We start from the raw sequence: 82966 nt of genomic DNA, 5'->3' as shown, positions 1-82966 counted from the left end.
GCACCGCGCAGGGCGCGATGGACGCTTTCCGCCGGAACCGGTCCGACCCGCATTTCACGGTCGACGCGACCACGATCTTCCAGCACATAGACACTGCCGAGGGCGCGCGTGCGCTGCGCAACGACCCCGGCGGCGCGCAGACCAACCGCGACTCCGCGGTGCAGATCGAGCTGGTCGGCTTTGCGCACCTGCCGAAGGACAGCCGCGCGCTCACGAACCTGGCGCGGCTGTGCCGGTGGATCGAAGCGCAGCACGACATCCCGCGCAAATGGCCATCCGGCCGTCCCTTGCCGGCAAAGAACGGCAGGGATCCCGGGGGACATAACCGGGATGCCGCAACCTGGGATGCGAACAGCGGGCACTTCGGCCACTGCCACGTGCCGGAAAACACGCACTGGGACCCCGCCTACTCGGCCGCGGAAGCGGACTTCATCCTGGCCGCGACCTTCTCCGACGATGGCGCGCTGCTGTCGCCGGCGCCGCCGCCCAGGCCGGCCGCAAAGCGAGCCGCCAAGGCCGCCGCGACCCTGTCCACCATGCCGGACCATGGCGTCAACGCTATCGGTATCCACGCCTATCTGGGCGACCTGCCGGTGCAGACGCTGGAACCGCCCGGCATGCCCGTGGCCAGGCGCCGCGCGCCGGCCAAGGGCACGGGCGCGGTGCTGCGCGCGGGCAAGCCGGCCAAGGCCGGCCGGCAGGCCGCGGCGGCGCAGGCCAGCGTCAACGCCGGCAGCCTGATGTCGTTCGCGGCGGGGTTGAACGAAGCGGAACGAGGGGATGTCCTCTATTCCCTGCAACTGGCGCAGCGCGCCGCCAGCGCCGCCCATGACCGCTATACGAATACGCAGTCCTGGTATCAGACATACGTGGAAGTGCTGGACAACCTGGGCTGGACCAGCAGCCAGATGTCGTTCACGCATTACGACGAAGACGAAAGCGAGTTCCGCATGGACGAGGTCGCCGTCGACCTGCTGCTGGCGGTGGCGCGGCGCGACCAACTCGCCGTGCTGCAGCAGGCCGTCGCCGCGCTGGGCAAGCTGGCGGAAGACGACGCCACCGTGCGGCTCTTCGACTTCCATGCCTCGTCCCAGGCGGGCGGCAATTTCCAGCTGGGCGCGGTGCAGCGCGAACGCAACGGCGGCCTGACGATGGCGCTGGGCGCCTATTACTTCCGCGCCCTCGACAGCCGAAAGCGCTTCCTGTTTTCCCGGTGGGGCTCCCGCCAGGTGAACTTCTGGGCCTGCGCGCAACGGCTGACCCTGAACGCCGCCCTCTACGGGCAGTTGCGCGACGATGTCCAGGCCAAGCTGGCCGCGGACGCGCCCCGCTATATCGCCAGCCTGAAGCTGGCGTCCTAGCAGGTCGCCAACAATGGGAGAGCGACATGGCAACCCGAAAAGCCGCAGTGCGCACGGCCGCAAAATCCGCCCCCTCGAAAAAGGCGAAGCGATCCGCTAAGACAGCCGCCTCCACCGCCGCGGCCGCCGCGCCGGAGGACCCGCGCCCCAAGGCGCGCAAACGCCGGACGCAGGATGAAGGCCCGATCACGCATGCGTTCGAGCGCTCCGCCAAGCCCGACGCCTTCGACGCGCGCGACATTCTGTTCCGCCCCAACATCTCCGTCACGCCCAAGGCGGAAATGATCCCGGTGATGGGGCTGACGGTGAAGCACCAGGGCGAAACATCAGCCTGCACGGGATTTGCGCTGTCCAGCGTGGTCGAGTTCCTGCTGCGCAAGTCGGAACGCGATGCGCGGCCCGCGATCTCCCCCTACATGCTGTATTCCATGGCCCGGCGCTACGACGAGTTTCCCGGGTCGGTGGACGACAGCGGCTCCAGCCTGCGCGGCGCGCTCAAGGGCTGGTTCCGCCACGGCGCCTGCGTCCAGGCCCTGTTCCCCACCCTGGATATGCCCCCCGCGGCCAAGCGGACGGAAGACGACTGGTGGCTGGACGCCGTCAAGCGCCCGCTGGGCGCCTACTACCGAATCGACACGCGCCGCATCGTCGAGATGCACGCGGCGCTGAACGAGGTCGGCATCCTCTACGCCAGCGCTGGCTGCCATGACGGCTGGGACGCGGGCCACGGCGTGACGCCCAGCGAGGCCGCGCCCACGCCCATCACCCAGCCGTTCTGGGTCATCCCTTCCAGCGAGCATGACACGGCCATCATGGGGCACGCCTTCGTCATCGTGGGCTACACCCAGGACGGCTTCCTGATCCAGAACTCATGGGGCGAGGAATGGGGCACGCACGGCATGGCCGTGCTGACCTACGACGACTGGCTGCGCAACGCCATGGACTGCTGGGTCGTGCAGCTGGGCGTCGTCACCAACGAGCACGAACGGATTTCCAACAGCATCAGCCTGCGCACCGAGGGCAAGAAAGTGACGCTGGCCGCGGGCAAGGTGCTGCGCGACCGCGAGCTGACGCCCTTCATCGTCAACGTAGGCAACAACGGCAAGCTCAGCAACAGCGGCGCCTTCCGCACCACGCCAGACGACCTGCGCGCCATCGTGGACGTGCACATGGCCGCGGCGCGCGAACGCTGGGGCCTGAAGGACAAGCCGATGGACGTCTGCGTCTACGCGCATGGCGGCCTGGTGGGCGAAGAGGCCGCCGCCGAGGCGGCCGCCGAATGGATACCGCTGCTCTACGACAGCCAGATATTTCCCGTCTTCCTGATGTGGGAGACCGACTTCATCACCACGGTGAAGAACATCATCCAGGACGCCGCGAACGACGTTCCCCGCAGCACCGGCGGCATCGGCGAACGGCTGGAGCGGTGGTGGAACCAGCGGCTGGAGCGCTGGCTGGCCCGCCCAGGCACCGTGATCTGGGGAGAGATGAAGCAGAACGCCGAGTCCATGAGCGAGCCGGCCAGGAATGGCGAGGAAGAGGCCGCCATGATCATGCTCTACCAGCATTTCAAATCGCACGTCGCCCGCGGCCGCGTGCGCCTGCACATCGTCGGCCATTCCGCGGGCGCCATCGTCGCCAGCCATTTCGTGCGGCGCCTGGCGGCCGATGGCGGAGAGCTCGAATCGCTGAGCCTGATGGCGCCGGCCGTCACCCTGAAGACCTTCAAGGAACTGGTGGTGCCGCAGTTGAAGAGCCGGGTGAAGCGGTACCAGCAGTTCCATCTGTCGGATCGCGCGGAAGAGGACGATCCCACCTGCGGGCCATACCGGCGTTCGCTGCTGTACCTGGTGAGCGAATCGTTCGAAGGCGGCACCACCACGCCGCTGCTGGGCATGGAGCGGTATTTCCGCGACGCCGGCATCCCCTGCGACGCCGTCCACGTCTCGCCCGCAGGCGGCCAGTCGTCCGCCCCCCGGATCCCGCCCGTGGCGTCCAGTACGCACGGCGGATTCGACAACGACAAGGGTACGCAGCAGCAGGTCATCGCGTTCATCAAGCGCTGACGCTTGGCAGAGGCGCCCGACCATGACAGAAAGACAGCCAGAACCGTATCTTGAGCCGCCGGAACCGGCGCCCAAGCCCGCGGCCGCGATTCCGGCCCAGGAGGAGGGTGCGCGCGTCGCCGTGCCGGCGGCCCCGTCGTTGCCCAAGGCGCCGGTGGCTCCGCCACGGGAATTCTCCATTTTCGGCGACCCCGGCGAGGTATCGCGGGTCCTGTCGCGGGTCGGCGTCCCCTGCATTTTGCTGGACGGCGACGGCGAGATCGTGGCCGCCAGCAGCGTCCTGCCCGTGGACCACGACGACATCGCCGGCCGCCACGCCAGCCAGGTGTTCGGCCTGACCAAGCCCCTGCGCATGGGCGACGGCCCGGTGGACGTCGTGTACCAGGCTGCCGACGGCGCCCGGGCGCCGGCGCAGCTGATCCCCTTCTGCACGCTGGACAGCGGCGAGCTCATCGTCCTGGTGAACGACGGCACACCGTTCCGCCAGGCCGAGTCGAACCGCTTCGACCGCACGCCCTATGCCGTGTTCCGGCTCGACCTGAATGGCGTCATCCGGTTCGCCAACCCGGAAGCGGCACGCGTCCTGGGACTGCCGCAACTGGCCCTGTGCGGCACGCGCCTGGCGGCGCACTTCCGGCCAGGCGACGGCCCGCGGCTGCTGCGCGCCATCTCGCAATGCGCGCACGACACGGAAGGCGACGCGATGGTGGCGGCGGCCATCGCCATTCCCGTCCCGGACGAAAACGACCGCCAGTTCGAACTGGTGATGACGCCCGACCCGGCGCCCAACGGCGAGCTGCTGGGCGTGATCGCGGTCATCCAGTCCCGCACCCTGGAATCCGCGCGCGACGAGATCCGCCGCATCGCGCTGGATCCGGCCATCCCCGGCTGGCGGCTGAAGCTGGACCGCATCCTGGAGCAGATCCGCCGCCTGATCCCCTTCGAGCACGCCGTCTTCGGCATCTACGGCAACGACGTATCGCTGTTCCGCGCCATCGCGGTGCGGCCTGAAGGCGTGGAGCTATGGCCGGCGCGCTGGATGGACCTGCCGCCCTCGATCCGGTCATTCCTGGATTCCGGCCAGACCTGGGTGGACGAAATCGGCGCCTTCGTCAAAAAGAACATGCCCGAGCCCGGCAACGAGGTGGTGCGCTGCTACCAGGACCTGGGGATCCAGGCCTCGGTGACGCTGCCCGTGATGCGCGCCGGCGGCTACAGCTCGGCCCTGAGCCTGTGCTCGCGCGAGCCAGGGGCGTACGGCAAGCGGGACCTGGAGACTCTGCGGTTGCTGGACCTGGAACCGGTGCTGATGCGCTTCGAGAAAGAGCGCGACGACGAGCGCACCGAGTTCGCGGACTCGCTGCGGCAGAAGGTGATGACGGCCGAATCGCTGCGCCAGGCTGCCGACGAGATCATCGTCCAGCTTGCACAGCATTTTTCCTGGGACCACGTGGCCCTGTTCCGGGTGAACCGGCAGGACGACCGCTTCGAGGTGGTGACGCAGCACAGCCTGGCGCCGGCCTACGCCCTGCCGGCCGACTACCGGCAGCCCGCCGACCTGGGCATGCTGGGCGCGACGCTGTCGCTGGGCCGCCTGCTGGCGGTCGACGACATCGGCAATCCCGCCTATACGCAGCACGGCTACGCGGGCCCGAAGCGGCCGCTGCGCTCGGCCATGACGGTTCCGGTGCGCCTGAACGGCCGGGTGCGCTGGCTGCTCGACGTGGAGTCCTCCGTGTCCCATGCCTTCAAGGGACCCGATATTGACGACCTGCTCCAGATCATCGCATCGCTGGAAACGGGCCTGGCCCAGCACCTGCTCAGCCAGACCAAGCAAAGCCTGATGGCCGAGACCGAGCAGGCGGTGGTCTTCGTCGGCCGCGAAGGGGCCGTCATCGAAATGAACCGCGTGGCTGCCGACATGCTGGGAACCGAGCCGCGCCGGGTGCATGCCGACGCCCGCGACGGCGCCGGCTCCCCGACGATCACGGACTACGTGATCGCGGGCGACGAGGCCACGCTGGGCGTGCTGACGTCCGGCTTTACGGTCAAGCGCGAACGCATCGAACTGCTGGACAGCGGCGGCAAGCCCCGCTCGCTGCTGGCCACCCGCACCGACCTGGATGCCAGCCTGGATATGTCCATCTGGTTCTTCACGGATATCGCGGACCTGGACTGGGCGCGCGACCTGCGCTACCTGCGCGAAACCGTGGCCGAAGTGGCGCGGCAGACGCGCACCTCGCTGTCGATGGCGTGCAGCCTGACATCGCAGGCGGCGCTGCTGCACGACGACGCCCGCCAGGGCACGCCGCCGGAGGTCGTCGCCGCCCAGGCGCAGGACCTCAGCCAGCGCATCGTGGCCGAAATCGGCAAGGCCGACATCACGTTCGAGCGCCTGGCCGGCGCCAGCGAATCGCGGCGGCGCGCGCGGGCCCTGCACAGCGATGTCGAACTGGGCGCGCGGCTGGGCGAGGTAATCGCCGCCTTGCCCGCGCGCGACCAGCGGCGGATCGTGCTGCGCAACCATACGGCGTCGCGCGACGGACCCGTGGTGTCCGGCGACGCCCAGTCGCTGTGCGCCGCGTTTCGATCTATGCTGGATTATCTATTGCGTTGCCGCAACGCGGACGACGCCAGCGTCACCGTCGACATCGACGCCGGCCCCGACGGCTGCACGGTGCGCTTCGGCCTGAGCGAAGAGCAGGTCTGGGACACGGACGAGCCCCCGCACGCCGTGCCGGACGACGCCCTGCTGAACGCCGAGCGCGCCGCGCATGACGGAGCCAGCATCGCCATCACGCAGATCCAGGAAGCGATGGTCGACCATGGCGGCGCCCTCGTCACCGATCCGCCGCTGCCGGACGCGCCGCTGCCGCAGTCGTACGAATCGGTAGCGCCGCCGTGGCGGTCGTTCACGCTGGTCCTGCCGCTGCGTGCCGGCTAGGGCCCCGGCGCGCCCGAATCAGGGGAATCATCATGGAACAGACCGCCGCCCCCAACATGATCCTGCTGGCCAGTATGAACGACGAGCACGAGGACGATTGGGCCAACAACCTCGCCCAGCTCCACAGGCACCTGCAGCAGTATCCCGCGATCGCGCCCTTCGTCGGCGCCGAGCTGCGCCGCCGCACCTCGCTGGAAAGCGCCCGGAACCAGATCGAGATCTGGGAGCAGGCCACGCCCCGCATCGAACCCGTGCTCGCCATCATCGACGCCAGGCTGGGGGCGGCGAACAAGCGGGGCAAGCCCGGCGCCGCCGCGGTCGAACTGCTTGAATGGATACACAGCCGCTCCAACGTTCCCCTGCTGGTCCTGGCCGTGGATCCGCCAGAGCTCGTGCAGCGCTACGTGCTGGAGCGGCCCGAGGTCTTTGTGTGGACGAGCGACGCAAAAGGGGCCGTCAATGGCGGCGCCGAGGTCGCCACCGTCCTGACCTGCCTGACGCCCCTGGCGCCCAAGCGCCGCCGGCGGCTGATCATCAGGGTAGGCGAACACTCGATCACATACCGCATGCAGATGGGCCGCCACGAATACTCTTCGCAGGACATGCCCTACAAAGAGCGCGACCGGATATCGGCCCTGGTGGGGCGCATCGAGACCTTCAGCCCCTACACCGGCGAAACCAAGGCGCCGCAATGGCTGAAGGACTTGAGCGGGGTGGGGGAAGACGTCTTCAGCGCCATGGTCACCCACAGCCTGGGCGCGCCCATCGCCAAGCTGATCCAGCGCGCGCGCGACGAGGAAGTGTCGCCCGGCGTCGGCGCCTTCGCGGGGCTGGACCTGCGCTTCGAATTCAACCTGGCAAGCCAGGAAGTGTCGCGCCTGTTCAACCTGCCCTTCGAAATGGGCCGGGAGTTCGGCGCGGACAGCGGCCGCTACCTGTGCCTGGAACTTCCCATGGCCAGGCGCCTGCACGTGGACGGCGCCGCGCCCGCGCCCCGCTGGGAGCAGGACACCCGCGCGCCCGGACAGCCGGTGCGGCTGCTGTTCATGGACGCCAGCTCGGTGTTCGGCACCGTGTCGTTCCGGCGCGAAGACGGCGGCCCGCCGCTGCCCGCCAAAGAGTTCGGCCCGCTGCTGTCCGTCGCGCAAGAACGCAAGCACCTGCAACACCTGGCCGGGCTTGCGCCCGGCAGCCTGCTCATCGACAACGTCCGCGAAGATGGCGAAACCGGGCTGGTGGGCGCCGAGCTGCAGCGCCGCATCGAAGAGCGCCTGAAGACCGGCAACTACGACATCTTCCACTTCGCCGGGCACTCGGAGTCCAGCGGCGAAAGCACGATGCTGGTGCTGCCCGGCGCGGACGGCGAAGCCTGGCAGCTGTCGATCCGGCTGATCGGCCAGTGGATGGAGGCCGGCAAGTGCAAGCTGCTGGTGCTGTCGTCATGCAGCGGCGCGTCGGTGCGCACTGCGCTGGAAGTCATGCGCGCAGGCGCGGCCGGCGTGCTGGCCTTCCGCTGGCAGGTCGAAGAGGAATCGTGCGCGCGCTACATCCAGCGCTTCTATGACGTGTACCTGGACGCCGCCCAGCCCAAGGGGCTGGCCGAAGCCTACCGCTACGCCTGCAAGGCCGCGCAGGGCGATGCCGGAGACCTGCCCACCTGGGCGTCGGCCATGGCGATCGTGCGCGACTGAGCGCAACGCCGCCGGCCGGGGCGCAACAGATTCAAGGAGCTTCCCATGGACTCTCTCATCGGCATGCTGCGCGGCATCGGCGGCAAGGCGACGACCGGCGACGGCGCGGCGGCCCTGCTGCCGTCCGTGCCCGCCGGCCGCAATTTCTACGCCGAGATCGAACCGCCGCCCGGCGGCGCCCCCGCGCTGGCAGCCGGCCTGGACGGTACGCCGTTCGTCCCCGGCCAGTGCTACTTCAGCGTCCGGGTGGTGGAGATGCGCCTCAGCCAGGCGGGCAACTATCTCAGCGAATTCCTGCCGCTCTGCACTTTCTTTCTGCGCTATGGCGCGGAGGGCGCCCGGCGCGAGCTGCCGTATATCGTCGGCTACGACATGATCCAGCAGGCGCTGGGCGCGGCCGCGCACGAAACGGGCGCCAGCCGCGTGGCGTTTCGCGACGTCTATGTAGCCCGCAACGTGCCCTACGCCAGCGAGGGGCTGGAAATGTACGCGGCCCTGTGCCGCTTTGCCGACAGCAGCCTGTCCCGCGGCATCCTCGACTTCGTGTCGACGGCCGTCACGATGCTGGGCGGCCCGGTGGGCGGCGCCATCGTCAAGACGGGCGAAAGCCTGCTCAAGCCGCTGGCCAAGCTATTCGGTACGGACGGGGTCAGCGTGCGCTTCGGCGTGTTCGACGGCGACGCGCTGCGCCGCAGCGGCTACCGCGTGCTGGCCGGGGCGGATTCCCAGGACAAGCTCTCGGGCCTGCAACTCGTGGACGGCGTGCTGCACCGCCAGAACGCGGCGGGCAAACTCGAACCCGTAAATGACGTGGACTACCTGGTGGTCGCGTTCGAGCATCGCGCGACGCTGGGCGCGGACATGTTCGCGGCCGCGACGGCGCTGCCGTTCCACCGCCTCTGGAAGGACGTGTCCGCCGCCCTGATCGGCAACAACGCTGCGGCGGCCCAGGCGGCCTACCAGTCGCTGCTGATCGCGGTCGCGGAATCGCCCCTGCTCGTCGACTCGGACCGCTTTGCGCTCCTCACGGCCTACGCCGCGCAGCGCGGCGCCTGGGAAGCCGCCAGCGAACAGAGCGGACTCAAGACCCGCGGCGGCGGCAAAAGCCTGGCCACGGCGATGACGGACAGGGTCAACGCGCGCGCCAAGACCGACCCGGTGGCGGAGCTGCTCCGCACCGCCAGGAAGCAACTTGCGACGCCGCCCGCGCAACCCGGCAAGCCTGAACTGGCGCAGGTCGCGCTCGACGATGCCGCCGTCGCGCAGACGGTGTCGTCCCTGGTGGATGCGTTGGCGGTGAAAGGCGGCGGCCCCGCGCCGGCCCAGTCGCCCGGCGCCTTGTCTCGCGCCACCCGCGAACTGCTGTCGATCGCGCTGAGCGAACCGGGATAGCCTTCCTATCGCAGTTCCAGCGTCGCCCCAATCACCTTCAGCGTCGGCATCAGCTGACGCCAGGCATCCTTGGAAATGGACGCGGGCCGCGTCAGCTGCGCCGCGGCCGGGTCGTCCAGCAGGTTGCCCTTGCACGCGAACACGATGCTGTTGGTCATGTCGTCGTCGACCACCTCGAACATCGACGAGCCGAATGACTCGCGCACCCGGTCCAGGTATTCATGGTGCATGGGATGGTTGACGTGGAAGTTGATCACCAGGATGCCGTCGTCGCGCAGGGCGCGGTGGCAATCGGCGTAGAAGTCCGCCGAACACAGCGCGTCCGGAATCCCGCCCACCTCGAAACCGTCCAGGAAGATCACGTCCGCGTCATCGGACAGGCCGCGCATGTGCGCGGCCGCGTCCGCCTGGATCACGCGAAAACGCGGGCCGTCGGGCGGGATCATGAAGGCGTCGCGCAGCCCGATGACCGCCGGGTCGATCTCGACCACGGAAATGTCCGCCCCCGCCAGGTAGCGGTGACAAAACTTGGGCAGCGACCCGCCGCCCAGCCCCACCATCAGGATGTGCGCCGGCTCCGGCTTGAACAGCACAAAGCCCATCATCATCCGCGTGTATTCGATTTCCAGCGCGTCCGGATTGAGCAGCGACATGCTGCTCTGGATTTCCTGCTGCGTGAAATGCAGGGTGCGCCGGTTGCCCGCATTCTGGATGAACGGCCTGCGCACCCCTGCGGGCTCATCGGAAAACGGCAAATCTGCGGGAACGGCGGCGTCGGACATGGGGATGCGTGGGGCGGAAAGATGCGCAGAAGATACCATCCCCGCGCCCGCGCCGCGCGCATCCCCCAGGCCGACGTCCCTAGACCAGCAGCACCGGGCACGGAGAATGCGCCATGATCCGTCCGCTGACCGATCCCCGGATGAGGTTCAGCAACGCGCTGTGATGATGCGATCCCATTACGATCGCCGCGGCGCCGGACTGCTTGGCGTATTCAACAATTTTCTCGGGCGTGAAGCCCACCAGTTCGTGGCATTCGTGTCCGACGCTGCCCGCGCTGAGGATATCCACCACCGACTTCATCGCCTTGCCGCTTTCTTCGTGGTGCCAGGCGTCGATGTCCGCCTTCCCGATGAAGGACTTCACGTCGCCGCCCACGTCGGGTTCGCAGTGCACCACATGCACCACGAAATCGCGGTTCAGCAAGGGACTTTCCACCAGGTAACGGGCCGCCTTGTCGCTGTGTTCCGACCCGTCGGTGGCAAGAATGATCGTATTCATGGCAGACCTCCGCTTCGTGATTTTCCCGCCTTGGAGCGCGGGGCGTGTTCCGCGGCCCTTGCGGGCAATACCCAGCTTGCGCCGACCGACGCCAGCAGGATCACACCCACCACCCCGAGCGACCAGTGCACGGGAACGTGGACCCACTGCTCGGCCAGCATCTTGGCGCCGATGATGACCAGCACCGACGCCAGGCCATACTTGAGGTAGTGAAACCGCGCCACCATGTCGGCCAGCAGGAAGTACAGCGCCCGCAGGCCCATGATGGCGAAAATATTGGACGTGAAGACGATAAACGGATCGGTGGTGACGGCAAAGATGGCGGGAATGCTGTCCACGGCGAACACCACGTCCGTCGCCTCGATCACCAGCAGCACCACGAACATCGGCGTCGCATACCGCAGCCCGTCGATGCGGACGAAGAACGACTGCCCGTGATAGTCCTTGGTGATCCGCATGGTCGACCGCAGGAACTTGACCAGCGGATTGCGCGCGATATCCGGCTGGCGGCCCGCGGTGAACAGCATCTTCAGGCCGGTGAAGATCAGGAACGCGCCCAGCACATAGAACAACCACTGGAACTTTGACAACAGCCACACGCCCGCCAGGATCATGCTGACCCGCATCACAATGGCGCCCAGCACGCCGTACAGCAGCACCCGGCGCTGCAGCTCCATCGGCACCGCGAAGTAGGTGAAGATCAGCGAAAACACGAACATGTTGTCCACGGACAGAGACAGTTCGATCAGGTAGCCGGTGTAGAACTCCAGCACCTTCTGGTGCGCCACCGCCCGGCCCAGCGTGGCGTCCAGCCACCACCACATCAGCCCGCCGAACAGCGTGGCCAGCGTCATCCACGCGAACACCCAGCACAGGGCCTCGCGCGACGAAACCCGGTGGGCGCGGCGGCCGCCCAGCGCGTACAGGTCTACGGCCAGCACGATCAGCACGAACACCACGAACCCCACCCACATCGGCAGCGTGGCAAAGGTTTCGACCCGGTTCATCAGGCGCCTCCCGCCATCGCGCGCAACCCGCCGCGCAACGGCCTGTCATGCACGAAAACTGCATGAGGCCAGTCTAGAGCAGGCGGATTCGTCCAACAATTCGCATATGATGAACCGATAGTCAGATTTTTTGGATTGATCAGGCGATGGTCACTCTCAACTACAAGCATCTGCGCTATTTCTGGATGGTCGCCAAGGCCGGCAGCATCGCGCGCGCGGCACAGCAACTGCAGCGCACGCCGCAGTCCATCAGCGGCCAATTGCAGGAACTCGAATCCACGCTCGGCACCGAGCTCTTCCGGCGCGTCGGCCGGGGCCTGGAACTGACCGACGTCGGTCGCCAGGCCCTGCTGTATGCGGACCGCATCTTCACCATGGGCGACGAACTGCTCGAAGACCTGCGCGAACGCCCCGCGCGGCGCGCCATGGAGTTCAAGGTGGGGGTCGCCGAGGGCATGCCCAAGGCCATGGTGTACCGGATGATCGAGCCCGCGCTGCATCTGGACCAGGACGTGCGCCTGATCTGCCGCGAAGGAAGGCTGCCCTACCTGCTGGCCGACCTGGCCGTGCACCGCTACGACATGGTCATCGCGGACCGGCCCATGCCGAACAACCTGAATGTGCGCGGATACAGCCACCTGCTGGGCGAGTGCGGCCTCACGTTCTTCGGATCGCCGCTATTGCTGGACAGTCTGCCAGGAAAGTTTCCGGCGATGCTGGACCAGGCGCCCTTCCTGCTGCCCGGCGAAGACGCCGCGATCCGGCCTCGGCTGCTGCAATGGTTCGACGAGCACGACATCCGGCCGCGCATCGTGGGCGAGTTCGACGACAGCGCCCTGATGAACTCGTTTGGCCAGACCGGCACCGGCCTGTTCGTGGCGCCGACGGCCACCGCCGCCTACCTGTGCAAGCAATACCGCGTGCGCGCCATCGGCAGCGCCGACACGGTCAAGGAACAGTTCTACGCCATCACCACCGACCAGCGGCTGCAGCATCCGGCCGTGGTGGCGCTGAGCCGGGCGGCGAGGGAGGATATTTTCGGTTCCGCCCGCGCGCCGGCGCGCCGCTGAGGCGCGCGCGGGGATCTCGCCTTACAGGAACGACTTAGCCTGCTTGAGCACCTGATCGCACGCCTTTCGGGTGATCTCTTCCTTCAGGCCGCCCCCGCTCAGGTCGACCGACTTACCGTCGCTGCCGTTGAGCATGCCCTGCACGCCAGCCAGGTATCCCGAATCGGACTTGGCCTGCTGCGTCGATCCGCCGCCGACCTTGCCCAGCAGCTTGTCCTTCATCGCCTGCGCGTCGCCGCCTGCCAGGTAGTTGTTCTTCATGCAGAATTCCAGCACGCCGGCCGCATTGCCGGCGGAAGCCGGACTCAGCGACGACAGCGGCAGGCTGCCGCCCAGGCTCTGCATGGCGCCGCCAGAGGATCCGCCCTGGCTGGCCCCACCCATCTGGCCCTTCACGGCGTCGAGCAACTGCGCATGCGCGGCCACCGAGAAACACTGCGCGGCGATAAGGGCCGCGGCGCTGGCGGCAAGACGGACGTGGATTTTCATGATTTGCTCCTGCTGCGGTGAATGACGCGGCCATCGTAGCGGCGCGGCACGACGGAATACCCGCGGGGCGGCAGGCTCAATGCGACAAATCATGTGTATCCGCGCCCGTCCGCCCGGACCCCGTAGCAATTGAATTCGTAACGTCACCGCTCTGATACGTGGCGGATGGCGGCGCCGGGACTGCGCCCGGCTGCCCGGCGCGCCCCTACGCTACTATTTCGTCCTGTCCCCGGCGCGGCATGCCCTGGGTCGACGCCGTACCCGCAGCCATTCCGTGTCATCCAACTTTGTGAGAACCCGCGATGTCGTCCGTCGAGTCACTAGATGTTTTCGTTCCCACCGAAAGCGGCCGGCTTTTCGCCAGGCGCTGGACGCCGGCCGGCGTGCATGCGCCCGGCGGCGCGCCCATCGTGCTGCTCCATGACTCGCTGGGCTGCGTCGACCTGTGGCGCGACTTTCCCGTGCTGCTCGCCCAGGCGACCGGACGCGTCGTCATTGCCTACGACCGCCTGGGCTTCGGCCGCTCGGACCCGCATGAAGGCAAGCTGGGCCTGGACTTCGTCGACCGCGAGGCGCATGAGGGATTTCAGGCCGTGCGCAACGCGCTGGACCTGGACGGCTACGCCGCCTTTGGCCACAGTGTCGGCGGCGGCATGGCCATCGCCTGCGCGGCGGCCGACGGCGATGCCTGCCGCGCACTGATCACCGAATCGGCGCAGGTGTACGCCGAAGACCGCACGCTGGAGGGCATCAGGCAGGCCAAGGTGTCGTTCGCGCAGCCGGGACAGCTGGACCGCCTGAAGAAGTACCACGGCGAAAAGGCGGCGTGGGTGCTGAGCGCCTGGATCGACACCTGGCTGTCGCCGGGCTTTGCCGACTGGACGCTGGACGCCCAGTTGAACCAGGTGCGCAGCCCTGCGCTTGCGCTGCATGGCGACAACGACGAGTACGGGTCCACCGACCACGCCCGGCGGATCGCCAGCCTGGCGGGCGCGCAACAGGTCATCTTTGCCGATTGCGGCCACGTGCCGCACCGCGAGTCGCCCGAGAAAGTGCTGAAGACCGTCTCGGACTGGCTGGCCGACGCCGCGTGACCGTTGCGCCCCCGGGGCGCTATAGCCGCGTGACGCGGATCACCGCGTCGGCGAAGGCCTTGGGCGCTTCCTGGGGCAGGTTGTGGCCAACGCCGACGCCCACGTCGATGTGCTGATATCTGCCGGTGAACTGTCCGGCGTACGCAGCGGGAGGCGGGTGCGGCGCGCCATTGGCGTCGCCTTCCAGCGTGATGGTCGGAATGCCGATCTTCGGCGCCTGCGCCAGCCGCGTCTCCAGCGCGTCGTATTGCGCCTCGCCCTGCGCCAGCCCCAGCCGCCAGCGATAGTTGTGCACCACGATCGCGACATGATCGGGATTGTCGAAGGCGCGCGCTGACCGCAGGAAGGTGGCGTCATCGAAGCGCCACTGCGGCGACGCCAGCTGCCAGATCAGCTTGTTGAAGCTGTCGACGTTGGCGGCGTATCCGGCCGCGCCGCGCTCCGTGGCGAAGTAGAACTGGTACCACCACTGCAGCTCCGCCTGCGGAGGCAGCGGCTTGCGGTTGCCTTCCTGGCTGCCGATCAGGTAGCCGCTGACCGACACCAGCGCCTCGCAGCGCTCGGGCCACAGGGCGGCCATGATGCAGGCCGTGCGTGCGCCCCAGTCAAAGCCCGCGATGACTGCCTTGCCGATCTTCAGCGCGTCCATCAGCGCGATGATGTCCACGGCCACGACGGCCTGCTGACCATTGCGCGGGGTATCGGGCGACACGATCCGGGTGGATCCGTAGCCGCGCAGATGGGGCACGATGACGCGGTACCCCGCCGCGGTCAGCCGGGGAACAACGTCGATGAAGCTATGGATGTCGTAGGGCCAGCCGTGCAGCAGGATCGCGACCGGGCCGTCGGCGGGGCCGGCATCCACATAGCCCACATCCAGCGTTCCCGCCCGGATCTGCCGGACATTGCCAAAGACAGGCGCCGCCCCCGGCGCGGCCCGAGCCGCGGATTGCGCAAGGGCGTTCCCGCCCAGCGCCAGGCCAAGCAGGCTGGCGCCTGCCAGCGAAGAAGTCGTGCCCAGCAGGCGGCGCCGCTGGACGTTTACCGGATCCGTCATGGTGATGCTCCTAAAGGTCGTGTTCAAGGGGACATGACTGCTGGAGCGGACTGTGGCGCAATCCCGCCGGCCTTGGGTGTCGGCGTGTACTCGCCGCGCGGCCGGATACACAAGGACATAAAAAAGCCGGAAAAGCCCGGCAAAGCGGTGGAGGGCGCGCAACGCGCCCTTTACTATCATCGGTAGCCGGCAACTCCGTGCGCCGGGGAGCGGTATCCATGAGCTTTCAAACAGCCGGTAAGAACGCCAGCCCGGGCTTGCGCCGCGTGCTGCCCTGGACGGTGATGGCGCTGGTGGCGCTGGCGATGGCGTTGTATGGCCCCATCGCGCAGCTGGAGCACTACCACGACTTCGCGGACAAGCGCGCCTGGCTGGGCATCCCCAATGCCTGCGACGTCCTGTCCAATGCCGGGTTCGCGGTGGTCGGCTGGTACGGCCTGGTGCTGGTCCGGCGCTCGCGCCACAACCCCGCGCTGGACGTCATCCGCCCCGGCTACACGGTGTTTTTCTTTGCCCTGCTGCTCACGGCGTTCGGATCGGGCTGGTATCACCTGATGCCCGACAACGACCGCCTGATCTGGGACCGCCTGCCCATCGCGCTGCTCTGCGCCGGCATCCTCTCGGCCGTCTGGCGGGAAACCGTGGGCGACGGCCGCTGGGTCGACGTGTTCTGGACCGTGCTGGCGGTGGCCAGCGTGGCCTGGTGGCGGTACACGGACAACTACGCCACGGGCGACCTGCGCCCCTATCTGTTCGTGCAGTTCATGCCGCTGCTGCTGGTGCCGCTGCTGCAGTGGCGCAACGGGACGCCCCTGCGCGAGCGGCTGTATTTCGGGGCGGCCATCGGATGCTACGTGCTGGCCAAGGCCGCGGAACTGCTGGATTACCAGATCTTCCAGCACGTCGAGTACCTGAGCGGGCATACGCTAAAGCACCTGGCCTCCGTGCTGGCCGGCCTGATCGTGACGCTGAACTTTGCGCACCGGAAGCGGGAAGCGGGCGGCTAGACCCGCGTCCCGCTCACACGTAGCAGGGCCCTTCGATCAGCGGATGGGCGGCGATGAACTTCTCGTCGATCTTCAGGCCGATTCCCGCCCCATCCAGCGGACGCACGCAGCCCTCGGCGTCCAGCGTGTAAGGCAGCCGGTCCGCCAGTTCGTCCCTGAACGGGTTCAGCACGGTCACGTCGGCCTCGAAGTAGCCCGGGTTGTCGATGCCGCACAGATAGTGGATGCTGGTGGCCATGTTGATGGCGGTGGCGGAGGTGTGCGGATTGATGCTCAGCTTGAGCGCCGCGGCCATGCCCGCGATCCGCATGGCCTCGGTCACGCCGCCGGTCTTGGACAGGTCGGGCTGAATGAACGTCACATTACCCGCCTGCAGCAGCGGCCCGAACTCATAGCGCGTGTAGTGGTTCTCGCCCGCCGCCAGCGGCACCCGGCCCAGCCGCGCCGCCCGCGCATACGCCTCATGGTCGTGCGCGGGAAACGGCTCTTCCAGCCAGCCTACGCCCAACGCCTCGAAGGCGGGCATCACGCGGCGCACGTCGTCCAGGCTGTAGCCGGTGTTGGCGTCCGTCAGGATGTCGATCTCGTCGCCAAACGCCTTGCGTACCGCCTCCACCCGCGCGATATCCCGCCGCGGCGCGTCGCCCACGCGCAGCTTCAGCGCCTTGAAGCCTTGCTCGACCAGGCCCCGGGCCTCGTCCACCAATTGCTCCGGCGGCTGCCAGCCGAGCGCGATGCCGCCCGCGTAGGCCTTGATGGGCTTGCTGGCGCCGCCCAGCAGGCGGTACAGCGGCCATTGCGTTACCTGGGAACGGATGTCCCACAGCGCCAGGTCCAGTCCGCTCAGCGCCAGCGCCGCCGCGGCGCCCATGCCGTGGCTGGCGAACTGCATTTTCAGCACGCGGGCCGTCACGCCCACATTGTCCAGCGCGTCCATGCCGACCACCAGCTCGCGCAGCGTGGTGTCGATCAGCCGCGCGATGGCGCCGGGGCAGCGGCCGTGGTGCGCCTCGCCCCAGCCGGACACGCCTTCGTCCGTGGTCACGCGCACCAGCACCGCGTCGCGCTTCACGCTGCGGCCGATGCCCAGCCGCACCGAGCGGTTCTCGGGGACGGGAAACGAGACGGGGACGGCCTTGATATCTACGATCTGCATGGCAGCTCCAGAACAGGGATTCAGAAAGTATTGACGGGATGGGAGGGCGCCTCACCGGCCAGCATGCGCAGCATGTCGTCCACCGCGCCCGCGCTCATACGGCGCATGCTCGTGGCGGTGCTGCCGGCGACGTGCGGGGTCAGCAGCACGCGCGGCGCCTGCCGGATGGCGGCATCGGCGGGCAGGGGCTGGACGTCGTGCACGTCCAGCGCCGCGCCGCCCAGCGCCTCGCGCGCCAGCGCGTCGGCCAGGGCCGCGGCGTCCACCACCGGGCCGCGCGCAACGTTGATCAGGATGGCGGTAGGCTTGGCCAAGGCGAGCGCGTCGGCGTCGATCAGGCCGCGGGTCTGCGGCGTCAACGGGCAGCACAGCACGATGACATCGGACTCGCGCATCAGGCCGGCCTTGTCCACGGCCAGCACCCCGGCGGGCAGCGTCTCGGGACGGCGCGTCAGGCCCAGCGTGCGCATTCCCAGGGCCTGAGCCAGCCCCGCCAGCCGCGCGCCAATGGTGCCCACGCCCACGATGCCGCAGGTGGCGCCCCGCAGCTCGGTGCCGCTGTCCGCCATCGCCCGCGCCGGCGCCCAGCCCTGCGCGCGCAAGGCCGAGTCCATGTCGGCCAGCCCGCGCCGCAGATGCAGCATGGCGCCCAGGCAATACTCGACCACCGCGGTGGTGTTCGACCCCGGCAGGTTGGCCACGGCGATGCCGCGTTCGGTGGCCCGCTCCACCGGGATCATGTCCAGTCCCACGCCGTGGCGCACCACGGCCCGCAGACTCGACGCATCGTCGAAGATGTCCTCGGGCAGGTGGTTGCGCACGATGAGGCCCTGCGCGCCGCGCACCACCGCCCGCAGGGCATCGGCGCTGGCGTCCGGCGCCACGCGCACCTCGCAGGCGGCGGCCAGCCTGGCATGGGCATCGGGATGAATGGGGGAAGTCAGGGCAACCACAGGCTGGGCAGGCATCGTTCAGCAGTCCTTTATCACGGGGGTATCCAGGAATCCCAGGCCGGGCAGTTCCACGCGCATATGCGCGCCGGGCCGCAGCCACGCGGGAGGATCATGCGAGACCGCCACGCCCGCGGGGGTGCCCGTGGCGATGATGTCGCCCGGATCCAGCGGCATCTGGCGCGACGCGTGCGAGATCAGGTCAGGGATATCGAACACCAGGTCGGCGGTCGTGCCCTGCTGGCGCAGCACGCCGTCCAGCAGCAGCGTGATCGGCGTGGCGTGCGGGTTTGGCAGCTCGTCGGGCGTGACCAGCCACGGGCCCAGCGGGCAGAACGTGGGCTGGTTCTTGCCCCGCACGAAACCCTTGTCCGCCTTCACCATGTCCGTGGCGCTGACGTCGTTGACGATGACGTAGCCCGCCACATGGCGCATGGCGTCTTCACGCGCCACGCGTAGCGCCGTACGGCCGATCACCACGCCCAATTCCGCCTCGTAGGTCACGTTGCCCACTTCGGGGTGCAGGCGCACGGGCTCGCCGGGTCCGATGACCGTATGTCCCGACTTGATGAACAGCACCGGTTCGGCGGGCGGCTCCATCTTCCGTTCGCGCAGCGCATCGTGGAAATTGAAGGCCGCCCCCACCACCTTGCCGGGCCGCGGCAGCGGCGCGGCAAGACGGACCGCGTCAACCGGGATGCGCGCGGCTTGCGGATAGACGCTACGTGCCAGCCGCGCCGCGATGGCTGGCAGGTCCATGCCAGTCCATTCGAGCAGGGTCGCGGGCAGTCGCCTGGCCCATTCGGGCGCGTCGGCATGGCGCGCATCCACGACCTCGCGGCCGTCTTCCGACAGAAAGCCCGGACGCAGCTGGCCGTCTTCGGCCTGGAAAGTGACGAAGCGCATGGCTCAGGCGACCCGGTAGCGATCGAGCACGTCGCGCTTGATCTCGATGCCCAGCCCCGCGCCCGTGGGAATCTGGACGACCCCGCGGTGCTGCACGATGGGCTCGACCGTCAGCAGGTCGCGGAAGGGGTTCTCGCACTGCTCGAACTCCAGCAGGGGCGGCATGGGACGGAAACTGGGCGGCTGGTCGGGCAGGGCGGCCAGGAAGTGCAGGGTGGCCGCCAGCCCGATAGCCGATCCCCAGGCGTGCGGCACGCATTCCACGCCATGCGCGGCCGCCAGCGTCGCGATCTTGCGGCATTCGCTGATGCCGCCCGCCGCGCAGACGTCGGGCTGGACGATATCCATGGCCTTGCGCGCCACGATGTCGCGAAAGCCCCAGCGCGTGAACTCGTTCTCGCCCCCGGCCACCGCCATGTCGAGCGCGCGGGTCACTTCGACGTACCCGTCCAGGTCTTCAGGCGAAATGGGTTCCTCGAACCACTCCACATCCAGCTTTTCGAGTTCCCGGCCCAGCCGGATGGCGGCGGGCACGGTGAAGCAGTGGTTGGCGTCCACCATCAGGCGCACCTCTCCGCCCACAGCCTCGCGCACGGCCCGCACCCGCTCCAGGTCCAGCTTCGGCGAACCCAGGCCGATCTTCATCTTGATGGCGGTGAAGCCTTCGGCCACATAGCCCTGGGCTTCCTCGACCGCTTCTTCGATCAGCCTGTCCATGTCGATGAAGTACAGGCCGGTCGCGTACGACTGCACCTCGGTGCGGTGGGCGCCCCCGATCAGCTTGTGTATGGGTTTGCCGCAGGTCTTGCCGATGATGTCCCACAGCGCGATGTCGATGCCGCTGAGCGCGGAAATGGCCATGCCCTTGTTGCCGTAGTCCTTGATCCGGTTGTAGAGGTCTTCCCAGATGACCTCCACGTCGAACGGGTCGCGGCCCAGGATGCGCGGCGCGTACTGCGATTCGATATAGGCGCGCGCCACCTGCGACGGACCATAGCATTCGCCCCAGCCCACCACGCCATCGGCGGTTTCGATTTCGACGATGCACGAGCCGCGCTGCTTGTACAGCCAGCCTCGCGATGACGTGAAGGGGCGCTCGACCGGCGCGCTGACGACGTGGCAGGTGACTTTCTTTATCTGGCTCAACGTATTGCTCCTTGGAATGCGATTACTTGGCGGTCACGAAGACTTTCTTCGCGACGTCGTTCAGGGTGGTCTGTACGTTCGAGACTTCCTTGTCCAGCGCCTGGCCGCTCAAGTCGTCCACCAGAAAGCCGTTCTGCTCGGCGAACACCTTGAACTTGTCGCTGCCGATGGCGGTTTCGAAGATCTGGATGAGGCGCTTGCGCACGTCGTCGGGGATGCCGGCGGGCGCCACCACATAGGCCATCTGCACCAGCGGGCCATACGGGAAGACGTCGTAGCCCTTTTCCTTGAAAGTCGGCACGTCCGGGTACAGCGCCAGCCGTTCATTGGCAAAGACGGCAATGGGCTTGACGTACTTGGCGTCGATCTGCGCCTTGCTCTCTGACGGCTTGAGCACGCCCGCGCTGATCTGCTTGCCCGACAGGTCCGCGATGACGCGCGAGCCGCCGGGATAGGGCACGTTCACATACTCCGTGCCCGCGGCGCGCGCGGTCATCTCGGCAAAGATGTGATTGAGGTTGTTGTTGCCAGGGGTGCCGATCGACACCTTGCCCGGATTCTTCTTCATGCTGGCCAGGAACGCTTCCAGCGTGTCCGGCCCGTCGGCAGGCACCAGCAGCATCAGCGGGTCGGTCGACACCCGGGCAATGTGCGAGAACTGCTCATTGCGCAGCGGGGTGATGTTCTGCGCAATCTGCGCCAGCGTCGAACTGGTGCCCATGCCGACCACATAGCCGTCCCGCTCCGCGTTGGCGACCTTGGTCATGCCGATGGCGCCGGTGGCCCCCGGGGCGTTCTCCACCACCACGGTCACGCCCTGTTCGCTGATCAGCTGCTGCAGCATCCGCGCGGCAATGTCGTTGGAACCGCCCGCGTTCCAGGGCACGATGAACCGGATTTCCCGCGCGGGGTACGTCTTGTCCGCGGCATGCGCCAGCGGGATGCTGCAGGCCAGGGCGGCGGCGCCCAGGATGAGCTTGGACAGTACGGACATTTCGGTCTCCTCCGAAATTCGCCGTGAGGACGTTTCGACAACCGCCTCTCAGGGCCGTTTTTAGGAAATTTTGCGGTACTCTATCATTCGTTATAACGAATAACAATGACTATTTTGGCCTACTGCCCGGCGCGCAAATGCGAGAATGCGCAGTCAGCCGACCTATCTGAAAAGGATGTTCTGTGCCCGATTTTTCCGGTTCGCCCGCTGCCCCTTCCGACGCCCGCCCGGCCATCCTGCGCCCGCTGGAACGCGAAACTCTCTGGGACCGCGCCTATGCTGCGCTGCGGGAGGCGCTGCTGAACGGACGCTACGCGCCCGGCCACCGGATCGTGCTGCGGGAAGTCGCCGCCGAACTCGGCATCAGCCTCACGCCCGTGCGCGACGCCGTTAACCGCCTGATCGCGGAACGGGTGCTTGAACGCGGCACTGGCGGCCAGGGCGGCGGCGCAACCGTGCCGCACCTGGACGCGAATGTCTTCCTGCAACTGGCGATCATGCGTGCCGAACTCGAGTCCCGCGCGGCCCTCGAAGCCGTTGCGCACGCCACGGACGCGGACGTGCAGACCCTGCGCGAGCTGCATGCCGGAATGGCGCAGCTGATTGATGCCGAACCGCGCCAGCGCTACCTGGACGTGCATCGGCGCTTTCACTTCCACCTGTACGCTATGAGCGGACTGGACGTCGTCCAGGACAGCATCGAAACCCTGTGGCTGCGCTGCGGCCCGGTACTGAACATGGTGCTGCCCGAATACGTCCCGCACCTGAAGGCAACGGACCACCACGCCGCCGCGGTCGAGGCGCTGGCCGCGCGCGACGCCCCCGGCGTGACGCGCGCCATCCGCGACGACATCGCCGAGGCCGGCAGGTACATCCACGGCCTGCTGCTGCAGGAGACCGGCGCCCACTGAGCGGGCGGCCTACACGTATGCCGGAAACCGCCTCCCCCCTGACCGAAACCATCGTCGGCGACCATCCCTCCATCGTCGCCCTGCGCGACCTCGTGCTGCGCGTGGCGCGCAGCCGGGCCAGTTCCGTCCTGATCTACGGCGAGACCGGCACCGGCAAAGGCCTGGTGGCGCGCGCCCTGCATGACCACTCCAGCCGGGCCGACAAGGGCTTTACCGAAATCAACTGCGCGGCCATTCCCGGCAATCTGCTGGAATCGGAACTGTTCGGCCACGAGCGCGGCGCCTTCACGGGCGCCGTCGCGCGCAAGGAGGGGCTGCTGGAAATCGCACATGGCGGCAGCGTGTTCCTGGATGAGGTCCGCGAGCTCGAACCCATGATGCAGGCCAAGATCCTGACGCTGCTGGACAGCCGGCGCTTCCGGCGCATCGGCGCGGTGCGCGAGCTATCCACGGACGTGCGCTTCATCGCCGCCACCAACAAGATCCTGCTGGGCGAGGTCAATGCCGGCCGGTTCCGCGACGATCTTTACTACCGGCTGCAGGTCGTGTCCATCAACCTGCCGCCGTTGCGCGAACGCGGCGATGATGTCTTCGTGCTGGCCGAGCGCTTCCTGGCGCGCTTCAATCGCACGCACGCCAGCGGCTTCACGCGCATCGACCCCGCGGTCGAACAGGCGTTCAGGCGCTATGCCTGGCCTGGCAACGTGCGCGAACTGGGCAACCTGCTGGAACGCATCTGCATTCTTGAGTCAGGCGACACCGTGGGCCTGGAACATCTGCCCGCGCGCATCGTGCGGGGCGCGCCCGCAGCGCAAGCGGGCGGCTACGCCGAGCGCACCAGCCGCTACCAACGCAGCATGATAGAAGCCGCGCTGGCCGCCGCCGGCGGCAATGCGGCCCGCGCCGCCGAATCCCTGGGGCTGTCGCGCCACGCGTTGCGCCACCAGATGAGCAAGCTCGGCCTGCTCCAAGGCGACGACCCGGGCTGAGGCGCCCGCGGCCGGGCTGCGCCGGCGCGGGGCGGCCGTCTATTCCACGCTGATGTGATGGCTCTGCGCCACCTGGCGCCATTGCGCCAGGTCGTCGGCCACGCGGCGACCGAAATCCGCGCTGCTCAGCGCTGCCGGCGCCGTGCCGTCCATATCCAGCAGGGCCGTGGTCTCCTTGGAGGTCGCGATGCGATTAATGGCGTCGTTGTACAGCGCAATCAGGTCCGGCGGCGTGCCGGCCGGGGCGAACACGCCCACCCAGATCTCGACTGCGTAGCCGGGCAGCACGCTGGCTGCGGGCGGCAGCGCCGGAAAAGCCGCATGGGCGCCCGGCGCGGTCGTGGCGACCAGCCTTACTTTTCCGCCCTGCACCAGCGGCGCCAGCGAGCTGTAGTTGGCCAGCATCAGGTCGATCTGGCCGCCCGCCAGGTCCGACGCCGCATTGGCCGCGCCCTTGTACGGCACGTGCGTCATCGCGACCTTGGCCGACTCATTCATCATCACGGTGGCCAGGTGCGCCAGCGAACCGATGCCCGCCGTGCCGTAATTCAGCGCATCGGGCTTGGCGCGCGCGGCATCCAGCACCGCGGGCAGGTCCGCGTACGGTTTGGCGCCGGACACCGCCAGCACCAGCGGGCCCTGGCCCACCATGGCGACCGGCGCGAAGCTCTTGACCGGATCGTAGGGCATGCGCGGCTGCGTCGCCGCCGACGTCAGGAACGTGGACGAGGTCAGCAGCAGCGTGGCGCCGTCCTTGGCGGACTTGGCCACATACTCCGACCCGATCACGCCCGCCGCACCGACGCGGTTCTCGACGATGACAATGGTCTTGAGCCGTTCAGCCAGTTGCGGCGCGATGGCGCGCGCGATCGCGTCGTTGCTGGCGCCGGCAGAAAACGGCACCACAATCTTGATCTGCTTAGGCACCGCGCTTTGCGCGGCGGCCGGCCCGGCCAGGACGCACGCCAGCATCGCGGCGCCGAGAATCATTTTTTTCATGTGTATTCCCCTTGTCTTGTAGACCGGCCGCTGCTGGCAGCGGCCGGCTGGTCGGCTCAAAGCGTCACGGGCAGGTCCAGCAGCGGCGCATACTGCTGCGCACCGAAGATGTCGCCATCGCCGGCCGAACCGCTGGGCCGCAGGCGATAGATCGTGAACTTGATGGCCAGGCCGGGATCGTATTCCACAAAGTCAGAAATGCGCTCCTGCCCGATACCGTAAAGCTCCGCCATGCTGCCGCGCGTCAGGGCGCGCGACCGCCGCACGGCCTCATACGTGTCGCGGTCGCGGAAAATAATGTCGAACGTGATCTTGTTCACGCCGGCGTTCTTGCTGCGTATGGTCTTGGCGAGTTCGCTCAGTTTGCGGGTGCTCATGCTCTCAGGCCTCGGTGATGTGGGTTTGGAACAGCTCGAACACGTCGTCCACGGCGATGGTGTGATTCAGCGTCCAGCGGTAGGCGGCGCTGGCGCGCACCACTTCGTCCAGCGGAAAGGCCACCGAACCCGCCGTGCCCTTCACATCGGGCAGGCGCGCGTAGAACATCTGGCGCAGGCCGGTAAGGGTGAGTTCTTCCGCCATCTCGGCCGTGGGCGCCACGCCCTGCACCATCACGCACAGTTCGTGGCCCGGCTGGTTGCGCAGCGGCTCCAGATCGCCCATGACGCCATCGCGGCCATAGACCTTGTAGTGCAGCTCGTAGCCCGTTTCGCCAAAGCGCTCGCGCACCTTGTCGCGCGCCCAGGCGATCACGCGGTCCACATTGGCGATCGTGTAGGGGTCGCGGATGCCGCACAGCCCGATGTAGCGCTCGCCCACCTTGCCCGAGCCCTCGAGCTTCACGGTGATCTGTTCCGAAGGCACGAAGCGCGACCCGGTGATCCGCGTGGTCTTCTCGCTGATCTGTTCGTAATGGCATTCGCGCATGTCCAGCCTGCCGCCGGCGAAGAACTCGTCGTAGGGATTGGAACGCTCGTACATGGCATGACCGGCCACCGACGCGATGGTGCAGCGCTGGTCCGGATGCATGGCGGTAACCTGCACGTCCTCGTGGCTGATCTCGCCCAGCACGGTTTCCTTGCCGCCATAGGGCTCGGCGCAGAACGACGCGCATTCCAGCACCTTGCCCAGGTAATAGGCCTGGTCCGCCCCAAAACCGTGATGCAGCGCCGGCGCGGCGAAGACCGCCGCATCCGAACTGCGGCCGCCGATGATCACGTCCGCACCGGCCTCCAGCAGCTTCAGGTAAGGCTGCACGCCGGCCACCGCCACGATGCGGTCGGTTGCGTCCAGTTCGGACTCCACCAGATCCGCATAGCCATCCAGGCCCGCGATCGCCGCGCCCGCGCGCATCCTGCCGCGCACGACCTCCGGATCGACTTCCGAATAGAAGTAGCCGATCTTGAAAGGCGCAAGGCCGTGCTGCTTCGCCAGCTCCTTGATGATGCGGACATACAGGTCGACGCGGCTGTTCGACCCGGTGTCGCCCGCAGAACCGATGATCATCGGCACGCCCTGCGCGCGCGCGGCCAGCAGCATCTGCTCCAGGTCGTGGCGCTGCCAGGCTTCGGGACTGGTGGATGTGTCGGACCCCAGCGGCACGGGGCCCACGTCGTCGCTGCCCGAATCGGCGGCGATGTAATCGGGCTGCGCGCGCACGCCGGCCTGGAAACTTTCGGTACGCAAGGGCGCAAAGCCCAGGTGTCCATTCGGACAAATAATTCTCAAGGAGCGCATCTGTCTGACTCTGGTGAGGGTGAAACAAGGCCACGCGGACCGTGGCCTTGTCATCAACGCAAACTCTGTGCCAGTTTGGATGCGATAGGAAAACTCAAATAAATCAGTACATTAGGATGAGGCTGAGGAAAATGCAGCGATGCTTGCTGCGTGATTTTCGCGCAATATGCGTGAAATGCACGCAAAACATTATCAGGATCAAGCCGGGAAAAAATTCAAATGCGCTCAAGCAACTTCGCCGCCGCTCGCTCGGACATGACCAGCACAAGCTTCATCGCTGCGCGGGTCGCGCCAACGAACACACGCCGCACCTCCTCGTCGCCCAGCCTTTCAAAATCTATCTCCGCCATCACGACGGCGGGCGCGGACTGCCCCTTGAAGCGGTGTACCGTGTCCGCCAGTATGTCGCCCCGCGTAAACCCGGGCTGGCCTTCGCTGTCGTAGGTTCCCTGGAACTTCCTTAGCACGTAAGGGCCCAGCTGATCGTAGGCAAGAATGCGGGAGCTGTCCCTTCCCCGGTAGGTGAGCAAAGCGATGTCCGTGGTGGCGAATCCGGCCGACAGGCACGTTTGCAGACCTTCCTTGACCTTGTCGATCAGGTCGGCGCCGTTCTCGTACACGAGGAAGTCCACTTCATGTCCCGCAACGGGTGTTGCGGGCACCACCGTCACGTCATCTGGCACCAAAGCCTGCAGCAGCCGGACGACTGAACGCGGGCTGCGGAAGTTCTTTTCCGCGCGCAGGCGTGTCCAGCCCGGTAGCGTCACAGCCGAGTGGCGATACAGCTTTTGCATCGGGTCTTCAAGCCAGAGAATGCGGGCGCTTTCCCCCGCATGCCGCAGGATCAGGTCGAGCCACTCGGCCTTGATATCCTGCCCCTCGTCGACGATGACGGTATCGAACAGCCACTCTGGCGGAACCGTCAATCCGGCGCACGCAAGAACCAGCTCATCGAAAGCCGCCGCCGAATTGAAATCCGGCACCACGCCGGACTGCCGCAGCATTCGTTCGCATAGCATGTGGAATGTGCACACCATTCCGCCCAGCGGCGCGATCATGGCGATATGGTCGGCCAAAGGACGATTGAAGCAGAGATACAACGGCCTGCCGCCGTTTTCGATGGTCCCCCGGTATTCGGCCAGCGCCAGCTGCGTCTTACCGGATCCGGCCGTACCCGTCACATGCAGGCGAAACGGCGTCATATCGAGTTGCCGCGCCCAATACGCCAGGCCGCTGGAGACGCGTGTGACTAGCGCCTTAGCCTGTCCCACCAGCGCGCTGGCGTCAGTTTCCAGCTGGATCGTATCGCATAGAAACCGGTCCACCTTCACGTACAGCGGACCGGCGTTGCCCGCAGGCAGAATCTCCTGGATCACCGAACACAGCGCATCGCGCCGACGCGCATCCACAATGCGCTCCGGCACCACGCCCGCGGTCTGCGGAGACTGGCACAGGTAGTCCGGACAAAAGAGCAAATGCTCGATCCCGACATACTCGCCGTCCAGAGTGCGCGCCAGCTTGTTGCGCATGCTGTTCACCGAGCGGGCCATTTGCACCGGCACCGACTTCAGCTTGCCGCCGTAGTTCTTGGCCAGCCCTTCAGGCGTCTCCTCGAGTTCGCCACATTTCTGCTCGATCAGCATCATATGGCCCGCACGATTCACCACGACGAAATCCACTTCTCCGTGGATGGCGTGCGTCCGCTCGATGTTCGTCCAGTGCACGGCGTGATAGACCGTGTAGTCGTCCGGCAGCCCTTGCGCCAGGAGCCCCAGCGTCTCAAGTTCCCGACGCATGGCGCCGATCGTCTCCATGTCCTGCCAACCGTCCGGCACGATGCGCGCCATTTCGCCGACCTCCTTATGTGTAAGCCTGATAAGACGCCCTGAACCTACCGCGACAAGACGGCCGATCCGCCCTTGCTTTCGCGGTTGCCGGCTTCAGGCGTCGAATCCTCGCGACCACTCCGCCAACCGCTTTTGGAGGTCCTGGTTCGCGGCGCTTTGCGAATGAAGATCCACCGCGCGCCTATCCAGCGCGGCGAGCACAGGACCCACCGCAGCCCTGGCTACGTCCTTGATCTTCAGTTCGTAACGACGCGTAGTGTCGTCAAACGCCTGACGCACTTTCGACATCACGCCTTGCACAAAAAGGCGATGGCTATCGCGCGCCTCGGCCTCTTCCCTTTGCGCCTGCAACAGTTCCCAACCGGCCTGACCCGCCACGAGGATCGGCCCAGCGGCCTTCCCGGCAGCGCCCGCCCACTTTCCCATTGTTTTCTTGCCAATGCCTTTGAACAGCTTCGGAAACCACTCTTTGCCGTACTTCAGAAGCTGTTTAACGCCGCTTTCTGTCAGATTTTCCACAGGCATCGACTTCAGTTTCTGGATGACCCCGGACACGCGATCCTCATCCGACTGATCAGGCCCGGCATTCGAAGAGAAAGATGGCGCCTCCAACTCGACCTCGTCAAGCTGCACTTTCCCCGTGTCGATCAGCTGTGACAAGAGCTTGCCCGCCTCACGCATCACGCTGTCCGTCCGTTCCAGTTCCTGGGCCAGTTTCGCCTCCAAGCCTTCCCACAATCGCGCTTGGGACTTTTCCAGAGTGTCGGTCAACAAAGCCTTCATAGCCGCCTCGTCAGTGGCGTCGATACGCGAAATGGCTTCCTGCGTTGTGCCCACCTCCTGTGTGGCGAGCGCCCGCACTCCTTCCACCAGCGCCCGTTCGAGTCTCGCGCGCTCCTGCTCCACGCTGTTGCGACACGCCGCGAGTTTGATGCTCGCTTCGTCGCTGGACTGTTCGGCCAATCTGGCAAGGGCCTCGTTCACCAGTTTGCGCACCCGCTCGGCATCCGACTGCAGGATCTTGTCTGTCGACGCGCCGAGGAATCGCAAAAGCACCGCCTCGGCCTCGGGCATACCCGTCGCCATCAGGAGCGCGGGTTTGTTTTCCATATGCGCCTTGAGCGCCGTCTTCGCCTTGACGTGAAGGACTTCTATGCCGTCCAGCGGATCATTCATGCCCATCTTCCGGGCCGTCATCAGCATGTTCTGGTAGACCGAGTTTTGAATGCGCACGAACTCTGCGCCATTCAACTCCATGCCCGCCTTGTCGTTGATGACGATAAGCACCGCCTTTTTCTCGCGGACGAAAGAGCAAAGGCGTTCCCATGTGGCAGCCTCTTCGACGGCGCCACCCGTCGAGATGACGAAAATGACTGCGTTGCATTCTCGCCGAACGAAATCTTCAGTCAGCGCCTCGTGTTCGATGGGTGCGTCGATGCCGGGCGAATCGAAAATCACATGGCCGTTCCAGTCGTACCTGGAAATCTTGGCGGTTAACGGAACGTCGCCCATGGGAGCGATTTCGCGGCCAATCAGCGCATTGATGAACGTTGACTTTCCGGCGTTGTAGTGCCCAAACACCAGCGTGTTCAGTCGGCCTTCCCTTGCGTCCTTGGACAGCTTTTCGGCAGTTTCTTCTATGCGTCGAAGGGCAGGTCCATCGCCCTGAAAAGCGCCTTCCAGCGCGGGACGTATTTCCAGGAAGCCTTCATGCAGGCGGACAAGCGGATTTTGAATGCTCATTGTGTTCATGTAGAGATAGATTGCGTCATGTCGTGCCGGGACGGCTCAGGAATCTTGAGTCCGAGCGTTGATATGCGACTCCAGTTCGGCAAGAAGCTGGGCAGTCGCCGAACTCACTTGGTTTTTCTGTGCCTGCAAATCGGCCATCCACTGTTCCAGATCGGAAAAGCAAACCAGCGCCATACTCGCCAGGGTGCTTCCTGTGTTGCTTTCAAACTTTTCGCGGACCATCTTGCGGACCTGAATGCCGACTTCCTGCGTGTTGTCGCCAACGACGACATCCATGGTCTCGGTGTCATCCAGCGTCTGGCCAATCTTGCTACCGGCGTAACCTCCAACGGCGGTAGCGGCGACGCCGACTGCCAGGGCAATCAACGGACCTCCGGGCACGAAGAACGACGCCGCGCCAAGCAAGCCGCCCAACGCTCCGCCGCGCTTGGCATTTACGGTCTTTTTGCGCTTGATCGACTGCGTCAAGGGTTTGAATTCGGGAATTTCACCCACCGCGTCATGCAGAGAGTTCGTCAACCCTACGCCCAGCGACGCCGCAAATGCCTCTGCAATCGCTTCGCGGCCCGCGCCGAGCCATTGCTTATAAGCCGAGTCGACAGCGCGCTTGAACGCCACGCCATCTTTGCTGTGTTCGACGAGCAGACGGTCTATTTCAGGGCCTATCTGAAGCGCTATGGCTTGCAGCTTCTGACGCGCATCGGTGTCGGCTTGCGTTCGCGCGTTGGCGACCGATTGCGTCACACCGTTCAAATAGGACTGAATATGAACCAGATCGTCGGCCTGGATTCGCTGTAAAAATTCTCGCAGGATCTTTAAGGGCCGGACCAACTTGTCGCGAACGCCCTTGCCCTTGGCCAAGGCGGCCACGTCGAAGAGCATGCTGCCAACGCCGCTATGCTCCATCCCTGCGGCATCGGGATGCTGTTCCGCGTAGGCGGCCGACACCGAATGAACCTGCGCCCGGCGCAAGGTTCCATCCATGACGCGGGCCGACACGCTCGCATTGTCCTCCAGTTGCGACGATAAGGAATCGCGCACATACTTGAGTTGGGCGTCCCGGTCTGCCTGCGACTTCATGATGCGGACTTTGTCGAGATTTCCCCTTTCATCGAGTTCCTCGTCCCATGCATCGCTTCCCGTAATGACGACGGCCAGGTTGTGCTCCTTTCGGCCTAGCGCCCGCAGTTCGACCATGTCGCTGCGTTTGCACGGGGCGACCGAGTTGGTGAGGTACAGAATCATGTCTGCGGCGTCGACATAGGTAGCCGCCAGATCGCCATTTTCACCATGCTTGGAGTGCAACCCGGGCGAATCCACCCAAGTCAAACCAGGCAACCGGAAGCCCTGAATCGCGCTGGTGGTTTCGCTCTCGCCCACCTTGAATGCCCTCACCCTGCGTATCGACTCGTCGCTTACGTCCTCGGTCAGCCCCTGGCTCTTTTCGACAAAAAACTCAGGCGTGTGCCCACTGTCTGAACCCGAATGCTGTCCGCCTGGGTCGGTCTTTCCCCAGGCCATGTAGTTCCCAAGCGAGGACTTTCCGGCTTTCACCTTGCCGTAGACGAACACCAGGAGCGAGTCCGAGGTCCGCTCTTTGAACCGCGCATGGGTTTCACGATTGGCGATGGTCTTCTCCCATCCCAAGAAGACTTTCTGGATCTGATCCACCTTGTCGGCCAGAACCTGGCGCAGCGGATGATCAGCTTCAAGATTGCTACGCCCGAACGGATCGCTACTCGCGATCTCGCCGCACTTGCGCAGTTCAGCAAAGAAGGAAGATTCTGTCGTCGAGACCTTGCTCTTGCTGTCGTCGAACTGGCCCGCAAGATCACGGAACGCCTTGAGAAACGCTTCGCGCGTGAGCGTGGCCCGTGGCGCAGAACCCGCAGACGCGGGAATGACGTTGGTTGCGTCCGCCATCACAGTTCCTCCGCCAAGGCTCTAAGCATGTCCCGCTTGCGGCTCATGCGCTCGATCCATTTACCGTCTTTCCGGTAGGCTTCCGCGTACGCCAATCCGCTGGTCAGCTTTTTCAGTCCCTCAAACCCGCTTTTCTTGCTCCCCATGCTGACCAGGTCTTGCAGGTTACTCATCGACAGGCTCAGCCCATCGCCAGCCCCTCCAGCTTGGTGGCCGTCAGAATTGCGAGACGATTCCGCGCCACCCGTGGGAAACGGGAAACCTACCGCTAACCGAATTGCGGCCGAACTGATGACGTTAGCTGGGCTAGCTGGCGTCTTTGCCTTGCCCGTCACAACGCCAGGGTGGGCATCCAGGATCGCACTCACGTCTGCTGATGTCGCGGCGAGCAACTCCGCGCTCAGGCGGCGGCGCTGCTCGTTTCGCGCTTGTTCACGAGCCTTTTTCACCGCTTCGTCCGAAGTCCCGCCGCCGGAGGACGAACTCGATGAGCCGTCATCCTTTACTGCGTCATAAATCAGTTTTCCGAGGCCCGCAATAACACCGCCAGCGACAAGGAATGGCAACATTGCTATCCGCCTTTTCTAATAGCCAATAAATTGTTCGTATGGACAATCTGACCCGCACGCATCATTCTGCGGAATCAATTCTCTTAAGCGATCCGCTGACGTTCTGCACCAACGCCGCCACGGCGGCCTCAAAGGATTGCAAACGCTTCTGGCGTGCTGCCGTGCGTACTTGAATCTGCAGATCCAGTTCATCGGCAATGGCGAGAATCTGTGCGGTCAGCGCATCTTTTTCGGTTCTCAGCCGGTCTGCGCGAAACGTCCGCCAATCGACGTTGGCGGACGTTTCGGGAAGTTGGCTGACCCAATTTTTTAATTCGGGAATGCCGCTGATATTGATCAGTCCGGCCTTGCCTTCAACATGGCCTTTCTTGTACCGGGCGGCTGATACTGCAAATGTCCAGCGGGGTTCGAAACCCACTGCGGCGGTGAATGCGGTGCGAATAGCGGCTTCCCGGCGTGCGGCTTCCTCGGGGTCGCCCACTTCGTCGATCTGGCTGATCACGAGCACAAGGCGCGATTCGAGGCCACGCACTTGTTCTTTCAGCAACCCCAGAAATTCAAGTTCGCTTTGCTCGAATTCCGCCGCCATCAGACGATGCACGTATAGATAACAATCGCCGCCAAGCATGCCCTGCCAGGCGGTTTCGTCATCATCCGTGGCGCCGTCTACACCGGGCATATCGACCAGGGTTACGCCTGCCACTTCAAGCTCGGACACCGTGCTGGTTACCCGGGCAGCTCCCGTCTTGAACGCTTCGGCGCCTTCCCCGAACTGGCCGGCCAAGGTATTAAGGAGAGAACTCTTGCCTGCGTTGTAAATGCCGCAGGCAGCCACGCGCGGGCCCGACTCCAGCAGCACTTGTTTGCGCGATACGTAGGCCGAATAAGCATTGGCAAGGATTGGGTGATCCTCAAGGCTGTCGGGAACCGAGGTATTCGAGATTGTCATCGTATTATCACAACTTGAAGCACCAAGACTAATTTGAATACATATAGGGCAGCAGAATAACCCATCTGGCCCGATTTAAAAGGCCGTTCAAACAACGTTGGCCGGCGTCTGCGAATTAGCGCGATTGATCATCTGATCGCCGGCTTGCATTCAACGCGCGCGACGGTTGGCTAAATGCCCTTTCAACCGGCTCGCCATCACAGCCAGCACCGAAGGCTCGCGGAATTTCAATTCCTCTGACCCGCAACGCGGACAGCGCGCCGCGATATCACGCCCCGCAATCAATGCGTCGCTGGCTGGAGCGAAAGTCTGCGACCAATTGCATTTGGGACAGACCTGGGTAAACGGTTTGGGGCGGACGGGCATGTTGCAGATCCAAATCAGAAAGTCTCAGATGCAAGGGGTTTTCGGCCCGGTTCAGTTGCCGGAGCCATCATCGCCCTGCTTAACCGAATCTATGTACTTCCCCAGGATTGCAGTGCTCAGCACACCCGCCACGAAAACGATGGCAAAGGCTGCAAGATGCTCCATGGGGGAACCGTTGTTGTTGAACATGCTGGCTCCTGGATTGGCGGAATCATGGGCCTGCGATTTCAGGCCTGAACGCAGGTTAGAACCCGCTCGGGACAAAACCTGTCCCGAGCCCGCCGCCCCTATGGCTTTTCCGCATACAGGGCAGCGAGCGCACGCGCTTCCGCCGCCATCTCGTCGCGTAACGCGGCCGGCCCCAGCACCTCGACGTTAGGACCGAACGACCGCAGCCACCAGCGCAGGCGTTTGCTGAGCAGGACGGTGCCCTTCACATTCAGGCCCGCTACCGTGGGCTGCGCCACCTGATCATCGGAAAGCGGCGACTCGAGCAGATGGTTGCCGGCGCCGTTGAAAAAATGCAGTTCGACGGGAATTGCGCCCTCGACCATGAAGTCGAACTGCCGCTGCGCTTTCACGTACTCGGCAAGGCTGAATTCGGGAGGATAGGCGAATGCCTCAGGCAGCATGCTTGCACTGACAAGCCTGTCGAGCCGGTACATGGCAGGCTTGTCGTAGCCCGCCATGGCGGCGACGAGATAAACCACACCGCCCACCTCGACCAGCCCCAAGGGATCAAGAATCCTCGTCTTTTCCTGGTCCGCCTTCGAACGAACGCGGTACACCACGTCAAGCTTCTGCTCGTAGAACAGCGCCCGGGTAACGACGGCAAAGAGCGTGGCGTCGATAGCCGGATGCTGCAAGGCAAAGCCGCCACTTTCCACCTCGACCTTGTCCACCCACTTTCGGTATCGGCGTTCACTGTCATTGTGCGAGGCGCCCAGCCGCATTTCCGCAATATCGAACAGCGAGGACAGCGATTCGGCAACCAGCGACGGAATCTGCCGCGACGAGAAGCGCTTCAAGGTTTGCAGCGCGAGCGCCTGCTCACGCGTCATCAGACTGGCTGACCGGGCGGCCACGCCGCCGGCGCCGGCGCGTTTGCGCCAGACGAGGGCAGTACCGCGCTTCTCGGACTCCACCAACTGCTCGTCGAGCAGCTTCTGCAGCGTGCGCTGGACCGTCTTGACGACAGGAGGATCAGGAAGGGAGCGGCACAGCTCCCGATGAACTTCAGGGGTGCTCATGAAGCGACCGTCTTTCTCGGCGTCCTTCAGCACATGAAAGATATTGGCGACCAGCGGGGGCATAGGTAACATCACTCACTTCGACTCAGCGTTAACGGCATCGGCACAGGGTTTCTTAAGACTCGATAGCCCATCAATCGAGCTCCGGCCATTCGAAGCCCAACAACGCGTCCACGCGCATCGCGCCGTCCAGCGTCATGGGCGTGGCCGCCAACGTCTGCAGATCGTGCAAGCCGGCCTCGATAATCGTGCGCCGCAGATCCTTTTCGGGCGCGCCCGCCACGGCCAGCGCGGCCGGCTGCATCAGCGATGCCGAGAGCGCGTCGCGCAAGACCGCGGAGAACTTCGCAGCGGTTTCATCAACGCCCGTCACGGCCAGAAGATTGCGATGGGTGAACTTGCGCGTCTCGCTCCAGGCATGCACGGTCTTGTAGCCGTCTTCGCGCGTCCACTCCAGCGCCGACAGCGCGCGCGCCAGGCATTCCACCGCCCCGGCCCACGACTTGTCCGCCAACATGACCCAGACGCCCCTGCGGGCTGCCGGCAACTGGCTGACTCTGCCGCGGCAAAGCGCCAATGCCGGCGCCCCCCGGGCACGCGCCCGGCGCATGGCCTCGATCGGGCCAGCCGTGTTCCAGGCAGCGCGCCCATTGCCCGCAAGCGCCGCGAAATCGACCAGGTGCAGCGACAGCGCGCCGCGCGGCGCTTCTCCCTCGGCATGCCATTCGATGAACGGCATGGCTTGCGCCAGCTTGCGGACCAGCGCCGCAAGATCCTCCGCAGGGATCCCCCATCGTTCCAGAGAGATCGCCGGCCGCATAGAAATTGCACCCGCCGCGCTGCATGCCATCGGATTCGTCACTGTTGCTCCTCTTGTATTGGGAACAGACAGTGTGAGACGCCATCGGGACATTCGCTGTCCGAACGGCGATGCCGAGCATCCGGCGCGGTCGTTCGATCGTAGTCAGGGAGGCTGGACCCGGCTACATGCGCCGTGCGCCCCCCGAACTCCCATCAATGAACCTGATCCGACCCTTCCGGCTGCAATTCCGACAAGGCCTTCCAATCCGGATCCTGGAACATGCGCAGTTGGATGGGATAGACCGGATGCCCCGCCAGGCATTGATTGAACACGTCCAGGAAGGCTTCGACGTCACGGGTGTAGTAACGCCACTCCTTCACATGGTTTCCCGTCAGGCAAGCCACCTGCACCCCCACATCCGAGCCCTCGAAGCCCTTCTCGATGGCCTCTTCAAAGCTATTGGTGCTCTGCTTGTCTTCGTCATTGGGCATGCCGGACTCTATGCCCGTGTACGGCCACGAGATGATGATCAGGTTCTCGTTGACCTGACGATCCGGCGCCGACGGCATTCCCGTACGAAAACGGACGATGACCGATAACCCGTCGATGCGCGCTTCACCCACCGCCCACAGATCGCCTGGAAAAATACTGCTCATTGAATGAATTCCTGTGTAGAAGCCGAACCGGCGGGTTCAGCGCTGACTACCGAGTAAAGCTTGCGCGCCCGCTGGACGCATGAAAAACACTTCCCGGGGTATTCCTGGCTTGAAAAAAAAGAGGCGGGAAATCTCCCGCCTCTTCGAGTTTCAAGTTCGCAAGGATACCCGACTGGACGCCTAGCTCACGGCATCCAGGCGGACTTGCACGCTGTCGCCGTTGTAGATTGCAGTGGCCTTGAAGCCTTTGACCGTAATGCCTGCAAACTGGCCGTGAACCTTGGCGGCGCGCAGCACGGTGATCGTCGACCCGACCTGCGGGGCATAGCCCGAGCGGAATTCTACGTTCAACTGTCCACCCAGCGCAGCGTCGGTGTTCACCGTGATCTGGCCGGCATCGTCGTCGCCAATGCGCGCCAGCAGCGTGCCGGAGGACGTCTGCGTGTAAGTGCCAAGCACCTGAACCGCCTCGACGGCGTTCAAGTCCAATGTGCCGCCGCTGACGTAGACCGCGCCGTCGCCCAACGCCTTGGCCGAGTCTGCACGCAGGATGCCGGCCGCGACCACCGTGCCCCCGGTGTACGCGTTCGCACCCGCCAGGCCGAGCGTGCCCGTCCCGCTCTTGGTCAGTTTGCCCGCGCCGTTGATGTTATTGCGCCATACATCCAACGCATTGAATCCGCCAAGGGTGGCATTCATCGTGACTTCCACGTCGCCGTTGAAGGCGCCATAGCCATCGGCGGCGTCGAACAGATTGAGCCGGCCAAAGCCCTCGGCGTCGTCAAGAACCGGATAGCCCGACGGCAAGGCCGTGGACTTCAGCACGACGCGGCGTTGCTCATTGGTCAGATAGGGCAGGCGCGTTTCCAGCATGACCTCGGCGCCCTTGGGCACCACGGCCGGCTTGCCGGTGTCGCCAATCTGCGTGAAGCTGAACGTCAGGCGGCGGCGGTACTCGGATTTGTTGACGGCGTGATCGGCAAACCTGTCCTGGCTCACGTCCTGCGAGTGCGCGAATGCAAGGAACTGCTCGGGGGTGCTGGCGCCCACGGCGGCCATCAGGGTTTGGCGGGCTTGTGCGTACGCGACCGATCGGACGCCTTCGCTCGCGGCGTAGATGTTGCCGGCGGCGGAGGCCTGGCCGAGGATGCGGCCGCTCATTACGTCCAGAGGCGAGTGCATGCCCGCGATGATGCGGCTCTCGCCCAATTCGACGCCTCTGCCCAGCAATTCCTGGAAGCGTTCGGGCACCAGGTACGCCATGCCGATGGCATTGCGCACCGACTCGGCGGTGTGTCCGCTGGGATAGCCGCCATCGGTGGCGGCGGTGAGGCTTTTTGCCGGCTCCAGTGTCGGCAGCACTTGAACGCTGCTGCTCCAGCGCCACGGGCGCGCGTACTTGTAGAAGCGCTTCCCCGGCTCCGTGGATGCGTTGGCGCCCATGCTTTGTACAAACGCAATGGCGTCGCCGAAGGCGGGATTGGCTGCGCCGCTGACGCCTGTGTTGTTGCCGGCGTCGTCATATTTCACCGTCGTGGCGTCGGGTGCGACGTCGTTGATGGTGGTTGTCTGTTGCGCGGCGCTGCGCCATGCCGCGGTCAGCGGGCCCAGGCCATCCGTGACGCTGTAGTTTTTACCGCGGCGGTCGTCCAGGTAGGCGGCCGTCGCCTGTTCTGCGGTTCGGTTTGCGGTAGTGCGAACAACGAAGGCGATGTTCTCGTCATGCACGGCCTTGTTCTTGACTCGTCCGTCGGTGGCATCGCCGGGGACGCCAGTCCAATCCGATGCGATGATGCCGGGAAATCCATCGGCGCCGGCAACGTTGACTCCGGCGTCGACCAGGCGCGTGCGGGGCTCCCAGATGTCCAAAAATCCGCTCAGGACTCGAACGCCGGCATTGGATTCCAAGGTTGCGTATCTCGGATCACCCCGCTGGTTCGTGTTGGCGAAGTCGACAAATGCGGACACATCCGGAACCGGCGCGGTATCGACTCGGCCAAGCCCGGCGGGCGCTGCGGGAATGACATACGCTGGCTGCTCGCCGCCATTGTCGGCGTCGCTGTCATCGTTGTCGTCGCCGCCGCACGCTGACAGCGCAAGGATGACCGCCAACGAAGTCGCCCGCAGGGTGTAGCCGGGGATATTCTTTCCGAGATATTGCAGTGAACGCATGAGTTGTAGTCGTAGGGGTGAACGAGCGCTGCATGCTAGTAGCCCATTGTTTAGGCGCGATGACATAAGTGTGAACTTGACGCACGTCTGGTTCGGCGTGCTGCTGGCCGCCCCGCAACTGGCGCTGTGGCTGCCGGGCCAGATGCCCACCCTCTGATCCCAAGGCCATCAAGCCGACTCTTTAGACTGGGTGCTATGAATAGAAGCTGATCGAGGCGGGCATTCGTCCAGCCCCCCCAACGCCGCAGTGCGCTTGAGCTAACATTTCCCGCCATGGGATCGTTCTCTCGCCGTCAGTTCAAAGGTATCGAAGTCGTACGCGTCGAGGACGACGCTCGTGGATTTGCGCCCCATTTCCACGACGAGTTTGTACTCAGCGTGAATGTGCGGGGGCTGGAGAGCATCACACTCGACAAGCAGAGCTTTGATGCCGCAGCGGGAGACATCACCCTCTACAACCCGGCGCAAATTCAAAGTTCACGTGTCGTCAGTGAGCCCTGGCAGTTTGTCAGCATGTATGTTGACCCGACAGTCCTCCCCGAATTAGCGGGCGTCAGCGCAGAGACCGTTTTTGACAAGCCTTTGTTGAGAGCCCCGCTGTTCGCGGCCAAGATGCATGGCGCCATCCGGTCGGCGTTGGACCGGGCAACGCCTGATGGTGTGGCGCTTGAAGGGCTCACTCAGATTTTTGGCGACCTGTTGAAGCTTGCCGGCGCAAGCCACGCTGCGGATACGCGGTGCGTTCCTGCGGCCGTAGGCCGGATTGCCGAGCGCCTGCGCGATGACCCGGTCTTGCCGTCGCTGACTGATCTGGCCAGCGACGCCGGACTGACACCCGTACAACTCGTTCGGGCCTTTTCCAGGGCCTACGGAATGCCTCCGTTGGCTTGGAGCTGGAACCTGCGCGTCAGCCAGGCGCGAGCCAGGATCGCCCGGGGCGACAGCATTGCGGCGGTGGCCATGGATCTTGGCTTCTCGGACCAATCCCACCTGACGCGCAGATTCCGTGCACTTTTTGGCGTCCCGCCGAGCCAGTGGCGCAAAGGGTGAAATAGCGTTCAAGACAGGAAGATCGGCGCGAGGCATAGTGCTGGAATTATCGAACGTGCAGACCATGACTACGCCCCCCCAATTCGTCCCGACCGGCTATTCCGACGTCCCTCCCGGCCACATTGCCAGCGTCGTCACCGATCTCGAAATGCTGTCCAGGCCCGTCGCGGCCGACACCTCCTTGCCTGCGGGCTTTACCCTTGCTCCGGTCGCCGACATTGGTCTCGATGCTTACCGCAGCCTGTTCCGGAAGGTCGGCGCCGACTGGCTTTGGTTTTCTCGCCTTTTCATGGCCGACGACGACTTGGCCGCCACCCTGGCCGACCCCAATGTCGAGGTCCACATTGTCCGGAGCAGCCGGGAGGACGTAGGCATTCTGGAACTGGACTTCCGCCAGACAGGCCAGTGCGAATTGACGTTCTTGGGCCTGACCGCTGACTGCACGGGCATAGGCCTTGGCCGCGCGTTGATGAGCAAGGCCATCGCGCTGGCTTGGGCACGCCCCATCAAGCGCCTGTGGGTCCACACCTGCACCTACGACCACCCTTCAGCACTGCGCTTCTATATCAACGCCGGCTTCAAGCCCTATGCGGTTCGGGTAGAGGTGCAAATCGACCCGCGCCTGACCGGCCACCTGCCGAGAGACGCGGCCCCGCAGGTTCCCATCATCGGTTGACGCCCCTGCCGCGATGATCGCAAGTCACACTACGCTCGAAACCCGCCTGGCATGATCGCCCTTGAGCAACTCCGCCAGCCGTGTCAGACCCTGCGTCAGGCGATTTCGATCAAGCGCTCCCCCCAATGACACTCGAAGCGCCACGGGGCTGAACGACCCCGTGGAGAACGACTCCGAGTCAGTGACACTCAAGCCTTGCTGCAGCGCCGTTTGCGTAAGCCGGTAGAAGTCGATATGACGCGGCAACTGGAGCCAGAGGTGTAGCCCATGCGGGTCGGCCTGAATATTCCCCGGAAGGATCTCTGCTGCGATCGCTTGTCGATGGCGCAGTTCGACCTTGACCTGCGCCAGCCATTGAACGGCAGCCCCCGACTCTATCCAGGTCGACGCCATTTCAGTCATCCAGGGGGTGGGCATCAGAGCCAGCGAGCGCAGGGCATCCAGAACCGGACTTAACGGCTCGCCAGCTGGTACGACCAGGTAAGCGGTTCGAAGGCCAGGCGCTATGCATTTAGATAGTGTCGAGACGTAGTAAACCGGCGTCGACGACGTGTTGGCAGCCAATGAAAACATCGTGCTCGGCGGGCGCTCGGCTAACAGCCAGTAGGGATCATCCTCAATGACTGGCAATGCAAATTGCGCTGCAACACGCAGCAGCGCTGTCCGTCGCTCGGTAGAGAGCGTCAGCGCAGTGGGGTTCTGAATCGTCGGATTCAAATACAGCAGCGCGGGCCGATGCTGTTTGCACACGCGCTCCAGGTCGACAGGGTCCATGCCGAATTCATCCGACTTCACCCCTACGGCCGAACGCTGGAGCACGCGGGCTGCGGCCAGGAAGCCTGGGTAAGTCAATTCATCGCAGGCAATGGCGTCGCCGGCCAGGCTCCTGGCCAGAATCAGTGCCGCGATAGCGGTTTGAGCGCCCGGGCAAACCACGATCCGCTCGATGTCCGTGCTGCCTATCATCGGCTGCAGCCATTTCGCCCCTGCTGCACGATGCCGATTGGCCCCTGCACCCACGTGATAGCTCATCAGGTCCATCGCGCTTGCGGCTGCCTGCGTTGCGCCACTGCCTTGCGCAAGCATGTGCGAAAACTCAGCACTGTTGAGCAGGGGAGGGATATTCATGCCCAGATCAATCGCCCCCCCCGCATCGGACCCGGAATAGGCCACATAGGTCCCGCCTGCGCCCTGAGCTTCCAACAGCCCTTTCTGGCGAACCTCCGAGTACGCACGGGTGACGGTCGTCAGATCAACACCCAATGCCCGGGCCAGCTCTCGCTGCGGGGGCAGGCGATCGCCCGGCCGAAGCACCCCGTCCTCCACCGCCGTAACGATCTGCGTGGCGATCTGCTGGTACCGGGCGCCTGAGCCGGCGGCCAGGGGACGCACCCAAGACATGTTGGCTTTCTTAAGGCGACGTGAGAGAGGCATGTCTTATCTTTATGTATGGATTTTTGCCGCTTTGGCAGGCGAAAACAGGCATATCAGCCCAAAATTCAACCTTTTGTATGGATTTTAGCGGTACTATTTGCAATCTTGTATGGAGTATAACGCCCGCTCAGCCCGCTTCCACCCTCGTTCAGCGTTGCCAATTTTTTAAGCAACCGAGGTGAAGGCATGGGGAAACGCCTACGGGTTCTGTCTACGGCGCCTGCTAATAGCGCTCGCTGCGCACGAGCAGGAAATGAAGCTGCTGTGGCAGCGTTGTTGAGGAAATGATGAATTTTTGGGTCCCTGTAATCTTCGGTACGTTCAAGCTCCTCGTGCTGGGCACGGGCATGTTTCTCGCCATCAAGTCTCACTACGACGGTGAAAAAAAGGACAAGGCGAAAAAGAACGAGACGGAAGGACAGTAGTGATGGGTAGCCCGACCGACGCGCGCATGCGATGGCGCGAGCAGCAGCGCGCGCAGCGTCTGGACGATGCCGAGACGCAACGCGCCGAGCTTGAGGCGCAGGCTGATGCGGCAAGGGCGTGGGCCGAACACGCGCGCATGGCGCCCACGGTCGCGCGCTTGTCATGGGCGGGCGTCGAATTTGACGTGCTCAACCTGGAACGGGCTCAGCGCCTTCTGGAACGCATCCGCGACACCGACAACGCGGCTGCGTATGGTTTGATGGACGAAGCTGCCCAAGCGCGGTTTCCCCTCGATGCCGAACGCGAATGGGTCTTTCTAGCCGCCAATGCCCCCGTGCGCGCAGCAACACTGCATTTGCCCGACGCGTTGCCGGATCACCCGCGGTTGCGCGTGGCAGGCTGGATCTTTCAGGCCGGCCTGCAGGCGCGGCGCGTATGCGTGGGCGATGCAGCCTTGCTGCACGACGAAGCGCTGCATAACGAGGCAGGCGGCCCATGGTTGATTGTGGACGGCCCCTCCGAATTGGAGTTGCTGATGCTGCCTGCGGGCGAGCACGCATTCACCGCGGGTCTAACCGTCGACACCCTGCTGGCACGCCATTACCGATGCCGCATACTGGTGCGCGGCCGTCTTGAAGCAGCGTGCCTGATCGCTGCGGGCGGCGATGTGTGCCTTACCGAGGCGCCTCGCATCGAACTGCTGGCCACCGATGACGCCTCCCCGGATCGGTCCCGCATCATGTCGCGTCACGGCCGCAGCTATCGTTTTCATCCACCCACCCACTTGCTGGACGAACTGGTCACGGCTGCTTGGCTGCGCCGGGATACACGCGGCCATGCGCGTCTCGCGCTCGATCTGACCGGGCTCGATGGTGCGCAGGGTCTGCTCCGCTCGCTCGCAGAAATCGACGCGGTATATGAAGGATTCGCTGGCGAGCTGGCCCAGGCCTTCGACGATCTGGCCGCACGGTTGCGCGGCGCCGGGCCGGCACGGCTGTCGGCAGGGTTCGGCCACGGACCATCGGATCAGGCAAGCTACGAAGAAAACGCCGCGGGAGCGCGAGAACTGGCAAGACAGATAGGCCATTCAGTAGACGTGCGCGTGAGCGCCATGCAGCCGGGGCCCGGCGCCCCGATCTCGCTGCAGCTGGAACCACTGACCGCACCCGTGCGAGAGCGCCATGTGCGCTTGGCCAAGCCCGACGACGATGACGTGGAGGCGCGCAGCATAAAGCGTGCGCTGCGCGCGGCGCTCGAGCGACTGCGGCGGCAGTATCCCTTGGCATGAGATCCCGCACGGCATACTTCGCAGGCAGGTACATTGTGCGCAGCGGAACAACCGTGCACTTATGATGCAGGGCGGCACTGAAAACGCGCGCGGCCGGAGTAAGACAGCTATCGGCCAGGAGCGGACATCCGTAGCACCGAATGCGGTTGGGCGGAGTGCAAGCAGCCGCTCAATCCGCAGCGCCGTCGTCCCGCCTCGCTCGCAGCTTCTTCCATAAGGTTGTTCGCGAAATCCCCAGGAGCTTGGCCGCCTGACCCATATGGCCGCCAGATTCGGAAATGGCTTGCTGGATGGCACGCTGTTCCGCGTCAAACCGCGTAGCAGCCAAAACTGGCTGTTCCACAAGTTTGCTTTCGGGAAAAAGGTCGCCGCTTTGCAGTATGGCGTCATCCGCCATGACTGCCGCGCGCGCGATGCGATTCTTGAGTTCCCGCACATTGCCGGGCCAGGCATACGCATGCATGGCCTGAAGGGCATCGGAGGACAAGGCGGCACCCGTGTATGGCTGCTCGGCAAGGATAGCGCGCGCCAAAGCCGACAATGCGCCCAGGCGCTGCCGTAGCGGTGGGGTGGCCACTCTGGCCACCGCCAGCCGATAAAAGAGGTCCGCGCGGAAGGTGCCTTTTTCAATGGCCGCTTGAAGATCGATGCAGGTGCTAGCAAGCACCCGGCAATGCGTCTGCCTGGGCGCGCTGTCGCCCAGCGCCCGGTACTGGCCGTTTTCCAGAACGCCCAGCAGCGCCGCTTGCGCGCGCGGCGTCAGTTCGGTCACCTCGTCCAGATAAAGTGTGCCGCCCGCCGCTTCCGAGAACAGACCTTCGCGTGCCGCGCTGGCTCCGCTGAACGCCCCTTTCAGGTGGCCGAACAACAGGCTTTCAGTCAGATCGGTCGCCAAAGTGGCGCAGTTGACGGCCACAAAAGGCCCCGACGCAAAAGATGAACGCGCGTGGATATAACGCGCGGCATGGTCCTTGCCGGAGCCTGTCTCGCCTTCAAGCAACACGGGCAGGGAACTGGCGGCAAGGCGTTCAAGCTCCTGCGCCAAAGGTAAGGTTTCCTCGTGCAATACGTAGGGGTTTTCAAACACCTCGTCGGGGCATCCGGCGGGCTGGGCGGCGATCACAGACCGGATACGCGCCACCAGCGCATCGGTGTCGTAGGGCTTGGTCAGGTAATCGTTCGCGCCCGCCGACACGAGGCGCACGGCTTGCGCGATGTCACCGTAGGCCGTGGCGAACACCACAGTGGTGCTTGCCAGATAGGGGATTAGGCGCCGATACAGATCTTCACCGGAACCATCCGGGAGCCGGATGTCGGCCAGCAGGAAGGCCGGGCGCATCCGCGTCCTGCGAAACAGTTCGACCGCTTGCGCGCAGCTCTGCAACCATTGCGCAGAAATACCTTCCAGCCGCAAGCGTTGCAGCAGTGCGCCGCCCAGCAGCTCGTCGTCTTCGATCAGCAATACCTGTAAGTCATTCAAGACGCGTCTTCCTGTACCGCAAAAGGCAAGCGCACGGAGATGCGCGTGCCGCTAGCCAGATGCGTGACACGCAGACGGCCTTGCATGCCTTTTATCAGATCCGCCACGATACCCAATCCCATCCCCTCGCCCTCGGCAGGAAGCCCTTTCAAAGCGTGGCGGGCGGCGACGGGCAAGCCGCTGCCCGCATCCACCACATGCAACGTCAACACCGTGGGCCGGGCGCGGGCAACCACAAGCACCAGCGCACCGGCAGGTGAAGCCTGAATTGCATTAAGCACCAAGTTCAGCAGCACTTGGCGAACGGCGCCAGCCGGTAGCGCCAGCTGCAAGCCCTGCAATCCTTCGCAATGCACCTCAACCCGAACACCGCCCCGAGCTGCCTGCGCGCCAACCATCAAGCGAATATCGGCGATATCTTCTTCGCGCAACAACGCAGCGCCTGGACGGAACGTCCGCAAACTGGCGTCCACCACAGCTTGCAGCGCTTCCACGCCACGTTCGATAAAGTTCAGCGACTCGGTACGCACGTCGCCTCGCTCACCAAACAGCCTCAGTGTCTGCACGGCGGTGCGCAAACCGCCCAGCGGATTGCGCACCTCGTGCGCCAGCGCGGCCGACATCCGCCCCAACACGGCCTCTCGTTCGATGCGTGAATTGCGTTCGGCCAACGCCTCGCGTTCTTTAACGCTTTCGACCATCCAGTTGTACGCGGACAGCAGCTCTTGGAGTTCGGGGTCGGAGGTGGCCACCCGCATGGGACGCAGCCGATGCTCCGGGCCGCCGCGCAACGCCTCGGTCAGGGAAATAATGGGACGTTGAAGCCGCCGCGCCATACCAAAGCACAGCACCGCGCCGATCAGGCTTATTGCCAGGCCTACCAGCCCCAGCTCCAAGGCCAGTTCCTGGCGCTGCCGCAGAAAATCGCTGACGTCCAGATTGGCCACCACAGTGCCCAGATCCGACCGGCTGTCGTCCAGCAGGCGCCACGTCCATACCCCTTCCGACCGCAGATTGACCAGTGTGCCGGATGCGTCGGTGAATGAAGCGAGGGGAATGGGTTCAACCTCGGGATAGCGCGCCACATGCGCAAGCAGGCGGTGGTCGGGGGCAACCACGGCAAGCGTCCGGTCAACCACGCCAAGGTGCGTATCCAGCGCCCGGTTCAGCACCTCGACCATCTGCACCGCGTCTCCGGCGCGCACCGACGGCAGGATCGCGGCGGACAAGCCGTCCAGGTACACCTGGCCCAGATCCGAAACCTGTCTGTCGAACTGCCGGGACACACCATGCAGCGCCAGCGAAATAAGAGCAGCGGAGATCAACAGAAACAGTAATGACACCGCAAGCGGAATGCGTGCGGTAATGGGTAGGCGAAGCATGACGACACGCAAGGACCACAAAAACCCGATTATGCCCTGGACCGTTTGGTCCACCGATTTGCAAGAAATGGAAAGCGCGCAAGAGATGGGAAAGAATCGTGCCAGGCCTTTAAGCGCCCATGAACGGCATGGGGGTTGTTCACTTTTGTGAACATCGCGCGTTCAGTGCTGTTCACGCCGGTTCAGCCGCGTGAACACGGACGTTTTCCGCTGCTGGTTTTCCCGGATCCGGGCCGCCAAACCGTGAAAGCAAATTGCAAGGCGCTCTCCTTAAAGTGCCCCCTCCTTCAGCCCGCTAAGTCGTGCGGGCCGAAGCATGTCGACAACATACAGGGGAGCAAGCCGTGGGCAGCACCATATTTTCCAGAAAGCGCGATCTGTGGGGCGGTGCGTTCATCGCTCTGTGTGGCGCGCTGACTATTCTTGAAGCAACGTCATACAGCATCGGAGAACTGGCTCGGATGGGCCCGGGCTACTTCCCGTTGATGATCGGCTGCTTTCTTGTGGCGCTGGGCATCCTCGTGCCCCTTAGCCCAGACCCCGATGAAGTGCAGGATGAGCTCATCGAGGAACAATTGCCCCAGCCCACGCGCCGCGAGCGCGTGCGCGGCATGGCTTGCATTGCAGGCGGCATCGCGCTGTTCATCATCCTGGGCAGCTTACTGGGCTTCTTGCCCGCCACCTTCGCGCTCGTTTTCGTCTCGGCGCTGGGCGATACGTCCAACTCCGTGAAGTCCGCCGCCATTCTTGCGTTGGCGATGACAGTGTTCGGAGCGGTGGTCTTTTCTTGGGCGCTGCAATTGCAGTTTCCGATGCTGCGCTGGGGGTAGAAAATGGATCTGTTCGACAACGTACTACATGGCTTTTCGGTTGCGTTGCAGTGGGAAAACCTGCTGTGGTCGCTATTCGGAGTGTTCATGGGCAACATGATCGGCGTCCTGCCGGGCATGGGTGTCTTGGCGGCCATTTCGATTTTGCTGCCGCTCACCTACGCGATGACGCCGGTAGCTGCCTTGATGATGCTGGCCGGCATCTACTACGGCGCCCAATACGGCGGCGGCATCACCTGCATCCTGCTCAACCTGCCAGGCACGCCGTCGCACGCGGTGACGTGCCTGGACGGCAATCCGCTGGCCCGGCAAGGCAAGTCGGGATCGGCGCTCTTCATGCTGGTCATGGCCTCGTTTGTGGGCGCCAGCGTGGGCATCATCATCATGATCCTGTTCTCGCCCTTGCTGGTTGAAGTGGCGTTTCAGTTTGGCCCGGCCGAATACTTCTCGATGATGATGCTCGGCCTGTTCGCTGGGGCCACGCTTGCCAAGGGTTCGGCCATCAAGGGGATCGCCATGGTCTTTCTTGGCTTGTTGCTGGGCGTGGTGGGCACAGACGTGAATACCGGCACCATTCGCTACGGCTTCGGGGTCATCGAATTGAGCGATGGCATTCCGCTGGTGGCGCTAGCCATGGGCCTGTTCGGCCTGGCGGACTTCTTTGCCAACGTCAACCGCATCGGCAAAGCCACCACCGTGGGCGCGGGGCCCAAGATGTCCGTGCGCCCCGAACCGGGCGATATCAAGAAGTCGGCCATGCCGATCGCGCGCGGCAGCGCCATCGGCGCCGTCCTGGGCATCTTGCCCGGCACCGGTGCGACAATCGCATCGTTTATGTCTTATGCCGTCGAAAAGCGCGTCTCCAAGACGCCGAAGCGCTTCGGCAACGGCGCGATTGAGGGCGTGGCAGGCCCGGAAGCGGCCAACAACTCGGCCGCGCAGACGAGCTTCATCCCTACGATGAGCTTGGGAATTCCTGGCGACTCGGTCATGGCTCTGATGCTGGGCGCACTGATCATCCACGGTATTCAGCCTGGCCCTCAGATGGTGACGGAGCACGCGGATCTGTTCTGGGGGCTGATCGCCAGCTTCTGGATCGGCAACATCATGCTGGTTGTCATGAACCTGCCGTTGATTGGCATGTGGGCACGTCTGCTGAAAGTGCCGTACAAGTACCTGTTCCCGTCCGCGCTGTTCTTTGTCTGCGTCGGCGTGTACAGCACGAACAACAATCTGTTCGATGTCGGCATGGTGCTGGTTCTGGGTCTAGTCGGATACCTGTTCCTGAAGCTGCGCTTCTCGCCCGCGCCGCTCTTGTTGGGTTTCGTGCTGGGGCCGATGGTCGAAGAGAACTTCCGCCGTGCGTTGCTCCTGTCACGCGGTAGCATGAATGTGTTCATCGACCGCCCGATCAGCGCCGGCTTCGTGTATGCCATCCTCGCGCTTGCGATCTGGCTCGTGTATTCGACGGTGCGCAACAGGAAGCGGGTCCGCGAGCTTGAGCGGGCTCAGGCCGGCGCCTGATCGCTTCACGCCTGTCGTACTCGATGGGGAGCCGCGCGGCGGTTCCCCTTTTTCTCATTGACGGAGGGTGTCATGAAACAATTGGCGCAGCAAAAAGACGGCAACGTGCCGCGCGGGGCGCTGACCGTGGTTCGCGAACTTCCCTTTGTAGAATTCATCGAATTGCTTGAATTCAGCCATCTGCGCTTCGACGTATCCGAACGGGGATCGACAGCAACGCTAGTCGGCTCTCAGGAATGGCGCCGTAAGATTGAAGACGACGCCGCGCAGCCCGAATCGGTCTATGTGTGCACGACACTCGATGCGCTGCATCACGCGGTGTTGGCCCCCGAGGATGCCGAATTGAAAATAGATATGCCGAGCAAAACCCGGGTGCGCGTGCGCACGCTGTCACGGCAGCGCGGACGTGCGGCGTTGCAACCTTGCGTCCGCGTCGATCTTCAGGCGCTGATACGCCGCGTGCTGGTGCCGAGCAACGCTCCTGCGCATATTTTTGACCTGATCAGGCACGTCGTCATGACGCGCTTGTGGGTGGAAGTGGCACGGGTGTCGTCCGCCCGCATCTGATCTCGGCCTAAGCCGCTCTCTTGTGTACAGGAACTGAAACGTGACGGAATCCGCACTGGAAATCATCGCCGCCTTTGTTTTTGCCCTAGCGCTGGTGCACACATTTTCTGCGCCGGTCTTTCTGCGCCTGGCACATCGCAGCAAGCGCCACGGCGGCCTGCTGCACCTGCTGGGAGAGGTCGAAGTGGTGTTCGGCTTCTGGGCGGCAATACTGCTTATCCTGATGGCGCTTGCCGCCTCCAGCAGCACAGCCCTGGCGTACGCCGAGTCGCGCAACTACACCGAACCCGCATTTGTCTTTGTGGTGATGGTCATTGCCGCCTCATTGCCGGTGCTGACGGCGGTGATGCGCGTTGTCGAACATGTCGCACGCAAGCTTCCCGTCCGCGACCAGACCGCCAAAGCCTGGCTATGCCTGGCCCTGGTGCCGTTGGCAGGGTCGCTGGTCACCGAACCCGCAGCAATGACGATCGCTGCGATGATGCTGGCGCCGCAGGTGTTTCATCGCGACATGCCCGAGCGCTTGAAGTATCTGGCGTTGGGCGTGCTGTTTGTCAATATTTCGATTGGTGGGACGCTCACGTCCTATGCCGCGCCGCCCGTCCTGATGGTCGCCTCGACGTGGGGTTGGGACAGCGCTTTCATGTTCACCACCTTCGGCTGGAAGGCCGCCCTGGCCGTCCTGCTTAACGCAACGCTGGTGACGATGTTGCTGCGCCCCTACCTGCGCTCGGGCGATGTGATGTCGATGAAAAAAACCGCCGAGCCGATGTCGCCCGTCGTCATCGCTGTGCATCTGGTGTTCCTGGCCGCCGTTGTGCTCAGCGCGCACCATCCGATTATCTTCCTTGGCCTATTCCTGTTCTTTATCGGTTATACGCAGGCCTACAAAACCCATCAAAGCCCGCTGATCATCAAGGAAGCTCTGCTGGTGGGCTTTTTCCTGGCCGGCCTGGTGGTACTGGGCGGCATGCAGCAATGGTGGTTGCAGCCTATCGTCAGTGGGCTTGAACCTAAGGTGCTATTCGTTGGTGCGTTGGCGCTCACGGCAATCACCGACAACGCTGCCTTGACCTACCTGGGTTCGCTTATCAACGGCATCTCCAGCCAGGCTCAATACATGCTGGTGGCGGGCGCCGTGGCGGGCGGAGGCCTGACCGTGATCGCAAACGCGCCGAATCCGGCGGGCGTGGCCCTGCTACGCGGCAGCTTCGCAAATGGCTCGGTCAGCATGCTGGGCCTGCTGTACGGGGCGCTAGTACCCACCGTCATCGCGGCAGCGTTTCTTTTCTTCCTTTGAGCAACGCGGAGGCCCCTTTTTTCCTCTTCGGTCTGTCACTTGCATTCGGCCTGAATGACGACTTTGGAGGGCTCGGCTTAATGACCGGTACGGGTCGGATAGCGACCCTCCGTAGGAGCACACTTAATCTCCCTTTACGCGAAAGGAGATTGTCATGGAATCCGCGAATGTCACCGTTGACCGTCGTGTGCCATGGAACAAGGGCAAACTCACCGGGCAGAAGCCACCTCTAAAGCTAGGAGAAATTTGGGCAATCCGAACGAGACTGAAGATGGCGTCGAACGTCCGGGAACTCGCAATGTTCAATCTCGCAATCGATAGCAAGCTTCGAGCGTGCGATCTCACGCGATTGCAGGTGCAGGACATCCGTCACGGTAGCCACGTGGCCGCGAGAGCCACCGTCATGCAACGAAAGACCCAGCGTCCGGTCCAATTCGAGATCACGGAGCAAACCCGTGAGAGCCTTGCATGGATCGAGGCGCGAGGTCTAAAGGCGGCGGACTTTCTGTTTCCGAGCCGGTTGCATACGTCGCCGCATCTGTCGACGCGGCAGTACGCCCGTATTGTGCATCGCTGGGTCGCATCCATTGGCCTTGACGATACCGCATATGGCACCCACACCATGCGCCGTACAAAAGCTTCGCTGATCTACCGCCGGACGAAGAATCTTCGGGCTGTACAACTGCTGCTCGGGCATACAAAGCTGGAAAGCACAGTTCGATACCTTGGCATCGAGGTCGACGATGCGCTTGAGATGGCTGAACAAACCGAGGTTTGATGCATCCCGGCCGGCGAGCGGACGCTTGCCGGTCAGAAGCAGCCGCTCGTCGCCACCGTAGTACCGAATTAACCCATCAGCCCAATCCCTTGTCTTCCAGCACGCGGTTTCATTGAAATCACCAGCTATAGCTCAATGTCCCCACCACGGCACGCCGGTTGCCGTAAAACACGGACTGGTCGTAGAAACCCGGGGTGAAATAGCGCTTATCAAAGAGGTTGGTCGCACTAATCGAAGCGCGCAAGCCTTTGAGATCTTGACTCAACTGACCCAGGTCATATCGCACCACCGCATCAACCAGGGTGTACCCACCGATCTTGATCGTATTGGCCGCGTTGTAGGACGACCCAACATACCGGACGCCGCTGCCCAGGCCCAGCCCGGCGAGCGGCCCGGTGCGCACGGTGTAGTCGACGAATAGGCCCGCCATGTGACGCGGCACCGATGCTGGGCGCAGGCCCTTCTTGCTAACGCCGGTGACGAGATTGGCATTGTCCTTGGTAATCTCGGCATCCAGATAGGTGTACGACGCCGCCACGTTCAGGCCAGCGGCCAGCGTGGTCTTCGCTTCCAACTCCAGCCCGCGCGAGCGCACCTCGCCGTCCTGCACCGAGTAGCCGGAATACAAAGGGTCCGCGGTGGTGACGTTTTGCTGCGTCAACTGGAACAGGGACGCCGTGATCATGCTGTCGGAACCTGGAGGCTGGTACTTGATGCCGACTTCATACTGTTTGCCCTTGGTCGGATCGAAATTGCCGCCACCCCGTGCCGGCGCCAGCGTGCCCGAGGCGGGCTGAAACGACGTGGAGTAGCTGACGTACGGTGCGATGCCGTTGTCGAAAAGATAGGTTACTCCGCTACGGCCAGTGAAGGCCTCAGAATTGACCTTGCTGGACGCATCGGACAGATAGTCGGATTCCTTGTTGGTGGCCCAGTCGTAGCGGCCGCCCAGCGTCAGGATCCAGCGCTCATAGCGCAGTTGGTCCTGCGCATACAACCCGGTCTGATAGACCTGGCTCTTGCCGTCCACCGATTTGAAGCTGTTCCACGTGGTGGTATTGGTGTAGACGGGATTGAAGATGTCCACCGTGCCGTTGGTGCCCCCGGTGCGGGACTCGCGGCCGGAATAGTACCCGTAGTCCAGGCCAGCCAAAACGGTGTGCTGCACGGCACCCGTCGAAACGCGGCCTTCGACATTGGTGTCGACCAGGAAGGTGTCGGTGCTTTTCGGGCGGTCCTGCATGCCGAACGTGTAGTAGCGTCCGTCGGTCAGTTGCGCGCTGTTGCGTGCGCCGCTGGACACGTAATCCACGTTGGCGTGCGTGTAGCGGGCTTTTTGACGCACGGTCCAGTTTTCCGTGGCGGCATGTTCGACTTCATAGCCGACCGAGGTGTTCTCGACCGTGTAGTGCGTCAGGTCGGGTTGCCCCAGAAAGACGTCCGACGGGAAGCGGCCGGCCGGGTTGTCATTGACTGTGCCGGTCAGTGGCAGGCTTTGTTCCGAACCGCCGCGCTTGGATTTCTGGTAGCTCGCGTAGACGGTGACGTTGGTCCGGTCGGTGGGACGCCATGTCAGCGACGGCGCCAGATAGAACCGGTCGTCGGGCGAATGGTCGACTTGGGTGCCACTGTCGCGCGCCACGCCGGTGATGCGGTAAAGCCACTTGCCCTCCTGGTCCATCGGACCTGCGAAGTCGAACGCAGCCTGTCGGCGGTCAAAATTCCCGCCCTGCAATTCGATTTCATGCAGCGGCGTTTCGGTCGGGCGCTTAGTCGTCATGTCGACCAGCCCGCCCGGGGCGATTTGCCCGTACAGCACGGACGACGGCCCCTTGATAACGTCGATCCGTTCCAGCCCGTAGGTCTCGATATCGATGTCGTACTGGTTAAACCCCGCGCGCAGGCCGTCCCGGAACGTCGAAAACAGGTTGAAGGCGCGGAAACCTCGAAGGTAGATGTCGGGCGCGCCTTGCCCGCCGGGGTAGTCGATGGCGCGAATGCCGGGTGTGTACGCCACTGCGGAATTGAAATTCTGCACGCCCCGCTGATCCATTTCTTCGCGACTGACGACGCTGATAGCTTGGGGAATCTCGATTAGGGGCGTATTGGTCTTGGTGCCTGCCGACGAACGCAGCGCTACGAAGCCGTCGTCGGCTGGCCGCTCGGAAGAGGCGGTCACGGCGATGCTGGGGAGGGTGACCACGGATCCCGCTGCGGGCAAAGCCTGCAGCGTGTAAGCGCCCTGCGCACCGCGGACGGCCTGCAATCCACTACCCGCCAGTGCAACCGCGAAGCCCGCATCCACCCCATACGCGCCATGCACGCCGGCAGAGGTCAAGCCGCGCGTTTGCGCGGCATCGAACGAGATGGCCACGCCGGCTGCGCTTGCATACTGGCTGATCACTTGGGCCAGCGGCCCGCCTGGGATGTCGAAGTGGCGGACGGTGGACTCGGAGGCCATGACGGCGCCTTGCGCATGCAGCATCGGCGAGGCAAGCAGAGCCGACGCCATGAACAATAGCGCCAAATGGAAAGGCAAGGCGCGCAGGCGCAGGCCGCGGACGGAAATCGAGTGAACAGAGGGGTTGTACGACATGAAGTCTCTCAGGAAAGCGTGAAATAAAGGTTCTGCCTGAGAGGACGAACGAAACGGCCCGAAGACGCAAATTCTTCAAAAATAAATTTGGACGGTTCCTGAGCTCGGCGTCCGCACGCTTCAACGCGCGACAAGCTGGGTCCAATAGCCCAGCACCCGCTCGGTCTTGACCGGAAAGCCCTGCGTCAACGCGGCCAGGGCCTGATCGGTGTTGTCCAGCGGAAAAGAGCCCGACACCAGCAGTTGGGCAACATCGGCGTCGCACCCAAGACCGCCGCGCCGATATCTGCCCAGCTCGGCCGCCAGTTGGCCCAGCGGCATGTCCAACGCGACGAGGTTGCCACTAGTCCATGACGCAGTAGTGATGTCGTTTAGCTTGGCGGGTTCGACGGTGTCTCGGCTGAACCGCGCTTGCTGGCCAGCATGCAGGACGACGGCCCCCTGCCCCTGTACGGGTTCAATGCGAACCGACTTTTCCAGGACGGCCACGCGCGTCCAGCCACCTTCGGTCTTGACCATGAAACGCGTGCCGAGCGCGGTGGCCGTGCCCTGGCGCGTTCGCACGAGGAAGGGGCGCGGCTTGGCGGCGGGGTCGGGATGCGTGGAGACCAGAATGGCGCCCGATCGCAGGTCCAGGATGCGCGCCTGGACGTCGAACGTGACGTCGACGGCGGTATCGGTGTCCATCAGCATGGACGAGCCGTCCGCAAGCTTGATGTTGCGCCGTTCGCCGACGGCGCTGCGGTAGTCGGCAGCCCAGCCTTCCCACGGCAGGGTGCGCCATCCCAGCCAGGAGGCGGCGCCGGCGCCTGCCACGAGGCCGATGGTACGCAACACTGCGCGGCGCGACGCCTTGGCCGGCGCCAGCGTGGGGCGGGCGATGCTGCCTGGCAGGCGGCCCATCTGGCGGCAGACCTGCTCGACCTTGCCCCACGCGGCGCGGTGGGCGGCGTCGCTGGCGAGCCAGAGGCTCCAGGCGTGGCGATCGTTGGCGGTAGTGGCTTCCGAACTAAGGCGCACGTACCAGGTGGCGGCCTCCTTGATGGCGCGCAGATCCCGCGCGCTGAGCGGTGTCTCCGTAGACATCGGCGTGCCGCTCACGGCAAGAGCAGGCAGCAATGCGCCATGGCGCGCGCCAGATAATTGTCCACGCTGCGACGCGATATCCCCAGACGGCGGGCAATCTCAGCATAGGGAAGGTCTTCGCACTGCGCCATCAAGAAGGCCTGCTTGACCTTTAAGCCGAGTCCGTCGAGCATGGCGTCAATCTCGATCAAGGCGCTACGCAACACGGCCAGCGTTTCGAGCGAAGGCACCTCCTGCGGTGGGAGTGCGGCTAAAACCTCGAGATAGGTCCGCTCCAGCGTTTGGCGCCGGAAGAAATCGATCATCAGGCTTTTGGCAATGGTCGCCAGATAGGCGCGCGGTTCCCGAATCTCAGCGGCCGGGTCGGCGTTGGCCGCGCCGCATCGCCCTGTATGCGTCTTCAACACCCTGACGAAGGTGTCCTGCATTAGATCAGCCGCATCGAACGGATCGCCCACACGACGGCGCAACCACCCCAGCAGCCACCCATGGTTGTCGCTGTAAAGCGTATGCATCGCTGATACGGCAGCGGGAGGAATGGTGGACACCAGGCGCTCCGGATTGAAAATTTAGTAATGAGAATTACTATCAATTCTCCATCAAACCTGCCGATCTTGGCAAGCCGCGCCTGAGTGGCCGTAATGGGTCGAAGGCGGCCGATCGTCGACGATATGGTGCGTTCGACTCGCGACCGACTTTATTTCCAGTTTTTTAAGCCGGGCCGAAGCCCGGCCCGCATCACTCCACCGTCACGCTCTTCGCCAGATTCCGCGGCTTATCCACATCCGTGCCGCGCGCGCATGCCGTGTGATACGACAGCAGTTGCAGCGGCACCGTGTGCAGAATCGGCGACAGCTTGCCGTAGTGCTCGGGCATGCGGATCACGTGCATGCCTTCGGCGCTCTGGATCTTGCTGTCCGCGTCGGCGAAGACATACAGCTCGCCGCCGCGCGCGCGCACTTCTTGCATGTTGGACTTCAGCTTTTCCAGCAGCTCGTCCTTGGGCGCGATGGTGACGACCGGCATGTGCTCGGTGACCAGCGCCAGCGGGCCGTGCTTGAGTTCGCCGGCCGGGTAGGCTTCGGCGTGGATGTAGCTGATTTCCTTGAGCTTGAGCGCGCCTTCCAGCGCGATCGGGTAGTGCATGCCGCGGCCCAGGAACAGGGCGTTTTCCTTGGAGGCGAAACGATCGGCCCAGGCCATGATCTGCGGCTCCAGCGCCAGCACCGAGCCGATTGCGGCCGGCAGGTGGCGCAGCGCCTTCAGGTGCTCGGCTTCCTGCTCGTCGGTGAGCCTGCCGCGGACCTGCGCCAGCGTCAGGGTCAGCAGGAACAGCGCAGTCAGCTGGGTGGTGAAGGCCTTGGTCGACGCCACGCCGATTTCGACGCCGGCGCGCGTGATGTACGACAGCTTGCACTCGCGCACCATGGCGCTGGTGGACACGTTGCAGATGGTCAGCGTGTGTTCCATGCCCAGCGAACGGGCGTGTTTCAGGGCGGCCAGCGTGTCGGCGGTTTCGCCGGACTGCGAGATGGTGACGACCAGCGAGCGCGGGTTGGGCACGCTGTCGCGGTAGCGGTATTCGCTGGCGATTTCCACGGCGACCGGAATCTTGGCGATAGACTCGATCCAGTACTTGGCGGTCAGGCCGGCGTAGTAGCTGGTGCCGCAGGCCAGGATCAGCAGGGAATCAATGTCCTTGAAGATCTTGTAGGCGCCGTCGCCGAAGAGTTCCGGTGTGATGGCTTCGATGTCCTGCAGCGTGTCGCCGACTGCGCGCGGCTGCTCGAAGATTTCCTTCTGCATGTAGTGGCGATAGGGGCCCAGTTCGGCGGCGCCGGTGTGCACGTGCACCGTGTGCACTTCGCGTTCGACGTTCTTGCCGGCGGCGTCCACGATCCAGACGCGCGAGAGCTGCAGGTCAACGACGTCGCCATCTTCCAGGTAGATGATCTGGTCGGTCGTACCGGCCAGCGCCAGCGCGTCGGAGGCCAGGAAGTTTTCGTTCTGGCCCACGCCCACCACCAGCGGCGAGCCTTGGCGCGCGCCCACAACACGGTGCGGTTCGTCGCGGCAGAAAACGGCGATGGCGTAGGCGCCATGCAGGCGGCGCACGGCGTTCTGCACGGCTTCGAACAGGTCGCCCGCGTACAGGTGGTTCACCAGGTGCGCGATGACTTCGGTGTCGGTTTGGCTTTCGAAGACATAACCCACGGCCTGCAGCTCGGCGCGCAGTTCGTCGTGGTTTTCAATGATGCCGTTGTGGACCAGCGCGATGCGCGGCTCGTCGTTGCCCAGGTGCGAGAAATGCGGATGGGCGTTGTGCGTGGCCGGCACGCCGTGGGTAGCCCAACGGGTGTGGGCGATGCCGGTAAAGCCCGAAATCTTGTCCTGCGCGATCTGCTCGCCCAGTTCGGCAACGCGCTGCGTGCTGCGCGTGCGGCGCAGATGGCCGTCGGCGTACACGGCGACGCCGCAGGAGTCGTAGCCCCGGTATTCCAGGCGCTTGAGGCCTTCAACGAGGATCGGGGTGATGTCGCGCTGGGCGACGGCGCCAACAATGCCGCACATAGGAGAGACTCCGGTAAGTTCGTGTACCGACGCATTGTGCGCGACCCCATAAGAAATTTGATTTCTTAATGTTGGCAAATTTGGTAGTTAATTCCCTTACACAAATGTGATTAAATAATCTTTCTTGCATAACTGATTTTTGAATTAATCATGCAAAACACGCCGATTTCACTACCCGAACTGGATGATCTGGACCGGCGCATTCTTGAACAGTTACAAGAAGACAGCTCACTGACCAATCAGGATCTCGCCGCAAAGGTGCACGCATCGCCGCCCACCTGCCTGCGCCGCGTGCGCCGCCTGATTGAAGAAGGGGTGATCGACCGGCAGGTGGCCATCCTGTCCGCCCAGAAACTGGGCAGCACGCTGACGGCGATCGTAGAGATCACGCTGGACGTGCAGGCCGCCGAAAGCCTGGATGCCTTCGAGCAAAGCATGCTGACGGAACCCGCGGTGCTGCAGTGCTACCGGGTGTCGCCGGGTCCGGATTTCGTGGTGATCGCTCAGGTCAAGGACATGCCCGCCTACCATGCACTGGTGCACCGCGCGTTCACCGCGCAGGCCAACGTGCGCAACGTGCGCACGTTTTTCTCGGTGCATCGGGCCAAGTTCGAAACGCGGATCGACGTGCGGGCGTGAGCAACTCAGCGCACAATATCGGCTGAATACCGAGCGCACCGCCGACCTGCGGTGGATAATCCACCCCGGACGGGCCAAAGTCCCCATGATTCTGCCAGGAGCATCCCTTGCCCAAGCAGTCGACTCAGTATCTCGAGATGATCGCGACTCACCTGAACGCGCCCTACGGACACGTGGTGGACGCGAATGATGTCGCCGCGGCGTTGCGTTCCGGCAATCTGTCTTCGGCATCGGACGATGCGCTGGCGAATGAGCTGCTGGCCCACATGTTTCTCGAACTGGAACCGGAACTCATTGGCCGCGCCAGTTTCGAAGCAGGGGTTCGGCTGGAAGAGGCGCAAGCACTCTATCAGCTGGCCCGCGATCGTTTTGGATTGCCCAGGTCCACTCGCTGGGAAGATGCCCTTGAGGGGGTGCTTTGATGAGCACGACACGGGCAGACATCCAGCACCATCGCACAGCCGGCCCATGGAGGACCCTGGAAGCGCGCGCGCAGATCCTGGTTAATGACGCCCGCCGTCACGGTGGCGATTCCTTCCAGCCGGTGCTGGGCGGTGGCACACGGTTGATGCTCGCGCTCGAACATCGCATCAGCGATGATATCGACCTGTTCGTCGACTCCCCTGGCTGGCTCCCCTATGTCTCACCGCGACTCAATGACATGTTTGAGGATGAGCTTGCGGGCTACAACGAAGACAATGCTCACGTGAAGCTGCGTTTCGCCGAGGGTGAGATAGATTTTGTCGTTGCGGCGCCCTTGCTCCCCGACGCGCCGAATATCTGGAACCCGCCCGCTGCTGAAACGCGGTTCCCGTTGGAGCCGCCAGCGGAAGTCCTGGCCAAAAAGCTGTTTTTCAGGGGCTGGGCGCTGACCGCCCGAGACTTGTTTGACTGGGTTGTCCTGCAAACAGAGGCGCCCCACGGCGCGATCCCGGAGCAGGCTTTGGCTTCGCTGCTGAAAGCCAAGCTTGAAGGGCTGGACGCCGCGCTGACGCATATGGTGCAACGGCCGTCCCAGCGCATTGCGTGGGATCGGATCAGAGCTCACCAGTTGCCAGACCTGGATCGGACGGCACAATGGGCAAAGGCCAAGATCGCCGAATGGGCCAAAATTGCCTCCGCTGACCGCAAGGCTTCCAACACGCCACACTAACCGTGTGGCGCCAGGTCGAGTCTACCGCCGCCCGACCAGCCTCTCAAACTGCGCCAGATACCGGTTGCCCATCTTCTGCACGTCGTGCTCGTTGCGCACGTATTCGTAGGCGCGTTCGGTGACTTCCTGGCGGAAGGCCGCGTCGTCCAGGCAGCGGGCCATGCCGGCCGCCATGGCCTGGTGGTCGCCCACGGCGCACAGCACGCCGCGGCCGTCGGCCAGGCTTTCCTTCAGGCCGCCGGCGTCGGTCGACACCACGGGCACGCGCTGCAGGAAGGCGTCCAGCACGCTGCTGCCCAGGGCTTCTTCTTCGGAGCTCATGACGAAGACGTCCAGGATGCTATAGAAGTCCTCGACGCCCTTGCGGAAGCCGGCGAAGCGGTAGACGTCCTCGATGCCGAGCTTGCGGGCTTCGTCCTTGGCCTGCTGTTCGCGGTCGCCGCCGGCGCCGAAATGCAGGAAGATGAAGTCGCGGCGGGTCCGGGCCAGTTCGCCCACGGCGCGCACCAGCGTGACGGGGTCCTTGTCGCGGATGAGCGCGGCGGACGTCGCCATGACCTTCTTGCCTTCCAGGTCGAATTCGCGGACCAGGCTTGCGACGTTTTCGGTGTTGATCTGATGGGGCTCGACCGCGCTGCGGATGATGACGGGTTCGATGCCAAGACGGCGCGGTTCGCCTGCGGCCATTTCGCTGATGGCGACGAACAGGTTCGTGTGCCGCCATTTGAAGCCGGTCTTCCATTCGTCGCCCGGCTTGACCACGAACGACGTGCGCCGGGAAAAGACCACCGGCCGGCGGTGAAGCCACTTGGTCAGCACGGCCCAGGTGATGGTGTTGGCCGTCTGCGCGTGGATGATGTCATAGCGGCTGGCGCCGGCCAGGAAGGCCAGCTGTCCAGGCACGTTGCGGACGGTGTGGGCGACGAAGCCTTCCTGGCGGGCGCGCTCTGCCAGCGGCGCGCCTTCGCGGCACATCACTTCGACGTCGTGGCCGGCTTTGCGGAAGGCGCGCATGCAATACAGCGTCTGCCGCTCGCCGCCCCGCCAGCCCTTTTCGAAGTTCAGTTGCAGGATCTTCATGCGCGGCCGATGCCCGAGTATTCGAAGCCCTGGGCGCGCACGTCGGCGGGCGTGTAGAGGTTACGGCCGTCGATGATCAGCGGCGTCTTGAGCAAGGCCTTGACGCGGTCGAAGTCGGGCGCCCGGAAGACCTTCCATTCGGTGGCGATCAGCAGCGCGTCGGCGCCGTCCAGGGCGTCGTACATGTCGGATGCGAAACTCACGCCCGGCTGGCCGGCCAGGACACGGCCGGCCTCGTGCATGGCGACCGGATCGTAGGCGCGCACCTGCGCGCCGCGGCGCGTCAGTTCGGCGATGGCCGTCAGGCTGGGCGCTTCGCGCATGTCGTCGGTGTTGGGCTTGAAGGACAGGCCCCACAAGGCAATCTTGCGGCCGCTCAGGTCTTCTCCGAAGCGCGCGACCACTTTTTCAGACAGGCGGAACTTCTGCGCATGGTTCGCGGCCTCGGCGGCCTCGATGACTCGCATGGGCAGCCCGTGCTCGGAGGCGGTGTTGACCAGCGCCTGCACGTCCTTCGGGAAGCACGAGCCGCCATAGCCCGCGCCCGGGTACAGGAAGTGATAGCCGATGCGCGGATCGGCGCCAATGCCGCGGCGCACCTGTTCCACGTCCGCACCCAAGGCTTCGGCTAGGTTCGCCATTTCATTCATGAACGAAATGCGCGTGGCCAGCATGGCGTTGGCGGCGTACTTGGTCAGCTCCGCGGAGCGCACGTCCATCACCATCAGGCGGTCATGCGTGCGCTGGAAGGGTTCGTAGATGCGGCGCATCACGCCGACGGTGTAGTCGTCGTCTGCGCCGACGATCACACGGTCCGGGCTCATGAAGTCGTTGATGGCCGCCCCTTCCTTCAGGAATTCGGGGTTGGACGCCACCGTGTAGGGAATGTCCACGCCGCGCTCGGCCAGTTCCTTGGAGACCACCGCCCGCACTTTGTCGGCCGTGCCGACGGGAACGGTGGACTTGTCCACGATCAGCTTGCGCGACGTCATGTGGCGCGCGATGTTCTGCGCGGCCGCCAGCACGTATTTCAGGTCGGCGGAGCCGTCCTCGCCCGGCGGGGTGCCCACGGCGATGAACTGCACGTCGCCGAACGCCACGCTTTGCGCCACGTCGTCCGTGAAATGCAGGCGGCCGGCCTGCACATTGCGGCGGACCAGGTCTTCAAGGCCAGGCTCGTAGATGGGGATGCCGCCCTGGCGCAGCAGCGCGATCTTGGCCGCATCCACGTCCAGGCACATGACATCGTTGCCCATGTCGGCCAGGCACGCTCCCGACACCAAACCCACGTAACCGGTACCCACGACCGTGATCTTCATGCCTGAACGCCTTAAAAATTTGATAGCTTCGCGCCCCGCCAATGAAACCGGGCGCCGGCCGCCATTATAGAAGCGGCCGGCGCCCGGGGTCCGAACTGGCGCAACGGGGCCGGAATACTGCTAGGTCCGCAGCTTGGAAAAGCGGACGGTATTCACCACCACTGCCAGCGCCGCGCACACTGTGCCCAGCACCAGCGCCAGACCGGGCCCGTGGGCCGCGCTGACGCTGAACGCGATCGCCACCAGCGCGGTGCCGAAGCTCTGCCCGAACACCCGGGTGGTGGCCTGCAGGCCGCCCGCCGCCCCGCTGCGCTGGCGGGGCGCGGCGGACAGCAGGGCCCGGTTGTTGGGCGTCTGGAAGAAGCCGAAGCCCACGCCGGCCAGGAACATGCCGACGATGATGGGCCCGTTCGATACCGTCGAAGGCAGCAAGGCCAGCCACAGCATGCCCGCCACCATCGTCGCCGCCCCCACGCCGCTCAGGGTGGCGGCGGAATAGCGGTCGGACAGGCGTCCCGCCAGCGGCGCAATGATGGCCGTGCCCACGGGCCAGGCCCCCATCAGCATGCCCACCTCCAGGTAGGGCCGGCCCAGCACCTGCTGGAAATAGAACGGCAGCGACACGTACGAGGCCATCTGCGCGGCGAAGGTGCATGCGGACGCGCCCACCGCAAAGGCCAGCGGCCGGATGCGCAGCAGGTCCACGGGCACCAGCGGCGCGGGCTGCCGGCTGGCCCGGCGCACCAGCACCATGCCCGCGACCGCCGCGATGGCCACCAGGCCGATGCCGCGCAGCAGGTCCTCGCCCATCATGTCGACGCCCGAAATGAACACGCCCAGCGTGGCCATGCAGAGCAGGGCGCTGACCCAGTCCAGCTTCACGTCGTTGCGCGGCACTTCGGGCAGATGGCGCAGGCCAAGCATGGCCAGCGCGCAGATGGGCAGGTTGACCGCGAAGATCCACGGCCACGGCGCCACCGACAGGATGGCCGAACCGATGGTAGGGCCCAGCACGGACATGACGGCCACCGTGGTGGCGTTGATGCTGATGCCCCGCCCCAGCATCTTGAGTGGATAGATGTTGCGCACCAGTCCGCCGAACATGCACATGAGCGTCGCGGCGCCCAGCCCCTGGAACACACGCGCGGCAGTCAGCTGCCAAAGCGTGCCGGCCAGGGCGCAGCCCAGCGAGGCCAGCGTGAACAGCACCAGGCCGAACGTGAACATGCGGCGAAAGCCGATGCGCTCGGCCAGCGCCGACAGCGGCAACAGCGCCATGACCACGGCCAGGTTATAGGCGTTGACGATCCAGACCGCCTGCGCCGGCAATGCGTCGAGGTCCTTGGCGATGGTGGGCAGCGCCACGTTCGCAATGGTGGTGTCCAGCACCGACAGGCTGATGCCTGTCATCACGGTGGCCGCCGCCCAGTACCGGCGCGGCGCCGGCAGCCCGTCGGGCGGGGCGGGCCTTGCCGCGCCCTCCGCGCCCGCTTCTTGCCCCGGCGTCACGACTTCTTTACCGGGCGCTGCCATCCGTCAACGACGACCTGCTTGGGCCGCGACACCGTCAGCTTTTCGGCCGGCGCGTCGCGGGTCAGGGTGGTGCCCGCGCCCAGGGTCGCGCCGCGGCCCACGCGCACCGGCGCGACGAGCTGCGTGTCGGACCCGATGAAGGCGTCGTCTTCGATGACGGTGCGATGCTTGTTCACGCCGTCGTAGTTGCAGGTGATGGTGCCCGCGCCGACGTTCACGCGCGCGCCGATATCCGCATCGCCGATGTAGGCCAGGTGGTTCGCCTTGCTGTCCTCGCCCAGCACGCTTTTCTTGATTTCAACGAAGTTGCCCACGTGGCTGCGGTCGCCAAGTTCGGCGCCCGGACGCAGGCGGGCGTACGGCCCCACGCGCGCGTCGCGGCCAACCTGGGCCTGCTGCAAGTGGCTGAAGGCTTCGATATGCGTGCCGGCTCCGACGGAGACGTCGCGCAGTACGCAATGCGGGCCCACGCGCACGCCGTCGGCCAGGGACACCTGGCCCTCGAACACGCAGCCCACGTCGATGAACACATCGCGGCCGCAGCTGAGCGTGCCGCGCACGTCAAAGCGCGCGGGATCGGCCAGCGTGACGCCGGCCTCGAGCTGGCGGCGGGCCTGTTCGGCCTGCCAGCGACGCTCCAGCTCGGCCTGCTGCACACGGCTGTTCACGCCCAGGGTTTCCCACGCGGCGCCCGGTTGGGCCGCGCCCACGGGAACCTCGTCGGATACCGCCAGGCCGACCACGTCGGTCAGGTAGTACTCGCCTTGGGCGTTGTTGTTGTCGATGCGGGTCAGCCAGTTCTTCAGCTTCGCGGTCGGCGCAGTGAGAATCCCGGTGTTCACTTCCTTGATCTCACGCTCGGCGTCCGAGGCGTCCTTGTGTTCGACGATGCGGCACACGTTGCCCTTGGCGTCGCGCACGATGCGGCCATAGCCAGTGGAATCGGCCAGCACTTCGGTCAGCACGGCGGCGCCCTGGCCGCGGGCGTCCAGCAGGCGCTGCAGGGTCTCGGGCTGCACCAGCGGCACGTCGCCGTACAGCACCAGGGTCACGTCGTCCTTGCCTTCGCCCTCCAGCAGCTGCGGCACGGCCTGCTGCACCGCGTGGCCGGTGCCCTGCTGGGGCTGCTGCAGCACAAAGTGCAGATCTTCCTGGCCCGCGAAAGCCTGTTTGACGCGGTCCGCGCCATGGCCGACCACCACGACGATGCGCGCCGGCTTCAGTTGGCGCGCGCTGTCCAGGACGTGGGCCAGCATGGGTTTGCCGGCCAGCGTGTGCAAGACTTTGGGAAGGTCGGACTGCATGCGTTTACCCAGTCCGGCGGCAAGAATCACTACATTAAGCATAAGTTCCAGTAGATATTTGAGGACGTGCGGACGGCCTTGCGGCCGATCCGCGTGTCGATTGAAAGATAGGGTCAGGGCTTGCCGTCGGCAGGCCCGGTGTTCTTGGCGGTCTTGGCCGCGCGCTTGGAGGCGGTGGGCTTGCGCGCCGCCGCCGGCTTCGAAGCCTTGGCATCGGGCTTGGCCGACGCCTTCGGTTCGGCGGGCTTGGCCTTTGCCTCCGCGTCGCCCCCGGCCGCACCCGGCGCCGAAGGCATGGACGCGGCGGTGGCCGCGGCGATCTGGTTGAACTGCTGCTGCAGCAGGTCCCACCATGCTTTGGATGCCGACTGCGCTGCCGCGCCCATCTGCTCGCTCATGCCCGCGGCCGATTCGTGGCCTGCCGCAGCGGACGCGTCTTCAGACTTGGCGTCCGCCTTGACGCCGGCGTCTTCAGCGGCGCCCGCGGAAGCGGGCTTCTTTGGAGCGGGCTTCAGGCCCAGCACCACCTCAAGCGGCGACGCCGCGCCGCTTTCCTGGACGGCGCCCATATCCATGCGGGACGCGCTGTCCACGAAGGCGCGCAAGGTGCTGATGGTGGAGCGCTGCACTTCCATGCCCTGGATGGTGCTGGACAGCATGCTCAGGTTCATGCGCAGCCAGTTCTCCACGGAGCGCAGCTCCGCGATGCGGCGGTCCAGGTCCTCGAGGTTCATCGGCGGCGCCATGGGCAGGCTGCTGGCCAGGCCGCCCGGGCCCGTCAGGCCGGCCCAGGCCTGGCGCATCATTTCCATACTGGCAAGCAGCGGATTGCCCGACAGGTCGGAGTTCTGGCCCATGCCCGGCAGCACGAACGGGTTGGTGTATTGGTCGCTCATTCCAGGTCTCCCCAAAGTCTATGGTTGCCGCCGGCAGCCGGGCTCAACCCGGCAGCAGCTGGTTGTTCTCCACGCGCACGTGATCGCCGGAGGCAAAAGAGAAGGGCTGCGCACTGCGGAATTGGCGCGTGCTGCCGTCGCTCATGCGTACCGTAAGCTCATAGTGCGTCACTGTTTGTTGCTGTCTGATATTACGCTCAACTTCACGGCCTGCCAAAGCGCCGCCGACCGCGCCCAGCACGGTCAGCGCCGTCTTGCCGCTGCCTCCGCCAAACTGATTACCCACGACGCCGCCCGCCACGCCGCCGGCGATGGTGCCGACCAGATGGTCGCTGTTGTCCTTGACGGGCACCTGCACCTGGCGGATGGTCTCGACGACGCCGCAAGTCGCGCAGGCTTGCTGGGCGGGCGCTGCGGCAGGCGCGGAACGAGGCGCGGAAGCCGACGCAGGACGCGCCTGCTGGGATTGCTGGGCCTGGGCAGCGGGCTTGCCGGCCGCGGCTGGCGCGGCAGGTGCGGGCGCCAGGTTCGCGCCTTCAGGGCCGGCCTCGGCCTGGGCCACGGGCTCGTCCGCGTGGGGATTGGCCGAGGGCGTGGGCAGCCAGCCCATCACCGCGGCCACGCCCACCGAGCACATGACGATGACGGCGATCGCCGCGGCGGCGACCAGCGGATGCAATGCGCGACGCGACGACTCGGTTCGGGTGGATGTATTCATGACGATGCTCCATCGTAACTAACCGGCAGTGGTATAGCACCCGGGCGCGGTTTCGGCATGTTGCGATGGTGACCCTTCTTTGCAGGACGAAGGGTGATAGACAGCCCGGCGCATTCGTGGACAATAGGCGAATGGAATCCATCACCCTGCCCCAGCTTGAACAGGCGATCAACTACTGGCGGAATGTTTCGCCATCGGTCGGCGAAGAATCGCGCCTGTGCCCCGAGGCAGCCGCGCTGGCCACGCCCTATGCGCTGATGATCATCGCCCATCAGCGCGAAATTCCCGCTGCCGAACTCAGCGACAAGGCCCGAGCCGCGCTGGCCGCGTGGGAAGCCACGCGGGCCTGAAGGGCCGCGCCTGGCGTCAACCCTTGAGCAGGGCCTGGATGTCCTGCGTCAGGGCGTCAGCCCCGACGTTATTGTTGGCCAGCACGCGCGATTCACCCTTGCCGTCCAGCAGATAGAACGCCGCCGTGTGATCCATGGTGTAGTTGCCGTCCTTGGTGGGCGCCTTGGCGTAATAGGCCTTGAACGACGCGGCGGCCTTCCGGACCTGATCGGGGGTTCCGGTCAGCCCCAGGAAGCGCGGGTCGAACGCCGTGACGTACTGCTTGAGCACCTCGGGCGTGTCGCGTTCGGGATCCACCGTGATCAGCAACACCTGGACGCGATCAGCGTCCGGGCCCAGCTTCTTCATGACTTCCGTCAGTTCGGCCAGCGACGTTGGGCATACGTCCGGACACTGCGTGAAACCGAAGAACACGACGACAACCTTGCCCGCGAAGTCGGCAAGCTGGCGCGTCTTGCCGTTGTGGTCGGACAGTTCCAGGCCACGGCCCAGCTGCGTGCCGCTGATATCGCTGCCCTTGAAGACGGGCTTGCTCTCGCCGCAGGCGGCCAGGGCGGCGGCAACGGCGGCGGCGGCGCCCAATCGCAGGGTCAGCCGGCGGCTGGCGGAAAACACGGACATCGACAACCTCCAGGGGATCAGCGCAACAGGCCGACCCAGTGGTCCACCAGCAGGGCGCCAAAGAGCAGCGCCAGGTAGAGAATGGAAAAACGGAACATGCTGCGCGCCAGCTCGTCGCTGTATTCGCGATAAAGGCGCCAGGCGTACGAAACGAACATGCCGCCCAGCACCAGCGCCGACAGCAGATAGAGTTCGCCGCTCATGCGGATGGCGTAGGGCAACAGCGTCGTCGCCATCAGCGCAATGCTGTACAGCAGGATGTGCAATCGGGTGAACTGATTGCCGTGCGTCACCGGCAGCATGGGCAGGCCGGCCTTGGCGTAGTCGTGGTTGCGGTAGAGCGCCAGCGCCCAGAAATGCGGCGGCGTCCAGATGAAGATGATGAGCACCAGGATCCAGGCCTCGGCGGGCACGGAATCGGCCACGGCTGCCCAGCCCAGGGCGGGCGGCATGGCGCCCGACAGGCCGCCGATCACGATGTTCTGCGGCGTGCGCGGCTTGAGGATGATCGTATAGATGATGGCGTAGCCCACAAAAGTGGCGAACGTCAGCCACATGGTCAGGGGGTTGACCATGTTGTAGAGCACGAACATGCCCGCGCCGCCCAGCAGCCCGGACAGGCTCAGCACCTGGAAGGCCGAGATGGTGCCCCGCGCCGTGGCCCGGCGCGCGGTGCGCAGCATGCGGGCGTCCACTTCCTGTTCGATCAGGCAATTGATGGCGAACGCGGCGGCGGCAAGCAGCCAGATTCCGATCGTGCCGAACAGCACGCGGCGCATGTCCGGAATGCCCGGAGCGGCCAGGAACATGCCGATCACGGCGCAAAACACCGCCAGCTGTGTCACGCGCGGCTTGGTGAGGACGAGGTACTGGCGGAGCAATCCGGATTGAGGAGCGGCAAGACTGGTCATAGTGGACCCTATTTTAAACGCGCACCAAATTGGGGCCGTACCGCCCCGCCGGCTCGCGTCCGGCCGAGGCCAGACGCACCATCAGCACCACCGAGGCCAGCGTCAGGCCAGCCGCGCCCCCATTGTGCAGCACCGCGATCAGCAGCGGCCACTGGAAGAAGATCGTGGTCAGGCCCGTGAACAATTGCGCGGCCAGCAGCGCCAGCATCAGCGTGGCGGGCCCGCGCAGGCCGGGTTCGGCGGCGCGCAGCCGCCATGCCAGGATGCCCAGGTAGACGAACACCACGAAGGCGAAATTGCGGTGAACCCAGTGGATCGCCGTCAGCGCGGGCTGCGAGATCATCTCGCCTGAGGGCAATTCGCCCAGCCCCCGGATGACCGAGTATCCGCCGTGGAAATCCATGTCCGGAATCCATTGCCCGTGACACGTGGGGAAATCCATGCAGGCCAGTGCGGCGTAGTTGGTGCTGACCCAGCCGCCCAGCGTCACCTGGACCAGCAGCAGGGCGAACCCGCCCGCCACCCAGGGCCGCCAGCGCGCGGCCGCGGCGCTCACCGCCAGGTGCGGACGCTCGCGCGCGGACAGCCAGGTCATCAGCGCCAGCACCGACAGGCCGAACACCAGGTGCGCGGTCACGACGGCCGGCATGAGCTTGTGCGTTACGGTCCAGGCCCCGAAGGCGCCCTGCACGCACACGGCCACCAGGGTCGTGATGGCCAGGGCCGGCGAGCGTCCCAGCTCGCGGCGGTAGCGCCAGGCCATGTAAACGATGCCGATGATCAGCATGCCCAGAATGGCGCCGACATAGCGGTGGATCATTTCGATCCAGGCCTTGGACAACGTCACGGGGCCGAAGGGCATGGCCTGCGATGCCTCGTGGATATCGCCCATCGCGCCAAGCGGCGTGACGCTGCCATAGCAGCCGGGCCAGTCCGGACAGCCCAGGCCCGAATCCGTCAGGCGCACGAAGGCGCCGAACATGATCAGGTCCAGCGTCAGGAACCAGGTAAAGAAGACGAGCTTGCGATAACGCGCTTTGATGCGGTCCATATCAAAAATCAGAAAAACTAAATTCAACCAATACGCGAGTTATAGACCAGCTTGCTGATGTCCTTGCGCACCTTTACGCCGTCGGCCTCGGCCGGGTACTGCATCATCAGGTTGCCCAGCGGATCAATCACCCAGATCGGATCCTGCAGGCCGGGCTGGCCGGCCGCGGAATCGCGCGCCAGCAGGTAGCGCGCCAGCTGGTCCGGATCCACGCGCACCATGACCGTACCCTTGTAGGCTTCCAGCACCTTGTCCGGCACGGCCGCGTCGTCCGTGATGAACCACACGCGCGCCAGGCGCTCTACGTTCTTGCCCTGGCTGGCGTGGCTGTTGCGGGTGATGAAGAGCTTGCGCGCGCAGCTTTCGGGGCACGCGGCGCCGTCGGCGGCCACCAGCAGCCACTTGCCTTTCAGGCTTTGCAGGTCGAAAGGCTTGCCGTCCAGCGTGGTCAGGCGCAGTTCGGCCGACTGCGGCATCGGCCGCTGCGGACTCAGCAGCGTACCGTAGTTGCTGGAGTCGGCCGGCCACCACTGCGGATTCATGTAGACCACGAACGCCGCGACGATGGGCGCCAGCGAACACAGGAACACCAGCAGCATGGGCATCAGGGAGCGCTTGCCTGCGGGCTTGTTGGTTGAAAGGTCGCGAGCCACGTTGTGTCCTGGAGTAGGGTTGTTCATCTGCGGGCGCGGATCCGGGCCTGAGCCGCGTTGTCCGTGCGCTGGCGCATGCGCCGGATGGCGCCCCCCAGCACCACCAGCCATGCAATCGCGGCGATGGCGCCGAAAGCGAACCACTGCACCGCATACGATGTGTTCTGCTGAAAATCCACGGAAGGCTGCGGCCAGTCGCGCACCAGGCCATCGCCGGCCGTATCGCCGCGCTGGCTCAGGACCGTCGGCAGCAGGGCAAGTCCGGTCGCCTTGGCATAGGCATCCAGCGGCAGGTTCTGTACCTGCGGCACGGTCCCGCCCGCCACCGGCAGCGAAGCCGGCAGGGTGGACGCTTCCGCTCCGCCCAACGACCACAGTTCAAACAGGCGGGGCACACGCACCGACAGTTCGCCCTCCACGGTCTGCATGCCCTCGGGCGTGGGCGGCAGGCGGGGTTCACCCTGGCCCTGGATCACCCGCGGCAGCCAGCCGCGCAGCACCAGCACCGCGCGCCGGCTGGACGCGTCCAGCAACAGCGGCGTGGCCAGCCAGTAGCCCGGCTTGCCGTCGTGATTGCGATTGTCGAGCAGTACACTGAATTCAGGCAGCCACGCGCCGCTGGCCTGGGCCGCGCGCCAGGCGGTCATTTCGGCGGGCGGAGTGGCCGGCGTCAGCGCCAGCGGCGCTTGCTTGCGGCCCGCTTCGATCGCGTCCAGAATGGCGCGTCGCTCGTCGCTGCGGCGCAGTTGCCATTGCCCCAGCGACACCAGGATCGTCACGGCCAGGCCAAGCAGAAGTAATGCGGCTACCGTGTAGCGGGTGGAATGCGGTCGGGCCATCTGTCGTTGCTAATTCGGATTTGTCGGGAGACCACTATGCGCGTTTTCGTCGTTCTGGCCTTCGTCGGGATACTGGCCAGTCTGGCATCCGCCCTGGTCTACCTGATGCGGGACAAAGGTACCACCAACCGCACCGTCAACGCGCTGACTGTGCGCATCGGGCTGTCGGTCGCCCTGTTCCTGTTTGTGCTGTTTGCCCATCACATGGGCTGGATCGAGAGCACCGGCTTTAGATAGGCCGCGCGGCTCCCGGTTCCCCGGGATTTCGCCCGCGGGGCGGCGGCGCGCCCCTTCCAATAGTTTAAAAGCGCGGCGGATGCCGGCTTGCCCGGCGCTCCCCGCGCTTTCCCGTGCCGCTATGGCGCCCCGGATTTCGCCGGCCGGCGTCAGAACCAGTATACGAAAAGGTACAGGCCCAGCCACACCACGTCCACGAAGTGCCAGTACCAGGCCGCGCCCTCGAAGCCGAAATGGTGGTCGGCCGTGAAGTGGCCGCGCATCAGACGGATCAGGATGATGGTCAGCATGGTGGCGCCCAGGATCACGTGGAACCCGTGGAAGCCGGTCAGCATGTAGAACAGCGAACCGTAGGCGCCCGAGTTGAACTTGAGGTTCAGGTCGCGGTAGGCATGGATGTACTCGAAGGCCTGACAGCCCACGAAGATAAAGCCCAGGATGACGGTGGCGGCCAGCCAGAACATCGTCTTGGTGCGATGGTTCTCACGCAGCGCGTGGTGGGCGATGGTCAGCGTGACGCCGGAACTGAGCAGCAGTGCGGTGTTGATGGTGGGCAGCCAGAAGGGGCCCACCGTCTGGAAGGTTTCGACCACGCCGGCCGGACCGAAGTTGGGCCACGTCGCCTGGAAGTCGGGCCACAGCATCAGCCGGTGGTCGATGTCGCCCAGCCACGGCGTCGTGATGGTGCGCGTGTACCAGAGCGCCCCGAAGAAGGCGGCAAAGAACATGACTTCGGAGAAGATGAACCAGCTCATGCTCCAACGGTAGGAATCGTCGATGCGCTTGCTGTTCAGGCCGGTTTCCGATTCATGGATGGCGTCGCCGAACCAGTAATACAGCACGACGATCACGCCGATGAATCCCGCCAGCACGGCCCATTTGCCCCAGCTGACGCCATTGACCCAGGCGGCGGCGCCCAGGCCCATGAACAACAGCGCCACGGCCGTGCGCACGGGATGGCCCGAGTCGGCGGGGACAAAGTAGTACGGTGCCTCTTTACCTTGAACCGAGTGACTTGCACTCATGGCTTTCTCCCTGGTACAGATTTAGATTTACGTGATTCAAGTCAGGCTGGAAACGGCCCAACGCACAATTAGTACTAGCACTGTCACGAAAATTGCCGCCGCCAGAAGCCCGGCCACGATGACGTGGACGGGATTGAGCCTGGCGGTGTCCTCACGGTAGCCCGCGCCCTTGCGCACGCCGAAGAATCCCCACGCCACCGCCTTCATGGTCTGAAGGAAACTCAGCTTGCGCTGAGCGGTTTCGCGCAGATCGTCGCTCATGGCAGCGGCCTAGCCCATCGCCTTGCCGGTCAGCAGGGCTGAACCGCGGATCACGGTCCAGGCAAACACGGCGATCACGAAAACCAGAAGGACCACTCCTGCGATCTTGTTGCGGCGGCGCTGCTCGGGTGTCATTGCTGTGCTACCTGGAACATGAAAATCGGGTTCACTTCACTTCGGGCGGCGTTTCAAAGGTATGGAACGGCGCGGGCGACGGCACCGTCCATTCCAGGCCTTCGGCGCCTTCCCACGGCTTGGCCGCAGCGGGTTCGCCCTTGCCCATGTAGCAGCGCACGATCGCCCACAGGAAAATCAGCTGCGACAGGCCGAACCAGAAGGCGCCGATGGTGGCGAGCTGGTGGAACGTCGTGAACTGCGCGGCGTAGTCGGCGTAGCGGCGCGGCATGCCCGCCAGGCCCAGGAAGTGCATCGGGAAGAAGGTCACGTTGAAGGAGATCAGCGTGGACCAGAAGTGCAGCTTGCCCAGCTTTTCGCTGTACATGCGGCCGGTCCACTTGGGCACCCAGTAGTACGCGCCGGCGAACAGCGCGAACAGGGAACCGGCCACCAGCACATAGTGGAAGTGCGCCACCACGTAATAGGTGTCGTGGACCTGGATGTCGATGGGGGCCACCGACAGGATCAGGCCGGTGAAGCCGCCCATCGTGAACACGAAGATGAAGCCGATGGAAAACAGCATCGGGGTTTCAAACGTCATGGACCCGCGCCACATCGTGGCGACCCAGTTGAACACCTTCACCCCGGTGGGGATGGAAATGAGCATCGTGGCGTACATGAAGTAGAGCTGGCCCGTCACCGGCATGCCCGTCGTGAACATATGGTGGGCCCACACGATAAACGACAGGACGGCGATGGAGGCGGTCGCGTACACCATCGAGGCGTAGCCGAACAGCTTCTTGCGGGCGAACGCGGGCACGATCGCCGACACGATGCCGAACGCCGGCAAGATCATGATGTAGACCTCGGGGTGCCCGAAGAACCAGAACACGTGCTGGTACAGGACCGGGTCGCCGCCGGCGGCGGCATTGAAGAAGCCCGTGCCGAAGTGGCGGTCGGTCAGCACCATGGTGATGGCGGCGGCCAGCACCGGCATCACGGCCAGCAGCAGGAACGCGGTGATCAGCCAGGTCCAGCAGAACAGCGGCATCTTCATCAGCGTCAGGCCGGGCGCGCGCATGTTCAGGATGGTGACGATGATGTTGATCGCGCCCATGATGGACGAGGCGCCCATGATGTGGACGGCGAAGATCGCCAGGTCCATGCCGGGACCCATCTGCAGCGACAGCGGCGCATACAGGGTCCAGCCCGCGGCAGTGGCGCCGCCCGGCACGAAGAACGACACCGTCAGCATGATCGCGGCCACCGGCAGCAGCCAGAAGCTGAAGTTGTTCATGCGGGCGAACGCCATGTCGGACGCGCCGATCTGCATCGGGATCATCCAGTTCGCGAAGCCCACGAAGGCCGGCATGATGGCGCCGAACACCATGATCAGGCCGTGCATCGTGGTGAACTGGTTGAAGAGTTCGGGGCGGAAGAACTGCAGGCCCGGCTCGAAGAGCTCGGTGCGCAGCAGCAGGGCCAGCGTGCCGCCCTCAAGAAGCATGACGAACGAGAAGATGAGATACATCGTCCCGATGTCTTTGTGGTTCGTTGCAAAAAGCCACCGGCGCCAGCCAGTGGGGGCACCGTGGTGGTGGTCATCGTGACCGTGGCCGTGGCCCGGCGACACGTGGTCTACAGTGACGCTGCTCATGATGGACTCCTTCCTGCTGAGTGCCAGCCCCGTTCCACGGGGCGGGCAGGGTATCTCTAACTAAACGGAACCGGTTCTACGGTGAAGGAACTGGGCGCGCGCGCAATCAGCGCGCGGCCGCGACGTCCTTCGGTGGAACCGTCGGGTCCTGCCCCTTGCCGGCATTGCTCCAGGCATGGCGCGTATAGCTGATGACCGCTGCGATCTCGACATCGTTGAGCTGCCCGCCGAACGCCGCCATGGCGGTGCCGGGCTTGCCCTTCAGCACGGTGTTGATCTGCTCGCCCTTGGGGCCCAGAACAACCTTGTCTCCGTCGAGCGGCGGGAAGGAACCGGGAATGCCCTTGCCGTTGGCCTGGTGACAGGCCACGCAATTCGCCGCGAAAACCTTTTCGCCGCGGGCAACCAGTTCGGCTTCCGTCCACTCTTTATTGGGATCGTCGACGTTTGCCGCCATCTTCTTCTTTTGGTCTTCAACCCACTTATCGTAGTCGGCTTGCGCCAGGACTTCTACGACGATGGGCATGAAAGCGTGGTCCTTGCCACAGAGTTCCGCGCACTGGCCGCGATAGATGCCAGGCTTTTCCGCGTTGAACCAGGCGTCGCGCAGGAAGCCGGGGATGGCGTCCTGCTTCACGCCGAAGTCCGGAATCATCCACGAGTGGATGACGTCGGACGCGGTGAGGACGACGCGGACCTTCTTGTTGACGGGGACGACCATGTGGTTATCCACTTCCATCAGATAGAACTGGCCCTTGGGCTCGCGGTTCTCGATCTGGGCGCGGGGGGTCGACAGCGTGGAAAGGAACTTGATGCCGGCGGCCGAACCGTCCAGGTACTCGTAGCCCCATTTCCATTGGTAGCCGGTGACCTTGATGGTCAGGTCCGCACTGGAAGTGTCTTTCATGGCGACGACCGTCTTGGTGGCCGGCAGCGCCATGGCGATGACGATGATGAAGGGGATGACGGTCCAGGCGACTTCGACGCCCAGGTGTTCGTGGAAGGTTGCCGCTTTGTGGCCGCGGGACTTCCGGTGCGCCCAGATGGAGTAGAACATCACTCCGAAGACGCCGATGAAAATCACGATACAGATCGTGAGCAGTAACCAATGCAGCCACATGATGTCGCGCGAAATCGCGGTGACGCCTTCATGCAGGTTCAGCTGATTGACCTTCGGACCGCCGGGCATGTTTTGCACCTGAGCGCCGGCCACGCTGCCAATCAGCATCGCACAAGCCCCCAGTATCCCTCTCCACTTCTTCATGCTTACCTCGAAATACGGCGCGAAGGCCCATTTGCTGGTGGCGGAAGTCACCGTGAATCGGGCAACACGCAATTATTAGATGGCAGGGCGATGCAGGGAGATAGAGCGGCCCTGTCGTTCCCTCTCGAAATCACAAAGAAACTGGCGGATTATAGCGGACGCGCAAACAGATGTAAGTTAGCGCCCTTGAATTCATCGGACCCGCCCCCATCTGCGCGCGCCCCTTGACCGCGCGCCCTGAATCGGCTGGCATAAAATCGTCGGCAACCTCACCACCATGCCGCCACGATGTCCAAGCAGTTGTCCGATCTGTATGCCGCCCTGTGCGCCCGCGCGCAGGAGCCCGCCCCTGAAGGCGCACGCGCTCTATATATAGCGGGGCGCCGCTGCGGCTGGGTCACGCACGCCGCTTGCGATGCGCTGCGCGGCGCGCCGCACATCGACGTGGACGACACGGCGCTGCGCATCGGCGAGGGCATGGAGCCCGGCAAAGCGCTGGATTTGGTCCTGGAACAGGCCGCGGAACTGTTGCGCCAGGCCAACTGCCTGCGCGGCTGGCGCGATGAATTGCTGGACGTGATGGACGGCGACCGCGCGCTGGGCGTGATCGAGCGCGCGGCCGTGCGGCCCCTGGGTCTCCTGACCAAGGCCGTGCATCTGAATGCCTGGACACCGGACGGCCGGCTGTGGGTAGCGCGGCGCTCGCTCAGCAAGTCCACCGATCCCGGTATGTGGGACACGCTGGTGGGCGGGCTTGCCGGCAGCGGCGAAGACCTGGAACTGGCGCTGGTGCGCGAATGCGGCGAAGAAGCCGGGCTGGACGAACCCGACCTGGCACGCCGTTCGCCGCTGCGCACGATCCTGCGCATCCATCGCCGCCTGCCCGAGGGCTACCAGGTGGAAGACGTGCTGACCAGCACCTGCGTCCTGGCGCCCGACGCCCGTCCCGCAAACCGCGACGGCGAAGTCATGGAAATCGCCACCATCGACGTCGACACGGCGGTGCACCGGATCATCGAAGGCGAATTCACGCTCGAAGCCGCGCTGGTCCTCATCGAGGACATCATGCGCCGGCGGGCCGCCGGCGAGATCTGAATTTCAGCGGGGCGCGGTCTCCGGCGCTCCGAGCACGGCGCCCCCGGCAGCGTCGTCCCCGCCGGCCTGGTCCGAGCGCAACTCGCGGACAGCAAGCCTGTCCACCTCGCCTGAGCCCTCACTGGCGCCCGCGGCCTCGGCGGCTTCGGCCGCCTGCGCCGGGCTGGGCCCGGCGGGCGGCGCGGGAGCCGGAACGGGCGCGGCGTTGGACGCCTGAGAAAACTGCTTCCAGACTTCGATCGCCCGCAGCCGCTGCTTGGCCACGACCTGGATGCGATCGCGCAGGTTCTCGTCGCGCGCAAGCAAGGCGTGGAAGTCGCGCGACGACAGCATCAGCAGCTTGCTGTAGCCCAGCGACGTGACATCCGGCGTGAGCTGCTGTTCGCCCAGCAGGCCGAGTTCACCGAAGAATTCCCCGCTACCTAGTTCGATCATGGTGTTGTCGGGCAGATGCGCCGCGACTGCGCCCGACGCCACGAAGCACATTTCCTCGCCATGGCGGCCCTGGGTCAGGACCCGCTGGTCGGGCAGGGCCAGGCGCGGCTTGAGCAGCTTGCTGATGGCGCGCAGGGAGTCGGGCGACAGGCCTTCGAACAGCGGCACGCGCTTGATCAGTTCGGCCGCGCTCATTTCGATGTCCAGCGGCGGATGCCGGTCGATATGCGACCAGCGGCTCTTCAGTTGCTCCATCAGGTCCGCGTAGACTTCGCCGCTGATCAAAAACTGCTCAAGCATGTCGCGGTAGCGGATGCGCTCGATCTCGCGGGCGACGCGGCCCAGGTAGCTTTCCTGCAGCCATTGCGCGTACGACGGATACTGCAGGTTCAGGGCCTGCAAGGCATTTTCGATGAGGTCGAGGCGGCGCTGGTGCAGGGACACAATGCGTTGCGTGGCTTCCTCGCCCAGCAGCGGCGTGATCTGTTCGCGGGCAAAGGCGATCAGGCGTTGCGCGACCGACCGCTTGCTCATCAGGTTGGCGAACCGCTGACCAAGCTCGCGCGCCAGCCAGCTCTGGAATCCGAACACGTAGTGCAGCCGCAGGGCCAGCCGGAAACCAGTGGAATAGCGCACATCCGCCACGATGGCGCGCTCGAAACCCGGCACGCCCCCCAGGCGGATGGCGTCTTCCAGCCGTTCCGCCCGCGCAAGCAGCGCCTCGGCCATGCGCCAGTCCACGATCTGCGCCTTCAGGATACTGAAGAACATTTCCTCTTCGCGCTGCGCCACGATGGTCAGGCCGACCGCCACGCGTTGCTCGTCGCTCATCTGGCCCACCTGGCCGTCGTGCACGCTGGCCAGACTGGCGTCGAACACGGCGCGGATGCGGTCGCGGACTTCGTTGCCGATGTGCTCGGCCTTGGCCACTTCGTCCGTCTTGCCCTGCAGGTCTTCCAGCGCCACGGCCAGCACCTGGTTGCGAATGGTGCGCTCGACCGGCGACAGCTGGTTCAGGCCCAGCACCCGGATCAGCGGCCGCAGGCTGATGCCGTTGACGAACAGCGTCATCAGCACGAAGCCCGTCGTCGCGACGGCGATGAACTGGCGCGCCTCTTCAGGCACGCCGGTCTGTTCGGTGACCGCCAGCGCCAACGCCAGCGACACGGCCCCGCGCAATCCGCCCCACAACATTACCAGCTTGTAGGGATTACTGACTTTGGCGCCCAGCCGGGTCAGGCCCAGCAGCGGCAGCAGGCCAAAGACCACGATGGCGCGCGCGACCAGGGTCACCACGAACACCACGCCCACCAGCACCAGTTCCTGCCAGTCGGCGGCGGCCATCAGCTTGGGAATCAGCATGGCCGCGAACAGGAAGATCAGCGAATTCGCCCAGAAGCCGAACTGCCCCCATGCGCTCGATAGGTATTCGAAGGTGGTGGGCGACATGCGCGTGCGGCCGGTGGAGCCGACCACCAGGCCCGCGATTACGGTGGCCACCACGCCCGACACGTTCAGGTAGTGCTCGGAAATGAAGAAGGAAAGATAGGCCAGGGTCAAGGTCAGCGTGATCTCGGCCGTGGGAAAGCCGCGCAGCCACGCAAACAGGAAGCAGGCCAGCCGCCCCATGGCAAAGCCGGCGATGCCGCCGCCGATGAAGTGGACGATGAAGTCATTGAAGATTCCGCCGACCGTCAGCTCCCCGTGGCCGCCCAGCACGGCCAGCAGCACGGAGTACAGCGCGATGGACGCCGCATCGTTGAAGAGGCTTTCGCCCTCGACCAGAGTCGTCAGCCGCTTGGGTGCGCCGACCTCCCGGAAGATGCCGACCACCGCCACCGGATCGGTTGTCGCCACGATGGCGCCCAGCAACAGGCATACCACCAGGCCGTAGGACGACACCGCGTCCAGCGTCACCCCGACCACCACCGTGCACACGACCACGGCCACAATGGCCATCATGAGGATGGGGCCGATGTCGTCCATCAGCCGCCGGACGTTCATGGACAGCGCGGTCTCGAACAGCAGGACCGGCAGAAACACCATCAGGAAGGTTTCCGAGGAGATCTCGAAGCGTTCCAGGGAATCGAGGAAGTCGCCGATCCAGGCAGGCGCCCAGCCATGCACGTGGATGATGATGCCCAGCAGACAGCCGACGATAGCCAGCAGCACCGAGTACGGCAGCTTGAGGCGGCCGGCCAGGGGCGGCATGAAGCAGACTAGCGTGAGCAGGCCCGCAAGACCAAATACGAGAAAACCAACATCCATGGGTAGCGCCGCGTCCCGAGCTTATAACGAGTGGAGAGTTCCACAAGAATAGCGGCTTTTTTCCGCTGGCCGCGGCGGTGGCCGGCAAGGATTCAGGGAGAATGCACGTTTCGTTACCCCAACAGACGCTTGCGATACGCGCCGCGCCATGTTTTTTGGGTAATGTGGCATCACGCTAACTTTGCAGGAGCGGCACGTGGCACGCATCCATTCTTTGTCCCGGCGTAATGATGCGCCTGCCATGCTCGTCCAATTGACCGACAGCCATCTGTTCGGCGAGCCCGACACCTCGATGCTGGGCGTCAATACGGACGCGAGCCTGCGCGCGGTTCTGCGCCAGGTAGAAGCCGACGGCAAGCATCCCGACGTGCTGCTGGCCACCGGCGACCTGTCCCAGGACGGTGAAGCCGCCGGCTACCGGCGCTTTGCGGACATTCTGTCCGCATCGGGCGCGCTAGAGCGCGCGATCATCCGCTGCCTGCCCGGCAATCACGACCAGCCGGCGGTGCTGCGCCAGGAACTGCCCGAATGGTCGACGCCGGTGACCGACGTGGGTGCTTGGCGGGTCGTCACGCTGGACACGACCGTGCCCGGCTCGAACGCCGGCCATCTGCCCAACAGCCAGCTCGACATGCTGGAAGCCGCGCTGGCGCAGGCGCCGGAGCGTCACACGCTGGTGGCGATGCACCACAATCCGATGCAGATCGACAGCCACTGGCATGACTCGATGATGATCGACAACCCGCAGGCGCTATTCAAGCTGCTGGCGCGCTGGCCGCAGGTGCGCGTGCTGCTGTGGGGACATGTGCATCATGAATTCGACCGGCGCCGCCACAACCTGCGCATGCTGGCCACGCCGTCGACCTGCTTCCAGTTCAGCATCCGGGACGGCAAGCATGTCGTGGACAACATGGCGCCCGGCTACCGCTGGATCAAGCTTTATCAGGACGGCTCCATGGCCACCGGCGTGCGCCGCGTGCAGGACGCGCTGTGGCATACCGCGCTGGCGCCGGACAGCGCCCAGGCCGCTTGATCCGGCCATGCGCGCCAGGGGAAGGTGAAGACGCGCGAACCGTGCGGACATAAAAAACGGGGCACCGATATGCATGGTGCCCCGCAAGCATCCGTCTCATAGGGGAGGGGAAAGAGGAGAAGCCGAGACGGATGACAAGACTACAAACCGAAGTTCGCGGTCTACATGAAGTTAGGCGGCGCCATCCCTATTAAGTTTCTGTGAATCCGGAAAATTCGCCGGCGATTTTGTATCAATTTATTGGCAAGCGCTGCATCGCGGCGCACAAAGAAAAAGGCCGCGGAGTCAGCGGCCTTTCGTACGAGCAGAGCGTGTGCAGATCAAGACGCCAGGTTGCCGCGCATTTTCTTGAGGGCGGCGGCTTCGATCTGGCGGATGCGCTCGGCCGACACGCCGAATTCCTGGGCCAGCTCGTGCAAGGTTGCGCCGCCGTCATCCTGCAGCCAGCGGGCTTCAACGATGCGGCGCGAACGGGCGTCCAGCGCATCGAGCGCGCCGGTCAGGCCGGAGCTCTGCAGGCGATCGCGCGCGACGCGTTCCAGCACGCGCGTCGGTTCCTGGCGGCCTTCGTCGGACAGGTAGGCGATGGGCGCATAGCCGTCGTCGTCGTCGTCCTGGTTTTCCAGCGACATGTCGCGGCCGGACATGCGAACTTCCATTTCGCTCACGTCTTCGTGGCGCACGTTCAGTTCGCGGGCAATGTGGTCGACCTGTTCCGGATCCAGCGTCTGGCCGTCGGGGCGCATGCTGCGCAGATTGAAGAACAGCTTGCGCTGGGCCTTGGTGGTGGCCACTTTGACCAGGCGCCAATTGCGGATGATGTATTCGTGGATTTCGGCCTTGATCCAGTGAACCGCGAACGACACCAGGCGCACGCCGCGCTCAGGGTCAAAGCGCTTGACCGCCTTCATCAGGCCGACGTTGCCTTCCTGGATGAGGTCTGCGTGGGGCAGGCCATAACCCAGGTACTGGCGCGCCACCGACACCACCAGTCGCAGGTGCGACAGAATCAGCTCGCGGGCAGCGCCCAGGTCTTCCTGGTCGCGCAGTTGGCGGCCAAGTTCCGTTTCACGTTCCGCGGACAGGACCGGCAGGCGGTTGACCGCAGAAATATAAGCGTCGATCGTGCCGAGAGCGCCCGGATTGGCAATGGCCAACGCCAGAGCGTTGCCGGAAGCGGTCAACGAGGTACTGGGTTGCTTCATAGCGGGGGTCTCCGGATGGCGAAGAGAAAACATGGATTCGATGTTAGCACTCTAGTTGTTGGAGTGCTAATTCGACTATTGCGGCGCATCAAAGTTTCATTTCCACCTATGCGTCACCAATTATATTCGGCCTTTTTTGGCCGACCCGAGGGGCTATCCCAACGGCTTACCAGCCGAGGCGCTTCAGCCCTTCGGCGGTGGCTTCCCCATCCGGACGGATGAAGAGCGCGCCGCGGGGGTCCAGATAGACCTGGTACCTGGCGCCGTCGAACATCGGCATATAGGCGCCACTGCCGAATTGGACATCCACGAAAGGGAACCAATTCGGGAAACTCTTCTTCAGCGAAGCGAGATCCGGTGCGGGCCAGTCATCCAGGGCATGCACGGAACGCGTGGCCGAGGCTTCCCGCGTCGCGTCGCTGTAGCGGCCGGACAGGCGCTCCAGGCGGTATAGCGGCGGCACGCCGGCGATCAGCGCCGGCAGCCTCCAGCGGACGACCCGGGCGTCGATCTGCCATTGGTCGCCGTACAGCACATACTGCTTGGGTGCGATGCCGGGCGCGGCGGCATTCACCTGGAACTGCCCATCGGCCTGCTGGCGGATGTCGATGCGGGCGACGGGCTCGTCGGAGGTAAGGCGCACGAACTGCACCAGCGAAAGCGCCAGCAACCCCGATACGCATCCCAGGCACACCATCAGCAATCCGCACAGGCGGCGCACCGGCCGGAACTGGAACATGCGGCGGCCCCGCTCGTCGCGCGGACCGCCACGGCCTAGCAGCATGACGATTCCCGGCAGCAATACGATGACGGCGCCCAGCAAAATCCAGGCGAAGGGAGCAATTCCGTTGATCAAATCAGGCGTTCCTTTTCAAACCGCCGCGGCTTGCAGCGCGGGGCGCGCAGGACGCCGCCAGCCCGCTCCGGCAGGCACCCCAGTATAGAAGCGCGCCCTCAGGCCGCCGGTTTTCCAAGCCGTTCGACGTGAAACCGGATGTGATCCTCGACGAACGTCGAGATGAAGTAGTAGCCATGGTCGTAACCCGGCTGGCGACGCAGCACCAGCGGCTGATCCGCGGCGGCGCAGGCGGCCTCGAATACCTCGGGATACAACTGCTCGGCCAGGAACTGGTCGGCATCGCCCTGATCAATAAGGATGCCGCCAGGGAACGGCCGCTTCAGGCCGCGCATCAGCGCCGACGCGTCCCAGGCGGCCCAGTCCGAAGTGTCGTCGCCCAGATAGGCGCCGAACGCCTTCTTGCCCCAGGGGCATTGGCTGGGCGCCGCGATAGGCGCGAAGGCGGACACTGAACGGAACTTGCCGGGATTGCGCAGCGCCAGCACCAGGGCGCCGTGGCCGCCCATTGAGTGGCCGAAAATGCCAGTGCGCGATGCGTCGCCGGGCAGGTCGCTGCCGGTGACGATGCCGTGCAGCTCCTGAGTGACGTAGCTGTACATACGGTAGTGGTCGCGCCAGACGGGCGTGGCGGCATCCAGGTAGAAGCCGGCGCCCGTGCCCAGATCCCAGCTTTCGTCTTCGCCGGGCACCCCGGCGCCGCGCGGGCTGGTGTCGGGCGCCACCAGCATGACCCCCAGTTCGGCAGCCACGCGCTGGGCGCCCGCCTTGATCATGAACGTCTCTTCCGTGCAGGTCAGGCCCGCCAGGTAGAACAGGACCGGCACCGGCCCGTGCTCGGCCTGCGCAGGCACATAGACGGAAAACCGCATGGGCAGGCCGATCTCCGCGGATTCATGGCGGTAGTAGCGCTGCGAACCGCCG

The 82966-nt window shown here is 64.7% G+C and carries 75 protein-coding genes; 25 read left to right on the top strand and 50 right to left on the bottom strand.

Annotated features, from left to right (window positions below; all coding sequences use genetic code 11):
- From KYC_RS28450 to KYC_RS21925, 5 genes are all read left to right on the top strand, one after another.
- On the top strand, window positions 1-1361 hold a 1361-nt coding region (locus KYC_RS28450; protein ID WP_008166562.1), incomplete at its 5' end, for a peptidoglycan recognition protein family protein.
- 26 nt (window positions 1362-1387) lie between these two features.
- Window positions 1388-3427, top strand: coding sequence for a C1 family peptidase (locus tag KYC_RS21940; protein ID WP_081478091.1), 2040 nt, complete (start codon window positions 1388-1390; stop codon window positions 3425-3427).
- Between the two features lie 22 nt (window positions 3428-3449).
- On the top strand, window positions 3450-6371 hold the full coding sequence (locus tag KYC_RS21935; RefSeq protein WP_008166558.1) for a PAS domain-containing protein: 2922 nt from the start codon (window positions 3450-3452) through the stop codon (window positions 6369-6371).
- Window positions 6372-6403: 32 nt separating this feature from the next.
- Window positions 6404-8062 (top strand): CHAT domain-containing protein, encoded by a 1659-nt coding sequence (locus tag KYC_RS21930; protein WP_008166556.1) that lies wholly within the window; start codon window positions 6404-6406, stop codon window positions 8060-8062.
- A 45-nt stretch (window positions 8063-8107) separates the two neighbouring features.
- The gene (locus tag KYC_RS21925; RefSeq protein ID WP_008166554.1) at window positions 8108-9454 is read left to right on the top strand and encodes a hypothetical protein; all 1347 of its coding nucleotides are present in this window, start codon (window positions 8108-8110) and stop codon (window positions 9452-9454) included.
- A 5-nt stretch (window positions 9455-9459) separates the two neighbouring features.
- Here KYC_RS21925 and KYC_RS21920 read toward each other — a convergent pair whose 3' ends face one another.
- The 3 genes from KYC_RS21920 to KYC_RS21910 form a co-directional block, all read right to left on the bottom strand.
- Window positions 9460-10236 (bottom strand): fused MFS/spermidine synthase, encoded by a 777-nt coding sequence (locus KYC_RS21920; RefSeq protein WP_008166553.1) that lies wholly within the window; start codon window positions 10234-10236, stop codon window positions 9460-9462.
- Window positions 10237-10315: 79 nt separating this feature from the next.
- Complete coding sequence (locus KYC_RS21915) at window positions 10316-10735, bottom strand: universal stress protein (protein ID WP_008166552.1); 420 nt, start codon at window positions 10733-10735, stop codon at window positions 10316-10318.
- Window positions 10732-11742, bottom strand: coding sequence for a TerC family protein (locus tag KYC_RS21910; RefSeq protein WP_008166551.1), 1011 nt, complete (start codon window positions 11740-11742; stop codon window positions 10732-10734). Before KYC_RS21910 ends, KYC_RS21915 begins: the two co-directional genes overlap by 4 nt.
- Before the next feature lie 146 nt (window positions 11743-11888).
- On the opposite strand from KYC_RS21910, the gene nhaR reads away from it, so the two are divergent.
- Window positions 11889-12812, top strand: coding sequence for a transcriptional activator NhaR (nhaR, locus tag KYC_RS21905; protein ID WP_008166550.1), 924 nt, complete (start codon window positions 11889-11891; stop codon window positions 12810-12812).
- Between the two features lie 21 nt (window positions 12813-12833).
- Here nhaR and KYC_RS21900 read toward each other — a convergent pair whose 3' ends face one another.
- The gene (locus KYC_RS21900; RefSeq protein ID WP_008166549.1) at window positions 12834-13301 is read right to left on the bottom strand and encodes a YjjA family protein; all 468 of its coding nucleotides are present in this window, start codon (window positions 13299-13301) and stop codon (window positions 12834-12836) included.
- 302 nt (window positions 13302-13603) lie between these two features.
- Here KYC_RS21900 and KYC_RS21895 point away from each other — a divergent pair, with 302 nt between their 5' ends.
- Window positions 13604-14395 carry an alpha/beta fold hydrolase gene (locus tag KYC_RS21895; RefSeq protein ID WP_008166547.1) on the top strand — a complete coding sequence of 264 codons (792 nt, stop codon included), beginning with the start codon at window positions 13604-13606 and terminating at the stop codon, window positions 14393-14395.
- A 19-nt stretch (window positions 14396-14414) separates the two neighbouring features.
- Here the strand turns inward: KYC_RS21895 and KYC_RS21890 are convergent, their stop codons facing one another.
- On the bottom strand, window positions 14415-15452 hold the full coding sequence (locus tag KYC_RS21890; RefSeq protein WP_008166544.1) for an alpha/beta fold hydrolase: 1038 nt from the start codon (window positions 15450-15452) through the stop codon (window positions 14415-14417).
- A 218-nt stretch (window positions 15453-15670) separates the two neighbouring features.
- Between KYC_RS21890 and KYC_RS21885 the strand changes: the two genes are divergently transcribed.
- Complete coding sequence (locus tag KYC_RS21885) at window positions 15671-16459, top strand: alkaline phytoceramidase (RefSeq protein WP_139026537.1); 789 nt, start codon at window positions 15671-15673, stop codon at window positions 16457-16459.
- Between the two features lie 13 nt (window positions 16460-16472).
- On the opposite strand, the gene KYC_RS21880 is transcribed toward KYC_RS21885, so the two are convergent.
- The 5 genes from KYC_RS21880 to KYC_RS21860 are packed head-to-tail and all read right to left on the bottom strand — an operon-like array spanning window position 16473 to window position 21611.
- Window positions 16473-17615, bottom strand: a complete 1143-nt coding sequence (locus tag KYC_RS21880) for a mandelate racemase/muconate lactonizing enzyme family protein (protein WP_008166541.1) — start codon at window positions 17613-17615, stop codon at window positions 16473-16475.
- 20 nt (window positions 17616-17635) lie between these two features.
- Window positions 17636-18583, bottom strand: coding sequence for an NAD(P)-dependent oxidoreductase (locus KYC_RS21875; RefSeq protein WP_008166540.1), 948 nt, complete (start codon window positions 18581-18583; stop codon window positions 17636-17638).
- A gap of 3 nt (window positions 18584-18586) precedes the next feature.
- Window positions 18587-19471: a fumarylacetoacetate hydrolase family protein gene (locus KYC_RS21870; protein WP_008166539.1), complete on the bottom strand. Its 885-nt coding sequence runs from the start codon at window positions 19469-19471 to the stop codon at window positions 18587-18589.
- Window positions 19472-19474: 3 nt separating this feature from the next.
- Window positions 19475-20617: a mandelate racemase/muconate lactonizing enzyme family protein gene (locus tag KYC_RS21865; RefSeq protein ID WP_008166538.1), complete on the bottom strand. Its 1143-nt coding sequence runs from the start codon at window positions 20615-20617 to the stop codon at window positions 19475-19477.
- 22 nt (window positions 20618-20639) lie between these two features.
- Window positions 20640-21611 carry a Bug family tripartite tricarboxylate transporter substrate binding protein gene (locus KYC_RS21860; RefSeq protein WP_008166537.1) on the bottom strand — a complete coding sequence of 324 codons (972 nt, stop codon included), beginning with the start codon at window positions 21609-21611 and terminating at the stop codon, window positions 20640-20642.
- A gap of 182 nt (window positions 21612-21793) precedes the next feature.
- On the opposite strand from KYC_RS21860, the gene KYC_RS21855 reads away from it, so the two are divergent.
- Together KYC_RS21855 and KYC_RS21850 are read left to right on the top strand one after the other, a co-directional pair.
- Window positions 21794-22522, top strand: coding sequence for a GntR family transcriptional regulator (locus KYC_RS21855; protein ID WP_008166536.1), 729 nt, complete (start codon window positions 21794-21796; stop codon window positions 22520-22522).
- A 17-nt stretch (window positions 22523-22539) separates the two neighbouring features.
- Entirely contained in the window at window positions 22540-23511 is a 972-nt protein-coding gene (locus KYC_RS21850; RefSeq protein WP_008166535.1) for a sigma 54-interacting transcriptional regulator, read from the top strand.
- Between the two features lie 39 nt (window positions 23512-23550).
- Here KYC_RS21850 and KYC_RS21845 read toward each other — a convergent pair whose 3' ends face one another.
- The 13 genes from KYC_RS21845 to KYC_RS21795 form a co-directional block, all read right to left on the bottom strand.
- A complete protein-coding gene (locus KYC_RS21845; RefSeq protein WP_043519068.1) occupies window positions 23551-24510 on the bottom strand; it encodes a tripartite tricarboxylate transporter substrate-binding protein in 960 nt (319 codons plus the stop codon).
- A gap of 56 nt (window positions 24511-24566) precedes the next feature.
- Complete coding sequence (locus KYC_RS21840; RefSeq protein ID WP_008166531.1) at window positions 24567-24887, bottom strand: DUF4387 domain-containing protein; 321 nt, start codon at window positions 24885-24887, stop codon at window positions 24567-24569.
- 4 nt (window positions 24888-24891) lie between these two features.
- Window positions 24892-26247: an acyclic terpene utilization AtuA family protein gene (locus KYC_RS21835; RefSeq protein ID WP_043519067.1), complete on the bottom strand. Its 1356-nt coding sequence runs from the start codon at window positions 26245-26247 to the stop codon at window positions 24892-24894.
- Window positions 26248-26462: 215 nt separating this feature from the next.
- Window positions 26463-28094: an ATP-binding domain-containing protein gene (locus tag KYC_RS21830; protein ID WP_008166528.1), complete on the bottom strand. Its 1632-nt coding sequence runs from the start codon at window positions 28092-28094 to the stop codon at window positions 26463-26465.
- Between the two features lie 93 nt (window positions 28095-28187).
- Window positions 28188-29837 carry a dynamin family protein gene (locus KYC_RS21825; protein ID WP_008166526.1) on the bottom strand — a complete coding sequence of 550 codons (1650 nt, stop codon included), beginning with the start codon at window positions 29835-29837 and terminating at the stop codon, window positions 28188-28190.
- Between the two features lie 45 nt (window positions 29838-29882).
- Window positions 29883-31769: a dynamin family protein gene (locus KYC_RS21820; RefSeq protein ID WP_008166525.1), complete on the bottom strand. Its 1887-nt coding sequence runs from the start codon at window positions 31767-31769 to the stop codon at window positions 29883-29885.
- Window positions 31769-32338 (bottom strand): hypothetical protein, encoded by a 570-nt coding sequence (locus tag KYC_RS29545; RefSeq protein ID WP_008166523.1) that lies wholly within the window; start codon window positions 32336-32338, stop codon window positions 31769-31771. Before KYC_RS29545 ends, KYC_RS21820 begins: the two co-directional genes overlap by 1 nt.
- 61 nt (window positions 32339-32399) lie before the next feature.
- The gene (locus KYC_RS21815; protein WP_008166521.1) at window positions 32400-33287 is read right to left on the bottom strand and encodes a GTPase; all 888 of its coding nucleotides are present in this window, start codon (window positions 33285-33287) and stop codon (window positions 32400-32402) included.
- Window positions 33288-33704: 417 nt separating this feature from the next.
- Window positions 33705-33842, bottom strand: coding sequence for a hypothetical protein (locus KYC_RS29720; RefSeq protein WP_008166520.1), 138 nt, complete (start codon window positions 33840-33842; stop codon window positions 33705-33707).
- A 98-nt stretch (window positions 33843-33940) separates the two neighbouring features.
- On the bottom strand, window positions 33941-34966 hold the full coding sequence (locus KYC_RS21810; RefSeq protein WP_008166518.1) for a helix-turn-helix transcriptional regulator: 1026 nt from the start codon (window positions 34964-34966) through the stop codon (window positions 33941-33943).
- A 70-nt stretch (window positions 34967-35036) separates the two neighbouring features.
- Window positions 35037-35642 (bottom strand): hypothetical protein, encoded by a 606-nt coding sequence (locus KYC_RS21805; protein ID WP_139026536.1) that lies wholly within the window; start codon window positions 35640-35642, stop codon window positions 35037-35039.
- Window positions 35643-35917: 275 nt separating this feature from the next.
- Complete coding sequence (locus KYC_RS21800; protein WP_008166514.1) at window positions 35918-36361, bottom strand: DUF695 domain-containing protein; 444 nt, start codon at window positions 36359-36361, stop codon at window positions 35918-35920.
- A gap of 180 nt (window positions 36362-36541) precedes the next feature.
- The gene (locus tag KYC_RS21795; protein WP_008166512.1) at window positions 36542-38533 is read right to left on the bottom strand and encodes an acid phosphatase; all 1992 of its coding nucleotides are present in this window, start codon (window positions 38531-38533) and stop codon (window positions 36542-36544) included.
- Between the two features lie 273 nt (window positions 38534-38806).
- On the opposite strand from KYC_RS21795, the gene KYC_RS28445 reads away from it, so the two are divergent.
- Both KYC_RS28445 and KYC_RS21785 read left to right on the top strand, forming a co-directional pair.
- The gene (locus KYC_RS28445; protein ID WP_008166510.1) at window positions 38807-39583 is read left to right on the top strand and encodes a helix-turn-helix transcriptional regulator; all 777 of its coding nucleotides are present in this window, start codon (window positions 38807-38809) and stop codon (window positions 39581-39583) included.
- 64 nt (window positions 39584-39647) lie between these two features.
- Window positions 39648-40259, top strand: coding sequence for a GNAT family N-acetyltransferase (locus KYC_RS21785; protein ID WP_043519066.1), 612 nt, complete (start codon window positions 39648-39650; stop codon window positions 40257-40259).
- Between the two features lie 24 nt (window positions 40260-40283).
- On the opposite strand, the gene KYC_RS21780 is transcribed toward KYC_RS21785, so the two are convergent.
- Window positions 40284-41660, bottom strand: coding sequence for an aminotransferase-like domain-containing protein (locus KYC_RS21780; protein ID WP_008166507.1), 1377 nt, complete (start codon window positions 41658-41660; stop codon window positions 40284-40286).
- Between the two features lie 460 nt (window positions 41661-42120).
- On the opposite strand from KYC_RS21780, the gene KYC_RS21775 reads away from it, so the two are divergent.
- A complete protein-coding gene (locus tag KYC_RS21775; protein ID WP_008166502.1) occupies window positions 42121-43407 on the top strand; it encodes a hypothetical protein in 1287 nt (428 codons plus the stop codon).
- 169 nt (window positions 43408-43576) lie between these two features.
- Here KYC_RS21775 and KYC_RS21770 read toward each other — a convergent pair whose 3' ends face one another.
- Together KYC_RS21770 and KYC_RS21765 are read right to left on the bottom strand one after the other, a co-directional pair.
- Window positions 43577-44887 carry a sigma-54-dependent transcriptional regulator gene (locus tag KYC_RS21770; RefSeq protein ID WP_043519064.1) on the bottom strand — a complete coding sequence of 437 codons (1311 nt, stop codon included), beginning with the start codon at window positions 44885-44887 and terminating at the stop codon, window positions 43577-43579.
- A complete protein-coding gene (locus KYC_RS21765; protein WP_050814926.1) occupies window positions 44884-46269 on the bottom strand; it encodes a sensor histidine kinase in 1386 nt (461 codons plus the stop codon). Before KYC_RS21765 ends, KYC_RS21770 begins: the two co-directional genes overlap by 4 nt.
- A gap of 344 nt (window positions 46270-46613) precedes the next feature.
- Here KYC_RS21765 and KYC_RS21760 point away from each other — a divergent pair, with 344 nt between their 5' ends.
- The 5 genes from KYC_RS21760 to KYC_RS21740 all read left to right on the top strand — a co-directional run bounded on the left by KYC_RS21760 (window position 46614) and on the right by KYC_RS21740 (window position 51268).
- The gene (locus KYC_RS21760; RefSeq protein WP_238531979.1) at window positions 46614-47099 is read left to right on the top strand and encodes a tripartite tricarboxylate transporter TctB family protein; all 486 of its coding nucleotides are present in this window, start codon (window positions 46614-46616) and stop codon (window positions 47097-47099) included.
- 3 nt (window positions 47100-47102) lie between these two features.
- The gene (locus KYC_RS21755; RefSeq protein ID WP_008166495.1) at window positions 47103-48623 is read left to right on the top strand and encodes a tripartite tricarboxylate transporter permease; all 1521 of its coding nucleotides are present in this window, start codon (window positions 47103-47105) and stop codon (window positions 48621-48623) included.
- A gap of 72 nt (window positions 48624-48695) precedes the next feature.
- On the top strand, window positions 48696-49190 hold the full coding sequence (locus KYC_RS21750) for a hypothetical protein (protein ID WP_008166492.1): 495 nt from the start codon (window positions 48696-48698) through the stop codon (window positions 49188-49190).
- Between the two features lie 40 nt (window positions 49191-49230).
- Complete coding sequence (locus KYC_RS21745) at window positions 49231-50490, top strand: putative Na+/H+ antiporter (RefSeq protein WP_008166490.1); 1260 nt, start codon at window positions 49231-49233, stop codon at window positions 50488-50490.
- Between the two features lie 154 nt (window positions 50491-50644).
- Window positions 50645-51268: a tyrosine-type recombinase/integrase gene (locus KYC_RS21740; protein ID WP_008166488.1), complete on the top strand. Its 624-nt coding sequence runs from the start codon at window positions 50645-50647 to the stop codon at window positions 51266-51268.
- Window positions 51269-51386: 118 nt separating this feature from the next.
- On the opposite strand, the gene KYC_RS21735 is transcribed toward KYC_RS21740, so the two are convergent.
- From KYC_RS21735 to glmS, 4 genes are all read right to left on the bottom strand, one after another.
- Entirely contained in the window at window positions 51387-53864 is a 2478-nt protein-coding gene (locus KYC_RS21735) for a TonB-dependent siderophore receptor (RefSeq protein WP_008166487.1), read from the bottom strand.
- Between the two features lie 120 nt (window positions 53865-53984).
- Window positions 53985-54950: a FecR domain-containing protein gene (locus tag KYC_RS21730; protein ID WP_008166485.1), complete on the bottom strand. Its 966-nt coding sequence runs from the start codon at window positions 54948-54950 to the stop codon at window positions 53985-53987.
- Window positions 54951-54961: 11 nt separating this feature from the next.
- Window positions 54962-55465, bottom strand: a complete 504-nt coding sequence (locus KYC_RS21725; protein ID WP_008166484.1) for a sigma-70 family RNA polymerase sigma factor — start codon at window positions 55463-55465, stop codon at window positions 54962-54964.
- A 223-nt stretch (window positions 55466-55688) separates the two neighbouring features.
- Window positions 55689-57521, bottom strand: a complete 1833-nt coding sequence (gene glmS / locus KYC_RS21720; protein WP_008166481.1) for a glutamine--fructose-6-phosphate transaminase (isomerizing) — start codon at window positions 57519-57521, stop codon at window positions 55689-55691.
- 150 nt (window positions 57522-57671) lie between these two features.
- Between glmS and KYC_RS21715 the strand changes: the two genes are divergently transcribed.
- From KYC_RS21715 to KYC_RS21705, 3 genes are all read left to right on the top strand, one after another.
- Complete coding sequence (locus KYC_RS21715; RefSeq protein ID WP_008166480.1) at window positions 57672-58160, top strand: Lrp/AsnC family transcriptional regulator; 489 nt, start codon at window positions 57672-57674, stop codon at window positions 58158-58160.
- A 107-nt stretch (window positions 58161-58267) separates the two neighbouring features.
- Window positions 58268-58582, top strand: a complete 315-nt coding sequence (locus tag KYC_RS21710) for a hypothetical protein (protein ID WP_008166478.1) — start codon at window positions 58268-58270, stop codon at window positions 58580-58582.
- Complete coding sequence (locus KYC_RS21705) at window positions 58582-59313, top strand: nucleotidyl transferase AbiEii/AbiGii toxin family protein (protein WP_008166476.1); 732 nt, start codon at window positions 58582-58584, stop codon at window positions 59311-59313. Before KYC_RS21710 ends, KYC_RS21705 begins: the two co-directional genes overlap by 1 nt.
- A gap of 21 nt (window positions 59314-59334) precedes the next feature.
- Here KYC_RS21705 and KYC_RS21700 read toward each other — a convergent pair whose 3' ends face one another.
- From KYC_RS21700 to KYC_RS21675, 6 genes are all read right to left on the bottom strand, one after another.
- Complete coding sequence (locus KYC_RS21700) at window positions 59335-60393, bottom strand: glycosyltransferase family 4 protein (protein ID WP_008166475.1); 1059 nt, start codon at window positions 60391-60393, stop codon at window positions 59335-59337.
- Window positions 60390-61712, bottom strand: coding sequence for a UDP-glucose dehydrogenase family protein (locus KYC_RS21695; RefSeq protein WP_008166473.1), 1323 nt, complete (start codon window positions 61710-61712; stop codon window positions 60390-60392). Before KYC_RS21695 ends, KYC_RS21700 begins: the two co-directional genes overlap by 4 nt.
- Window positions 61713-61832: 120 nt before the next feature.
- The gene (locus KYC_RS21690; protein WP_050814925.1) at window positions 61833-63245 is read right to left on the bottom strand and encodes an MFS transporter; all 1413 of its coding nucleotides are present in this window, start codon (window positions 63243-63245) and stop codon (window positions 61833-61835) included.
- The gene (gene glmU, locus KYC_RS21685) at window positions 63218-64591 is read right to left on the bottom strand and encodes a bifunctional UDP-N-acetylglucosamine diphosphorylase/glucosamine-1-phosphate N-acetyltransferase GlmU (RefSeq protein ID WP_008166469.1); all 1374 of its coding nucleotides are present in this window, start codon (window positions 64589-64591) and stop codon (window positions 63218-63220) included. Before glmU ends, KYC_RS21690 begins: the two co-directional genes overlap by 28 nt.
- 71 nt (window positions 64592-64662) lie before the next feature.
- Window positions 64663-65445: a PhaM family polyhydroxyalkanoate granule multifunctional regulatory protein gene (locus tag KYC_RS21680; RefSeq protein WP_008166467.1), complete on the bottom strand. Its 783-nt coding sequence runs from the start codon at window positions 65443-65445 to the stop codon at window positions 64663-64665.
- A 43-nt stretch (window positions 65446-65488) separates the two neighbouring features.
- Window positions 65489-66163: an outer membrane lipoprotein gene (locus tag KYC_RS21675; RefSeq protein WP_008166465.1), complete on the bottom strand. Its 675-nt coding sequence runs from the start codon at window positions 66161-66163 to the stop codon at window positions 65489-65491.
- 131 nt (window positions 66164-66294) lie between these two features.
- Between KYC_RS21675 and KYC_RS21670 the strand changes: the two genes are divergently transcribed.
- A complete protein-coding gene (locus KYC_RS21670) occupies window positions 66295-66513 on the top strand; it encodes a DUF3717 domain-containing protein (RefSeq protein ID WP_008166463.1) in 219 nt (72 codons plus the stop codon).
- Window positions 66514-66529: 16 nt separating this feature from the next.
- On the opposite strand, the gene KYC_RS21665 is transcribed toward KYC_RS21670, so the two are convergent.
- From KYC_RS21665 to KYC_RS21645, 5 genes are all read right to left on the bottom strand, one after another.
- On the bottom strand, window positions 66530-67135 hold the full coding sequence (locus KYC_RS21665) for an SCO family protein (protein ID WP_008166461.1): 606 nt from the start codon (window positions 67133-67135) through the stop codon (window positions 66530-66532).
- Window positions 67136-67152: 17 nt separating this feature from the next.
- Window positions 67153-68046 carry a heme o synthase gene (gene cyoE, locus KYC_RS21660; RefSeq protein WP_008166459.1) on the bottom strand — a complete coding sequence of 298 codons (894 nt, stop codon included), beginning with the start codon at window positions 68044-68046 and terminating at the stop codon, window positions 67153-67155.
- Between the two features lie 13 nt (window positions 68047-68059).
- On the bottom strand, window positions 68060-69097 hold the full coding sequence (locus KYC_RS21655; RefSeq protein ID WP_008166457.1) for a COX15/CtaA family protein: 1038 nt from the start codon (window positions 69095-69097) through the stop codon (window positions 68060-68062).
- Between the two features lie 23 nt (window positions 69098-69120).
- Window positions 69121-69702, bottom strand: a complete 582-nt coding sequence (locus KYC_RS21650; protein WP_008166455.1) for an SCO family protein — start codon at window positions 69700-69702, stop codon at window positions 69121-69123.
- Between the two features lie 71 nt (window positions 69703-69773).
- Window positions 69774-70589: an SURF1 family protein gene (locus tag KYC_RS21645; RefSeq protein ID WP_008166453.1), complete on the bottom strand. Its 816-nt coding sequence runs from the start codon at window positions 70587-70589 to the stop codon at window positions 69774-69776.
- A 36-nt stretch (window positions 70590-70625) separates the two neighbouring features.
- Here KYC_RS21645 and KYC_RS21640 point away from each other — a divergent pair, with 36 nt between their 5' ends.
- The gene (locus KYC_RS21640; protein ID WP_008166451.1) at window positions 70626-70826 is read left to right on the top strand and encodes a twin transmembrane helix small protein; all 201 of its coding nucleotides are present in this window, start codon (window positions 70626-70628) and stop codon (window positions 70824-70826) included.
- Window positions 70827-70975: 149 nt separating this feature from the next.
- Here KYC_RS21640 and KYC_RS21635 read toward each other — a convergent pair whose 3' ends face one another.
- From KYC_RS21635 to coxB, 5 genes are all read right to left on the bottom strand, one after another.
- A complete protein-coding gene (locus KYC_RS21635; RefSeq protein WP_008166450.1) occupies window positions 70976-71851 on the bottom strand; it encodes a cytochrome c oxidase subunit 3 in 876 nt (291 codons plus the stop codon).
- Between the two features lie 36 nt (window positions 71852-71887).
- The gene (locus tag KYC_RS21630; protein ID WP_008166449.1) at window positions 71888-72112 is read right to left on the bottom strand and encodes a DUF2970 domain-containing protein; all 225 of its coding nucleotides are present in this window, start codon (window positions 72110-72112) and stop codon (window positions 71888-71890) included.
- A gap of 9 nt (window positions 72113-72121) precedes the next feature.
- Entirely contained in the window at window positions 72122-72247 is a 126-nt protein-coding gene (locus KYC_RS29960; protein WP_008166448.1) for a cytochrome oxidase small assembly protein, read from the bottom strand.
- A 31-nt stretch (window positions 72248-72278) separates the two neighbouring features.
- Entirely contained in the window at window positions 72279-73886 is a 1608-nt protein-coding gene (ctaD, locus tag KYC_RS21620) for a cytochrome c oxidase subunit I (protein ID WP_008166447.1), read from the bottom strand.
- A 106-nt stretch (window positions 73887-73992) separates the two neighbouring features.
- Entirely contained in the window at window positions 73993-75150 is a 1158-nt protein-coding gene (gene coxB, locus KYC_RS21615; RefSeq protein ID WP_043519062.1) for a cytochrome c oxidase subunit II, read from the bottom strand.
- 288 nt (window positions 75151-75438) lie between these two features.
- Here coxB and KYC_RS21610 point away from each other — a divergent pair, with 288 nt between their 5' ends.
- On the top strand, window positions 75439-76245 hold the full coding sequence (locus tag KYC_RS21610) for an NUDIX hydrolase (protein ID WP_008166444.1): 807 nt from the start codon (window positions 75439-75441) through the stop codon (window positions 76243-76245).
- Window positions 76246-76248: 3 nt separating this feature from the next.
- On the opposite strand, the gene KYC_RS21605 is transcribed toward KYC_RS21610, so the two are convergent.
- Complete coding sequence (locus KYC_RS21605; protein WP_050814924.1) at window positions 76249-78948, bottom strand: cation:proton antiporter; 2700 nt, start codon at window positions 78946-78948, stop codon at window positions 76249-76251.
- Window positions 78949-79144: 196 nt separating this feature from the next.
- On the opposite strand from KYC_RS21605, the gene cpdA reads away from it, so the two are divergent.
- Entirely contained in the window at window positions 79145-79981 is an 837-nt protein-coding gene (gene cpdA / locus KYC_RS21600; protein WP_043519061.1) for a 3',5'-cyclic-AMP phosphodiesterase, read from the top strand.
- A 320-nt stretch (window positions 79982-80301) separates the two neighbouring features.
- On the opposite strand, the gene rpoH is transcribed toward cpdA, so the two are convergent.
- The 3 genes from rpoH to fghA all read right to left on the bottom strand — a co-directional run.
- Window positions 80302-81186: an RNA polymerase sigma factor RpoH gene (gene rpoH / locus KYC_RS21595; RefSeq protein ID WP_008166438.1), complete on the bottom strand. Its 885-nt coding sequence runs from the start codon at window positions 81184-81186 to the stop codon at window positions 80302-80304.
- A gap of 166 nt (window positions 81187-81352) precedes the next feature.
- On the bottom strand, window positions 81353-82042 hold the full coding sequence (locus KYC_RS21590; protein WP_008166436.1) for a hypothetical protein: 690 nt from the start codon (window positions 82040-82042) through the stop codon (window positions 81353-81355).
- A gap of 98 nt (window positions 82043-82140) precedes the next feature.
- The coding region (gene fghA / locus KYC_RS21585) for an S-formylglutathione hydrolase (RefSeq protein ID WP_008166435.1) at window positions 82141-82966 on the bottom strand (826 nt) is incomplete at its 5' end.

The organism is Achromobacter arsenitoxydans SY8 (assembly GCF_000236785.1).
Lineage (GTDB): Bacteria > Pseudomonadota > Gammaproteobacteria > Burkholderiales > Burkholderiaceae_B > Achromobacter > Achromobacter arsenitoxydans.
This window is presented reverse-complemented; position numbering and strand designations above follow the sequence as displayed.

What these genes read in the sequence shown, in the direction of transcription:
- nhaR (WP_008166550.1), top strand. Translation starts at nt 11,889, where the DNA reads ATGGTCACTCTCAACTACAAGCATCTGCGCTATTTCTGGATGGTCGCC.
- KYC_RS21850 (WP_008166535.1), top strand. Translation starts at nt 22,540, where the DNA reads ATGCCGGAAACCGCCTCCCCCCTGACCGAAACCATCGTCGGCGACCAT.
- glmU (WP_008166469.1), bottom strand. Translation starts at nt 64,591, where the DNA reads ATGCTTAATGTAGTGATTCTTGCCGCCGGACTGGGTAAACGCATGCAG.
- KYC_RS21635 (WP_008166450.1), bottom strand. Translation starts at nt 71,851, where the DNA reads ATGAGTGCAAGTCACTCGGTTCAAGGTAAAGAGGCACCGTACTACTTT.
- KYC_RS29545 (WP_008166523.1), bottom strand. Translation starts at nt 32,338, where the DNA reads ATGTTGCCATTCCTTGTCGCTGGCGGTGTTATTGCGGGCCTCGGAAAA.
- KYC_RS21725 (WP_008166484.1), bottom strand. Translation starts at nt 55,465, where the DNA reads ATGCATACGCTTTACAGCGACAACCATGGGTGGCTGCTGGGGTGGTTG.
- KYC_RS21610 (WP_008166444.1), top strand. Translation starts at nt 75,439, where the DNA reads ATGTCCAAGCAGTTGTCCGATCTGTATGCCGCCCTGTGCGCCCGCGCG.
- KYC_RS21925 (WP_008166554.1), top strand. Translation starts at nt 8,108, where the DNA reads ATGGACTCTCTCATCGGCATGCTGCGCGGCATCGGCGGCAAGGCGACG.
- KYC_RS21910 (WP_008166551.1), bottom strand. Translation starts at nt 11,742, where the DNA reads ATGAACCGGGTCGAAACCTTTGCCACGCTGCCGATGTGGGTGGGGTTC.
- KYC_RS21675 (WP_008166465.1), bottom strand. Translation starts at nt 66,163, where the DNA reads ATGAATACATCCACCCGAACCGAGTCGTCGCGTCGCGCATTGCATCCG.
- KYC_RS21860 (WP_008166537.1), bottom strand. Translation starts at nt 21,611, where the DNA reads ATGTCCGTACTGTCCAAGCTCATCCTGGGCGCCGCCGCCCTGGCCTGC.
- KYC_RS21690 (WP_050814925.1), bottom strand. Translation starts at nt 63,245, where the DNA reads ATGGCAGCGCCCGGTAAAGAAGTCGTGACGCCGGGGCAAGAAGCGGGC.
- KYC_RS21640 (WP_008166451.1), top strand. Translation starts at nt 70,626, where the DNA reads ATGCGCGTTTTCGTCGTTCTGGCCTTCGTCGGGATACTGGCCAGTCTG.
- KYC_RS21810 (WP_008166518.1), bottom strand. Translation starts at nt 34,966, where the DNA reads ATGCCCCCGCTGGTCGCCAATATCTTTCATGTGCTGAAGGACGCCGAG.
- KYC_RS21930 (WP_008166556.1), top strand. Translation starts at nt 6,404, where the DNA reads ATGGAACAGACCGCCGCCCCCAACATGATCCTGCTGGCCAGTATGAAC.
- KYC_RS21900 (WP_008166549.1), bottom strand. Translation starts at nt 13,301, where the DNA reads ATGAAAATCCACGTCCGTCTTGCCGCCAGCGCCGCGGCCCTTATCGCC.
- KYC_RS21800 (WP_008166514.1), bottom strand. Translation starts at nt 36,361, where the DNA reads ATGAGCAGTATTTTTCCAGGCGATCTGTGGGCGGTGGGTGAAGCGCGC.
- KYC_RS21785 (WP_043519066.1), top strand. Translation starts at nt 39,648, where the DNA reads ATGACTACGCCCCCCCAATTCGTCCCGACCGGCTATTCCGACGTCCCT.
- KYC_RS21650 (WP_008166455.1), bottom strand. Translation starts at nt 69,702, where the DNA reads ATGCCCATGCTGCTGGTGTTCCTGTGTTCGCTGGCGCCCATCGTCGCG.
- KYC_RS21920 (WP_008166553.1), bottom strand. Translation starts at nt 10,236, where the DNA reads ATGTCCGACGCCGCCGTTCCCGCAGATTTGCCGTTTTCCGATGAGCCC.
- KYC_RS21890 (WP_008166544.1), bottom strand. Translation starts at nt 15,452, where the DNA reads ATGACGGATCCGGTAAACGTCCAGCGGCGCCGCCTGCTGGGCACGACT.
- KYC_RS21645 (WP_008166453.1), bottom strand. Translation starts at nt 70,589, where the DNA reads ATGGCCCGACCGCATTCCACCCGCTACACGGTAGCCGCATTACTTCTG.
- KYC_RS21820 (WP_008166525.1), bottom strand. Translation starts at nt 31,769, where the DNA reads ATGGCGGACGCAACCAACGTCATTCCCGCGTCTGCGGGTTCTGCGCCA.
- ctaD (WP_008166447.1), bottom strand. Translation starts at nt 73,886, where the DNA reads ATGAGCAGCGTCACTGTAGACCACGTGTCGCCGGGCCACGGCCACGGT.
- KYC_RS21705 (WP_008166476.1), top strand. Translation starts at nt 58,582, where the DNA reads ATGAGCACGACACGGGCAGACATCCAGCACCATCGCACAGCCGGCCCA.
- KYC_RS21805 (WP_139026536.1), bottom strand. Translation starts at nt 35,642, where the DNA reads ATGCCGTTCATCGAATGGCATGCCGAGGGAGAAGCGCCGCGCGGCGCG.
- KYC_RS21825 (WP_008166526.1), bottom strand. Translation starts at nt 29,837, where the DNA reads ATGAGCATTCAAAATCCGCTTGTCCGCCTGCATGAAGGCTTCCTGGAA.
- rpoH (WP_008166438.1), bottom strand. Translation starts at nt 81,186, where the DNA reads ATGAAGCAACCCAGTACCTCGTTGACCGCTTCCGGCAACGCTCTGGCG.
- glmS (WP_008166481.1), bottom strand. Translation starts at nt 57,521, where the DNA reads ATGTGCGGCATTGTTGGCGCCGTCGCCCAGCGCGACATCACCCCGATC.
- KYC_RS21815 (WP_008166521.1), bottom strand. Translation starts at nt 33,287, where the DNA reads ATGACAATCTCGAATACCTCGGTTCCCGACAGCCTTGAGGATCACCCA.
- KYC_RS21880 (WP_008166541.1), bottom strand. Translation starts at nt 17,615, where the DNA reads ATGCAGATCGTAGATATCAAGGCCGTCCCCGTCTCGTTTCCCGTCCCC.
- KYC_RS28445 (WP_008166510.1), top strand. Translation starts at nt 38,807, where the DNA reads ATGGGATCGTTCTCTCGCCGTCAGTTCAAAGGTATCGAAGTCGTACGC.
- KYC_RS21680 (WP_008166467.1), bottom strand. Translation starts at nt 65,445, where the DNA reads ATGAGCGACCAATACACCAACCCGTTCGTGCTGCCGGGCATGGGCCAG.
- KYC_RS21740 (WP_008166488.1), top strand. Translation starts at nt 50,645, where the DNA reads ATGGAATCCGCGAATGTCACCGTTGACCGTCGTGTGCCATGGAACAAG.
- cyoE (WP_008166459.1), bottom strand. Translation starts at nt 68,046, where the DNA reads ATGACCAGTCTTGCCGCTCCTCAATCCGGATTGCTCCGCCAGTACCTC.
- coxB (WP_043519062.1), bottom strand. Translation starts at nt 75,150, where the DNA reads ATGAAGAAGTGGAGAGGGATACTGGGGGCTTGTGCGATGCTGATTGGC.
- KYC_RS21755 (WP_008166495.1), top strand. Translation starts at nt 47,103, where the DNA reads ATGGATCTGTTCGACAACGTACTACATGGCTTTTCGGTTGCGTTGCAG.
- KYC_RS21670 (WP_008166463.1), top strand. Translation starts at nt 66,295, where the DNA reads ATGGAATCCATCACCCTGCCCCAGCTTGAACAGGCGATCAACTACTGG.
- KYC_RS21700 (WP_008166475.1), bottom strand. Translation starts at nt 60,393, where the DNA reads ATGAAGATCCTGCAACTGAACTTCGAAAAGGGCTGGCGGGGCGGCGAG.
- KYC_RS21695 (WP_008166473.1), bottom strand. Translation starts at nt 61,712, where the DNA reads ATGAAGATCACGGTCGTGGGTACCGGTTACGTGGGTTTGGTGTCGGGA.
- KYC_RS21885 (WP_139026537.1), top strand. Translation starts at nt 15,671, where the DNA reads ATGAGCTTTCAAACAGCCGGTAAGAACGCCAGCCCGGGCTTGCGCCGC.
- KYC_RS21935 (WP_008166558.1), top strand. Translation starts at nt 3,450, where the DNA reads ATGACAGAAAGACAGCCAGAACCGTATCTTGAGCCGCCGGAACCGGCG.
- KYC_RS21655 (WP_008166457.1), bottom strand. Translation starts at nt 69,097, where the DNA reads ATGGACCGCATCAAAGCGCGTTATCGCAAGCTCGTCTTCTTTACCTGG.
- KYC_RS21630 (WP_008166449.1), bottom strand. Translation starts at nt 72,112, where the DNA reads ATGAGCGACGATCTGCGCGAAACCGCTCAGCGCAAGCTGAGTTTCCTT.
- KYC_RS21830 (WP_008166528.1), bottom strand. Translation starts at nt 28,094, where the DNA reads ATGGCGCGCATCGTGCCGGACGGTTGGCAGGACATGGAGACGATCGGC.
- KYC_RS21845 (WP_043519068.1), bottom strand. Translation starts at nt 24,510, where the DNA reads ATGAAAAAAATGATTCTCGGCGCCGCGATGCTGGCGTGCGTCCTGGCC.
- KYC_RS21605 (WP_050814924.1), bottom strand. Translation starts at nt 78,948, where the DNA reads ATGGATGTTGGTTTTCTCGTATTTGGTCTTGCGGGCCTGCTCACGCTA.
- KYC_RS29720 (WP_008166520.1), bottom strand. Translation starts at nt 33,842, where the DNA reads ATGTTCAACAACAACGGTTCCCCCATGGAGCATCTTGCAGCCTTTGCC.
- KYC_RS21875 (WP_008166540.1), bottom strand. Translation starts at nt 18,583, where the DNA reads ATGCCTGCCCAGCCTGTGGTTGCCCTGACTTCCCCCATTCATCCCGAT.
- KYC_RS21915 (WP_008166552.1), bottom strand. Translation starts at nt 10,735, where the DNA reads ATGAATACGATCATTCTTGCCACCGACGGGTCGGAACACAGCGACAAG.
- KYC_RS21870 (WP_008166539.1), bottom strand. Translation starts at nt 19,471, where the DNA reads ATGCGCTTCGTCACTTTCCAGGCCGAAGACGGCCAGCTGCGTCCGGGC.
- KYC_RS21665 (WP_008166461.1), bottom strand. Translation starts at nt 67,135, where the DNA reads ATGTCCGTGTTTTCCGCCAGCCGCCGGCTGACCCTGCGATTGGGCGCC.
- KYC_RS21940 (WP_081478091.1), top strand. Translation starts at nt 1,388, where the DNA reads ATGGCAACCCGAAAAGCCGCAGTGCGCACGGCCGCAAAATCCGCCCCC.
- KYC_RS21895 (WP_008166547.1), top strand. Translation starts at nt 13,604, where the DNA reads ATGTCGTCCGTCGAGTCACTAGATGTTTTCGTTCCCACCGAAAGCGGC.
- KYC_RS21840 (WP_008166531.1), bottom strand. Translation starts at nt 24,887, where the DNA reads ATGAGCACCCGCAAACTGAGCGAACTCGCCAAGACCATACGCAGCAAG.
- KYC_RS21765 (WP_050814926.1), bottom strand. Translation starts at nt 46,269, where the DNA reads ATGCTTCGCCTACCCATTACCGCACGCATTCCGCTTGCGGTGTCATTA.
- KYC_RS21735 (WP_008166487.1), bottom strand. Translation starts at nt 53,864, where the DNA reads ATGTCGTACAACCCCTCTGTTCACTCGATTTCCGTCCGCGGCCTGCGC.
- KYC_RS29960 (WP_008166448.1), bottom strand. Translation starts at nt 72,247, where the DNA reads ATGACACCCGAGCAGCGCCGCCGCAACAAGATCGCAGGAGTGGTCCTT.
- KYC_RS21730 (WP_008166485.1), bottom strand. Translation starts at nt 54,950, where the DNA reads ATGTCTACGGAGACACCGCTCAGCGCGCGGGATCTGCGCGCCATCAAG.
- KYC_RS21775 (WP_008166502.1), top strand. Translation starts at nt 42,121, where the DNA reads ATGGGTAGCCCGACCGACGCGCGCATGCGATGGCGCGAGCAGCAGCGC.
- KYC_RS21795 (WP_008166512.1), bottom strand. Translation starts at nt 38,533, where the DNA reads ATGCGTTCACTGCAATATCTCGGAAAGAATATCCCCGGCTACACCCTG.
- KYC_RS21835 (WP_043519067.1), bottom strand. Translation starts at nt 26,247, where the DNA reads ATGCGCTCCTTGAGAATTATTTGTCCGAATGGACACCTGGGCTTTGCG.
- KYC_RS21750 (WP_008166492.1), top strand. Translation starts at nt 48,696, where the DNA reads ATGAAACAATTGGCGCAGCAAAAAGACGGCAACGTGCCGCGCGGGGCG.
- KYC_RS21715 (WP_008166480.1), top strand. Translation starts at nt 57,672, where the DNA reads ATGCAAAACACGCCGATTTCACTACCCGAACTGGATGATCTGGACCGG.
- KYC_RS21780 (WP_008166507.1), bottom strand. Translation starts at nt 41,660, where the DNA reads ATGTCTTGGGTGCGTCCCCTGGCCGCCGGCTCAGGCGCCCGGTACCAG.